At 61.8% G+C, this 111,486-nt stretch carries 110 protein-coding genes and 1 tRNA gene (2 of these 111 only partly in view); 29 read left to right on the forward strand and 82 right to left on the reverse strand.

Annotated features, from left to right (window positions below; translation table 11 throughout):
- The 3 genes in view from ASD58_RS02570 to ASD58_RS02580 are tightly spaced (each overlapping or abutting the next) and all read right to left on the reverse strand, a layout consistent with a single transcriptional unit that may run on beyond the window.
- Window positions 1-354: the 5' portion of a hypothetical protein gene (locus ASD58_RS02570; protein WP_057259513.1), read on the reverse strand. 297 nt of this gene lie to the left of the window's left edge; the window shows 354 of its 651 coding nt (coding positions 1-354); its start codon is at window positions 352-354; its stop codon lies beyond the left edge, outside the window.
- A complete protein-coding gene (locus tag ASD58_RS02575) occupies window positions 354-950 on the reverse strand; it encodes a MarC family protein (protein WP_057259514.1) in 597 nt (198 codons plus the stop codon). The genes ASD58_RS02570 and ASD58_RS02575 overlap by 1 nt, the downstream gene beginning before the upstream one ends.
- The gene (locus tag ASD58_RS02580) at window positions 947-1,915 is read right to left on the reverse strand and encodes a hypothetical protein (protein ID WP_156401121.1); all 969 of its coding nucleotides are present in this window, start codon (window positions 1,913-1,915) and stop codon (window positions 947-949) included. Before ASD58_RS02580 ends, ASD58_RS02575 begins: the two co-directional genes overlap by 4 nt.
- 178 nt (window positions 1,916-2,093) lie before the next feature.
- Between ASD58_RS02580 and ASD58_RS02585 the strand changes: the two genes are divergently transcribed.
- Complete coding sequence (locus ASD58_RS02585; RefSeq protein ID WP_057259710.1) at window positions 2,094-2,534, forward strand: FKBP-type peptidyl-prolyl cis-trans isomerase; 441 nt, start codon at window positions 2,094-2,096, stop codon at window positions 2,532-2,534.
- Between the two features lie 55 nt (window positions 2,535-2,589).
- Here the strand turns inward: ASD58_RS02585 and ASD58_RS02590 are convergent, their stop codons facing one another.
- The 3 genes from ASD58_RS02590 to ASD58_RS02600 are packed head-to-tail and all read right to left on the reverse strand — an operon-like array spanning window position 2,590 to window position 5,631.
- Window positions 2,590-3,135 carry a phosphoribosyltransferase gene (locus ASD58_RS02590; RefSeq protein ID WP_057259516.1) on the reverse strand — a complete coding sequence of 182 codons (546 nt, stop codon included), beginning with the start codon at window positions 3,133-3,135 and terminating at the stop codon, window positions 2,590-2,592.
- Between the two features lie 19 nt (window positions 3,136-3,154).
- A complete protein-coding gene (locus tag ASD58_RS02595) occupies window positions 3,155-4,465 on the reverse strand; it encodes an adenylosuccinate synthase (protein ID WP_057259517.1) in 1,311 nt (436 codons plus the stop codon).
- A 5-nt stretch (window positions 4,466-4,470) separates the two neighbouring features.
- Window positions 4,471-5,631, reverse strand: a complete 1,161-nt coding sequence (locus tag ASD58_RS02600) for an ATP phosphoribosyltransferase regulatory subunit (RefSeq protein WP_057259518.1) — start codon at window positions 5,629-5,631, stop codon at window positions 4,471-4,473.
- Here ASD58_RS02600 and ASD58_RS31000 point away from each other — a divergent pair.
- Window positions 5,630-5,785, forward strand: coding sequence for a hypothetical protein (locus ASD58_RS31000; RefSeq protein ID WP_156401122.1), 156 nt, complete (start codon window positions 5,630-5,632; stop codon window positions 5,783-5,785). The genes ASD58_RS02600 and ASD58_RS31000 overlap by 2 nt on opposite strands.
- A gap of 57 nt (window positions 5,786-5,842) precedes the next feature.
- Here ASD58_RS31000 and hflC read toward each other — a convergent pair whose 3' ends face one another.
- The 13 genes from hflC to ndk form a co-directional block, all read right to left on the reverse strand.
- Window positions 5,843-6,718, reverse strand: coding sequence for a protease modulator HflC (hflC, locus tag ASD58_RS02605; protein WP_057259519.1), 876 nt, complete (start codon window positions 6,716-6,718; stop codon window positions 5,843-5,845).
- Window positions 6,718-7,950, reverse strand: coding sequence for an FtsH protease activity modulator HflK (gene hflK, locus ASD58_RS02610; protein ID WP_057259520.1), 1,233 nt, complete (start codon window positions 7,948-7,950; stop codon window positions 6,718-6,720). Before hflK ends, hflC begins: the two co-directional genes overlap by 1 nt.
- Window positions 7,951-7,959: 9 nt before the next feature.
- Entirely contained in the window at window positions 7,960-9,105 is a 1,146-nt protein-coding gene (gene hflX, locus ASD58_RS02615; RefSeq protein WP_057259521.1) for a GTPase HflX, read from the reverse strand.
- Window positions 9,106-9,115: 10 nt separating this feature from the next.
- Window positions 9,116-9,361: an RNA chaperone Hfq gene (gene hfq / locus ASD58_RS02620; RefSeq protein WP_055931606.1), complete on the reverse strand. Its 246-nt coding sequence runs from the start codon at window positions 9,359-9,361 to the stop codon at window positions 9,116-9,118.
- 159 nt (window positions 9,362-9,520) lie between these two features.
- On the reverse strand, window positions 9,521-10,867 hold the full coding sequence (gene der, locus ASD58_RS02625) for a ribosome biogenesis GTPase Der (protein WP_057259522.1): 1,347 nt from the start codon (window positions 10,865-10,867) through the stop codon (window positions 9,521-9,523).
- Between the two features lie 7 nt (window positions 10,868-10,874).
- The gene (gene bamB / locus ASD58_RS02630) at window positions 10,875-12,023 is read right to left on the reverse strand and encodes an outer membrane protein assembly factor BamB (protein WP_057259523.1); all 1,149 of its coding nucleotides are present in this window, start codon (window positions 12,021-12,023) and stop codon (window positions 10,875-10,877) included.
- 3 nt (window positions 12,024-12,026) lie between these two features.
- On the reverse strand, window positions 12,027-12,674 hold the full coding sequence (locus ASD58_RS02635) for a tetratricopeptide repeat protein (RefSeq protein ID WP_057259524.1): 648 nt from the start codon (window positions 12,672-12,674) through the stop codon (window positions 12,027-12,029).
- 28 nt (window positions 12,675-12,702) lie between these two features.
- Window positions 12,703-14,040, reverse strand: a complete 1,338-nt coding sequence (hisS, locus tag ASD58_RS02640) for a histidine--tRNA ligase (protein ID WP_057259525.1) — start codon at window positions 14,038-14,040, stop codon at window positions 12,703-12,705.
- 5 nt (window positions 14,041-14,045) lie between these two features.
- Window positions 14,046-15,308 carry a flavodoxin-dependent (E)-4-hydroxy-3-methylbut-2-enyl-diphosphate synthase gene (gene ispG, locus ASD58_RS02645; protein WP_057259526.1) on the reverse strand — a complete coding sequence of 421 codons (1,263 nt, stop codon included), beginning with the start codon at window positions 15,306-15,308 and terminating at the stop codon, window positions 14,046-14,048.
- 16 nt (window positions 15,309-15,324) lie between these two features.
- A complete protein-coding gene (locus tag ASD58_RS02650; protein WP_057259527.1) occupies window positions 15,325-16,551 on the reverse strand; it encodes a RodZ domain-containing protein in 1,227 nt (408 codons plus the stop codon).
- A gap of 13 nt (window positions 16,552-16,564) precedes the next feature.
- Window positions 16,565-17,380 (reverse strand): type IV pilus biogenesis/stability protein PilW, encoded by an 816-nt coding sequence (gene pilW, locus ASD58_RS02655; RefSeq protein WP_057259528.1) that lies wholly within the window; start codon window positions 17,378-17,380, stop codon window positions 16,565-16,567.
- On the reverse strand, window positions 17,380-18,552 hold the full coding sequence (rlmN, locus tag ASD58_RS02660) for a 23S rRNA (adenine(2503)-C(2))-methyltransferase RlmN (protein ID WP_057259529.1): 1,173 nt from the start codon (window positions 18,550-18,552) through the stop codon (window positions 17,380-17,382). Before rlmN ends, pilW begins: the two co-directional genes overlap by 1 nt.
- A gap of 93 nt (window positions 18,553-18,645) precedes the next feature.
- Entirely contained in the window at window positions 18,646-19,071 is a 426-nt protein-coding gene (ndk, locus tag ASD58_RS02665) for a nucleoside-diphosphate kinase (protein WP_057259530.1), read from the reverse strand.
- Between the two features lie 214 nt (window positions 19,072-19,285).
- On the opposite strand from ndk, the gene ASD58_RS02670 reads away from it, so the two are divergent.
- Together ASD58_RS02670 and ASD58_RS02675 are read left to right on the forward strand one after the other, a co-directional pair.
- Window positions 19,286-19,969, forward strand: coding sequence for a Bax inhibitor-1/YccA family protein (locus tag ASD58_RS02670; RefSeq protein WP_057259531.1), 684 nt, complete (start codon window positions 19,286-19,288; stop codon window positions 19,967-19,969).
- Between the two features lie 84 nt (window positions 19,970-20,053).
- A complete protein-coding gene (locus ASD58_RS02675; protein ID WP_057259532.1) occupies window positions 20,054-21,013 on the forward strand; it encodes a PHB depolymerase family esterase in 960 nt (319 codons plus the stop codon).
- Window positions 21,014-21,019: 6 nt separating this feature from the next.
- Here ASD58_RS02675 and rlmD read toward each other — a convergent pair whose 3' ends face one another.
- From rlmD to ASD58_RS02710, 7 genes are all read right to left on the reverse strand, one after another.
- Complete coding sequence (rlmD, locus tag ASD58_RS02680; RefSeq protein WP_057259533.1) at window positions 21,020-22,360, reverse strand: 23S rRNA (uracil(1939)-C(5))-methyltransferase RlmD; 1,341 nt, start codon at window positions 22,358-22,360, stop codon at window positions 21,020-21,022.
- Window positions 22,361-22,515: 155 nt separating this feature from the next.
- The gene (rpoS, locus tag ASD58_RS02685) at window positions 22,516-23,529 is read right to left on the reverse strand and encodes an RNA polymerase sigma factor RpoS (RefSeq protein ID WP_057259534.1); all 1,014 of its coding nucleotides are present in this window, start codon (window positions 23,527-23,529) and stop codon (window positions 22,516-22,518) included.
- Window positions 23,530-23,537: 8 nt separating this feature from the next.
- Entirely contained in the window at window positions 23,538-24,431 is an 894-nt protein-coding gene (locus ASD58_RS02690) for a peptidoglycan DD-metalloendopeptidase family protein (protein ID WP_057259535.1), read from the reverse strand.
- Window positions 24,432-24,447: 16 nt separating this feature from the next.
- Window positions 24,448-25,332, reverse strand: coding sequence for a protein-L-isoaspartate(D-aspartate) O-methyltransferase (locus tag ASD58_RS02695; protein ID WP_057259536.1), 885 nt, complete (start codon window positions 25,330-25,332; stop codon window positions 24,448-24,450).
- Window positions 25,329-26,066, reverse strand: a complete 738-nt coding sequence (surE, locus tag ASD58_RS02700; protein WP_057259537.1) for a 5'/3'-nucleotidase SurE — start codon at window positions 26,064-26,066, stop codon at window positions 25,329-25,331. The genes ASD58_RS02695 and surE overlap by 4 nt, the downstream gene beginning before the upstream one ends.
- Window positions 26,067-26,152: 86 nt before the next feature.
- A complete protein-coding gene (locus ASD58_RS02705) occupies window positions 26,153-27,205 on the reverse strand; it encodes a KGGVGR-motif variant AAA ATPase (protein ID WP_057259538.1) in 1,053 nt (350 codons plus the stop codon).
- Window positions 27,206-27,226: 21 nt separating this feature from the next.
- Window positions 27,227-27,832: a toll/interleukin-1 receptor domain-containing protein gene (locus ASD58_RS02710; protein ID WP_057259539.1), complete on the reverse strand. Its 606-nt coding sequence runs from the start codon at window positions 27,830-27,832 to the stop codon at window positions 27,227-27,229.
- A 115-nt stretch (window positions 27,833-27,947) separates the two neighbouring features.
- Here ASD58_RS02710 and ASD58_RS02715 point away from each other — a divergent pair, with 115 nt between their 5' ends.
- Window positions 27,948-28,922 carry an NADPH:quinone oxidoreductase family protein gene (locus ASD58_RS02715; RefSeq protein ID WP_057259540.1) on the forward strand — a complete coding sequence of 325 codons (975 nt, stop codon included), beginning with the start codon at window positions 27,948-27,950 and terminating at the stop codon, window positions 28,920-28,922.
- On the opposite strand, the gene ASD58_RS02720 is transcribed toward ASD58_RS02715, so the two are convergent.
- From ASD58_RS02720 to ASD58_RS02755, 8 genes are all read right to left on the reverse strand, one after another.
- Window positions 28,912-29,316, reverse strand: a complete 405-nt coding sequence (locus ASD58_RS02720; protein ID WP_057259541.1) for a hypothetical protein — start codon at window positions 29,314-29,316, stop codon at window positions 28,912-28,914. The two genes, ASD58_RS02715 and ASD58_RS02720, sit on opposite strands and share 11 nt — an antisense overlap.
- 12 nt (window positions 29,317-29,328) lie before the next feature.
- The gene (locus ASD58_RS02725) at window positions 29,329-30,060 is read right to left on the reverse strand and encodes a thioredoxin family protein (RefSeq protein WP_057259542.1); all 732 of its coding nucleotides are present in this window, start codon (window positions 30,058-30,060) and stop codon (window positions 29,329-29,331) included.
- 2 nt (window positions 30,061-30,062) lie between these two features.
- Entirely contained in the window at window positions 30,063-30,716 is a 654-nt protein-coding gene (locus ASD58_RS02730; protein ID WP_057259543.1) for a glutaminyl-peptide cyclotransferase, read from the reverse strand.
- Window positions 30,717-30,764: 48 nt separating this feature from the next.
- The gene (locus tag ASD58_RS02735; RefSeq protein WP_057259544.1) at window positions 30,765-31,976 is read right to left on the reverse strand and encodes a hypothetical protein; all 1,212 of its coding nucleotides are present in this window, start codon (window positions 31,974-31,976) and stop codon (window positions 30,765-30,767) included.
- A gap of 6 nt (window positions 31,977-31,982) precedes the next feature.
- Window positions 31,983-32,453, reverse strand: coding sequence for a hypothetical protein (locus ASD58_RS02740; protein WP_200951556.1), 471 nt, complete (start codon window positions 32,451-32,453; stop codon window positions 31,983-31,985).
- Window positions 32,450-32,812, reverse strand: a complete 363-nt coding sequence (locus ASD58_RS02745) for a GFA family protein (protein ID WP_057259545.1) — start codon at window positions 32,810-32,812, stop codon at window positions 32,450-32,452. Before ASD58_RS02745 ends, ASD58_RS02740 begins: the two co-directional genes overlap by 4 nt.
- Window positions 32,813-32,943: 131 nt before the next feature.
- A complete protein-coding gene (locus tag ASD58_RS02750; protein ID WP_057259546.1) occupies window positions 32,944-33,327 on the reverse strand; it encodes a hypothetical protein in 384 nt (127 codons plus the stop codon).
- Window positions 33,324-33,989 carry a DUF6683 family protein gene (locus ASD58_RS02755; RefSeq protein WP_057259547.1) on the reverse strand — a complete coding sequence of 222 codons (666 nt, stop codon included), beginning with the start codon at window positions 33,987-33,989 and terminating at the stop codon, window positions 33,324-33,326. Before ASD58_RS02755 ends, ASD58_RS02750 begins: the two co-directional genes overlap by 4 nt.
- A 109-nt stretch (window positions 33,990-34,098) precedes the next feature.
- Between ASD58_RS02755 and ASD58_RS02760 the strand changes: the two genes are divergently transcribed.
- Window positions 34,099-34,869, forward strand: coding sequence for an alpha/beta hydrolase (locus tag ASD58_RS02760; protein WP_057259548.1), 771 nt, complete (start codon window positions 34,099-34,101; stop codon window positions 34,867-34,869).
- On the opposite strand, the gene ASD58_RS02765 is transcribed toward ASD58_RS02760, so the two are convergent.
- Genes ASD58_RS02765 through ASD58_RS30335 form a run of 4 tightly spaced genes read right to left on the reverse strand, consistent with a single transcriptional unit; the run spans window position 34,866 to window position 39,005 of the window.
- Window positions 34,866-35,753, reverse strand: coding sequence for an alpha/beta hydrolase (locus tag ASD58_RS02765; RefSeq protein ID WP_200951557.1), 888 nt, complete (start codon window positions 35,751-35,753; stop codon window positions 34,866-34,868). The genes ASD58_RS02760 and ASD58_RS02765 overlap by 4 nt on opposite strands.
- Window positions 35,705-36,748, reverse strand: a complete 1,044-nt coding sequence (locus tag ASD58_RS02770) for a hypothetical protein (RefSeq protein ID WP_057259550.1) — start codon at window positions 36,746-36,748, stop codon at window positions 35,705-35,707. The genes ASD58_RS02765 and ASD58_RS02770 overlap by 49 nt, the downstream gene beginning before the upstream one ends.
- 14 nt (window positions 36,749-36,762) lie before the next feature.
- Window positions 36,763-38,778 carry an ATP-dependent DNA helicase gene (locus ASD58_RS02775; RefSeq protein ID WP_057259551.1) on the reverse strand — a complete coding sequence of 672 codons (2,016 nt, stop codon included), beginning with the start codon at window positions 38,776-38,778 and terminating at the stop codon, window positions 36,763-36,765.
- Window positions 38,779-38,804: 26 nt separating this feature from the next.
- Entirely contained in the window at window positions 38,805-39,005 is a 201-nt protein-coding gene (locus tag ASD58_RS30335; RefSeq protein ID WP_055931517.1) for a YdcH family protein, read from the reverse strand.
- Window positions 39,006-39,138: 133 nt separating this feature from the next.
- Between ASD58_RS30335 and ASD58_RS02785 the strand changes: the two genes are divergently transcribed.
- Window positions 39,139-39,945, forward strand: coding sequence for a PP2C family serine/threonine-protein phosphatase (locus ASD58_RS02785; RefSeq protein ID WP_057259553.1), 807 nt, complete (start codon window positions 39,139-39,141; stop codon window positions 39,943-39,945).
- On the opposite strand, the gene ASD58_RS02790 is transcribed toward ASD58_RS02785, so the two are convergent.
- The 7 genes from ASD58_RS02790 to ASD58_RS02820 all read right to left on the reverse strand — a co-directional run bounded on the left by ASD58_RS02790 (window position 39,942) and on the right by ASD58_RS02820 (window position 48,971).
- Window positions 39,942-40,643 carry a hypothetical protein gene (locus tag ASD58_RS02790; protein ID WP_057259554.1) on the reverse strand — a complete coding sequence of 234 codons (702 nt, stop codon included), beginning with the start codon at window positions 40,641-40,643 and terminating at the stop codon, window positions 39,942-39,944. The two genes, ASD58_RS02785 and ASD58_RS02790, sit on opposite strands and share 4 nt — an antisense overlap.
- A gap of 13 nt (window positions 40,644-40,656) precedes the next feature.
- Entirely contained in the window at window positions 40,657-41,754 is a 1,098-nt protein-coding gene (gene zapE / locus ASD58_RS02795) for a cell division protein ZapE (RefSeq protein ID WP_057259555.1), read from the reverse strand.
- Between the two features lie 109 nt (window positions 41,755-41,863).
- On the reverse strand, window positions 41,864-43,297 hold the full coding sequence (lpdA, locus tag ASD58_RS02800) for a dihydrolipoyl dehydrogenase (protein ID WP_057259556.1): 1,434 nt from the start codon (window positions 43,295-43,297) through the stop codon (window positions 41,864-41,866).
- A gap of 12 nt (window positions 43,298-43,309) precedes the next feature.
- Window positions 43,310-43,639 carry a PspC domain-containing protein gene (locus ASD58_RS02805; RefSeq protein WP_057259557.1) on the reverse strand — a complete coding sequence of 110 codons (330 nt, stop codon included), beginning with the start codon at window positions 43,637-43,639 and terminating at the stop codon, window positions 43,310-43,312.
- Window positions 43,640-43,728: 89 nt separating this feature from the next.
- On the reverse strand, window positions 43,729-44,967 hold the full coding sequence (gene odhB, locus ASD58_RS02810) for a 2-oxoglutarate dehydrogenase complex dihydrolipoyllysine-residue succinyltransferase (RefSeq protein ID WP_057259558.1): 1,239 nt from the start codon (window positions 44,965-44,967) through the stop codon (window positions 43,729-43,731).
- 74 nt (window positions 44,968-45,041) lie between these two features.
- On the reverse strand, window positions 45,042-47,897 hold the full coding sequence (locus ASD58_RS02815; protein WP_057259559.1) for a 2-oxoglutarate dehydrogenase E1 component: 2,856 nt from the start codon (window positions 47,895-47,897) through the stop codon (window positions 45,042-45,044).
- 174 nt (window positions 47,898-48,071) lie between these two features.
- Window positions 48,072-48,971 carry a LysR family transcriptional regulator gene (locus ASD58_RS02820; protein WP_057259560.1) on the reverse strand — a complete coding sequence of 300 codons (900 nt, stop codon included), beginning with the start codon at window positions 48,969-48,971 and terminating at the stop codon, window positions 48,072-48,074.
- A 100-nt stretch (window positions 48,972-49,071) separates the two neighbouring features.
- Between ASD58_RS02820 and ASD58_RS02825 the strand changes: the two genes are divergently transcribed.
- The 3 genes from ASD58_RS02825 to ASD58_RS02835 all read left to right on the forward strand — a co-directional run bounded on the left by ASD58_RS02825 (window position 49,072) and on the right by ASD58_RS02835 (window position 51,766).
- Window positions 49,072-49,920, forward strand: coding sequence for an MBL fold metallo-hydrolase (locus tag ASD58_RS02825; protein WP_057259561.1), 849 nt, complete (start codon window positions 49,072-49,074; stop codon window positions 49,918-49,920).
- A 197-nt stretch (window positions 49,921-50,117) separates the two neighbouring features.
- Entirely contained in the window at window positions 50,118-50,489 is a 372-nt protein-coding gene (locus ASD58_RS02830; protein ID WP_057259562.1) for a BlaI/MecI/CopY family transcriptional regulator, read from the forward strand.
- Window positions 50,490-50,494: 5 nt separating this feature from the next.
- On the forward strand, window positions 50,495-51,766 hold the full coding sequence (locus tag ASD58_RS02835; protein ID WP_057259563.1) for a leucine-rich repeat-containing protein kinase family protein: 1,272 nt from the start codon (window positions 50,495-50,497) through the stop codon (window positions 51,764-51,766).
- Between the two features lie 27 nt (window positions 51,767-51,793).
- On the opposite strand, the gene ASD58_RS02840 is transcribed toward ASD58_RS02835, so the two are convergent.
- Window positions 51,794-55,132, reverse strand: a complete 3,339-nt coding sequence (locus ASD58_RS02840) for a S41 family peptidase (protein WP_057259564.1) — start codon at window positions 55,130-55,132, stop codon at window positions 51,794-51,796.
- Between the two features lie 273 nt (window positions 55,133-55,405).
- On the opposite strand from ASD58_RS02840, the gene ASD58_RS02845 reads away from it, so the two are divergent.
- Together ASD58_RS02845 and ASD58_RS02850 are read left to right on the forward strand one after the other, a co-directional pair.
- Window positions 55,406-55,777 (forward strand): immunity 22 family protein, encoded by a 372-nt coding sequence (locus tag ASD58_RS02845; RefSeq protein ID WP_229209871.1) that lies wholly within the window; start codon window positions 55,406-55,408, stop codon window positions 55,775-55,777.
- Between the two features lie 37 nt (window positions 55,778-55,814).
- Window positions 55,815-56,582, forward strand: a complete 768-nt coding sequence (locus ASD58_RS02850) for a hypothetical protein (RefSeq protein ID WP_057259566.1) — start codon at window positions 55,815-55,817, stop codon at window positions 56,580-56,582.
- Here ASD58_RS02850 and ASD58_RS02855 read toward each other — a convergent pair.
- The 8 genes from ASD58_RS02855 to ASD58_RS02890 all read right to left on the reverse strand — a co-directional run bounded on the left by ASD58_RS02855 (window position 56,548) and on the right by ASD58_RS02890 (window position 63,316).
- Window positions 56,548-57,336, reverse strand: coding sequence for a DUF6585 family protein (locus ASD58_RS02855; protein ID WP_057259567.1), 789 nt, complete (start codon window positions 57,334-57,336; stop codon window positions 56,548-56,550). The genes ASD58_RS02850 and ASD58_RS02855 overlap by 35 nt on opposite strands.
- 140 nt (window positions 57,337-57,476) lie before the next feature.
- Window positions 57,477-58,781: a citrate synthase gene (gene gltA / locus ASD58_RS02860; protein WP_057259568.1), complete on the reverse strand. Its 1,305-nt coding sequence runs from the start codon at window positions 58,779-58,781 to the stop codon at window positions 57,477-57,479.
- Between the two features lie 44 nt (window positions 58,782-58,825).
- Window positions 58,826-59,107, reverse strand: coding sequence for a succinate dehydrogenase assembly factor 2 (locus ASD58_RS02865; RefSeq protein ID WP_057259569.1), 282 nt, complete (start codon window positions 59,105-59,107; stop codon window positions 58,826-58,828).
- 7 nt (window positions 59,108-59,114) lie between these two features.
- On the reverse strand, window positions 59,115-59,825 hold the full coding sequence (locus tag ASD58_RS02870) for a succinate dehydrogenase iron-sulfur subunit (RefSeq protein WP_055931466.1): 711 nt from the start codon (window positions 59,823-59,825) through the stop codon (window positions 59,115-59,117).
- A gap of 16 nt (window positions 59,826-59,841) precedes the next feature.
- The gene (sdhA, locus tag ASD58_RS02875) at window positions 59,842-61,620 is read right to left on the reverse strand and encodes a succinate dehydrogenase flavoprotein subunit (RefSeq protein ID WP_057259570.1); all 1,779 of its coding nucleotides are present in this window, start codon (window positions 61,618-61,620) and stop codon (window positions 59,842-59,844) included.
- A gap of 3 nt (window positions 61,621-61,623) precedes the next feature.
- Window positions 61,624-61,989 carry a succinate dehydrogenase, hydrophobic membrane anchor protein gene (gene sdhD / locus ASD58_RS02880; protein WP_057259571.1) on the reverse strand — a complete coding sequence of 122 codons (366 nt, stop codon included), beginning with the start codon at window positions 61,987-61,989 and terminating at the stop codon, window positions 61,624-61,626.
- The gene (sdhC, locus tag ASD58_RS02885; RefSeq protein WP_057259572.1) at window positions 61,990-62,412 is read right to left on the reverse strand and encodes a succinate dehydrogenase, cytochrome b556 subunit; all 423 of its coding nucleotides are present in this window, start codon (window positions 62,410-62,412) and stop codon (window positions 61,990-61,992) included. It abuts the gene before it with no gap.
- Between the two features lie 127 nt (window positions 62,413-62,539).
- The gene (locus ASD58_RS02890; protein ID WP_057259573.1) at window positions 62,540-63,316 is read right to left on the reverse strand and encodes a GntR family transcriptional regulator; all 777 of its coding nucleotides are present in this window, start codon (window positions 63,314-63,316) and stop codon (window positions 62,540-62,542) included.
- Window positions 63,317-63,490: 174 nt separating this feature from the next.
- On the opposite strand from ASD58_RS02890, the gene ASD58_RS02895 reads away from it, so the two are divergent.
- The 5 genes from ASD58_RS02895 to ASD58_RS02915 all read left to right on the forward strand — a co-directional run bounded on the left by ASD58_RS02895 (window position 63,491) and on the right by ASD58_RS02915 (window position 70,120).
- A complete protein-coding gene (locus tag ASD58_RS02895) occupies window positions 63,491-64,480 on the forward strand; it encodes a malate dehydrogenase (RefSeq protein WP_057259574.1) in 990 nt (329 codons plus the stop codon).
- 96 nt (window positions 64,481-64,576) lie between these two features.
- On the forward strand, window positions 64,577-65,578 hold the full coding sequence (locus ASD58_RS02900; protein WP_057259575.1) for a CoA ester lyase: 1,002 nt from the start codon (window positions 64,577-64,579) through the stop codon (window positions 65,576-65,578).
- A complete protein-coding gene (locus tag ASD58_RS02905) occupies window positions 65,578-65,982 on the forward strand; it encodes a hypothetical protein (protein ID WP_057259576.1) in 405 nt (134 codons plus the stop codon). Before ASD58_RS02900 ends, ASD58_RS02905 begins: the two co-directional genes overlap by 1 nt.
- A gap of 16 nt (window positions 65,983-65,998) precedes the next feature.
- The gene (gene acnA, locus ASD58_RS02910; protein ID WP_057259577.1) at window positions 65,999-68,707 is read left to right on the forward strand and encodes an aconitate hydratase AcnA; all 2,709 of its coding nucleotides are present in this window, start codon (window positions 65,999-66,001) and stop codon (window positions 68,705-68,707) included.
- Between the two features lie 144 nt (window positions 68,708-68,851).
- Complete coding sequence (locus tag ASD58_RS02915; protein WP_057259578.1) at window positions 68,852-70,120, forward strand: DUF2863 family protein; 1,269 nt, start codon at window positions 68,852-68,854, stop codon at window positions 70,118-70,120.
- A gap of 155 nt (window positions 70,121-70,275) precedes the next feature.
- Here ASD58_RS02915 and ASD58_RS02920 read toward each other — a convergent pair whose 3' ends face one another.
- The 6 genes from ASD58_RS02920 to ASD58_RS02945 form a co-directional block, all read right to left on the reverse strand.
- A complete protein-coding gene (locus ASD58_RS02920) occupies window positions 70,276-70,740 on the reverse strand; it encodes a CYTH domain-containing protein (RefSeq protein WP_057259579.1) in 465 nt (154 codons plus the stop codon).
- Window positions 70,741-70,754: 14 nt separating this feature from the next.
- The gene (locus ASD58_RS02925) at window positions 70,755-70,997 is read right to left on the reverse strand and encodes a hypothetical protein (protein WP_057259580.1); all 243 of its coding nucleotides are present in this window, start codon (window positions 70,995-70,997) and stop codon (window positions 70,755-70,757) included.
- 12 nt (window positions 70,998-71,009) lie between these two features.
- Window positions 71,010-72,134, reverse strand: a complete 1,125-nt coding sequence (locus ASD58_RS02930) for a M14-type cytosolic carboxypeptidase (protein ID WP_057259581.1) — start codon at window positions 72,132-72,134, stop codon at window positions 71,010-71,012.
- Window positions 72,135-72,253: 119 nt separating this feature from the next.
- Window positions 72,254-73,717 carry a catalase gene (locus tag ASD58_RS02935; protein WP_057259582.1) on the reverse strand — a complete coding sequence of 488 codons (1,464 nt, stop codon included), beginning with the start codon at window positions 73,715-73,717 and terminating at the stop codon, window positions 72,254-72,256.
- Between the two features lie 86 nt (window positions 73,718-73,803).
- Complete coding sequence (locus ASD58_RS02940; protein WP_057259712.1) at window positions 73,804-74,865, reverse strand: patatin-like phospholipase family protein; 1,062 nt, start codon at window positions 74,863-74,865, stop codon at window positions 73,804-73,806.
- Between the two features lie 8 nt (window positions 74,866-74,873).
- The gene (locus tag ASD58_RS02945) at window positions 74,874-75,617 is read right to left on the reverse strand and encodes a transporter (protein ID WP_057259583.1); all 744 of its coding nucleotides are present in this window, start codon (window positions 75,615-75,617) and stop codon (window positions 74,874-74,876) included.
- 62 nt (window positions 75,618-75,679) lie between these two features.
- On the opposite strand from ASD58_RS02945, the gene ASD58_RS02950 reads away from it, so the two are divergent.
- Complete coding sequence (locus ASD58_RS02950) at window positions 75,680-76,033, forward strand: VOC family protein (protein WP_057259584.1); 354 nt, start codon at window positions 75,680-75,682, stop codon at window positions 76,031-76,033.
- Here ASD58_RS02950 and ASD58_RS02955 read toward each other — a convergent pair.
- From ASD58_RS02955 to ASD58_RS02965, 4 genes are all read right to left on the reverse strand, one after another.
- Window positions 76,030-76,767, reverse strand: a complete 738-nt coding sequence (locus tag ASD58_RS02955; protein ID WP_057259585.1) for a metallophosphoesterase — start codon at window positions 76,765-76,767, stop codon at window positions 76,030-76,032. The two genes, ASD58_RS02950 and ASD58_RS02955, sit on opposite strands and share 4 nt — an antisense overlap.
- Window positions 76,768-76,778: 11 nt before the next feature.
- Window positions 76,779-78,869, reverse strand: coding sequence for a LamG-like jellyroll fold domain-containing protein (locus ASD58_RS02960; protein ID WP_229209872.1), 2,091 nt, complete (start codon window positions 78,867-78,869; stop codon window positions 76,779-76,781).
- A gap of 256 nt (window positions 78,870-79,125) precedes the next feature.
- On the reverse strand, window positions 79,126-79,281 hold the full coding sequence (locus ASD58_RS31005; RefSeq protein ID WP_162252977.1) for a hypothetical protein: 156 nt from the start codon (window positions 79,279-79,281) through the stop codon (window positions 79,126-79,128).
- Window positions 79,282-79,424: 143 nt separating this feature from the next.
- The gene (locus ASD58_RS02965; protein WP_057259587.1) at window positions 79,425-79,829 is read right to left on the reverse strand and encodes a VOC family protein; all 405 of its coding nucleotides are present in this window, start codon (window positions 79,827-79,829) and stop codon (window positions 79,425-79,427) included.
- A 255-nt stretch (window positions 79,830-80,084) separates the two neighbouring features.
- Here ASD58_RS02965 and ASD58_RS02970 point away from each other — a divergent pair, with 255 nt between their 5' ends.
- Window positions 80,085-80,312, forward strand: a complete 228-nt coding sequence (locus ASD58_RS02970; protein ID WP_057259588.1) for a hypothetical protein — start codon at window positions 80,085-80,087, stop codon at window positions 80,310-80,312.
- Window positions 80,313-80,383: 71 nt separating this feature from the next.
- Here the strand turns inward: ASD58_RS02970 and ASD58_RS02975 are convergent.
- Window positions 80,384-80,460 (reverse strand) — tRNA-Pro (locus ASD58_RS02975).
- 64 nt (window positions 80,461-80,524) lie between these two features.
- Between ASD58_RS02975 and ASD58_RS02980 the strand changes: the two genes are divergently transcribed.
- Window positions 80,525-81,355, forward strand: coding sequence for a Sir2 family NAD-dependent protein deacetylase (locus ASD58_RS02980; protein ID WP_057259589.1), 831 nt, complete (start codon window positions 80,525-80,527; stop codon window positions 81,353-81,355).
- Between the two features lie 45 nt (window positions 81,356-81,400).
- Here the strand turns inward: ASD58_RS02980 and ASD58_RS02985 are convergent, their stop codons facing one another.
- Together ASD58_RS02985 and ASD58_RS02990 are read right to left on the reverse strand one after the other, a co-directional pair.
- Window positions 81,401-82,108 carry a fumarylacetoacetate hydrolase family protein gene (locus ASD58_RS02985; RefSeq protein WP_057259590.1) on the reverse strand — a complete coding sequence of 236 codons (708 nt, stop codon included), beginning with the start codon at window positions 82,106-82,108 and terminating at the stop codon, window positions 81,401-81,403.
- Window positions 82,109-82,119: 11 nt separating this feature from the next.
- Window positions 82,120-82,725 (reverse strand): TetR/AcrR family transcriptional regulator, encoded by a 606-nt coding sequence (locus tag ASD58_RS02990; RefSeq protein WP_057259591.1) that lies wholly within the window; start codon window positions 82,723-82,725, stop codon window positions 82,120-82,122.
- A gap of 93 nt (window positions 82,726-82,818) precedes the next feature.
- On the opposite strand from ASD58_RS02990, the gene ASD58_RS02995 reads away from it, so the two are divergent.
- Window positions 82,819-83,316, forward strand: coding sequence for a GNAT family N-acetyltransferase (locus tag ASD58_RS02995; RefSeq protein WP_156401125.1), 498 nt, complete (start codon window positions 82,819-82,821; stop codon window positions 83,314-83,316).
- On the opposite strand, the gene ASD58_RS03000 is transcribed toward ASD58_RS02995, so the two are convergent.
- The 3 genes from ASD58_RS03000 to ASD58_RS03010 are packed head-to-tail and all read right to left on the reverse strand — an operon-like array spanning window position 83,313 to window position 89,052.
- Complete coding sequence (locus tag ASD58_RS03000; protein WP_057259593.1) at window positions 83,313-84,698, reverse strand: efflux transporter outer membrane subunit; 1,386 nt, start codon at window positions 84,696-84,698, stop codon at window positions 83,313-83,315. The genes ASD58_RS02995 and ASD58_RS03000 overlap by 4 nt on opposite strands.
- A 1-nt stretch (window position 84,699) precedes the next feature.
- Window positions 84,700-87,840, reverse strand: coding sequence for an efflux RND transporter permease subunit (locus tag ASD58_RS03005; RefSeq protein ID WP_057259594.1), 3,141 nt, complete (start codon window positions 87,838-87,840; stop codon window positions 84,700-84,702).
- Between the two features lie 15 nt (window positions 87,841-87,855).
- Complete coding sequence (locus tag ASD58_RS03010; RefSeq protein ID WP_057259595.1) at window positions 87,856-89,052, reverse strand: efflux RND transporter periplasmic adaptor subunit; 1,197 nt, start codon at window positions 89,050-89,052, stop codon at window positions 87,856-87,858.
- Window positions 89,053-89,418: 366 nt separating this feature from the next.
- Here ASD58_RS03010 and ASD58_RS03015 point away from each other — a divergent pair, with 366 nt between their 5' ends.
- The 4 genes from ASD58_RS03015 (at window position 89,419) to ASD58_RS32485 (ending at window position 93,174) form a co-directional block, all read left to right on the forward strand.
- Entirely contained in the window at window positions 89,419-91,344 is a 1,926-nt protein-coding gene (locus ASD58_RS03015) for an SPFH domain-containing protein (RefSeq protein WP_082565176.1), read from the forward strand.
- A 54-nt stretch (window positions 91,345-91,398) separates the two neighbouring features.
- Window positions 91,399-92,133 carry a hypothetical protein gene (locus tag ASD58_RS03020; RefSeq protein ID WP_156401126.1) on the forward strand — a complete coding sequence of 245 codons (735 nt, stop codon included), beginning with the start codon at window positions 91,399-91,401 and terminating at the stop codon, window positions 92,131-92,133.
- Between the two features lie 405 nt (window positions 92,134-92,538).
- On the forward strand, window positions 92,539-92,808 hold the full coding sequence (locus ASD58_RS03025; protein ID WP_057259597.1) for a hypothetical protein: 270 nt from the start codon (window positions 92,539-92,541) through the stop codon (window positions 92,806-92,808).
- A 237-nt stretch (window positions 92,809-93,045) separates the two neighbouring features.
- Entirely contained in the window at window positions 93,046-93,174 is a 129-nt protein-coding gene (locus ASD58_RS32485; protein WP_255357312.1) for a hypothetical protein, read from the forward strand.
- 6 nt (window positions 93,175-93,180) lie between these two features.
- Here the strand turns inward: ASD58_RS32485 and ASD58_RS03030 are convergent, their stop codons facing one another.
- The 10 genes from ASD58_RS03030 to ASD58_RS03075 all read right to left on the reverse strand — a co-directional run bounded on the left by ASD58_RS03030 (window position 93,181) and on the right by ASD58_RS03075 (window position 105,200).
- Window positions 93,181-93,639: a YaiI/YqxD family protein gene (locus ASD58_RS03030; RefSeq protein ID WP_057259598.1), complete on the reverse strand. Its 459-nt coding sequence runs from the start codon at window positions 93,637-93,639 to the stop codon at window positions 93,181-93,183.
- A gap of 40 nt (window positions 93,640-93,679) precedes the next feature.
- Entirely contained in the window at window positions 93,680-95,125 is a 1,446-nt protein-coding gene (locus ASD58_RS03035) for a reverse transcriptase family protein (RefSeq protein WP_229209873.1), read from the reverse strand.
- A 142-nt stretch (window positions 95,126-95,267) separates the two neighbouring features.
- Window positions 95,268-95,987 carry a hypothetical protein gene (locus tag ASD58_RS03040; RefSeq protein ID WP_057259600.1) on the reverse strand — a complete coding sequence of 240 codons (720 nt, stop codon included), beginning with the start codon at window positions 95,985-95,987 and terminating at the stop codon, window positions 95,268-95,270.
- A 118-nt stretch (window positions 95,988-96,105) separates the two neighbouring features.
- The gene (locus ASD58_RS03045) at window positions 96,106-97,992 is read right to left on the reverse strand and encodes an MFS transporter (protein ID WP_057259601.1); all 1,887 of its coding nucleotides are present in this window, start codon (window positions 97,990-97,992) and stop codon (window positions 96,106-96,108) included.
- Window positions 97,993-98,098: 106 nt separating this feature from the next.
- The gene (locus ASD58_RS03050; RefSeq protein WP_057259602.1) at window positions 98,099-99,193 is read right to left on the reverse strand and encodes an AbrB family transcriptional regulator; all 1,095 of its coding nucleotides are present in this window, start codon (window positions 99,191-99,193) and stop codon (window positions 98,099-98,101) included.
- Entirely contained in the window at window positions 99,181-100,242 is a 1,062-nt protein-coding gene (locus tag ASD58_RS03055; protein ID WP_057259603.1) for an ABC transporter ATP-binding protein, read from the reverse strand. The genes ASD58_RS03050 and ASD58_RS03055 overlap by 13 nt, the downstream gene beginning before the upstream one ends.
- A 28-nt stretch (window positions 100,243-100,270) precedes the next feature.
- A complete protein-coding gene (locus tag ASD58_RS03060; RefSeq protein WP_057259604.1) occupies window positions 100,271-102,046 on the reverse strand; it encodes an iron ABC transporter permease in 1,776 nt (591 codons plus the stop codon).
- 10 nt (window positions 102,047-102,056) lie between these two features.
- Window positions 102,057-103,139, reverse strand: coding sequence for an ABC transporter substrate-binding protein (locus tag ASD58_RS03065; RefSeq protein WP_057259605.1), 1,083 nt, complete (start codon window positions 103,137-103,139; stop codon window positions 102,057-102,059).
- Window positions 103,140-103,168: 29 nt separating this feature from the next.
- Window positions 103,169-104,113, reverse strand: a complete 945-nt coding sequence (locus ASD58_RS03070; protein ID WP_057259606.1) for a tripartite tricarboxylate transporter substrate binding protein — start codon at window positions 104,111-104,113, stop codon at window positions 103,169-103,171.
- 13 nt (window positions 104,114-104,126) lie between these two features.
- Window positions 104,127-105,200, reverse strand: coding sequence for a porin (locus tag ASD58_RS03075; RefSeq protein WP_057259607.1), 1,074 nt, complete (start codon window positions 105,198-105,200; stop codon window positions 104,127-104,129).
- A 100-nt stretch (window positions 105,201-105,300) separates the two neighbouring features.
- Between ASD58_RS03075 and ASD58_RS03080 the strand changes: the two genes are divergently transcribed.
- On the forward strand, window positions 105,301-105,987 hold the full coding sequence (locus tag ASD58_RS03080) for a response regulator (protein WP_057259608.1): 687 nt from the start codon (window positions 105,301-105,303) through the stop codon (window positions 105,985-105,987).
- Window positions 105,987-107,426: a sensor histidine kinase gene (locus tag ASD58_RS03085; RefSeq protein ID WP_057259609.1), complete on the forward strand. Its 1,440-nt coding sequence runs from the start codon at window positions 105,987-105,989 to the stop codon at window positions 107,424-107,426. The genes ASD58_RS03080 and ASD58_RS03085 overlap by 1 nt, the downstream gene beginning before the upstream one ends.
- Here the strand turns inward: ASD58_RS03085 and ASD58_RS03090 are convergent.
- The gene (locus ASD58_RS03090; protein ID WP_057259610.1) at window positions 107,389-108,648 is read right to left on the reverse strand and encodes a sensor histidine kinase; all 1,260 of its coding nucleotides are present in this window, start codon (window positions 108,646-108,648) and stop codon (window positions 107,389-107,391) included. The two genes, ASD58_RS03085 and ASD58_RS03090, sit on opposite strands and share 38 nt — an antisense overlap.
- The gene (locus ASD58_RS03095) at window positions 108,648-109,286 is read right to left on the reverse strand and encodes a response regulator transcription factor (protein ID WP_057259611.1); all 639 of its coding nucleotides are present in this window, start codon (window positions 109,284-109,286) and stop codon (window positions 108,648-108,650) included. The genes ASD58_RS03090 and ASD58_RS03095 overlap by 1 nt, the downstream gene beginning before the upstream one ends.
- Window positions 109,287-109,428: 142 nt before the next feature.
- Between ASD58_RS03095 and ASD58_RS32610 the strand changes: the two genes are divergently transcribed.
- On the forward strand, window positions 109,429-110,076 hold the full coding sequence (locus tag ASD58_RS32610) for an energy transducer TonB (RefSeq protein WP_304438508.1): 648 nt from the start codon (window positions 109,429-109,431) through the stop codon (window positions 110,074-110,076).
- An 85-nt stretch (window positions 110,077-110,161) separates the two neighbouring features.
- Window positions 110,162-111,486: the 5' portion of a HAMP domain-containing sensor histidine kinase gene (locus ASD58_RS03105; protein ID WP_057259612.1), read on the forward strand. It continues 97 nt past the right edge of the window; 1,325 of the gene's 1,422 nt are visible here — the first part of the coding sequence; the start codon lies at window positions 110,162-110,164; its stop codon lies off the right edge, out of view.

Below are 111,486 nucleotides of genomic sequence, written 5' to 3' on the forward strand. Positions count from 1 at the left end.
TGGCTCCCTGGTCGCAAAGCCATGCTCGGCGAGGTTGCCGGCCGCCCGGTCGGCCATGGCCTTATATTCTGGCCAGCATTCCATCGTGCGGAAGGCTTGCAGCAAGTCCTCCCTGCTTTGCGGCGGAAAGGCCAGGCCCAGGCTGGATGCGGCTTCCTTGAACATCCACTGCGCGGCCACTTTCCGCCAATCTCCGTGGATGGCTTCGTATCCGGTTTCAACTACATTGGACCATTCCAGGTCCAGGGCTGGCGGCATCGCGATGGCGGAATTGAAGTCCACCGCAAGGGCGGTGCCGAACAATTCAGGGTCGGCAGCCGTGTCAATCCTGAAGTAGTTGAAGTTGCCGGCCATTACAGCGTCTTGACGAACTCGCGCACACCGCCAAGCAGCATCTCGATCGACATCGCCGCCAGGATCAAGCCCATCAAGCGTTCGAAGGCAGTCATCACCTGTGAGCCGAGGGCTTTCTGCAAACGCTCCGCGCCAAGGAAGACCACCAGCCATACCACGACCACGGCAGCCAGCGCCGCCACGTGCATCAGCACCTCACCGGTGCTCTCGCGTGAAAACAGCAGCACAGTCGCCAGCGCGGAAGGACCGGCCAGCGCGGGAATCGCCAGCGGCACGATGAACGGTTCACCGCCCTCCTGCTTGCCCAGCACCCCATCCGGATGCGGGAACACCATGCGGATCGCGATCAGCAGCAGGATCACGCTGCCGGCAATGCGCAGCGACGCTTCCGACAGGCTCAGGGCCTTGAGGAAGTGGCTACCGAAGAACATGAACACCAGCAGCACGACGAAGGCAATCAGGCATTCGCGCACCACGATTTTCGGGCGGCGCTTGGGCGGCACGGTCGCCAGGGCCGATGCAAAAATGGGAACGTTGCCGAACGGGTCGGTCACCAGCATCAGCAGGATGAAGGTCTGGAAGAAGTCTTGGGTCATGAGTGCGAGTTTACACCACCGGCTTGCGTCGGCGAAGTAGCGGCTGAACCGCCCTTGCCCAGCTTGCGGTCGCAAGCCTCCACACTGGCCACGTCCGGCCACAGTTCGGGCACGATGCGCTCACCGAGTTCCTGGCGCAGCTTGAGGTAAGTCTCGCGGTCATTGGCGCGGCAGGCAAAGGAGGCGAACTTGTTGCGGCCACGCAGGTCCTGCGGATGGCGCTGCAGCAGGTCTTCAAAGCCCGTCTTCACCATGCGCCATTCCGGCAGGCCGCGCTGCTCGCGGAACTGGATTGCATCGTTGCCATTGCCGTCTTCGCGCCAGTACAGGCGCGCATACATCGCGCCGCCCTCCACTGCCTTGGTGAAGTACACGGCGCGCCGCGCGAACTGGTCGAATTGCACCGCGCTGCCGCCGGCACGCGGGCTATAGGCACGCGACATGGCAAAATGGATCTGCAGGTCATTCGGGAAGGCCTGCACCGCGTCCAGATAGGCGCTGGCTGCGCTGCGGCGCGAGCCGGCGCCTTCCAGTTGCAGGCTGATGTTCAGGCTATGCCACAACGGGCAGGTATTGGCTTGCGCCTTGACGTACTGCAGCCGCGCGATACCGCGCCCTAATTGCTCCTGGTAGAACTCCATCGCTTCTTTCGGCAAGTGGCCCACGGCGCCCAGGCGCAGTTGCGAAGCATAGGCGCGCCAGTAGATGGCTTCCACCAGTGCCTGCGCCAATCCATCCGGGGCCTGCTGGCGCCATTGCTCCAACGCGTTGCGGTCGGCTTCCCAGGTTTGCGTGGTGCGGAAATAGTTGTCGAATTGCGCTTCGAAGCTGGCCGGATCAGCCATGCACGATTCGCGCAGGCCGCGCTCGATGGCGTCGAATTTGCGCTCAGCCCAATGCTTTTGCAGCACGGCCGGTTTGGCGGCTTGGGTCCCGCCTGGCTCCGGAGGCGAAACCGCTAGCATCAAAGACAACAACATCGAAAGAAACATCGACAATCCCGGCGACAGCAAAATGATGCCAAGAATTGTATAGTCATTTCCAAAGGGAAATATATCGAAATACCACTTGTTGCTATATTTTTCGCATTTTGTGGTGGATTCAGTACACTCCTTTCTTTTCCGTTTATTTCGAAAGAAGATGATGAAGCGACTGTTTTCCTCCTGCCTTATCGGCGTAAGCCTTACCCTGGCATTGGCGGGCTGCGACCGCAGCAAGGCGCCGGCCCAAACTGAAGCTGCCGCCATTCCCCTGCAAAAGATCGATACCGTTGTCGGCACCGGCAAGGAAGCGGTTGCAGGCTCCAACGTCGCCGTTAACTATACCGGCTGGATTTACGAACCGAATTCGCCGCAGCAGCACGGCGCGCAGTTCGATTCCTCCATCGGCCGCAGCCCATTCAACTTCCCGCTCGGCGCGGGGCAAGTAATCCCGGGCTGGGACCAAGGCGTGCAAGGCATGAAAGTCGGCGGCAAGCGCACCTTGATTGTGCCGGCCGCCTTGGGCTATGGCAGCAGCGGCATCGGCCCGATTCCGCCAAATTCCAACCTGATCTTCGACGTCGAACTGCTGGAAGTCCGCTGATAAAAAAAGGCGGGAGGGCTTGCGCCCTTCCGCCTTTATTCGAAGCCGTCCACTATCAAGCGGCGGTTTCGCCTTTCTTGATCCAGGCTGCCAGCTGGTGCGGGCGCAGGCCGTCGTAGTCCTCGAACGGCTGGTGGATCCATGGGTTGTGCGGCAGTTCTTCCATCTGGTAGTCAGGCTTGAATGCCGAGCAGCCCTTGGTCCAGATCACAGCCGAACGCACTTCGGTCACGCCTTCAAAGTTGTCCTTCAGGTGCTTCATCACCTTGGTCAGGGTCACGCCGGAATCTGCCAGGTCGTCGACCAGCAGGATCCTGCCGGACAGCGGGCCCTTGGTCATGGTCATGTACTTGGCGATATCCAGGTCGCCGCGCACAGTGCCGGCTTCTTCGCGGTAGGAGCTGGTCGACAGGATCGCCAGCGGCACGTCGAAGATGCGCGAGAACACGTCGCCCGGACGCACGCCGCCGCGCGCCAGGCACAGCACCATGTCGAACTTCCAGCCCGATTCATGAACCTTCAGCGCCAGGCGCTCGATCAGGCGATGGTACTCGTCCCAGCTAACCCACAGGTGCTTTTGGTCGGATACAGGAGTGGTCATGCTTATAGTTCTTTCTTGCTTAGGCAAAAGGATGGCGCAGGACGATGGTCTCTTCGCGGTCAGGACCGGTGGAAACCATATCGACCGGCACGCCGACCAGTTCTTCGATGCGCTTGATGTAGGCGCGTGCGGTGGCTGGCAGTGCGTCCATCGACTTGGCGCCGACGGTGCTCTCGGTCCAACCCGGCATTTCTTCGTAGATCGGCTGGCACAGCGCAGCGTCTTCAGCGCCGACCGGGAAGATCTCGGAATGCTTGCCGTTGATGGTGTAGCCGGTGCAGATCTTCAGGGTTTCCAGGCCGTCCAGCACGTCCAGCTTGGTCAGGCACATGCCCGACACGCCATTGATCTGCACGGAGCGGCGCAGCAGCGCAGCATCGAACCAGCCGCAACGACGGGCACGGCCGGTCACGGTGCCGAATTCGTGACCCACGGAGGACAGGTGGTGGCCAACGCCTGCATCGGTCGGCAGTTCGGATGGGAACGGGCCGGAACCGACGCGGGTGGTGTAGGCCTTGGTGATGCCCAGGATGTAGTGCAGCATACCAGGACCAACGCCGGCGCCGGCAGCAGCATTACCTGCCACGCAGTTCGACGAGGTGACAAACGGATAGGTGCCGTGGTCGACGTCCAGCAGCGAACCTTGCGCGCCTTCGAACAGCAGCGAGCCGCCGGCCTTGTGGGTCGCGTACAGCGCCGACGATACGTCGGTCACCATTGGGCGCAGGCGCGGCACGTAGGCCAGTGCGTCGTCCAGGGTCTTCTGGTAATCGATCTTTGGCGCTTTGAGGTAGTTTTCCAGGACGTAGTTGTGGTAGTCCAGGTTCTCTTTCAGCTTCTCTGCAAAGCGCTCTGCATTCAGCAGGTCGGCAACGCGGATGGCGCGGCGGGCGACTTTGTCTTCGTAGGCAGGGCCGATGCCTTTGCCGGTGGTGCCGATCTTGGCGGCGCCGCGGGCGGCTTCACGGGCAGCGTCCAGCGCGGTGTGGTAAGGCAGGATGACCGGGCAAGCCTCGGAGATCTTCAGGCGGGAAGATACTTCCACGCCGGCTGCTTCCAGCTTGTCGATTTCGCGCAGCACGTCAGGCACGGACAGCACTACGCCGTTACCGATGTAGCAAGCCACGCCTGGGCGCATAATGCCCGAAGGGATCAGCTGCAGGGCGGTCTTCACGCCGCCGATCACGAGGGTGTGGCCCGCGTTGTGGCCGCCCTGGAAGCGCACCACGCCCTGGGCGTGTTCAGTCAGCCAGTCGACGATCTTGCCTTTGCCTTCATCGCCCCACTGGGTGCCGATAACAACAACGTTCTTTGCAGTTTTGTTTGACATCACAATTAACCTAAGTTTTTGAGAATCCAGTTACTACCACTTTCGTCGAGCACCAGCGCGCGATCGCACTCGAACTCGTCCTGTTCATCGTTGTGACCCGGCAGGGACTGGATCACAACTTCGCCGGACTTGCGCAGCTCGGCGATTTTTTCCTTCAATTCCGGTGCATTGCCCCACGGCGCGCGGATCGAATGCTTGCGCTCCGCAGTCGGCAGCAGGCGTGCCAGTTCGCGCAGGTCCAGCGAGAAGCCGGTAGCCGGACGCGCGCGGCCGAATGCTTCGCCCACGTGGTCGTAGCGGCCGCCACGCGCAACCGCGTTCGGCAGGCCAGGCACGTACAGCGCGAACATGGCGCCGCTCTCGTACTGGTAGCCGCGCAGGTCGGCCAGGTCGATCGCCACCTCGGCGCGGCCAATGGCCGATGCCGCCAGCGCAGCCAGTTCGGCCAAAGCGTGGGTGATGCCCGGCAGCGCAGGCAGCACGTCGCGCGCGCGCTTCAGCACCTCGACGTCGCCGTACAGGTTCGGCAATGCCAGCAGTGCGGCACGCGTCACGTCGTTGTACTTGGCGGTCTGCTGCTGCAGGCCGGGTACGTCCTTGCCGCGCAACAGGGCCACGATGGCGTCGTAATCCTTGGTCGCGGCCTGATCCTGTGCCAGGATCGCGCGCAGCACGCCGACATGGGTCAGGTCCAGGCGCATGTCGGTGAAGCCGGCCAGGGACAGCGAGCCGAGCGCCAGTTCCTGGATTTCGGCGTCCGCCTCCAGGCCGGCATGGCCGTAGATCTCGGCGCCGATCTGGTATGGCTCGCGGGTCGCATGCAGGCCGGACGGACGGGTATGCAGCACGGAGCCGGCATAGCACAGGCGGGTCACGGTGGCGCGGTTCAGCAGGTGGGCGTCGATGCGCGCCACTTGCGTCGTCATGTCGGCACGCAGGCCCAGCATACGGCCGGAGATCTGGTCCACCAGCTTGAAAGTGCGCAGGTCCGTGTCGGTGCCGGCGCCGGTCAACAGGGACTCGACGTACTCCAGCATCGGCGGCATCACAAGCTCGTAGCCGTACAGCCGGAAGTTATCCAGCATCAGACGGCGCAACTCCTCGATCTTGCGTGCTTCGGAAGGCAAGACGTCGGCAATATATTCAGGCAAAAGCCAATTCGGCATGGTTGGTGCTATTGAATTAAAAACAATGCAGGCGCAACGACGCCACCCACAAAAGTGGATGACCAAACCGCGTATTTTACGCGAAATTGTTGCGGTGCAGGTAAAAAATGGCGGCAAAAAAATGGGGCGAAAAATAGGGACGGACCCCATTTAATGGAGAAGTCCCCATTAAATGGGGTCCGTCCCCATTTTTTCGCCCATCTTTTTCGGCTTACTTCCCGGAGCCTGCGCTCTTGAAGTATTTGAAGAAATCGGACTGCGGATCGACCAGCATCACGTCAGCCTTGGTCTTGAAGGAAGCGCGGTAGGCCTCCAGCGAGCGGTAAAACTTGTAGAACTCCGGATTGCGGCCGAACGCTTCGGCGTAGATCTGGGACGCCTTGGCATCGCCCTCGCCCTTGATCTTCTCCGCTTCGCGGTAAGCCTCGGCCAGGATCACGGTACGCTGCTTGTCGGCATCGGCACGCACCTGCTCCGATTCGGCCGCACCGGTGGAACGGGCTTCATTGGCCACGCGGGCACGTTCCGCCTTCATGCGCTCGTACACCGAGTTGTTGATCTGCTCAACGTAATCCACCCGCTTCAGGCGCACATCGACAATTTCCACGCCGATCTGCTTGGCCTCGTCCACCACCTTGCTGCGGATCGACTCCATCACCTTGCCGCGCTGGCCGGAAATCACTTCACGCACGGTGCGCTTGGTGATTTCGTCGTTCAGCGCCGCTTTCACGATCTGCTGCATGCGGTCGCCGGCCCTGCCCTCGTCGCCGCCAAAGGAGACAAAATACAGGCGCGGATCGGTCACGCGCCATTTGACGAAGGCATCCACCAGGATGTTCATCTTTTCGGCGGTGATGAAGCGGTCGGCTTCTTTCGGGTCCAGGGTCTGGATGCGCTTGTCCAGGTACACCACGTTCTGGAACGGTGGCGGCAGCTTGAAGTGCAGGCCAGGTTCGGAAATCACCTGTTTCACTTCACCCAGCGCGAACACGATGGCGTACTTGCGCTGGTCCACCACGAACACGGTGGACGACAGCAGCATCAGGGCGATAAAGCCCGTAATCAGGATAGTTGCAAAGCGATTCATTAACGGCCCTCCCGGTCACGGGACGATTCACGCGAACGGCTATCACGGCGGTTCGTGTCAGGTGTCGGTTCCGGCGGCAACAGCACGGCCGCTGGCGGCGGCGGGGTCACGCTGGCAGCGCGGCCCTCGGTAGCAGCCACCTGGGCGATCAGCTTGTCCAGCGGCAGGTACAGCAGGTTGCTGCCGGCCTTGGAGTCGACCATCACCTTGCTGGTGTTGGCGAAGATCTGCTGCATGGTGTCCAGGTACATGCGGTCGCGCGTCACGCCCGGCGCCTTCTGGTACTCGGCCAGCACGGATTTGAAGCGGTCGGCATTACCGGTCGCATTCTGCACCGTCATGGCGCGGTACGCCTCGGCTTCCTGGATCAGGCGGAATGCCGCACCGCGCGCTTTCGGCACGATGTCGTTGGCATAGGCCTGGCCTTCGTTCTTCTGGCGTTCGCGGTCCTGGCCGGCTTTCACGGCGTCGTCGAACGCGGCTTGCACCTGCTCCGGCGGCTGCACGCCCTGCATCGTCACATTGGTCACTTGCGCGCCCGAGTTGTAACGGTCCAGGATGGCCTGCATCAGTTGCTGGGTATCGGTGGCCACTTTCTCGCGGCCTTCATACAGTACGAAGTCCATCTTGCTGCGGCCGACGATTTCGCGGATCGCCGTTTCGGCCACCTGGCGCACCGTATCTTCCGCATCGCGGTTGGCATACAGCCACTTCACCGGGTCGCTCAGCTTGTACTGCACGGCGAACTGGATGTCGATGATGTTTTCGTCTTCGGTCAGCATCAGCGCTTCGGAAGCCATCTTCGACTTCGCGCTGCCGCGGTAGCCTACTTCCACCGTGCGCACCTGGGACATATTCACGATTTCATTGCCCTGGAACGGATACGGCCAGCGCCAGTTGAAGCCGGCCGGCGTGGTGTGGCTGAATTTGCCGAACGTGGTCACCACGCCGGTCTGGCCTTCCTGCACGATGAACGCGCCGGAAGCGAGCCACACCAGGGCTGCCACCGAAGCGACCGCGCCAACGGTGAAGCCGGCGCCTTTCATGTCGCCGCCGCCATTGCCGCCGCCGCCCGAATTGCTGCCGCGGTTTTTGCCGCCGCCGAACAGGCCATTCAGGCGCTGGTTGAAATCACGCCAGAGTTGATCGAGGTCCGGCGGTCCTTCGCCGGGCTTTTTGCCTTCCTGGGCAATATAGTTGCCGAGTCTTTTCTTGAGAGAGGAAAAAGGCATATTTTTCTTTTAGTGAGATCCTACTTGGGTAAAGGTGAGAATACTGTCTGGCGCCACCTCTTCTTTGGGGTTGGCGAGCGCCTCCTGCTCATCCCGTGCTGCCTCACAGATTGCATCGCGCAGCAGGTTCAGGCCTTCGCCTGTGCGTGCGCTGATGAATACGCGGGAAATCTTATCATACTCATTACGTTCGACTGCCGGCTCAAGGCCCGCCGCATCGATCTTGTTCCACACCAGGATCTGCGGGATATGGTCGGCGCCGATTTCGCGCAGCACCAGGTTGACCTGCTCGATCTGCTCCATGCGGCTTGGCGAAGCGCCATCCACCACGTGCAGCAGCAGGTCGGCGTGGATGGTCTCTTCCAGCGTGGCGCGGAAAGCCGCCACCAGCTGGTGCGGCAGTTCGCGCACGAAGCCGACCGTATCGGACAGCACCACGTTGCCGATTTCCTCGCCCATGTAGACGCGGCGCGAGGTGGTGTCCAGCGTCGCGAACAGCTGGTCCGCCACGTAGACGCCAGCCTTGGTCAGCGTATTGAACAGGGTCGATTTGCCGGCATTGGTATAGCCGACCAGGGACACGGAGAACGTATGGCTGCGGCCGCGCGCGCGGCGCTGGGTCTCATGCTGCTTGCGCAGCTTGGCCAGCTTGGCGCGCAGCATCTTGACGCGCTCGCCGAGCAGGCGGCGGTCCGTTTCGAGCTGGGTTTCACCCGGCCCGCGCAGGCCGATACCGCCCTTCTGGCGTTCCAGGTGGGTCCAGCCGCGCACCAGGCGCGTGGCCAGGTGCTGCAACTGGGCCAGTTCGACCTGCACCTTGCCCTCGTGGCTTTGCGCACGCTGCGCGAAGATGTCGAGGATCAGGCTGGTGCGGTCGAGGACCCGGACGTTCAGGCGTTTTTCCAGGTTGCGCTGCTGGGCTGGGGACAGCGCATGATTGAAGATGACGATTTCGAGTTTGTGGTCCTGCACTGCATGACCGATTTCGTCGGCCTTGCCGCTGCCGACGAAATACGCGGCATCCGGCGCAGACCGTTTGCCGGTAATGGTGGTGACCGGCTCTGCGCCCGCGGAACGGGCCAGCAGCATCAACTCCTCGATACTGGCAGCAAAGTCGCCCTGACCGAAATCTACCCCGACTAAAGCTGCTCGCATACGAAGTGTCTTACTCCGCTGCCTCGGAGGAGTTATCCATGTTCAGGTTGACGGCGCGGGCAGGCACCACGGTGGAAATGGCGTGCTTGTAAACCATCTGGGTCACGGTGTTACGCAGCAGGACCACGTATTGGTCGAAAGACTCGATATGGCCTTGCAGCTTGATGCCGTTGACCAGGTAGATCGAGACTGGAACGTGCTCTTTGCGCAGCGCGTTCAGGAATGGGTCTTGTAACAATTGCCCTTTATTGCTCATAACAGCTCCGTTTTATGTTGTTGTGTACGAATTGGAGACGCTGCGCCTGTTTTTCAAGTGCTGGGGATGCTGCTCCAAAGACACTGTACCTTGTTTTTTTAAATCTTGCAGCCGGATAAACCTTAAGGTGGACTGAAAATGGGGACGTACCCCATTTAATTATTTACCTTCGCGTTTATCGAAAGGGTTTTTGCCGTTGCGCAACTCAATACGCAGCGGGGTGCCGACCAGCTTGAAACTATCACGGAAATGCTTCTCCAGATAGCGTTTATACGGCTCGGAGACCGCATCCAGCGAATTGCCGTGGATGACGATGATCGGCGGATTCTGGCCGCCCTGGTGCGCATAGCGCATCTTCGGACGCACGCCAGCCTTGCGCTTCGGCTCCTGCTTCTCCAGCGCTTCCTGCAAGGCGCGGGTCAGCTTAGGCGTCGGCAGGTCGGCCGTGGCGGCAGCATACGCGCCGTTCACGGATTTCATCAGCGGGCCGATGCCGGTGCCGCGCAGGGCCGAGATGAAGTGGGTATTGGCGAAGGACAGGAAGTCCAGCTTGCGGTCCATGTCCATCTTCACCTGGTCGCGGTCGTCCGATTGCAGGCCGTCCCATTTGTTGACCGCCACCACCAGGGCGCGGCCCGTTTCCAGGATGAAGCCAGCGATGTGGGCGTCCTGCTCTGAGATGTCCTGCTGCGCATCGAGCATCAGGATCACCACGTTCGCTTCCGAGATCGACTGCAACGTCTTCACCACCGAGAACTTCTCGATCGCTTCGAACACCTTGCCGCGGCGGCGGATACCGGCCGTGTCGATCAGGGTGTACTGCTTGCCTTCGCGCTCGAACGGGATCTCGATCGAATCGCGGGTGGTGCCCGGCATGTCGAAAGCGATCACGCGCTCTTCGCCCACCAGGGTGTTAATCAGGGTGGATTTACCGACGTTGGGGCGGCCCACCAGGGCGATCTTCACGCCGCGTTCCTGCGGCAGCAGTTCTTCCTCGTCGGCCGGACGCGAGGCAAACGCCTTGTCCAGCGCTTCGGCCACCAGGTCGTGCACGCCGTCGCCGTGGGCGCCGGAAATCGCATACGGATCGCCCAGGCCCAGCTCATAGAAGTCCGACACGGCAGCGGTGTAACGCATGCCTTCGGCCTTGTTCACTACCAGCAGCACCGGACGGCCGGATTTGCGCAGGAAATCGGTAATCGTCTTGTCGTGCGGGGTCATGCCCTGGCGGCCATCGACCAGGAACACCACCACGTCGGCTTCCGCCACGGCCTGCTTGGTCTGCAGGGCCATCTGGAACATGATGCCTTCCTTGGCGACCGGCTCGAAACCGCCGGTATCGATGACCAGGAACGGGCGATTGCCCACGCGGCCCTCGCCATAGTGACGATCGCGCGTCAGGCCAGGGAGGTCCGCCACCAGCGCATCGCGCGAGCGGGTCAGTCGATTGAATAAGGTCGATTTCCCGACGTTCGGGCGACCTACAAGTGCAATTACCGGCTTCATATTGTTTTTATTCGACCGCGATAGCGGCCACAGTCCCATTCTGGGTTTGGAAAATCACATTCGGACCGGACAACAGCGGCGCCGACTTGATGGCGCTGCCGTCGGTGCTGATCCGACCTAATACCGTGCCATCTTCCCGCGACAGGAAGTGCACATAACCTTCGAGGTCGCCCACGGCCACGAAACGGCCATAGGAAACCGGAGCCGACAAGCGGCGGTATGCCAGCTTCTCGTTCTTCCATGCCGATGCGCCGCTTTCGCGGGCAAAGGCTTGTACGGCGCCCTTCTCGTCCGACACGAACACGAAACGCTGGTCCACGCCCACGCCCACATCCGACGATGCCGGCTTGGTCCAGCGGGCCACGCCGGTGTTCAGATCCAGGCAGCCAACCTTGCCCTGGTAGCTGACAGCGCACAAGTCCTGCTCGAACACGGTCGGCGTGCCGCTGATGTCGGACACGCGTTCCAGTTCGGTGGCGCCGCGCGGTTCGGACAGCGGCACTTCAAAGCGCGGCACGCCGTTCGACAGCGCCAGCGCCAGGATGCGGCCCGCGGGCTGTGCGGCGTACACATTGCTGCTGGCGATCACCAGGCCCGGCATATTGCGCAGGGTCAGCGGCGGCGTCACGCGCTGGATGAACCAGCGCTTCTTGCCGTCGGCCGCGTCATAGGCGGTAACCTTGTTGTCCACGGTGCGCACAATCACGACATCGTTGCCGACGGCTGGCGCCGACAGGATCTCGCTCGATGCCTGGATCTTCCACAGCGCCTTGCCATTGCCGTCGAAGGCCATCAGCTGGCCCTTGACCGCGCCCACGGCCAGCAGCTTGCCGTCCGGGCTGACGCCGACGCCGGCGGTCAGGTCGGCGCCGGACTTGCTGCGCCACTGCACCTTGCCGCTGGCGGCATCCAGGCGCTCGATCACGCCGTCGGAGTCGGCCACGAATACGCTGTTGTCGGCCAGTGCCGGCGTAAAGACATTGGCGCCAGCCTTGCTGGTGCTGTGCTTCCAGACGATGCGTGCCGGCACGCCGGACTTGATTTCTTCCAGCTTGACAGGCGCGAACTTGTCTTCCTTCTTGAAGGGATTCAGGCTGCCGCAACCGCTAGCCAGTGCCAGTACGCCCAGTGCAATTACAGTACGGGTCGTCAGCATGGCTTAAGCCTTCACTTCCGGCACGGAGCCGCCGATGGATTCGAGCTTGAGCTGGATCAGCTGGCGGCCAGGGTTGTTCTTGTCGGCCGCTTCCAGCGCGGCCTTGTAGGCGCTGCGGGCTTCTTCCAGCTTGTTCTGCGCAGCCAGGATATCGCCTTTGCGGTCTTCCACCGAGGCCTTGAACTGCGGCAGTGCGGCCACGGCCAGCGCTTTCAGCGCAGCGTCGTAGGCTTTCTCATCCAGCAGCACGCCGGCCAGGCGGATCGAAGCGATGTTCTTATGCTCGTCGTTGCCGTGCGCAACCACCCACTCCAGCTGGGCCTTGGCGGACTTCAGGTCGTTCGCATCGAAGAAGGACTTGGCGGCGCTCAGCGCAGCCAGCGAAGCATAAGCAGTGCGGCCGAACTTGGACTCGATGTCGCCCGCTACGCGCGTCACCTTGGCGCTGTCCTTGGCGTTGACAGCGGTCTGCAGTTCATCGAACAGCACGGACGCTTGCGCTGCCTGGTTGCGCTGGTAGTAGTTCCAGCCGTTCCAGCCCGAATAGGCGGCCAGGCCTGCGATCACCAGCCAGGTGGTCAGGTTGCCGTACTTTGCCCACCACGCCTTGAGGGTAGCAAGCTGTTCTTGTTCTTCGAGATCGTATGCCATGTTTCAGTCTGCCTGTTTCTTTAAGAAATTAATGGTGGTGGTGATGGTCGTGGTCACAATCGTCTCCGCATGTGATCTGGTCCACGACGTAATCGACAACGCCTTCAAACGCGACGGTCTGTTGCTGGCCCTCGCCTTCTGCAGCGCGCATTGCCTTGACGACGGCAGTGTTGTTGGCCACTTCGTCTTCGCCGATGATGACTGCGAAGGTTGCGCCGGAGCCATCGGCTTTTTTCATTTGCGACTTGAAGCTGCCGGCGCCGTTGGTGCCGCCGCAGTGCAGGATCACGTCCAGGCCGGCGTCGCGCAGGCGCTCGCCGATGATGAAGGCTTGCATGCGCGCCGCTTCGCCCTGGTGCACCAGGTAGACGTCGCACTGGCGCGGCGCAGCGGTATCGCCGGCGCCTTTCATCAGTTCGATCAGGCGCTCGATGCCCATGGCGAAACCGACCGCCGGGGTTGGCTTGCCGCCAAACATTTCGATCAGCGGGTCGTAACGGCCGCCGGCGCACACGGTGCCCTGCGCACCCAGTTCGTCGGTTACCCATTCGAACACAGTGCGGTTGTAGTAGTCGATACCGCGCACCAGGCGGGTGTTGACGGTGTACTGGATCGCGTTCGCATCCAGGATCTTCTTCACGCCTTCGAAGTGGGCCAGCGATTCCTCGCCCAGGTAGTCCAGCAGCTTCGGCGCGCTATTGACGATGCCTTGCAGGTCCGGGTTCTTGGTGTCCAGGATGCGCAGCGGGTTGGTGTGCAGGCGGCGCTTGGCGTCGGCATCCAGGTGCTCTTCGTGCTGCTGCAGGTAGGCGATCAGGTCGACGCGGTGGCGCGCGCGCTCTTCGGCGTCGCCGATGGAGTTGATTTCCAGGCGGATGTTTTCCAGGCCCAGGTCATCCCACAGGCGGCGGCACATCACGATCATTTCGGCATCCACGTCCGGGCCGGTGAAGCCCACGGCTTCCGCGCCGAACTGGTGGAACTGGCGGTAGCGGCCGCGCTGCGGGCGCTCGTGGCGGAACATCGGGCCCTTGTACCACAGGCGCTTGGGGCCTTCGTACACCAGGTTATGTTCCAGCACGGCGCGCACCACGCCTGCGGTGCCTTCCGGGCGCAGGGTCAGCTGGTCGCCGTTCATGGAGTCTTCGAAGGAATACATTTCCTTCTCGACGATGTCGGTCACGGCGCCGATGGCGCGCGAGAACAGGCGGGTTTCTTCCACGATCGGGGTTCGGATCTGCTGGAAGCCGTAGCTCTGCACCACAGACTGCGCGGTGTTCTCGAAGATTTCCCACAAATGGGCGTCAGCCGGCAGGAGATCGTTCATCCCCTTGATGGCTGTGATTTTGTCTGCTTTATTGGACATGTTCTTTAAGCTGCTTTGCTATAGTTTTTCTGTACGTAGTCGAGCACGATCGCCTGGAATTCCTGGACGATATTATCGCCGCGCAGGGTCGCCACTTTCTGGCCGTCGACGAAGACCGGAGCAGCCGGCGATTCGCCGGTGCCCGGCAGGCTGATGCCGATGTTCGCATGCTTCGATTCGCCCGGGCCGTTGACGATGCAGCCCATCACGGCCACGTTCATCGCCTCCACGCCCGGGAAGGTCTTTTTCCATTCCGGCATCTGCTCGCGCAGGTAGCTCTGGATATCGTCCGCCAGTTCCTGGAACACGGTGGACGTGGTGCGGCCGCAGCCCGGGCAGGCAATCACCATCGGCGTGAACTTGCGCAGACCCATGGTTTGCAGGATTTCCTGACCTACCACCACTTCCTTGGTGCGGTCGCCGCCCGGTTCCGGGGTCAGCGAAATGCGGATGGTGTCGCCGATGCCTTCCTGCAGCAGCACCGACAGCGCGGCGGTCGAGGCCACGATGCCCTTGCTGCCCATGCCCGCTTCGGTCAGGCCCAGGTGCAGCGGGTAGTCGCAGCGCTTGCCCAGTTCGCGGTACACGGCGATCAGGTCCTGCACGCCGGAGACCTTGCACGACAGGATGATCTTGTCGCGCGCCAGGCCCAGTTCTTCGGCGCGTACCGCGTTTTCGATCGCGGAGGTGATCAGCGCTTCATACATCACGGCTTGCGCGGTCCATGGAATTTCGCGCGCAGCGTTTTCATCCATGATGCGCGCCAGCAGCGCCTGGTCCAGCGAGCCCCAGTTGACGCCGATGCGCACCGGCTTGTCGTACTTGGCTGCCACTTCGATCATCTGCGCGAACTGCGTGTCGCGCTTGGCGCCCTTGCCCACATTACCCGGGTTGATACGGTACTTCGACAGCGCCGCGGCGCAATCCGGGTACTCGGTCAGCAGGGTGTGGCCGTTGTAGTGGAAGTCGCCCACCAGGGGCACGTCGATGCCCATCTTGTCCAACTGGTCGCGGATGTAAGGCACAGCGGCCGCCGACTCAGGGCGATCCACCGTCAGGCGCACCAGTTCGGATCCGGCACGCGCCAGTTCCTTGACCTGGATTGCCGTCGCCACCGCATCAGCGGTGTCGGTATTGGTCATCGACTGCACCACCACCGGCGCGTCGCCACCGACCCAGATCTTGCGCTCGCCATGCTGCACCAGCACGCGGCGGCTGGCACGGCGTGCCAGTGGTCCGGATGGGATCGGGTTGTTCGAAGAAGACATGCTTGGCTACTCTTAATTACTTGATGTTCACGAGGGCATACGGCTTGCCCGGACCTTGCGTCAGTTCCAGCTTGCCGCCGGCCAGGTTCGCGCTGACGGCGCTAGGCTTGCCAACGATCAGCACGTCATCCGCGCGCACATTGAAAGTCTGCGTACTGCCTGCCTTCACGGTGCCACGGGTCAGGTTAGGCTGGCCGGCGCGGCGAATCTCGACCCACGAATCTTCCTTCACGGTCAGTACCAGCTTGCCGCCCGCGGCACCTACCGCTGGCGCACCACCAGCAACTGTCGCAGGCATGGCCGGCGCGGTGGCTTGCGCAGGGCTTGCGGCCGGAGCCGGGGCAACCGCGGCCGGCTTGACCGGAATCAGGCCAGGCGAAGCAGGCGCCGTGTTTGCCGGCGCGGCGCCAACTGCCGGCGCACCGGCCACAGTCGGCCCTGCGCGGTTGACTGGCGCCACGCCCGCAGCAGGCGCATTTGCCGCGGCGGGTGCGGTTCCCGGTGCAGCGACGCCGCCGGTTGTGGTGGTCATGCCGGGAGCCGCGGCAGGAACAGTGCCCGGCACAACAGCCTGCGCCGGCGCGCCGCCGGCAGCGCCAGGCACGCCAACGCCTGCCACCGCATCCGGCGCAGTATTGCTGCCAGGTTGCGGCGGCACGGAAATCAGCGGCACGTTCTGGGTCTGCATTGGCGTTTCCGCCGGCTGCGCGCCAGGCTGAGTCACCACCACAGGCACCGGCGCTTCAGCCGGCGCAGCAGGTGCGGTGAGGCTGCCACGGGTCGCCAGCGTCAGCGGCGACAGGATGCCCATCTGCCAGGCCGCGACCAGGCCAAGCAGCGCCAGCACGCCTGCGCCGGCGATGATGGCGCCCAGCGGCTTGCCGTTGTTGCGTTCATTCAGCGAAGGGAAGCGCGACTCCTGGAACGACGCCGTCACCCTGGTCGGGCGCACGGTCGCATCGGCATGGCCTACGGCCGCCTCCACTTCCACCATCGCCACCAGCGGCGCAGGGTCGAGCCGCATCGCCTTCGCGTAAGCGCGAATGAAGCCGCGCGTCACGGCGCGGTTTGGCAAGGCATCGAAATCACCCTGCTCGATCGCCACCACCTGGCGCGGCGCCAGCTTCAGTTGATCGGCTACCTGCTCGACCGAGAGGCCCATGGCCTCACGTGCTGCTGCCAGTGCTGCCCCGGGCGCGGAAGCATGCTGCCGGCTGGTCGGCTTGTCCTGCTCAGAATCCATTGGTTCCCCGTTCTCACTCATCAAACGCCCCACGTTGATACGCAGCGTACTCAGGCGAATCGGCATGATGCCGCCGCAGCTGGGTGGCAAAGCCCTGCTCCAGGCCCTGGTCGCCCATTTTATGCATCACCCTGACTGCCAGCCACAACACGTCGGGCGACAAGCTATCCAGCTTCGCCACCTTGTGCAATTGCGCGATAAAGAAGCTGGCGCGCGGATAATCGCGCCGCGCATAGTACACCTTGGCCAGGCCGATATTCGTTTCCGGCACGTCCGGCGCCAGCTTCAAGGCCGGCAGCAGGTATTTTTCCGCCAGGTCGAGATTCTTGATCTTCAACGCGCAATTGCCAGCATTGTTCATGGCACTGGCCGGCGAACGGTAATTGCGGCTGGCCAGCGCCGTATCGAAGTGCTTGAACGAATCCTTGATGCGCTCGTTCTGGCACAGGAAGGACCCGTAATTATTGTTCAGGTCCGGATCGTTCGGCGCCAGTTTCAGGGCCTGCAGGAAGTTGTCGTTCGCCAGTTCCTTCTCGCCCATGCGCATGTAGATGATGGCGCGCAGGCTGTAGCCATTGGCGCCCTGCGGATCGGCGGAGATTGCCTTCTTCACTTCATCGAGCGCGATCGGGTAATTACCCTGCTCGAAATAGCCGATCGCGAGCTGCAGGCGGATCTCGGCGCGCTTTTGCGCGGAAGTTTGGTCGGAAACGGTCTTCAGGTCTTCTTTACCGCTGGGGCCCTGCCCCGAAGTCGCGCAGCCCGCCAATAAACTGGCCAGCGCGACCGCGGCCAGGCACTTGAAGCGGCGCTGGGCGAAATCGGTCATCAGGAACGAATCTCCACGATCTTGCCGAAATCGGCGCCGTACTTCTTCTGGTATTCGGTCATCTTCTCCATCCGTTCAGCCACGCGGGTGCGATCTTTCACTTCGCCCGCCAACTGCCCGCAAGCCGCGTCGATATCATCGCCGCGCGTCTTGCGGATGGTGGTTACGATGCCCGCATTCATCAGAATTTCGGCAAAGGCCTTGATGCGCGGGTTCTTGGAGCGCAGCAGGCCAGATTCCGGGAAGGGGTTGAAAGGAATCAGGTTGAACTTGCAATTGACACCGAACTCCGGATGATTCACCAGCGCGATCAGCTCGCGCGCATGCTCATCCGTGTCGTTGTAATTATCGAGCATGCAGTACTCGAATGTGATGAAGTCGCGCGGCGCGAACTCCAGGTAGCGCTTGCACGCCGCCAGCAGTTCCTTCAGCGGGTACTTCTTGTTCAGCGGGACCAGCTCGTCGCGCAGCTTGTCGTTGGAGGCGTGCAGCGATACCGCCAGCGCCACCGGCACGTCTTGCGACAGCTTGTCGATCATTGGCACCACGCCCGAGGTGGACAGGGTCACGCGGCGGCGCGACAGGCCGTAGGCGTTATCGTCCAGCATCAGCTTGAGCGCGGTAGCGGTTGGCCCGTAATTCAAGAGCGGCTCGCCCATGCCCATCATCACCACGTTGGTGATCTGACGTTCGCCTTTCGGGCCGGGCTCGATGCCTTTGGTCTGGCGCAGCGCGAATTCGGCCATCCACAGCTGGCCGATGATTTCGCCCACGGTCAGGTTGCGGTTGAAGCCCTGCTTGCCGGTCGAGCAGAAACGGCAGTTCACGGCGCAGCCGGCCTGGGTCGAGATGCACAGCGTGCCGCGGTTTTCTTCCGGGATGAACACGGTTTCCACGGCATTGCCATTGCCCACGTCCACCAGCCATTTGCGGGTGCCGTCGGCGGAAGTATGGTCGCTGATGACGGCCGGCGCCACGATGTGGGCGCGCGTCTTCAGCTTCTCGCGCAAGGACTTGGCGAGGTCGGTCATGCTGTCGAAATCGGAGGCGCCGAACTGGTGGATCCAGCGCTGCAACTGTTTGGCACGGAAAGGCTTCTCCCCCAGCTCAGCGCAGTAGGCGACTAGTTGCTCCGGATCGAAATCCAGCAGGTTGGTGAGGGACGTTTCCATGCTTTTTTACTCAATTTCAAAAACGGCTTTGCCCCGGACCAAAGACCCGGGGCAAGGCGCAATACTACTTTACTACATTACAACCGCTAAAAATTAACGGGAGTAGACGTTCAGGGCTGGGAAGTAGTAGGCGATTTCCACAGCAGCGGTTTCAGCGGCGTCGGAGCCGTGCACAGCGTTGGCGTCAATGGAGTCAGCGAAATCAGCACGGATGGTGCCTTTTTCTGCTTTCTTCGGATCGGTAGCGCCCATCAGGTCGCGGTTCTTCAGGATTGCGCCTTCGCCTTCCAGAACCTGGATCATCACAGGACCGGAAACCATGAAGTCAACCAGGTCCTTAAAGAAAGGACGCTCGCGGTGCACAGCGTAGAAGCCTTCGGCTTCAGCGCGGGACAGTTGGGTCATGCGGGCAGCGATCACTTTCAGGCCTGCGCCTTCGAAACGGCTGTAGATCTGGCCGATCACGTTCTTGGCTACTGCGTCAGGTTTGATGATCGACAGGGTGCGTTCGATTGCCATTATGAAAAACTCCAATAAAAAGAAAGGTTTAAAAGAAGAAATTAGATTCTCGATCAACCCTAGATTTTAACATAGTTCACTCTCTATGCCCAAGGAAACACTCCCAAGGCGCATGTAAGGGCTTCCCCTAAGCGTTTTTAAGGCTTTCCTAAGCCAGAAAGTCCCCATCCGGTCATCAACATGCTATGCTTTTTGGTAAAGGAGGCATTTAACTATGCAAAACGTACATCAATTTGGCAGCGCCGTCGCCACCGACAACGCGCTGATCCGCAATCGCGTGCTGCGCAACACTTACTGGCTGCTGGCCCTGTCGATGATCCCGACCGTGCTGGGCGCGGCCGCAGGCCTGTTCTTCCATGTGCCGATTCCACGCGGCTTCATCGGCTTCATCGCGTTCATGGCGATCGCCTTCGGTTTCTTCTGGGCTATTGAAAAGAACAAGGACACCGGCGTCGGCGTTGCCCTGCTGCTGGGCTTCACCTTCTTCATGGGCCTGATGCTGACTCCGCTGCTCAGCCGCACCCTCGGTTATTCCAACGGCCCGACGCTGATCATGACAGCCTTTGGCGGTACCGGCGCCATCTTCGCCGCACTGGCCAGCTACGCCACCGTGACCAAGCGTGATTTCTCGATGATGGGCAAGTGGCTGTTCGCGGCCGTGATCGTGCTGGTCCTGGCGTCGATTGCCAACATCTTCCTGGGCATGAGCGCGCTGTCGATCGTGATCTCCGTGATGGTGATTGCCGTGTTCTCGGCTTACATCCTGTTTGACGTGCAGCGCATCGTCAACGGCGGCGAAACCAACTACGTTTCCGCCACCCTGGCACTGTACCTGGACGTGTACAACATCTTCACCAGCCTGCTGAACCTGCTGGGCCTGGCCGGCGACCGCGACTAAGCGCTACCCTGCCTCATCGAAAAGCCGGCCTTCGCGCCGGCTTTTTCTTTGCCCTGGCGCCGGATTTGCCGTTATCATAATTGCATGAAAACGCCACTTTCAGCCGCCCTTGCCGCATTGCTGCCTTGCGCCCTGCACGCAGCAACCATGACCTCCGCCGACATCCAGCGCCCCGAGGGCGCCCGCCACTACCTGATGGCGGAGCCGCAGCAGCCGGCCGCGGGCAAGCGCCCGCTGGTGCTGATCCTGCATGGGCACGCCGGCTCGGCCAACCTGGTATTCGGTCGCGAGCGGCTGCGGGTCCCGATGCAGCAATGGCTGGCTATCGCCGACCGCGAACAGTTGCTGGTGATAGCGCCGGATGGCGCCAAGGGCAGTGACAACAAGGCCGGCTGGAACGACTGCCGCGCCGACGCCAGCACCAGCCCCAAGACCGACGACGTCGGCTTTATCGGCGCCCTGATCGACAAAGCGATTGCCGAACATAACGCGGACCCGTCGCGCATTTATGTCATGGGCATGTCCAACGGCGGTGGCATGACTTACCGCCTTGGTGTGGAACTTGGGTCGCGCCTGGCCGGCATTGCCGCCATGGCCGCAGTATGGCCGGCCAAGAGCCTGTGCGCCGCGCCCAGCACGCCGTTGCCGGTGATGGTGATTCACGGCACCGCCGACAAGATCGTGCCATACGGCGGCGGGGAAATCGGGGGAATGATGCTGCGCGGGCGCGGCACCTCGCTTCCCGTGGAGCAGACCCTGTCGCTGTGGCGCAAGCTGGACCAGCTACCGGATGCGCCAACGCAAGACGCCGCCCTGCCCCATCACAAGGAATCGGGCGACACTTCAGCCCACCGTTACGTATGGGGCAGCGATCCGCACGGCCTGCAGGTTGAATTTTTCAAAGTTGCCAAGGGCGGCCACACGGAGCCGAGTATTCGGCACCGCTTGCAGTGGTATGCCGACATCCTGCTTGGCGCCCAGAATGCCGATTTTGAATCGGCGGAAGAAGCATGGCGCTTCTTCCGCGACAAGCGCCGCCAGTAGGCAGGCTTAAGCCAGGTCGAACACCGCCATCGATTCGACGTGCGAGGTGTGCGGGAACATGTTCATCACGCCGGCTTGCGACATGCGGTAGCCAGCACGGTGCACCAGCACACCCGCGTCGCGCGCCAGGGTCGACGGCGAGCACGAGACGTAGACGATACGCTTCGGCAGCATGTCCGGGTTCGATTCCTTCAGTTCGGCCAGCGCCAGCGACAGCGCCATCGCGCCATCGCGCGGCGGGTCGATCAGCATGCGGTCGAATTTGCCGAGGGCGATCAGGTCGTCCTTGGTGATTTCGAACAGGTTACGGCACTGGAAGGTGGTGTGGCCATCGACGCCATTTACCTTGGCATTGGACAGCGCGCGCTCGGTCAGCGCGGTCGAACCTTCGATGCCCACCACTTCGCGCGCCATGGTCGCCAGCGGCAGCGTGAAATTGCCCAGGCCGCAGAACAGGTCGGCCACGCGTTCATCCTTCTGCACATCCAGCAGGCGCAGCGCCTTGTGCACCAGCACGCGGTTGATGTGGTGGTTCACCTGGGTGAAATCGGTCGGCTTGAACGGCATCTTGATGCCGAATTCCGGCAGCGTGTAGTACAGCTCCTTGCCCGCCGGGTAAAACGGGTAGGCGGTGTCCGGGCCTTTAGGCTGCAGCCACCACTGGATCTGGTACTGGTCGGCGAAAGCTTTCAGCTTGTCTTCGTCACCCTCGCCCAGCGGCACCATATTGCGCATCACCAGCACGGTGTTGTCTTCGCCGACGGCCAGCTCGATCTGCGGCACTTTGTCGAAGATGGTCAGCGAGTGGATCAGGGCGCGCAGCGGCATCATCATGTCCGATACGTGCTTGGGCAGGATCTGGCAGCTCTGGATGTCGGCCACGAACACCGATTTCTTTTCATGGAAGCCGACCAGCACCGTGCCCTTCTTGGCCACATAGCGCGAGGACAGGCGCGCACGGTAACGGTAGCCCCAGGTCGGGCCGTACATCGGGCGCATCATGGTGTCGGACTTGACCTTGGACAGGTGCCACAGGTTGTCTTCCAGCACGCGCTGCTTGATTGCGACCTGGGCCGAAGCTTCCAGGTGCTGCATGGAGCAGCCGCCGCAGATGTCGAAGTGCTCGCACTTCGGCTTGACGCGCATCGACGATTCCTTGTGCAGCGCCGTCATGCGGCCCTGCTCCCAGTTCTTCTTCTTGCGCAGCAGCTCGAAGCTGACTTTTTCGCCCGGCAGCGCGCCTTCGATGAAGACGACCTTGCCCGGCGAGCCGTCTTCGTTCTCGATGTGGCCAACGCCACGGGCATCCATGTCCAGGGATTTGATTTCGACGATGTTGTCTTGCATAGCGATTAAGGTTGCAGCCGGCGCGGGGAGCGCCCAAAGCCCGCTATGATAGCAAAAACCGGTACCCCGGTGTCAGACCCGTGGGGTCTGACACCGATACGCGACCGCCGCGGGCCGGTGTCTGACCCTGCGGGTCAGACACCGCTTTACCGGTTTTAGAGGAGAGAATCGCGCACGACGCCGCGTGCCGCCATGGCGCGTTTCAGCTTGACCAGCGCCTCCTGCTGGATCTGGCGCACCCGCTCCCGCGTCACGCCCATTTCCTCGGCCAGCGTCTCCAGCGTGGCCGGATCGTCGTTATCCAGCCCGAAGCGCCGCATGATGACGATACGCTGCTTGTCCGGCAGCTTGGTCAGCCAATCGCGCACCAGCACCGTCATCTCATGGTGCTCGGCCCGTGCATCGGGCGAATCCTCGGAATCGCCCGGCAGCATGTCCATCAGCGAAGACTGGGGGTCGTTATCCAGCGGCGCATCGAGCGAAGTGGCATGCTCGGAGAGGGCCAGGATATCCTGCACCTCCTCCACTGGCCGCCCCACCAGGTCGGCGATATCCTCCGCCGTGGCATCCTTGCCGTTGTGGTGCTGCGCCTCCAGGTGGTACTTCCCCCGCAGGATCTGGTTCAGTTCGCGCACCATGTGCACCGGCAGGCGCACCGTGCGCGCCTGGTTCATGATGGCGCGCTCGATGCTCTGGCGGATCCACCAGGTGGCATAGGTAGAGAAGCGGAAACCGCGCTCCGGCTCGAACTTGTCGATGGCGCGCATCAGGCCGATATTGCCCTCCTCGATCATGTCGAGCAGGACCACGCCGCGGTTGATGTAATGCTTGGCGATCGAGACCACCAGGCGCAGGTTATGCTCGATCATGGTCTGGCGGGCGGAGAAATCGCCCTGCTTGGCCAGGGTGGCGAAATGCACTTCCTGCGGCGCCGTCAGCAAGGGCCGGGTGCCGATCTGGTTCAGGTAGTGCTGGGTAGTGTCGGTGGAGAGCTCCGCCGCCAGCACTTTTTTCAGCTCGTCGACAGTTTCAAGGACGGCGCTGGCGCCTTCAACCGCGACTTCGCCGTCCGGCTCCATGGAATCGATCGCTACTTCATCGATCGGCTCGTCCGGGAATTCCTCAGGAATCGAGTCGTCTTCCAGTTGGTCATTCGGCGAGCGTGTCATGGGTGTATCTAGCGGTTAGGCAGGAATTTCGATGGATCCACCGGCTTGCCCTGCTGCCTTATCTCAAAGTGCAGCTTGACCGTGTCGGTATCGGAGTCCCCCATTTCAGCAATTGCCTGGCCCCTGCGCACTTCCTGCCCCTCCTTCACCAGGATCGAGCGGTTATGGGCATAGGCCGACAACAGGCTGTTACTGTGCTTCACAATGACGAGATTACCATATCCGCGGATGCCGCTACCTGCATACATCACTTTTCCTCGTTCGGCAGCCAACACTTGTTGCCCGGCGCGTCCGGCGATATCGATACCCTTGTTCTTGCCCTCGTCGAACTGGGCCACCACGCGGCCATCGGACGGCCAGGTCCACGACAGGTCGCGGTCTTCCGCGCTGACCGCCGCTGGCGGCGCCACGGCCGGAGCGGGGGCCGGGGCCAGGCTGGCCACCACGGCCGGTTTCTCGCCGCGCTCGTCGGTTTTCTGCAAATCCGCCACCGCAGTGTCGGAATACGGACGCTTTTCACCTTTCGGGGTCGACTTGCGCGGCGGCGGCGGGGTTTTCTCGATCTGCGGCGGGGTCGGCACGGCAGCGACCTGCACGCCCTCTGGCTGCGTCAGGCGCAGCACCTGGTCGACCTTGATGTCGTCCGGGTTGGTCAGGTTGTTCCATGCTGCCAGGTCGCGGTAATTCAGGCCGCGGTCAAAGGCGATGCGGATCAGGGTGTCGCCCTTATGGACGGTGTAGTAGCCATCCTTGTCTTTCGGTTCCTCCGGGGCCGGTTTGGCCGGTGCGACAGGAAGTGGCATCGAGCGATCCTCGACCGGGGCCGGCTGCTTCACGGTTTCACAGGCGGTCAGCACGACCAGCGAGGCGGCCATCAGGAAAAGGGAATATTTCTTCGTCATTCTATTGATCTGTGTGTTAAACGGTGCCAGGGCGCAGTGGCACAAAATGGCAGTCTTCCAGCGTCTGGCGCACCCATTCGTTCTTGCTGACACGGGTCACCAGTTCGAGATGCTGGGTGCGGGCCCCGACCGGGGCGACCAGGCGGCCGCCGATATTCAGTTGATCCAGCAAGGCCTGCGGCACTTCGAGGCCCGCGGCGGCAAGGATGATGCCATCGAAAGGCGCCGCCTGCGGCAAGCCTAGCATACCATCTCCGTAGTGCAAACGCAGGTTCGGCACCCGCATCGGCCGCAAGTTGGCCTTGGCCAGTTCGTGCAGGGGCTTGATGCGCTCGATCGAGTACACCTCTTTCGCCACGCAGGCCAGCACTGCCGCCTGGTAGCCGCAGCCGGTGCCGATTTCCAGCACCCGGTGCAGATCCTGGCCGGCGCGCATCACCTCGATCATGCGCGCCACGATATAAGGCTGGGAAATGGTCTGGTGGTGGCCGATCGGCAGCGAGGCGTCGATATAGGCTTGCGGCGCCAGGCCTTCGTCCATGAACATATGGCGCGGCACGGTGTCCAGCGCGCCCAGCACCACGGGATCGCTGACGCCCTGCCTGGCTACCCGCTGCACCATGGCGCGGCGCACGCCGTCCGACACCAGCGCGCTCTGGCGCTGCCCCGCCAGCGGGGCAAGCTGTACCTGGGCGCGTTCCTGGGCGTAGGAGTGGGCCCGCGAAGGCGATGCCACCGGCTGCGGCGGGCGCCAGCCGCCAGGGCTGGCAGCGGCCGTGCGGGCTGCATTCTGGGTGGCGGTTTGTGGCGTGGCCACGGTGTTATAGACCGGCTTTTTCGCCGGGCTCTTGTCGGTAACGGATGACAGGGGCAGCGGGAAAGTGCGGGTCTTTTCGCTCATGCGATGGCCTTTGCCAGGGAATCGAGTTGCTGGCGATGGGTCAGGTCGATCTGCAAAGGCGTCAGCGACACGCAGCCATTGGCCACGGCATGGAAGTCGGTGCCCTCGCCGGCATCCTTGCAGGCGCCCGGCGGGCCAATCCAGTATATTTCGCGGCCGCGCGGATCGAGCGCCTTGACCACGGGTTCGGCCTGATGGCGGCGGCCCAGGCGGGTCGGCGTCAACGGTCCCAATTGCTCATACGGCAGGTTCGGGATGTTCACGTTCAGCAGGTAAGGCCGCTCCAGCAGCTCCAGGTAGCGCTGCACCAGCTCGCGCGCCACGCGGGCGGCAGCATCGACATTGGCCCAGCCGTAGGAACCCTGCGAAAACGCCATGGCCGGCACGCCGAACAGGTAGCCCTCGGTGGCGGCGGCCACGGTGCCGGAATACAGGGTGTCGTCGCCCATGTTCGGGCCGTTGTTAATGCCCGACACCACCAGGTCCGGCACATGGTCCAGCAGTCCGGTCAGCGCCACGTGGACGCAATCGGTCGGCGTGCCGTTGACAAAATAGAAACCATTGGCCGCCTGGTGCACCGACAAGGGGCGGTCCAGGGTCAGGGAATTGGAGGCGCCGGAGCGATTGCTGTCCGGCGCCACAACCACGATATCGGCAATTGGCTGCAGGGCTTCCGCCAGCGCATTGATGCCAGGCGCCAGGTAGCCGTCGTCGTTACTGATAAGGATTCTCATACAGGGAATTTTACCTGAAGCAACGGGAAAAAAATCGGGACGTACCGCTTTTGCAAGAGCACGTCCCTTTTTTTTCCAAGACAAATTTACATCGCCGCCGGCATCGGCCAGTACCCGGTCCGGTCCTGCTCCAGGGGGAAAACGTGGTGATTGTTCAGCGCAACCGGTTCAGCCGATGGCAGGCGTTGCCAGGGACATAGCCCGTCGCCAAACCACTGCATAAAGGCACCATAGGCTTGCTGCAGGGCCAGCGCAGGCAGCGGCTCGCCGCTGGCCAGGCCTGCACAATGCGGCAGTCGCACCGCATCGAAGTAGTTTTCCAGCGACAGCCAGGGCAAGCCGTAGGCCTCGCCCAGCATGCCTTCAAACAGGGGCTGGTAGCCGCCCTCCCCGTCTTCGCCGCGCCGCCAGGACGAGGCCTGCTGCTCGTCCGACGTGTCGATGCGCGAAGGCAGCGGATAGACCAGCAACTGGCGCTGTTCGTCTTCATGGCAGCTGCGGTAGCCGGTGGCGCGCACCACCAGGTCCTGCAAGCCGTCCAGGTTTTGCCGGTTTGGCGCAAACACCAGCACCAGCCGCGTTGGCAGCAGCGTGGTACAGATGGCGGAGCAGTCGGCGCGCCCGCTGCGCGCGTCGACCAGCACATGGCCGAAACGGCGCGCCAGGCGCGCGGCAAAGGTGCGGAACAGCGCGGGGCAAGCGTCGAACAAGCTTTGCCAGTCCAGCATCGCCGCGCGTTCCGCATGGCTGCCATCGCACCGCCCAGCGCGCAGCAGCCACAGTGGCCGGTCATCGCATGCCCTTACCAGGTACTGCTCCCAGCAAACCGCATCGAGCACCGCCTCGGCCAGCGCCTGGTCGCTGGCGTAGCGGCCGGCCCGCTCCTGCAGCTGGTCGCGGCATTCTTCGAACAGGTCCAGCACGCCCGGCGCCTGCGCCGAGCCGGGAAAGTAGTAATGCAGGCCCGGCGCTTCCAGGTCCCAGTCGACCAGCAGCACCGGAGCGGTGCGGCGGCATGCCAGGATGTGCCCGAGATTGGCCAGCGCCATGGTGCGGCCCACGCCGCCTTTATAGGAATAGAAAGTGGTGACTTCGCCGGCTGCGGGCAGCTCCGGCAGGTGCAGGCGTAGGTGTTCCATGGCGCTCTTTCAGTGGTTTTTCTAGCGTGGGAAATGCGGCGGCGCCGGCGGGCGCCATTCCGGCGGCACCGGCGGCAGCACGAACTGCCTGCAATCGTGGCCGGGCGGGATGCTTGCCTTCAGGCAGTGGTAGTGCATCGTGATGCGGTCCACGATGCGCCGGATATCGGGCAGGAAATCGGGGTTGGTCTTCAAATCCCCGGTCGCCAGCGTATAGCGCGAAAAATCGACATACATGCCAGGCTCGCTGATCTGGCGCGGCAGGTTCAGCGGATGGCGGGTCATGATGACGGGAATGATCAAATGGCTGGGCAGCTCGTACCAGCCGCTGCGCTCGGCCTCGATCATCTGCATGGCGGCGAATTCGCGCCGGGTATATGGGTGGGCCTCGTACTTGGGCGTATAGATCACGATCATCGTGGCGCTCTGGCACATGGCCAGCGCCAGACGGCGGTCGATATCGTCGCCGCCACCCAGTTGCTCGCTATCGACAAAGAGTTCGGTCTCGTTGTCGAAATGGGGCTCAAGATAGCACTTCAGGGCATCGACCAGGTCGTCCTTGAAGTGGCTCATATATGCGTGCTGGCCATGCGCGTAACTGAAAAAGCAGCCGTACCGGATACTCATGGCAATCGCCTCCCCTGCCTGCCCAATGTATTCCCCTCCCGCGCGTTAAACTTTGTGCCGGCGCAAAGTGTTCTCGGGCATAATCGCACGATCGTTCGAATAATCTGGAGACCAAATGAAGGCTATCGTTTGCAAGGAATGGGGCATGCCCGACACGCTGCTGCTGGAGGAACTGCCCGATCTGGTGCCCGGCGCGGGCCAGGTGGTGCTGCAGGTGAAGGCAGCCGCCGTCAACTTTCCCGATGTGCTGATCATCCAGGGCAAATACCAGTACAAGCCTGCCCTGCCCTTCACGCCAGGGAATGAAGTTTCGGGCGTGGTGCTGTCGGTCGGCGAAAGCGTGCAAGGCTTCAAGCCGGGCGACAAGGCAATTGCGTTCTCCGCCCATGGCGGCTTTGCCGAACAGCTGCTGGTGCCCGCCGCTTCGCTGATGCCGATGCCGCCGGGGATGGATTTCGACACCGCCGCTGCGATCACCCTCACCTATGGCACATCGCACCATGCGGTAGTGGACCGCGCCCAGTTGAAGGCCGGGGAAACCATGCTGGTACTGGGCGCCGCTGGCGGCGTGGGGCTGGCGGCGATCGAGATCGGCAAGGCGCTCGGCGCGCGCGTGATAGCCGCCGCTTCCAGCGAAGAAAAACTGGCCGTCTGCAAGGAGCATGGCGCCGACATATTGATCAACTACAGCAACACCGACCTGCGCGAAGCCATCAAGGCCGCCACTGACGGCAAGGGCCCGGACGTGATCTATGACCCGGTAGGCGGCGAGTACGCCGAGCCGGCCTTCCGCTCGATCGGCTGGCGCGGCCGCTACCTGGTGGTGGGGTTTGCCAATGGCGAAATTCCGAAGCTGCCCCTGAACCTCACGCTGCTCAAAGGCGCTTCGTTGATCGGCGTGTTCTGGGGCGAATTCGTCAAGCGCGAACCGAAAGCCAACCTGGCGGGCATGATGCAGCTATTGGGCTGGCTGGCCGAAGGCAGGATTCGCCCGCACATTTCGGCACGCTATGCGCTGGCCGATACGCCGCGCGCGCTGGAGGCCATGGCGGCTCGAAAAGTCACCGGCAAGGTGATTATCAAGCCTTAAGCCATTGCATGAAGCGGGCGGCAAGGTAAATGACAGCGCCGTTCGCAGCCAGCATTGCCGCCAGGTGCAGTCCCATCGCGGCCAGGGTTTGCAGCAGCGGCCCGCTGGCCCAGGTGCCGCAGATCGTCATCAGGGCCGGCATCAGCACGAACCCGGCACCGTGCGCTGTGGACGTGATGAAGGTCCACAGCGCCATGCCTGCCTGCCCCGCCAGCGCGTGCCCCTTGGCGAAGCGGCAAGCCAGCGCTGCTGCCAGCAGCACGCCCGCGCCCCATTGCAGCGCCGGGCGGTCCAACGGCAGGCGGAAAACCACCGCCGCCGCCACTACCGCCATCGACGCCATATGGCCGCAGGCGATTGCCGTCACGGCCCGCCAGGGCCGGAAGCTCGACATGGCATCCCCGCCTCACGCGTGAGCGCTGCAGCACGAAGCGGCCGGCTGGGCGTAGCGGTCGTGGTACCTGACCCACGCCATGGTGTACGGCAAGCAGTCCTCCTGCCTGCCCAGCGGCGTGATATCGAGGAAGCGATAGGTGTGCATCATCACTTCCACGCCGCGGCCGAAGGTCGAATAGGTGTGATAGACCGCGCCTGTCTCGTCCTTGTAGAAAACGCTGACGCCGGGCGCATCTTCAAACGGGAAAGCCTGGCCGGTGTAGTTGTAATTGACCTTGCCTTCAGCGAGCTCTTCCGGCGCAAAGCTGACGTGGAAATCGTAATTGAAATCGCTGTCGCCGGACGACACCCATTTGAACTGCCAGCCCATGTCCTGGCGCATGCGCTCCAGGCTGGCCAGCGGCGCACGCGACACCACCACCATGCCCACGTCGCGCTGCGCCAGGTGCGCCAGCGCACCGTCGGTATGGTCGGCCATGTAGGAGCAGTGCGGGCAACCGCGCTCCTCCCCTGGCGCGAACATGAAGTGCTGCACCACAAGCTGGCTATGGCCTTCGAACAGGTCGGACAGCGAACGCTTGCCTTGCGGCGTATCGAATACATACTGCTTGTCCACGCGCACCCACGGCAGCGCGCGGCGCTCGCTGGCCAACTGGTCCTGCTGGCGCATCAGCTCCTTCTCGCGCACCAGCAATTGCTTGCGCTGCGCCAGCCATTGCTCCTGATTGACGATGGTATTCATGATCACTCTCCTCGTGGACGACGCACTGCGCGCACCTTGCCGCTGTTTTCGCCGCCGGCGAAGAACAAGCCACCGCCGTCGGATTCCAGGCCGCTGACGAATACGCCCGGCGGCATTTCCAGCAACTCAAGCACGGCGCCGCTTTGCGGATCGACGTGGCGGATCTCGCTCTGGTCGCCTTCCCAGGTACCGTGCCACAGCTCACCGTCCACCCACGTCACGCCGGTGACGAAGCGGTTCGACTCGATGGTGCGCAGCACGGCGCCGGTTTCTGGGTTGACCTGGTGAATCTTGCGGTCGCGGTATTGCCCTACCCACAGGCTGCCCTCCGCCCAGGCCAGGCCTGAGTCGCCGCCTTTTCCGGGTGCCGGGATCGAGGACAGCACCGTGCCGCTGGCCGGGTCGATCTTGTTGATCCGTTCCGCCGCGATCTGGTACAGGAATTTGCCGTCGAACGCCGTACCGGCATCGGCAGCGAGGTCCAGGGCGCGGGCTTGCTTGCCGTTTTCGGGATCGAAGCCGATCAGGCGGGCGCCGGTGGCAGCCCATACCAGATGGCCGTCGTAAGTCACGCCGCCGACTTTGCTGACGCCGTCGAACGGGCCGTATTCGCGCAGGATTTCCGCCTTGCGCACCTTGCTTGAATTTCGGGTCATTGCTTGGCTCCTTATGAGTGCGCCGATGATCGGCGCCGCAAGTGAACTTTATTCCAACGGCAGTGCAGCAGGGAGTAACAAGATTGTCGTGAATCCGGCCAACGGCGGCGCCAGCCAGCGCCGCGTGCGCGCATTGCCGATCGAACGCACCCGGCCGGCCGCTTCCAGCTCAGCCAGTGCGCGCTGAATGGTGCGCTGGCTGGCGTCAAGCGCCAGCGCCAGCGCAGAAGTCGACCAGGCGGCGCCGTCGGACAATAGCGCCAGCAGCGATGCCTGCTCGCCATCGATCGGCGGCTGCAGCACGGCCAGGGGGCGCCCATTCAGCGGCCGGACTGCAAAACCGCGCGGCGTGGCCTCGATGCTGGCCAGGCCCTTGAGCAATGCACGCAGGCGGCCGATCTCGACGCGCAGCCGCGCGCGGTGGCTTTCGTCGGGACGGCGGGTATTGAAAGCTTGTTCGATCAGGACATCACGCTCGGCATCTCCCGGCCAGGCTTGGGCCAACGTGCGGGCCAGCGCGAACAGCACCGGCCTGCGCGCCAGCGGGCGCCAGTTGCTGCCGCTGCCCAAGCCGCGCCGGCAGGCGTCCAGCACCACCGTGGCCGAGGCCAGCAGCGCCGCCACCTGGTCGAGCGACAACTCGCCGCCGCCATGCCGGCGCGCCGCGGGGCGCTGCAGTGCAGCGTTGGCCTCCATCACCTCGGCCAATAGCTCCGGTACGCCCGAGCGCGTGGCCGCCGCCTGCGCCTGCGCAAGCGCAGCCCGCGCCGCAGCCGGGTCGAGTGAACGCATTGCCAGTTCGGCCGCCGCCAACTGCGCCACGGCCGCCAATGCCGGCGTCAGGGCCCGGATATCGAGGCGCAACAGTTCGGCCGCAGCGGCTTCCAGGCGCCCAAGCAGGAGCAATCTTCGGGCGGCGATCAGGCGCGCCTGCAATGCATTGCCATAATCGCCGCGCGCCTCCAGCACTGCCAGCGCGGCCGACAGCACGCGCGGTGGCCCAGCGAAATCGCGCATGGCCAGCGCCACTTCCGCTTCAGCCACCACGCATCGCGCGCGGGCCAATTCTTCGTGCATACCAAAGCCGCGTGCTGCACGGCGCAGCAGTTCGCGCGACTTTGGAAAGTCGCCCAGGCGCGCCATGGCGATGCCGCGCAAGGCCAAGGCCGGCGGATCGCCGCGCAGGGCGACATGTTTCAGCGCGCCCAGCACATCACCGCTGGCAAGCGAACGGGCCGACGCAGTGATCAGGGAATCCATCGGGGCTCAGCCGGCCTTGCGCACGCGCGACGCGGCAGCGCGCAGCAGGATGCGCGAATACAGCTTGTGGAAGCCCAGCAGCGCGCGAAACACGCCGCCCTGCCGCGAGCGCACCACCGCCGAACCGAAATACAGCCGCGTCCCCTGCCCGGCCGGCGCTGCCATCAGCCATGAGCGCGTACTGCCGGCGTAATCGCACATCAGCAGTTGGCCGGGCGCCCGTCCTTCCACCGACCAGGCGGCGAACTGCTGGCGCTGGCCGCTTGCCAATTCGCGTGCTTCCGTATCGCGCGAAGGACGCGCGGCGAACAGCGCCAGCAACAGGCGCTCGAGTTTGAATACTGCCGTGGTGTAGAAGGCTTCGACAAAGGCGTCGTGGCCCACCTGGCCTGGCACGTCGATGGCAAAACAGTCGGTATAGGCACCCTGCGCACGGTAACGCTGCAACAAGGCGTCTTGCGGCAGGTCGGCGATCATAGGTAGGTCCAGGTGGCGGCGCCGTCGAACTTGCGCACTTCCAGCGTTGCCACGACTTCCGGTGCGAAGTTGGCCATATTGACGCCCATGCGGCCGTCGACATTGGGCTGCAGCGACTTCCAATGCGTGACGCAGCCGCAAGACCTGCAACGCACGGTGCGCAGCGACTTGTCGCCCCAGATGTAGTCCTGGCCATGCGCCGGCTCGCCCTCGATGCGCACCGCGTCTTCGGCATAGAAGGCCCACAGTGCGCGCGTGCGGCGGCAGATCGAGCAATTGCAGTCGATCAGGTAGGCCGGGGTGTCCGGCACTGCAATCGTGATCGCGCCGCAGTGGCAGGAACCAGTAAGGATAGTCATTTGACCAGCATAACACCTCGCTCGTCGATTTGCAGGCGCTCGGGCTCAGTCCTCAGTACCATAGCCCTGCGCACGGGCCGCGGATGCCGCCAGCAGCGCGGCGCACAGCGATACACCCAACAACGGGCGGCTCATGCGCTCATTACCTGGCTTGGCAGCAGGTCGGACATATTCTCGGCCACATTGCGCGCGCTGAAGCAGCGGAAGCGGAATTCTCCGCCATCGTCCAGTTCCACCACCACGATGCCGGTCAGGATGCCGAATTCGCGCCGTACCGACCGCACTTCGCGCAAGGGAATATGCACCGGCTGCAAATCATCGTGCACCGCCTTGTTCATGATGTTCGGCACCCAGTCCAGCGCATCGGCCGATACGGTGACAATGCCGCCCACCCACAATCCGCCGATGACGGCGCCAATCGCTTCGACATTGCGCGCCGCAGCTCCGCCAATGCGGCGATTGACCACGGCATCCGTGATGAAGGCATTGCACAACTTCTTGATAAAGATCGTCATTGGAACCTCATGCCGTTTTTGTCGATGAAAAGGTTGGCCGGATCGCCCTTCAGCACCAGTTGCAGGTTTTCGCGTGCAGCCTTGCGCATGTTTTCGTACACGGCCGGTGGCTGCGGATGCTGCTGGTGCGATCTGTAGGCAAGCGCCATGAAGGCGCCGATCATGGCGCTCTGTTCGAAGACATCGCGCACCTTGTCCGCTTCGTTTTTGCCGTTGATGTCCCGCAGTTTGTCCTGTGCGCGAATTTGCCTGGCGACGGCATCGAAGTCCTCATCCGGGACTTCGGCATTTTTCAGCACCATGTAATTCCCGACCAGGAAAGCGGCCAGGCCGCCCGCCATGTCGCGCGGTGTCCAGCCCATTTTTTTCTCGACCTGGAGGTAGACGTCCATGCTTTGCACATAGACCTGCTCCATCTCCGCGCGCTTGTCGGCCGGGAAGTGCTGGGCAAGCTTGTGCGCGTTGGCCCTTACCGCGGGCCTGGACCTGGGCAGGATGGGCGGCGCCTTCCGCGACTGCGTCACCGAAGGAACAGGAATGCGCAAGTCCGGCTGCGGCCAGACCACGACGTTATCGTAGCTCATGCCATAACCGCAGCACTGGCTGTGCGCGGCGGGCGTCAGCGCGATGGCCAGCGCGCCCAAGATCAACTTGCACTTCATCGCATCACCTCGACTTTGCCCAAAACGTTGCCTGAGAATATACAATTTTGTGCAACGCGCCAATTGAATCGAGGTGCGTGAAAGTCACTCGGCACAGGAGGTATCGCACATGCGGATTCGCACGCTGGCCTGGTTTGCCCTGGCCCTTACCCTGCATGGCGCCGCCCGGGCGGGCGAAATGCTGCTGGATATTCCGACGCGTCCCGGCGCCACAGTGCGCGTGCTGGAGATGACTGGCGAGCACGCTGCCAGCCATGTTGTGCTCTACCTTGCAGGCGGTTCGGGCCAGCGCGGATTGCAGGGCGTCTGGCCTGGCAGCCTGCCGGCCGATCCGGATACCCTGTTCGGCGCGCAGCGCCAGATGGCCAGCCAGGTAGGAGCCATGGTGGCGCTGGACACCGCCAGCGACAATGAAGTGCTGGACCTGGGCAGCCGCCAGGGCGCCGCGCACCGGCAGGATGTCGCCGCCGTCGTCGATGTCATGCGCAAGCGCCACCCGCAGGCCCGCATTGTGCTGATGGGCAGCAGCGACGGCGCCTTCTCGGCCGCCTTTGTCGCCAACCGCTTGCCGTTGGTTGATGCCGTGGTGCTGGTCAATGGCAGTGCCGATGCCTGGGCCGAAGTCCCGCACCTGAAACGCCCCGTGCTTGGCGTGCACCACCGGCGCGATGCCTGCCTGCCCTTCCGCGACAGCTATCCAAAAGCACGCTTCTTCCCGCTGATTTCAGTCGACAGCGAAGCATTCCCGCAGGTTCGCGCCGGCACGCGCCGCGACTGCAGCCGCGAAAGCGCCCATGGCCTGCAGGGCCAGCGCTCGCAGGTCTACCAGGCAATCGGCAACTGGCTACTGACCGGCCAGGCCCCGCCGGAACTGCATTAGCCTGGTGCCGCGCCCAGCGTATCGAGGAAGCGCAGCAGCCGGCGCCGGTATTCTTCCGGACTGAAGGCGTATAGATCCTGGTGGATCGCGCCCTCGACCAGCCAAAGGGTTTTCGCCCCGCCCGCCGCGTCGAACAATTGTCGCGTTTCTTCCGGCGGCGTCTGGCCGTCGCGCGTACCGCCAGCAACCAGTACCGGCACCTGCACCTTGCGAATCTGCTGCACGGGGCGAAGCTGCTCGCGCCCGACACCTGTGCGCAGGGGCAGCTGCCAATAAAGCAGCGGTGCAGCAAGGCGGCCCAGCCCACCAAAGCGCATTGCGAGCCGGTTGGCCACGGCATCTTCTATGGCCGGATAGACCGATTCAAGCACGAATCCATCGGCGGCCACCGGCCCTTTGCCCAGCAGGGACGCGGCACCGCCCAACGACTGGCCGATGACGGCCACGGTCGCGCAACCTTGTGCGCGCAAATAGGCAACGCCGTTGCGGGCATCGTCCGCTTCGCGATGGCCGAATGTGATCATCTCGCCCGGCGTTTCGCCATGCGCCTGCAGGTCGATCGCGAGCGCGCTCCAGCCGGCATCGCGCAGGAACGCGGCGCGCCCCGCCATCGCGCTGCGGTCACCGCGAATGCCGTGCATCAGGAGCGCGCAACGCGTCGAACCCGGCGCGCGTAACAGGGAGCCATGCGTGCCGCCAGCCAGCATCGGCTCAAAGCCGAGGCCCGCCGGCATGGGGACGGGATGATTGACCGGCCTGGAAAGCTGCCAGCCGGCCGCCCAAAGGCCCAGCAGCGCGCCGGCGGCAAACAGGACCGCAAGCGCCTTGCGCAGCTTCATGCCGCGCGGCGTTCGACCAGCCGGCGCACGGGACCGGGCAGCCATTGGCGCAGGCTGGCACCAATCGCCGCCTCGCGGCGCTGCCAGAACACGCCGGTCGCGATGATCGCGATGCCGATGGCTGTCAGGGCGACCGGGAACAGCAGGCTGTCGCGGAAAACGGTGTACGACAAGTGGCCCAGGTAGCCAGCCAGGCCAAAGCCGCCGAACACTGCAAACACACGGCGCGACAAGGCTGCACCGATGCCGATCATCAGGAGGTTGATCAGGCAGTAGACCAGCTTGCCGAACTCGCTGCCGGAATCCATCGAAGACAGTGCGCCCCAGAACGTCAGTACCCCCCAGATATAGAGCCAGAACGCATAGTCCTTGCTGCTGCGGTTGCGCAAGTCGATCCACAGCGCGACCAGCGTCATGGCGATGCCGAATACCGCCGACATGACCTTGCCTTCATGGGAGAACAAGCTGTAATGGCCGAGCAGCATTTCGGTGACGTCCATGCTCATGTACCACAAGGTCACCGCCAACGGCATGACAGTGAACGGCATGCGGTAGCGCCACAACACCGCCGCCCCGGCGGCCAGCGTGGCCAGTTCCATCAGGATCCAGCGCCAGTCGATGTAGTAGTGGTAGTTGCGGTACGAACTGCCTGCGCCGCCGTCGGCCCACAGGCCAAGCATATGCTGCAGGCCATAGACCGCCAGCGGCACCAGCACGACCGCAAAGGCGGCAAGCACGCCGGCCGGCAGCAGCAGGCTGCGCGCGCGCAGCCATTCGACCGCGCCAAGGGCCGCCACCATATAGCAAATGGAAATGAACAGCAGGCCGGTGCCGCCAAAAGATTCCCAGCCCAGCGTCATGAACAGCGACATGGCGCCGATGGCGATCAGGCCGCCCAGGTAGTAAAGGATGTGCGCCGGCTTGAAGCCGGGCGTATGCTGCTCGCGCGCCACCAGGAACTGCCACAAGCGCCCAGCCTGGCCTTCATCCAGCAGGCCCTGGCCTGCCGCCTCGTCCAACATTGCGCGTGTCAGTTTCATTGCGTCTCCCGGTGTTAATGGCCTTTGAAGAATTCGATCACGTCCGCCGCTTCGCGCGTGCGCTTGAATGGCGGCAGGCTTTGCCAGATACGGCGGCCGTAAGGCTTGGAGATCACGCGCGGGTCGCACAGCATCAGCACACCGCGGTCGCCCTCGTCGCGAATCAGGCGGCCGGCGCCCTGCTTCAGGTTGATGATCGCTTCCGGCAAGGTGTGGCCCATGAAGCCGTTCAGGCCCTGGCGCTCCATCACTTCGATACGCGCTGCCAGCACAGGATCGTCCGGCGGTGCGAAAGGCAGCTTGTCGATGATCACCAGCGACAGCGCCTCGCCGCGCACGTCCACCCCCTCCCAGAAGCTCTGCGAGCCAATCAGCACACCGTTGCCGGCCTTGCGGAACTGGTCCAGCAACTCGGTACGGCCACGGTCGCCCTGCACGAACAGCGGGAATTTGAGGCCGCGCTTGTCGAATTCGTCGCGCAGGCGGTCGGCCGCGCGCTTGACGGCGCGCAGTGTGGTGCACAGCAGGAAGGTGCGGCCGCCGGCCGCTTCGATGACCGGCAGCGCCGCATCCAGCACGGCATCGGTGTAGCCCATCGAGTTCGGGTCCGGCAAGCCTTGCGGCACGTACAGGATGCCCTGTTCTTCATAGTTGAACGGGCTAGGCCAGTTGCGCGCGACTTCGTTCTCCAGCCCCAGTTGCTTGGCGAAGTGGGTAAAGTCGTTTTTCACCGCCAGCGTGGCGGAGGTGAAGATCCAGCTGCGCGGCACGCCTTCGCGCTGGCCGTTGAAGATCGGCGCGATCGACAGCGGCGTCTTATGCAATTGCAGCGAGCTTTGGAAGGCCTCGACCCAGAACACGGCTTCTTCGCCGGCAGCCACCTTGGCTTTCGGGTCGAATTTCCAGGCCTCCAGCTTGGCCGACAGCTCGTTGCCGCGCACGCGGCATTGTTCGATGGTCTCGGCGCGCTCGGCATTTTTTTCCAGCACGGCCACCATGTCGATCAGTTCGTCCTTGAGCGTCTGCAGCGCCGGGAAGAAATCGCTGGACGGTGCGATTTGCGGCAGCGACATGCGCACGATGTCCTGCGTGAAGGTCAGGCGCAGGTCGCGCGCGGCTTTCTCCACCGGCGTGACGACCTTGGCCCATTCGGCGCCGTCGCGCGCGTGGGCCAGGCCCTCGGCCAGCACGTCGCGGCACAATTCCAGGACGTGTGAAGTCGAAACGCTGTCGCCAAAGAACAACGTGGCGGTGTCGGGCAACTGGTGCGCCTCGTCGAAGATCACTGTATTCGCCGATGGCAGCAGTTCGGCCACGCCGGTGTCTTTCAGCGCCACGTCGGCAAAGAACAGGTGGTGGTTGACCACCACCACGTCGGCCTGCTGCGCCTCGCGGCGCGCCTTCATCACGAAGCAGTCCTGGTAGTACTGGCACTCCTGCCCCATGCAATTCTCGCGGGTCGACGTCACCAGGTTCCACACCAGGGCATTTTCCGGCACGCGCGCCAGTTCGGCCTTGTCGCCGGTGCTGGTCATCTTCAGGAAGCGCGAAATCTCGCGCAGGTAGCCGACGTCCTCGCGCGAGGTCATGCGACCGTTCTGCAGCGTGCGTTCCAGGTGGTAGTGGCACAGGTAGTTGGAGCGGCCCTTCAGCAGCGCGACCGACACCGGCGCCTGCAGCGCAGCGCGGATGGTCGGAATATCGCGCAGGAACAACTGGTCCTGCAGGTTCTTGGTACCGGTGGAGACGATGGTCTTGCCGCCCCACAGCAGCGCCGGCACCAGGTAGGCGAAGGTCTTGCCGGTGCCGGTGCCCGCTTCGGCGATCAGGGTCTGTTGCTTGGCGATGGCGTCGGCAATCGCCTTGGCCATCTCGGTCTGCGATTTGCGTGGACGAAAACCGCCCACCGCCGGGCCCAGGGGGCCGCCGGGTCCAAACAGGCGCTCAATATCGGCGTCGTGCGCCCCCGGAGGAAAAACCGGATCGTTCGGCGCGCCGGGAGCGGCGGTCGGCTGTTGTGGATCTGTCAAGTTCGTAGAAGAATGAATGGCCCTGCTCAGGCCGGTACATCGGGCACCAATTGCATTTTCAGCAGGGTGATATAGTCTTTCAATTGCAACTTACGCTTCTTGAGGCGTCGCAACTGAAGTTGATCGTGGTGACCATCCAGGGTCAACATTTCAATGACTGCATCCAAGTCGCGGTGTTCGACATCGAGCTCAACGATGCGACGCTGGATTTCTTCTTTGTTGATCATATGGAAAGTCTGGACGATTTCGATTAACGTTTGCTTACAGTTTCGTATGGACAACAGGCTATACTTGCAACAAAACTGCATACTGTGCATAGTTTAACTCAGGTAGTCATTGGAAAGAAGCTGTCAAGTCCCTATGAGCACGTACAAGATCGAGGCGGGAACCGCACAACATATCGGTAGCCGGCCCCAACAAAATGACCGTGTCGCGCTGTTTACTGCGCAAAAAGCACCCGGCTATGTGCTGGCCGTGCTGGCCGATGGCATCAGCGGCGGCGCCACGGGTGCTGAACAAGTGCTGCACACGGCCAAGCAATTGTTTGACGAATACCGGGCGTCGGAGACCGTCCACCTGGCGCGGCTGGAAGAATTGCTGCGCGAAATCGCCCACGATGTGCACCAGATCCTCGTCATGGACCCGCGCACCGGCGCCAGCGAACCGCAATCGAGCATGGTACTGATGGTGCTGACGCCGGAACGCCAGGCCGTCTGGGCCGTCGTTGGCGATTCGCGCCTGTATCGTTTTGACAACAAGGAATGCCTGGCCCGCAGCAGCGATGCCGAATATGTCGCCCACCTGATGGAGCAGGAAAACCTGCCGGAGGACGCGGCGCGCAAGCATCGCCAGGCCAAGTTGCTCAGCAATGCGCTGGGGAACAAGCATCGTGAACCGTATGTCACGTATGGCGTCCAGGAAGACCTGAAAGCCGGCAACGCATTCCTGCTTTGCTCGGACGGGCTGTGGTCCTACTTTGCGGACGTGGAACTGGCGAGCGCGATCGCCAAGAAATCGCCGCGCGAAGCGGCCGAACTGCTGATCAACAAGGCGCGCGAACGTGCGCAGGGCAAGGGCGACAACTGCTCGATGGCGATCATCAAGCTGGTCGCCCCGCCGAAAGAGAAGGCCAACTACACGGTGCAGAAGCTGCGTAAAGCCGTTTAAGGCTTTTTCGCGGCTTCGGCCTTGGCGGCGGCTTCGGCTTTCGCAGCTTCGGCCTTCTGCTCCTCGGCGGCACGGCGCTTCTTCTCATCCTTTTCGGCCACCTTGGCCTTGACTTCCGCCTGCCGCTTTTCCGATTCGACTTTCTTGCGCTCGAACTCCGCCGCCTTGGCTGCGCGTCTTGGTGCGGCAGCGGTTTCCTGTGCGGCGCGCGCCTTTTCGCGGGCGTCATGCTCCGCCTGGCGCTGCTGCACCGATACGGCAGCCGGTTTTGGCGCCGGCTTCAGTTCAGGATTCGCCTTTGGCGGCTTCGGATGGGCAGCGTTGTAGGCTGCTTCGGCGGCATCCTTCCGGGCACGGTCTTCCAGTTCACGGTCGCGCACTTCCACAGAACTGCGGCGCTTGAAATAGTTGGCTTCCACCTCCACCGCGCGCAGTTCGGCCAGTCGCAGGCGGCGCTGCTCCTTGGCCTTGTCGATGCAGGCATTGACGAAGAACTTGTCGTAGCAAAGCGCTTCGCTGGCGTTGAATTCCGCCTCCACCACTTCGCGGTCCTTCTTCACTTGCACCAGGCGCGCGTCGGCCTGCTCGATCGAGTGGGTTTCGGGGATGCGCGGCGCGCCAATCGTTGCCGGGCGGCCGATGTCCTGCGCCAGCACGGCGCTTGGCAGCAGCATGGCCAGCCAGATCCAGTTCTTCAAATTTTTCTCCTTGTCAGGACAGCTTTTCGGCGGCGCCGCGCTGCTCCTTTTCCATATACTCGCGCGATTGCATCTCGACGATGCGCGACACTGTGCGGTGGAATTCGTTGGACAGCACACCGGAGGTGTACAGTTCTTCCGGCTCCACTTCGGCCGACATGATCAGTTTGACCTTCTGGTCATAGAACACGTCGATCAGCCAGGTGAAGCGGCGCGCTTCGGACGATTGTCCGGCCGACATCATCGGAATACCGGACAATATCACGGTATGGAAGCGGCTGGCGATTTCCAGGTAATCATTCTGCGAGCGTGGCCCGCCGCACAGCGTGGCGAAGTCGAACCAGATAATGGTGCCGGCGCGGCGCAGGGCTTTCAGCTCGCGGCCTTCCACATGGATGCGCGGGTCTTCGTCCGACGTTTCGGCCACGCGCGCGAAAGCTTCGCGCAACTGGTGGTCGGTGTTGGCGTTGAGCGGCGTGTAATAGGCATCGACCTGCTCCAGCGCACGGCCGCGGTAATCAACGCCGGCGTCGACGTTCAGCACGTCCATCTTTTCCTTCAGCAGGGCGATGGTAGGCAGGATGCGGTCGCGGTGCAGGCCGTCCGGGTACAGCGTGGACGGCTCGTAATTCGAGGTCATGATGAAGGACACGCCGTTGTCGTACAGCGCCTTCATCAGGTTGTACAGGATCATGGCGTCGGCCACGTCCGATACGTGGAATTCATCGAAGCAGATCAGGCGGTATTTCTTGGCAATCCGTTTTGCCACTTCGTCCAGCGGATCCTCCACGCCGCGCAGCTCGTCGAGCTGCATGTGGACATCGCGCATGAATTCGTGGAAGTGCAGGCGCGTTTTGCGCACCAGCGGAATCACCGAATAGAACGAATCCATCAGGAAGGACTTGCCGCGCCCTACCCCGCCCCACATGTACACTCCCCGCGGAGGCGTCGGGCGGTTGATCAGGCGTTTGAAGGAATTCGAGCGCTGGGCCTTGTACTCGACCCATTCGTCATAGCACTGCTGCAGACGGTCGACGGCGCGCTGTTGTGCGGCGTCGGCTTTGAAGTCGCGCTGCGTGAGCGCGTGCTGGTAAAACTCTTGGACGTTCATTATTTTTTTAAACCGGTAAACCAGTGTCAGACCCACGGGGTCTGACACTTGGCCTGCGGCTGTCGCGGATCGGTGTCTGACCCTGCGGGTCAGACACCGGGGTACCGGTTTAGAAGTTCAGCGTGCGCTTATCAACAGCCAGCGCTGCTTCCTTGGTCGCTTCGGACAGCGATGGGTGTGCGTGGCAGATGCGCGCGATGTCTTCGGCCGAAGCCTTGAACTCCATCGCCACCACCGCTTCGGAGATCAGCTCAGAAGCCATCGGGCCAACAATGTGCACGCCCAGGATCTCGTCGGTAGCTGCATCGGCCAGGAACTTCACCATGCCGTTGGTATCGCCCAGCGCACGTGCGCGGCCGTTTGCCAGGAATGGGAAGGTACCGGCTTTGTAGGCCACGCCTTCAGCCTTCAGCTGCTGCTCGGTCTTGCCCACGGAAGCGATTTCCGGGTGGGTGTAGATAACGGACGGCAGGGTGTTGAAGTTGGTGTGGCCATGCTGGCCGGCGATGCGCTCAGCCACGGCAACCGCTTCTTCTTCCGCCTTGTGCGCCAGCATCGGGCCGCGTACCACGTCGCCGATTGCCCATACGTTCGGCAGGTTGGTCTTGCAGTCTTCGTCCACGGTAATCATGCCGCGCTCGTCGACAGCCAGGCCCACTTTGTCGGCGCCCAGGCCGATGGTGTTGGCGGTACGGCCGATCGACACGATCAGCTTGTCGAAGGTTGCCTTCTGCGCTTCGCCCTTGGCGTCGGTGTATTCAACGGTGACGTTGTTCTTGCCCGCTTCGACCTTGGTGATCTTGCAGGACAGGTTGATCGACAGGCCTTGCTTGACCAGCAGCTTGTGCGCTTCCTTGGCGATTTGCTCGTCGACTGCGCCCAGGAAGGTCGGCAGGCCTTCCAGCACGGTCACTTCGGAACCCAGGCGGCGCCATACGGAGCCCAGTTCCAGGCCGATCACGCCGGCGCCGATCACGCCCAGCTTGGCCGGAACGGTTTCGATGTTCAGGGCACCGGTGTTCGACAGGATCAGCTTCTCGTCGAACGGTGCGCCTGGCAGTGCGCGTGGGTTGGAGCCGGTCGCAACGATGATCTGCTTGCCGGTGATGGTCTCGGTGGTCTGGCCCGAAATGGCGATCGGGTAGCCTTCAGCACCAGCGGCGCCGGCGAATGCGCCACGGCCGTGGAAGAAGGTGACCTTGTTCTTCTTGAACAGGAACAGGATGCCGTCGTTGTTTTGCTTAACAACGGTGTTCTTGCGCTTCAGCATCTGGCCGACGTCGAAGGACAGGCCTTGCACGTTGATGCCGTGCTCTTTGAAGCCGTGCGATGCGTGGTCGAAATGTTCGGACGATTGCAGCAGCGCTTTCGATGGGATGCAGCCCACGTTGGTGCAGGTGCCGCCTGGGGCTGGCTTGCCGGCGTCGTTGCTCCATTCGTCGATACAGGCTACGGCGAAGCCCAGTTGCGCTGCGCGGATGGCGGCGATGTAACCGCCAGGACCGGCGCCGATAACTACTACGTCAAATTGTTTGTTGCTCATGTCTTTTCCCAATCATTGGTCGTCCGCAGGGACGAAAATCCACATAAGGATGTAAATCAGCCCGCCGAAGCCGAGGCATGTCGCGACCAGAACGAAGATCAGGCGCCAGATCCAGGACTCGATGCCGGACTGCCTGGCAATGCCGCCGCACACGCCGCCAAGCCAGCGGTCGGTGGTGGAGCGGCGCAGCTTGCCGACTTCGGCAGCGAAGTCGCCGCCTGGCTGTTGGCTGGCACCGCCGCCTTGCAGCAGCTTTTCCTTGGCACGGGCGAATTCTTCATCGCTCAGCGCACCGGCCTGGTGCAACTCGTGCAGACGCTTCAGTTCTTCGGAGACGCTCATGTGACTCCCTTCGGATTTTTTAAACCGGTAAACCAGTGTCAGACCCGCAGGGTCTGACACTAACCGGTAACAGACACCGGTTTACCGGTTTACAGGTCCAGCAGCAGGCGTGCCGGATCTTCCAGGGCTTCCTTCATTGCCACCAGGCCCAGGACAGCTTCGCGGCCGTCGATGATGCGGTGGTCGTAGGACATCGCCAGGTAGTTCATTGGGCGAATCACGATCTGGCCGTCAACGACAACAGCGCGGTCCTTGGTGGCGTGCACGCCCAGGATTGCCGATTGTGGTGGGTTGATGATCGGGGTCGACAGCATGGAGCCGAAGGTACCGCCGTTCGAGATGGAGAAGGTACCGCCGGTCAGGTCTTCCAGGGTCAGCTTGCCTTCTTTGGCTTTCGCGCCGAATTCGCCGATCTTCTTCTCGATCTCGGCGATGCTCATCTGGTCTGCGTTGCGCAGGATAGGCACTACCAGGCCGCGTGGCGAGCCCACGGCGATACCGATGTCGAAGTAGCCGTGGTAGACGATGTTGTTGCCGTCAACCGAAGCGTTCAGGATCGGGTACTTCTTCAGCGCGTGCACAGCGGCCTTGACGAAGAAGGACATGAAGCCCAGCTTGACGCCGTGTTCTTTCTCGAACTTGTCCTTGTACTTGTTACGCAGGTCCATGACCGGCTTCATGTCCACTTCGTTGAAAGTGGTCAGGATGGCGTTGGTGGATTGCGATTCAACCAGGCGCTCGGCGATACGTGCACGCAGGCGGCTCATTGGCACGCGCTCTTCCGGACGGTCGCCCAGGTTGGCGGCTGCTGGAGCGGCAACCTTCTGCAGTTGCGCCTTAGGGGCGGCTGGTGCCAGCGGAGCTGGAGCGGCTGGTTTCGGTGCAGCGGCTGCAGCCAGGGCATCGCCCTTGGTCACGCGGCCGTCTTTGCCGGAACCGGCTACGTCGGAAGCGGCGATGCCGGCTTCGGACAGGATCTTGGCCGCGGCTGGCATGGCAACGCCGGACTTGTCGGCGGCAGCGGCTGGAGCGGCAGCGGCTGGAGCAGCGGCAGCAGCAGGAGCCGATGGGGTTGCGCCGGCAGCAGCTTCGGTATCGATGATGGCGATCACTTCGCCGGCCACCACGGTGGCGCCGTCGGCCTTGATCACTTGCACAACCACGCCTGCGGCTGGTGCTGGCAGTTCCAGGACAACCTTGTCGGTCTCGATGTCGATCATGTTTTCGTCGCGGGCCACTGCCTCGCCGACTTTCTTGTGCCAGGCCAGCAGGGTCGCTTCAGCGACGGATTCCGACAGTTGAGGAACTTTAACTTCGATTTGTGCCATTTGTTTTTTACTCCGAATTTTGTGTATTTTTCGCGCCGCCCGCATCACGCGGGCGGCTCACCCGCTTGATGCGATTACTTGGTCAGGATGAAGCCTTTCAGCTTCGAGAACGCGGTTTCCAGCAGGTCTTTCTGCTGCGCGTAGTGCTTGTCGTAGTAACCCACGGCAGGCGAAGCGGAAGCAGGACGGCCGGCGTATGCCAGCTTCTGGCCCGATTCCATAGCCTCGAAGATGTTGTGCTGGATCTGGAACCAAGGACCCTGGTTCTGCGGCTCGTCCTGCGCCCACACCACTTCGGTCAGGTTCGGGAACTTCTTCAGTTCAGCAGCGAACGCCTTGTGCGGGAACGGATACAGCTGCTCGATACGCACGATGGCGGTATCGGTCGCGCCGCGGGTCTTGCGGGTGTTCACGATGTCGTAGTACACCTTGCCGGAGCAGGCGATCACGCGCTTGACCTTCTTGGCGTCGATCGACTCGTCCACTTCGCCGATCACGGTCTGGAAGGCGCCCTTGGCCAGTTGTTCCAGCGCGGAACCAGCATCCTTGTTGCGCAGCAGCGACTTAGGAGTCAGGATCACCAGCGGCTTGCGGAACTGGCGCACCATCTGGCGGCGCAGCACGTGGAAGATCTGCGCGGCGGTGGTCGGCTGCACAACTTGCATATTGTTGTCAGCGCACAGCTGCAGGAAACGCTCCGGGCGGCACGACGAGTGCTCTGGGCCCTGGCCTTCGTAGCCGTGCGGCAGCATCATGACCAGGCCGGAAGCACGGCCCCACTTCACTTCGCCGGAGCTGATGAACTGGTCGATCACAACCTGGGCGCCGTTGACGAAGTCGCCGAACTGGGCTTCCCAGATGGTCAGGGTGTTAGGCTCGGCGGTCGAGTAGCCGTATTCGAAGCCCAGCACTGCCTCTTCGGACAGCACGGAGTCGATCACGGTGAACGGTGCCTGGCCTTCCGCGATGTTTTGCAGAGGGATGTAGGTGCCAGCGTCCCAACGTTCGCGGTTCTGGTCGTGCAGCACGGCGTGACGGTGGGTGAAGGTGCCGCGGCCGGCGTCCTGGCCGGTCAGGCGCACTGCGTAGCCGGAGGAAACCAGGGACGCGAAGGCCAGGTGTTCGCCCATGCCCCAGTCCAGGTTCATTTCGCCCTTGCCCATGGTGGAACGGTCAGCCAGGACCTTCTCCACCAGCGAGTGCACCTTGAAGCTCTCAGGCACGGTGGTGATGGCGGTTGCCAGGCGTTTCAGTTCGGTCATCGGCACGGCGGTATCGGCCGCGTCGGTCCACTTGCGGTTCAGGAACGGCAGCCAGTCAACAGCGTACTTGTTCTTGAAGTTGGAGATCACTGGATCGACGGTGTGCTTGCCCTGGTCCATCGCAGCGCGGTAAGCGGCCACCATGACGTCGCCGCCATCGGCCGGAATCACGCCCTGGGTGGCCAGCTTGTCCGCGTACAGCTTGCGGGTGCCTGGGTGCTTGGCGATCTTCTTGTACATCAGCGGCTGGGTCAGCGCCGGGGTGTCCTGCTCGTTGTGGCCCAGTTTGCGGAAGCAGATGATGTCGACAACGATGTCTTTCTTGAACTGCAGGCGGTAGTCCAGCGCGATCTGCGAAGCCAGGACCACGGCTTCAGGATCGTCGGCGTTCACGTGCAGCACAGGCGCTTCGATCATCTTCACGACGTCGGAGCAGTAAATGGTGGAACGTGCATCGCGTGGATCGGAAGTGGTGAAGCCGATCTGGTTGTTGATCACGATGTGCACGGTGCCGCCGGTGCCGTAGCCGCGGGTCTGCGCCAGGTTCAGGGTTTCCATCACAACGCCCTGACCGGCGAATGCCGCGTCGCCGTGTACCAGGATCGGCAGCACTTGCGCGCCGTGCGCGTCGCCGCGGCGGTCCATACGTGCCTTCACGGAACCTTCTACCACAGGGTTGACGATTTCCAGGTGGGACGGGTTAAACGCCAGCGACAGGTGGACCGGGCCGCCTGCGGTGGAGATATCGGACGAAAAGCCCTGGTGGTATTTCACGTCGCCTGCCGGCAGGTCGTCGGCGTGCTTGCCTTCGAATTCCTCGAACAGGTCCTTAGGCGCCTTGCCCAGGGTGTTCACCAGCACGTTCAGGCGGCCGCGGTGGGCCATGCCGATAACAATTTCCTGCACGCCCTTTTCGCCGGCGCGCTGGATCACTTCGTCCAGGGAAGCGATGAAGGTCTCGCCGCCTTCCAGCGAGAAGCGCTTCTGGCCGACGTACTTGGTATGGAGGTAGCGTTCCAGGCCTTCAGCTGCGGTCAGGCGCTCCAGGATGTGCTTCTTCTTTTCGGCGGTGAAGGCCGGGGTCGAACGGATCGACTCCAGGCGCTCCTGCAACCAGCGCTTTTCGGCTGGGTCGGAGATGTACATGTATTCCGCGCCGACGGAGCGGGTGTAGGTATCTTTCAGCAGGTTGGTCAGGTCGCGCAGGGTCGCGGTCTCTGGGCCGAAGTAGGTGTTGCTGATGTTGAAGACGGTATCCTGGTCGGCATCGGTGAAGCCGTAGAACGACGGTTCCAGTTCAGGAATGCTCGGACGTTCCTGGCGCTGCAGCGGATCCAGGTTGGCCCAGCGAGAGCCCAGGTAGCGGTAGGCTGCGATCAGCTGGGTAGCGGCCACGCGCTTGCGGCCCATTTCAGCGTCGGACGAAGCGACGATGGTGCGGATGGGACCAGCTTTCGCGCGTTCGGCGAAGGAAGCAATGACGGACGAGTGAACGACGTCTGGCTTGGCGCTGCCGTCAACGGCAGGCACGTTCTGCATGGCGTCGAAGTACTGGCGCCAGTTGTCTGGCACGGAGCCAGGATTTTCGAGGTACGCCTCGTACAGCTCTTCTACGTAAGGCGCGTTCCCACCAAACAGGTAGGAATTGGACGTCTGTTGTTGCATCATTTCTTTGCTCACCTTTCTTCGCGCTTCGCGAGGAATTAGCGGGTTGTTCAAACCTTCCGCGACACGGCCTGACCGGTTAGCGGATTGCACATCAAGTTGTGGGGAAGGGCTCTGTTGTTTCCAGATTTTCCAAAAACGGTCGCCTAGCATAGCACTGTCATTGAACTGAAACAACTAAAACTCCGATCCGTGCCGGGCGAACCAGTCGGCCAGATAGTCCAGCAAGACCCGCAGTGCAGGCGGCATGTGCTGGCGCGATGTATATATTGCATGAATCCCCAAAGCCTGCGGTTGCCACTCCGGCAAGACCTGCAGCAGACGGCCCGTCGCCACTTCCGGCATGACCACGAAGCGCGGCTGCATGGCGATGCCAGCCCCCTGCCCGGCCGCCGCCAGCAGCGCCATCGACTCGTTGGAAGACAGGTTGCCGCCGACTGGCACCTCCTGCGGCAACTCACCATCACGCGCCAGGGCCCACACGCTCTTGCCGAAATAGCTATACGCCAGGCAGTTGTGCCGCGCCAGGTCCTGAGGCGCGGCAGGCTCGCCGTGTTCGGCCAGGTAGGACGGCGCCGCCGCCAGCATCGAGCGGCATTCGCCGAGCTTGCGCGCAATCTGGTTCGGCTCCAGCGCATTGGTAATCCGGATCGCCAGGTCGATGCGCTGCTCGACCAGGTTGACGGCGCGGTTATCGACCTGCAGGTCCACCGTCACTTGCGGATACTGGCGCAGGAAACTTGCCAGCGCGTCGGACAGCGCAGTCTGCGCCAGGAACTGCGCGCAGGCTACCCGCAGCAAGCCACGCGGCTCCCCTGCTCCCGCCTCGCCCGCAGACGGAATCGCCCCGGCCAGCGCCAGCAGCTCGCGGCAGCGGGCCAGCGTCACCTCACCCGCCGCGGTCAGTCCCAGGCGGCGCGTGGTCCGGTGCAGCAGCCGCGCACCCGCCCACTCCTCCATCTCCGCCAGGTAACGCGTCACCATGGCGCGCGACATATCCAGCGCCTCAGCGGCGCCTGCCAGGCTGCCGCGTTCAGCGATGGTGATAAAGACGTTGGCAGAGGCAATGCGATCCATATGAACGATTTATGCAATAAATAGTTTCAATATATCCTATTTTTCGATCATGTCCGGCGGCCTACACTGGCGTCATCCACTCACCGAAAGGAATACCGACATGATCAAGCAGACCCTCGCCGCAGCCGCCTTCGCCGCAACCACCGCAGGCGCCGCCGCCGCCCCGCTGACGCTGGAAGTCTTCAACCCGGGCGAAGCCGCCATCTTCCCGGTCGCCTCCGTGCTGGTAAAAGGCCAGAAAGACGCCGTGCTGGTCGACGCCCAGTTCTCGCGCGCCGAAGCCGAAAAGCTGGCCGCCCAGATCAAGGCCAGCGGCAAGCGCCTGACCACTATTTATGTCAGCCACGGCGACCCGGACTTCTACTTCGGCCTGGACGTGCTGAAAGCCGCCTTCCCGCAAGCACGCATCGTGGCGCGCGGCACCACCATCGCCGCCATGGAAAAGAAAGCCCAGGCCAAAGTCGCCTACTGGGGCCCAATTCTCGGCGCCAACGCCCCGAAAGGCGTAGTGATGCCGGAACTGCTGCAAGGCGACATCGAACTGGAAGGCCAGAAGCTGCAAGTCAAAGGCCAGGGCGACCGCAGCTACGTATGGATTCCATCGATCAAAGCCGTGGTGGGGGGCGTGGTGCTGTTCAAAGGCCTGCACGTCTGGGTCGCCGATACCCAGACGCCGGAATCGCGCGCCCAATGGCTGTCCGTACTGGATGAAATGGCCAGCCTGAAGCCAGCGACGGTCGTCCCAGGCCACTTCGCCCCCGGCTCCGCGCTGACGCCGGACGCCATCAGCTACACCGCCGACTACCTGCGCCGCTTCGAAGCAGCCACCCCGGCCGCCGCCGACAGCGCCGCCCTGGTCGCCGCCATGAAGTCCGCTTACCCGCAAGCCGGCCTCGAAAGCGCCCTGCAACTGAGCGCCAAAGTCGCCAAGGGCGAACTGGCCTGGTAATCCCCCACTGCCCAGCCCGTGTCACACCATGGGGTCACACCCCGAGTGTGACACGAGCTCAAGTGCAGTGCGGTCGAGCCCGTGTCACACTTAGGGTGTGACCCCATGGTGTGACACGAGGTCAGCCGTTCATCGGCGTAGACTTTTGTGTCTAGATCATTTATTCTAGATCCATCGATGTTCTTCCTGGATCTATCATGGCCCTGCCGAAACCTACCCCGAGTGAACTGGAAATGCTGCGCTTGTTGTTTGCGCTGGGCCCGGCGACCGCACGGCAAGTGCATGAGGCGGCCGTGCAAACGCGGCCGGATATGCAATACGCCACCGTGCTGCGCCTCCTGCAAGTGATGCATACCAAGGGCTTGCTGAACCGGGACGAAAGCCAGCGCGCCCACGTCTACTCCCCGGCCGAACAGCAGGACTCGATCCAGACCTCACTGCTGAAGGACTTGATCCATAAAGCTTTTGCCGGCTCCGGCAAGGCCCTGGTGCTTGCTGCGCTGAAAGGCGGTACCGTCAGCGCCAGGGAACGCGCCGAAATCCGAGCCTTGCTCGACGAAGAAAAGTAATCCCGATGCAGACCCTGGAACAACTGCGCGCCGGCGAACTGGCCGGCGCCGTGCGGCTGCAATTGCGTTGCGGCCTGACCGAATTCCCGCGCGAGATCTTCGAACTGGCCGATACATTGGAAATCCTGGACCTTTCCGGCAACGCTCTTGCGTCCTTACCAGGCGATTTGCAACGCTTGCACCGCCTGCGCATCATCTTCTGCTCGGACAACCCGTTTACCGAATTGCCGGAAGTACTGGGCCGTTGCCCCGCTTTGACGATGGTGGGCTTCAAAGCCTGCGAGATCAAGACCGTGCCGGCAACTGCGCTGCCAGCACACCTGCGCTGGCTCATCCTGACCGACAACCATATTGAACAACTGCCTGCCGAAATCGGACGCTGTAACGACCTGCAGAAGCTGATGCTATCAGGGAACCGGTTGCGCGCATTGCCGCCCGAGCTGGCGAACTGCAGCAAGCTCGAATTGCTGCGCATCGCGTCCAATCGCCTGCCGGAACTCCCCGAATGGCTGCTGGCGATGCCACGCCTGGCCTGGCTGGCCTGCGCGGGAAACCCGTTCAACGAAATGCGCACTGCAGCGTCTCCGCAAGTTCGCAGCATTGGCTGGAACGAGCTGCAAATCCAGCACAAGCTTGGAGAAGGTGCCTCAGGTATCATCCACCAGGCCATCCTGGATGGCACTTCCGTCGCGGTGAAAGTCTACAAAGGCGCGATGACCAGCGATGGCTCGCCCGCGCACGAAATGGCTGCTTGCATCGGCGCCGGCCGGCACCCCAAACTGATTCCCGTGCTGGGCACGATTCCGGACCATCCGGAACGCTTGCCGGCACTCGTCATGCCGTTAATGGATCCAAGCTTGCGCAATTTGGCCGGGCCACCGAGCTTTGCAAGCTGCACGCGCGACGTCTACCCGGAAGACCAGAAATTCAGTGCCGCGACGCTGCTCGGCATTGCACGCGGCATTGCCTCCGCAGCCGCACACTTGCACGCGCAAGGCATCATGCATGGCGACCTGTATGCCCACAACATTCTGAATTGCGGCAAAGGAAACGCCGTGCTTGGAGACTTCGGCGGTGCGTCAATGTTCGAGCCGGGCACCGCATACGCGGCCGCCCTGCAGCAACTGGAAGTCAGGGCTTTCGGCTGCCTGCTGGAGGAGCTGCTGGAGCGCTGCGATGCGCAGCTTCCGCAATTGCGCAAGCTGGCACTCGAGTGCCTGCAACAGCCGCCGCTCGCGCGCCCGCTGTTTGCTGGCCTCCTCGCGCAACTGGAGTAAATTCACCTCCGCCGACAGTGCTGCGCCCTAGCGGCTCTTGTCCGGATAAGCGGGACGCGCCGGCCGGCTCGGTGGCGCCTTCGCCAATTCAGCTTTGATGACGTCAATCGCCTTCTCAAGCTGTGGGTCGCGGCCCGCAATCACATCCGCCGGGTTCTGGTCGACTTCAATATCCGGCGGCACGCCTTCATTCTCGACGCCCCAGCCGCCTTCGCGAGTCCAGAACGCCAGGTTCGGCGCCGTGATGGTGCCGCCATCCAGCAGTACCGGGAAGCCGAGAATGCCAACCAGGCCACCCCAGGTCCGCTTGCCGATCAGCGGGCCAAGCTTATTCTTGCGGAACATCCACGGCAGCAAATCACCGCCCGAGCCGGCCGTTTCATCGATCAGCATCGCACGCGGCCCCTGGATCGAGGCGGACGGCGTCTTCATGTCCGCGCCATAGCGCATGGCCCACCAGGCAATCTCCTGCTTCTGCAGCAGTTCGATATAGTAATCGGCCAGGCTGCCGCCGCCATTGAAGCGTTCATCGATGATGATCGCGTCCTTGTACGCTTGCGGATAAAAGTAGCGCTTGAAATAAGTGTGGCCCAGGCCCGCCGTGTTCGGCACGTAGACATACGCGACGCGCCCGCCGGTTGCGGCATCGACTTTGCGAATATTCCCTTCCACCCAATCGCGGTTGCGCAGCGCATCCTCGCTCGCTACCGGCACCACCGTGATATGGCGGGCGCCCTTGCCGTCCGCGTTCGGGCCGACCGTGATTTCGATCGAGCGGTTGGCCGTATTTTCGAACGCGCTATACAGATTGGTCGGCGGCGCCAGTGGACGGCCATCGACCGCCAGCAGGTATTCGCCCACCTTCACGTTCAGCCCAGGCTCGGTCAATGGCGCTCGCAGCGTCGGGTTCCAGTTCAGGCCCCCGTAGATTTTCTTGAAGCGGTAGCGGCCATTGGCAATCTCATAGTCCGCGCCCAGCAGGCCGCCCGGCACAGGCTTGGCCTCAATGAAGTTGTCGCCTCCCCCGCCGCGGTGGTGGCCGACCGCCAGTTCGCTGCACAGCCACTGGATTACGCGGTTCAGGTCACTGCGCGTGGCCACGTCGGGCAAGAACTGTGCGTATTTGTCGCGCATGGCTTTCCAGTTCACGCCATGCATATGCGGGTCGTAGAAGTAGTCGCGGTTGATGCGCCAGACTTCATCGTAAATCTGCTTCCACTCCACACGCGGGTCGGCCTTGGTTTCGATGGCTTCCACGCGCAGCTTACCTTCCGATGGGGACAGCTGCTTGCCGGTGGCGGAGCCCATGTTCCACTGATCCTTCAGGCGCCAGACGATCTTCTTGCCGTCGGCGCTGACTTCGAAGTCCTCGGCTTCGGCAACGATGGTTTCGGTCTTGCGGTCCTTCAGGTCGAAGCGCTGCACCTGGCGCTTGCCATCCACCTCGCGCAGGAAGAAGATTTGCCCTTCCGCGCCAGTCTCGAGGTCGAAGTACTCCGAGACGGGCGGAGGCATGTCGATCACGCGGGTCGAAATACCATCCCAGTCGATGCGCATCGGTGCCGGCGGCTTGGCCGTCGCGGCGGTAGCTTTTGCCTTTGCGTCGGCACCACGGCTGTTAGTGGTGTCGGTCACGACGCGCTCGTCGCCCTTGTCGCCTGCGGTATTGTCCTTCGGCGGCTCCTTCGGCGCGGGTGGCGCGGCGGCGCCCTTCTCTTCATCGCTCTCGCGCACCAGCGGCGATGGAATGTCATTACGCAGCACCATCAGCCAGAGTGAGCGCGTCGGGTGGTTGTCCTGGTTCTGCAGCGAGAACCAGTTGTTGCTTGGCCCCGCGTCGGTGGATGCGAAGAAGTACAGGTACTTGCCGTTGCGGTCGAAGACCGGGTTGGCCACGTCGGACAGGCCATCCGTGACCGCATGCGACTTATCCTCGTCCAGTGCATAGATATAGGCAGTGCGCGTATAGCTCAGCGAATTGAGCGTGTAGGCGATAAAGCGCGAATCCGGCGACCAGGTGCCGCGCAGCGATTTGTCGACGCCGTACATTGGCTCGGTGGCGACTTTCTTTTGCACGCCGGTGGCCAGGTCGATGTAATACAGCGTCCAGGAGTTGTCGATGAAGGCAATCTTCTTGCTGTCCGGCGACCAGGCGGCGCGCTCGAAGAAGCCGGAGCCGTTCAGCTTGAACTTGCGCAATTCGCCCTTGCCGTCCTGTTGCCTGACATGCAAGGCGTACTCACCACTTTCATCGGAGAAGTAGGCGACTTGCCGCCCATCCGGGGACCAGGCCGGGCCGCGCTCATGCGCACCGGGCGTTTGCGTCAGGTGGCGGATATCGCCCTTCTCAGCCGGCAGCGTGACGATATCGCCACGGAATTCAAACGCAACCCGCGCGCCCGACGGCGATACTGACGCGTTACGAATGTATTTCGCCCCGCGCACCCAGCGCTCGCGCGACAGGCCAAGATCGGCACTCACGCCAATTGCCAGCCGGCGCCCGGCAGTCGCGCCTGAGTCGAGGTCAAGCATGTGCAGGTAGCCGGCCTGTTCATACAAAATCCGGCCGCCAGATAATGCTGCGTTCAGCACGGGAAAATCTGTATGGCGCGTCAGTTGATTAATTGCTTTACTACGGGTGTCATAAACGTAGAGGTTGAATTCACCATCGCGATCGGAGCGGAAATAAACTTTATCGCCCGCCCACATAGGATCCACGTCATTTACCCTGCTGGCAGGCTGCGGGATTCGTTCCACAGCCTGGCTATCCCTGTTAAACAGCCAGATAATCGAATTCAGGCCGCCGCGATATCGCTTCCATTGCAGGAATGCCGGGGAGGTCGGGTTATAGGCGATAGCCCGCCCATTAGGAGAAAATGCCGCACGCGCCGCATTCGGAATTTCCAGCCTGGTCTCAACTCCCCCGCCCACAGGTACCGTAAATAGATTGCGGTAGCGATTATTCGATGCCACGCGTGGCGAGGTAAATAGCACCTGTGTGCCGTCCGGCGTAAAGCTCTGCACTATGTCTGGTCCCGGATGCCAGGTCAGGCGCCGCGGGATGCCACCTGCAATCGGCAGGATGAATACATCGGTATTGCCATCAATATTCGCGCTGTAGGCAATTGACTTGCCATCCGGAGAAAAGACCGGATTCGACTTTTCGCCAACATCCGAGGTCAGTCTGCGAACGTCACGGCCATTCAGGTCGGCAAGCCAGACATCGCCAGCGTAAATAAATCCTATGTTGTTCGCGGAAATCGCGGGCTCGGATAACAGGCGAGTATCGGCAGTATTCGGAGCGGCGTGCGCCCCAATGGGAAGCGCCAAGGCTGCGGCGAGGATGAAGTTACGACTGGTGAACAAGCAAGCCTCCTGGAAGGGAAAGAACTCTTACTTCACTGAATAACGTCCACAATATCAGAACTCAGCCTGTGAAGGTGAGGCGCGGCCAATTGAGCCAAATATTAGCCTGCACATGCTAATATTTAGCTTGTCTGGAGCCCTACGCTCCCCGCCCGCCCGACGTTACCGTCGACTGTTTCCTAATATTCCCGAACGCAAAAGGTGAACTAAATAGCGCTCCAAGACTATTCCGACGACGATGATTTTTACGGACAGGGCTTTGGACGGCGAGGTATGGTATCCGTCTGGATTGGCCTGACTGGTGGCTCGGGTGAGCCTGATCTTGACGTCCTGCAAGATCTATGCGGAGTTGGTTATTACCGGCTCAGCGACCAGGAACATTACAACTTCGATTTCGACATCGCCGATGTACGGGATTTGATCACGCCTCTCTCCTACTCAGCTACCTTTATTGACGCCGCTCTCGCCGCAGCACGGGAACACCGCTTGGAGAAAGCGCGCTGGATTACCGTGCAATATGATTTTGATTATGACCCGCTAAAAGTGACGAGGCAGATTGCAGATGATCCGATATTCATTGGCAGTTTTTCCTACGCAGCAGATGGCATTGAATCGCTGAACCATATTGGCCTCGACGGCAGATAATAACGTCGCTCTCGCAACCTAATCAAAGAAATTAATCATGACCGCACAAGTAGCAGATCGCCTGATTAATGCATGTCTGGAGCTGGATCTCCCGGGTTACCAGCTTTTCGGAGTTTTCACCGGAGTGCCCAATTCCGAGCATGAGAAGCTTGGACCTTATTGCTTCAAAGCCAAGGCCACGCCTGATCCACGAATCGTTTCCACCGCAGTCGCGCGTGGCTACGTTTCGCTTTACCGTCTCAACAGCTCCGGGCGCCTCACGCTCAATGGCTTTGCGTATCTACCTCATAAAGGCCGTGCTCCCGACCTGGTCCACGAGGAAGTGATTGGCGACTTCTGGCTGTTGTTTCGGATGTCATTTTTTGGCGAGGGGGTATTTGTGCCCTTCCGTAACGGCGTCCTTGTCAAGGACCGTTCGCAGTGGCGGCACCAAATGTCGTCCGAGGGCATATTGGGAGGGATCGCGGCAAGGCACGAGCGTGCCCGCACCGCCACCATTCGGGTGCACTGTGCGGAGGGTGCGCCATTCGATTTCGGGAATTTCAGGATCTACATTGACGGCAACATCCATAATACGCCGTTGCGGCTCAGGCACCTCGCTTCGCCGACCGCCGAAGTCATCGCGCTAGAACCGGGAGCTCATCGCATCGTCGTTCGCGAAGCCGACACGCGCAAACCGAACCGGGTCGAATCCAATACCGCCCACTTCGAAATCTACCCCGGCGAAACTCTGACATTTACTTTGCAGCAGGATGCCGAGGTCATCTTGCTCAAGCCATTGCAACCATTTGTTGCGGAACTTTAGCCGGCCCAGTATCAATTTGAGTGAAGTGTTCCAGCACGGCCAGAAAAACGAAGAGGTTCTTGATCTGGAAGGAGTGAGGCCGCCCCCAAGGAATCCGGCGCCCCTTTTTCTTGATAATGACTTGCCCCGCCCTTAGTTCGGCATCACCGACTTCTGCCCAGGAAACCTTGCCGAAGCGCCTGCGGAGCCCGTCACGGCTGACCTTAAGCGCACCAAAATCCACCGTCTCCCCATGCTCCATTTTCGCAATCACGAGCGGAACCATCTCCGCCGCTGTCAGCGTGAGGAGGTTGATGCCAAGCACGAAAACATCCTTATAGCTGTCGGAGAACTTAAGGGTGGTCTTGGGCGCCAACCTTACCTTGACCCATGTGCGTCGAGTGGGGAAGCCGAGCAATCTGGTGGCGCGAACAGTCACGTACTGCACCTCGCGCCAGCCGAAGAAATGAGTTTTGCCCCTGAGCCTATAGGCCATTCCCTTCTCGAAGACCGTCAGGCTTGAGCCTTTGAGCCTATACCAGCGGACTGCAATGACGATGGCAAGCAAACCGAATATTCCAGCAATTATTCTCAAGATTACAGGCAAGTCGACATCCCTCACAGCGGCCTGAGCGTGGGCGGCGACGGAGGTCAGTGCAATAGCCGTGGCAATCAGCAAGACGGCAAGCACAGGATAGAGCAGGCCCAGCCCCCCAATCGGGTGGATACTGACGATTTTCCCGCACTGGCTCGCTTGATGAACGTTTGCAGACAAGTTGATTTCCTTAAATTCGCAGAAGAAGACGTCGAACCCGATAGTATTATTGAAATCTTTCGAATTGACAACATTTTGCCGTCGCTGAGAATAAAAAAAGCGAGCCGAAGCTCGCTTTTTTCCCGAGAAGGCTGCAAGGATTACTTGCGGTCTTTCAGCGGAGGCACATCGCGCACTGCCGAGCCAACGAACAGCTGGCGTGGGCGGCCGATCTTCTGCTCTGGGTCGGCGATCATTTCGTTCCACTGGGCGATCCAGCCGATGGTACGGGCCATGGCGAAGATACCGGTGAACAGCGACACTGGGATGCCCAGGGCCGACTGCACGATGCCGGAGTAGAAGTCCACGTTCGGGTACAGCTTGCGGGAAACGAAGTATTCGTCGTTCAGCGCAATCTTTTCCAGCTCCATGGCCAGCTTGAACAGTGGGTCGTCTTGCAGGCCCAGCTCTTGCAGCACTTCGTGGCAGGTTTCGCGCATCAGCTTCGCACGTGGGTCGAAGTTCTTGTACACGCGGTGACCGAAGCCCATCAGCTTGACGCCGGAGTTCTTGTCTTTCACCTGAGCGATGAAGGCAGGGATCTTGTCGACGGTGCCGATTTCTTTCAGCATGTTCAGTGCAGCTTCGTTAGCGCCGCCGTGGGCAGGGCCCCACAGGCAAGCGATACCGGCAGCGATACAGGCGAACGGGTTGGCGCCCGAGGAACCGGCCAGGCGGACGGTCGAAGTCGAAGCGTTCTGCTCGTGGTCTGCGTGCAGGATCAGGATGCGGTCCAGGGCGCGCACCAGCACGTCGTTCACTTTGTACTCTTCGCATGGATTGCCGAACATCATGCGCATGAAGTTGGCCGAGTACGACAGGTCGTTGCGTGGGTACACGAATGGCTGGCCGATCGAGTACTTGTATGCCATGGCGACCAGGGTCGGCAGCTTGGCGATCAGGCGGATAGCCGAGATTTCACGCTGCTTGGCGTCGTTGATGTCCAGCGAGTCGTGGTAGAACGATGCCAGCGCGCCGACGGTACCAACCAGTACCGACATCGGGTGCGCGTCGCGGCGGAAGCCGCGGAAGAAGAATTGCATCTGCTCGTGGACCATGGTGTGCTTGGTCACGGTGTCCACGAACTGCTTCTTGTCCACTGCGTTCGGCAGTTCGCCGTTCAGCAGCAGGTAGCAGGTTTCCATGAAGTCGGCGTTCACGGCCAGTTGCTCGATCGGGTAGCCGCGGTATTGCAGCTCGCCCTTGTCACCGTCGATGTAGGTGATGGAGGAGTTGCACGACGCGGTCGACATGAAGCCTGGGTCGTAGGTGAATTTGCCGGTGGTGCCGTACAGCTTGCGGATGTCGATGACGTCCGGGCCCACGGTGCCCTTGTAGATCGGCATTTCGACCGATGGGCTGCCGTCGGAGAACGATAGCGTTGCTTTGGTATCAGAGATGTTCATGGACTCTTCCTTTGGGAGAGATGCAGCAAATAAAAAAACTTAACTCAGGCTTGGCGCAGGCGTGCCAGTAACGCATGTACATGCGGCAGGTCTATTTCGCCTTCCGGCTCCTTACGGGCCAAGACCAGATCCATCAGTGCATTGTCCGACAAATCGAGGAGCCGCGTGAACGCGTCCACTTCTTCGTCGGTCAATTCAGCCTCGTGCGCATCAAGGAAACGAGTCAGGATAATGTCGTTTTCCAGCAGGCCCCGGCGTGCGCGCCAGCGTAGGCGCGCACGGTTGGTCGGATCAGCCTGGTGCGCTCGTTTTTCGAGTTCCGCCATTTTTTAATTAAATCGCGCGGCGAACCATCAGTTCCTTGATCTTGCCGATCGCCTTGTTAGGATTCAGGCCTTTCGGGCACACGTCGACGCAGTTCATGATCGAGTGGCAACGGAACAGACGGTATGGGTCTTCCAGGTTATCCAGGCGCTCGCCGGTCGCTTCGTCGCGCGAATCGGCGATGAAGCGGTAGGCTTGCAGCAGGCCGGCTGGGCCGACGAACTTGTCCGGGTTCCACCAGAACGATGGGCAGGAGGTCGAGCAGCAGGCGCACAGGATGCACTCGTACAGGCCATCCAGTTCTTCGCGTTCCGCAGGCGACTGCAGGCGCTCTTTCTCCGGAGGGATCGAGTCGTTGATCAGGAACGGCTTGATCGAGTGGTATTGCTTGAAGAACTGGGTCATGTCGACGATCAGGTCGCGCACCACCGGCAGGCCTGGCAGAGGGCGCAGCACGATAGGCTCGCTCAGCTCGTTCAGGTTGGTGGTGCAGGCCAGGCCGTTCTTGCCGTTGATGTTCATCGCGTCGGAACCGCACACGCCTTCGCGGCAGGAGCGGCGCAGCGACAGCGAATCATCCACGTCGGACTTGATGCGCTGCAGTGCGTCCAGCAGCATCTTGTCGGTATCTTTCAGCTCGACCGTCAGGTCTTGCATGTACGGCTTGGCGTCCTTGTCCGGATCGTAACGGTAAATCTTGAATTTGAGAGTGCGTGCCATGTTGTGAGGCCCTTGCTTAGAAAGTGCGTGGTTTCGGTTTGAAGGTATCAACCGTCAGCGGTTTGGTGACGACAGCCTTGTATTCCAGGCGGTTGCCTTCCGAGAACCACAGCGTGTGCTTCATCCAGTTTTCGTCGTCGCGTGCCGGGTGGTCGTCCTGGGCGTGGGCGCCGCGGGATTCCTTACGCGCGTTGGCGGAGACGATGGTCGCTTTCGCGGTTTCGATCAGGTTGTCCAGTTCCAGCGCTTCCACGCGGGCGGTGTTGAACACCTTGGACTTGTCCTTGTACGAAACGTGCTTGCGGCGCTCGTCCAGCTTCAGGATTTCTTCTACGCCCTTGGCCAGCATTTCGTCGGTACGGAACACGCCGCAGTACTTCTGCATGGTGGCGCGGATGTCGTTGGCGACGTCTTGCACGCGTTCGCCACCGTTGGAGGTTTCCAGGTGGTTCAGGCGATTCATTGCGAAGTCGGATGCATCCTTCGGCAGAGGCTTGTTTTCCTTCTGCTTCAGGTTCTGTGCGACCACGTGGTTGCCGGCTGCGCGGCCGAACACCACCAGGTCCAGCAGGGAGTTGGTACCCAGGCGGTTTGCGCCGTGCACGGAGACGCAAGCGCATTCGCCGATGGCGTACAGGCCGTTCACGATCTTCTGGCTGCCGTCGCCGTTAGGCACGACCACCTGGCCGTGGATATTGGTCGGGATGCCGCCCATCTGGTAGTGGATGGTCGGTACGACCGGAATTGGTTCCTTGGTCGCGTCGACGTTGGCGAACTTGTGGCCGATTTCCAGGATCGATGGCAGGCGCTTCTGGATGGTCTCGGAGCCGATGTGGCGCAGGTCCAGCAGAACGTGGTCTTTATTAGGACCGCAGCCGCGGCCTTCCTTGATTTCCTGGTCCATGGAGCGGGACACAAAGTCGCGCGGCGCCAGGTCTTTCAGGGTCGGAGCGTAGCGCTCCATGAAGCGTTCGCCGTTCGAGTTGATCAGGATGCCGCCTTCGCCGCGCACGCCTTCGGTGATCAGCACGCCCGCGCCGGACACGCCGGTCGGGTGGAACTGCCAGAATTCCATGTCCTGCAGCGGCAGGCCGGCACGTGCCGCCATGCCCATGCCGTCACCGGTGTTGATGAAGGCGTTGGTGGATGCTGCGAAGATGCGGCCGGCGCCGCCGGTTGCGAAGATGGTGGTCTTGGCTTCCAGGATCATGCATTCGCCGGTTTCCATTTCCAGGGCTACCACGCCAACGACGTCGCCGTCGGCATCGCGCACCAGGTCCAGGGCCATCCACTCAACGAAGAAGTGGGTGCGGGCGCGCACGTTGCGCTGGTACAGGGTGTGCAGCAGTGCGTGGCCGGTACGGTCAGCCGCGGCGCAAGCGCGCTGCACTGGCTTCTCGCCCAGGTTCGCGGTGTGGCCGCCGAACGGACGCTGGTAAATGGTGCCGTCCGGGTTACGGTCGAAAGGCATGCCGAAGTGTTCCAGCTCGTAGACGACTTTCGGTGCTTCGCGGCACATGAATTCAATCGCATCCTGGTCGCCGAGGTAGTCGCCACCTTTGACGGTGTCGAACATGTGCCAGTACCAGTTATCTTCCGACATATTGCCCAGCGAGGCGCCGATGCCGCCCTGCGCTGCCACGGTGTGGGAGCGGGTCGGGAACACCTTGGACAGCACGGCCACGTTCAGGCCGGCTTCCGCCAGTTGCAGGGAGGCGCGCATGCCGGAACCGCCGGCGCCAACGATCACCGCGTCGAAGCGGCGGGTAGGGATTGCAGATTTAATAGCTGCCACGATTTACACACTCCACAGAATTTGCAGCGTCCAGACGGCGCAAGCGATCAGCCAGCCAATGGAAGCGATTTGCAGGAACAGGCGAACGCCGACCGGCTTGATGTAGTCCATCCAGATGTCGCGAATGCCGACCCAGGCGTGGTAGAACAGCGCCAGCAGCGTCACGGCGCTGAACAGCTTGAACCACTGCTTGGCAAACAGTTCCGCCCAACCTTCATACGAAGGCGTCGACGAGGTAAAGACCAGGAAGAACAGGACGGCGGTGTACGCCACCATCAGCACGGCGGTCACACGCTGGACCAGCCAATCCTTGACGCCGTAGTGGGCGCCGACAACCAGGCGTTTTGGGCCGATATTATTGTTAGCCATTTAAAACACTCCAAACAATTTCAGTGCGACCAGCGCGGTCACGATGACGGTGATCACGACCACGGCGGTGGCGGACTTGCGCGCGGAATCCTTGTCCAGCCCTACGTGGGTATCCATGATCAGGTGGCGCACGCCAGCGCAGAAGTGCTGGGTGTAGCCCCAGGCCAGCGCCAGCATGACCAGCTTGGCGATCGGGTGGGAGGCGATGACCATGAAGTGCGCGAAGCTGTACTCGGAGCGCAGCGATTCCTGCAGCAGGTACAGCACGAACGGCAACAGCAGGAACATCAGGGCGCCGCTGATGCGGTGCAGGATGGAGACGATGCCAGCCATCGGCAGTCGGTAGTTCATCAGATCCGTAACGTGGATGTTACGGAATTCTGGCCGCTCTTTTTTTGGGGTTTCCCGCACGGCTTCAGTCATATACAACCTCCCTATGCTTTATTACAAATGATTTGCCAAACTTGGCGAAGCTACGATTTTCGCCTATTTTTGCTCTTACGACCAATATGTATTGTTACATATCACCAAAATATTATTGCAGCGCACCCTAACTGAGATCATTTTGATAATGATGCCGCTCCGTCAGGTACAGGCCACGCCGTAATTCGACCGGTTTATCGCCGTAGGTGAAGGAAACGCGTTCGGCACATAGCAGCGGCGTGCCTGCCGCAATTTTCAGCAGTTCGGCATCACCCTCTTCGGCGCAAACGGCGCGGAGCTTTTCTTCCGCGCGGATCATGCGGGTGCCGAATTCGGACTCGAACAGGCCGTACATCGGGCCTTTGTATTCATTCAGGCGTTCCGCCGTCAGGCCTTTGAAGATCAGGCCGGGCAGCCAGAGTTCTTCCACGATGGTGGGCACGCTGCCAAAACTCTGCACGCGCTTGATATAGACCACGGCATCGCCCGATTTCAGGTCGAGCAGGCGCGCCACTTCGGCGGGCGCGCGCAGGCGCTTGACTTCAATAAACCGGGATTCCGGGTAATGCGGCACACCTTCGTCCGGCACCAGGCGCAGGAAGCGGAAGTGGGCGCGGGCCTCGTGGTGGGTGGACACGAAGGTGCCCTTCCCCTGCTTGCGCACCACCAGGTTTTCCGCCGCCAGCTCGTCGATCGCCTTGCGCACGGTGCCCTGGCTGACCTTGAAGCGGTTGGCCAATTCAACTTCGCTGGGAATCATTTCGCCCGGCTTCCATTCGCCGGACTGCAGGCTCTGGGTAATCAGGCCTTTGATCTGCTGGTACAGGGGAGAAAAAGTGGGGGACGGAGCGCCGGCCGCGCCAATGGCGTCAGAAGTGGTCTGGTTGGGCGTGACGGGATTCATAGCCCGCTATTCCACCACATCCAACCCCTCACGTCCAGAAAAATCCTATAACTTATATGTCTTATATAAGACATAAGATAGGATTGACAGCCAGTCGACAGGAGCCTACACTCGCCCGAATTGTCGTATCATTACGAGCTTATACCGTTTTCACGTCCACTTTGGAGATTCACCATGGCTAAAACCCCAATGCGTGTTGCCGTTACCGGCGCCGCCGGCCAGATCGGCTATTCCCTGCTGTTCCGTATCGCCAACGGCGACATGCTGGGCAAAGACCAGCCAGTCATCCTGCAACTGCTGGAAATCCCTGACGAGAAGGCCCAGAAAGCGCTGAAAGGCGTGATGATGGAAATCGACGACTGCGCATTCCCGCTGCTGGCCGGCATGACCGCCCACTCCGACCCGATGACCGCCTTCAAGGACGCCGACGTGGCCCTGCTGGTTGGCGCCCGTCCGCGCGGCCCAGGCATGGAACGTAAAGACCTGCTGGAAGCCAACGCACAGATCTTCACCGTGCAGGGCAAGGCGCTGGACGCCGTCGCTTCGCGCAACGTGAAAGTCCTGGTGGTCGGCAACCCAGCCAACACCAACGCCTACATCGCCATGAAGTCCGCTCCTTCCCTGCCAGCGAAGAACTTCACCGCCATGCTGCGCCTGGACCACAACCGCGCCCTGTCGCAAGTCGCTGCCAAGACCGGCAAGGCTGTCAAGGACATCGAAAAGCTGTGCGTATGGGGCAACCACTCCCCAACCATGTACGCCGACTACCGCTTCGCCACCATCGACGGCGCTTCGGTAAAAGACATGATCAACGACCAGGAATGGAACGCCAACACCTTCCTGCCAACCGTGGGCAAGCGCGGCGCAGCGATCATCGAAGCACGCGGCCTGTCTTCCGCAGCTTCCGCAGCCAACGCTGCGATCGACCACGTGCATGACTGGGTGCTGGGCACCAACGGCAAGTGGACCACCATGGGCATCCCTTCCGACGGTTCCTACGGCATTCCTGAAGGCACCATGTTCGGCTTCCCGGTGACCTGCGAAAACGGCGAATACACCATCGTCCAGGGTCTGGATATCGACGCCTTCTCGCAAGAGCGCATCAACATCACGCTGAAGGAACTGACCGAAGAGCGTGAAGGCGTGAAGCACCTGCTGCCTTAATATCGCCTGAATACAGTGGAACCGGTTAAACCACCGATCCGCCGTACCCGCCGCGCTGCCGATGGCAGCGCGGCTGCTGTTTCATCTAACGCACCAATGCATCCATCCGAGGTTTTATTCCAGGGCACACGCCAGCCGCTGCTGCTCCCTGCCTGCGACCATTACGCCGGCAGTGAAAAGCTGATGCGCAAATCCATGGCCCTGCAACAAGAGCTTGGTCCCCTGTTCGACATCACCTTCGATTGCGAGGACGGCGCCGCCGCCGGCAACGAAGAATCGCACGCCAAGCTGGTCGCCCTGCTACTGCTGGACGAAGCCAATGCCTTCAACCGCATCGGCGCCCGCGTGCATGACGTCAACAGCCCGTTTTTCGAACGCGACGTCGAAATCATCTGCACCGAAGCGGGCCACAAGCTGGCCTATATCGTGGTGCCAAAGCCGGAGAGCGTGCAGGAAGTCGCGCGCGCCATCGAGCTGGTGAACAAATATGCCGCCAGGTCCGGTCGCACTGCACCTGTCCCGGTACACGTGCTGATCGAGACCCACGGCGCGCTGCGCGACGTGCACGACATCGCCGCCCTGCCCCAGGTGGAATGCCTGTCCTTCGGCATCATGGACTTCGTCTCGGCCCACTACGGCGCCGTGCCGGGCAGCGCCATGCGCACGCCGGGCCAGTTCACCCACCCGCTGGTGGTACGCGCCAAGCTGGAAATCGCCGCCGCCTGCCACGCGCACGGCAAGGTGCCGTCGCATAACGTGACCACTGAAATCAAGGATTCGGCCGTGGTGGCCACCGATGCCCAGCGCGCCGCTGCGGAATTCGGCTTCACCCGCATGTGGAGCATCCACCCGAGCCAGATAAAACCTGTCATAAAAGCATTTACCCCGCGTGCATCCGAAGTCAATGAGGCTGCAAGCATCCTGCATGAGGCAGAGAAGGTACAGTGGGGCCCGATTAACCAGCATGGTCGCTTGCATGACCGCGCGAGCTATCGCTATTATTGGACGGTTCTGCAGCGAGCCAAGCTCGCAGGCCTGCCGCTGCCGGACTCCGTTGCCGCCCTAGTCGGGGCGGCCGAATCAAAAGGAGCCCAATAATGTCGTTTATGAAACTGATCACCGCCTGCGCCATGGCCCTCGCCATCGCCGCCCCTTCCGCATACGCCGCCCCTAAAAAAGCCGCCGCCAAACCTGCCGCCGAACAAGGCGTAGCGGAAACGAGCGTGAAGGGGCAGACGGCCACCAATTACGCCTGCGAACTGGGCAACAAGATCACCATTTACAGCAGCGCCGACGATGGCAACAGCATCGTCATGCGCTGGAAGAACCGCCTGCACCGCCTGACTCGCGAAGCCACCTCCACCGGTGCGCAACGCTTCGAGAACAAGATTGCAGGCCTGATCTGGATCGGCATCCCTGCCAAGGGCATGCTGCTGGATTCCAAGGTGAACCGCCAACTGGCGAACGAATGCAAGACATCTGATCAAGCGCTCGGACTTTAATCAATAAGGAGAGGACATGTCCCGCAACACACTGAATACGCTTAAGGATTTCCCGATCGGGGCAAAGAAGGGTAAGTTCTACTCCCTGCCAGCCCTGGAAAAGGAACTGGGCGCCAAGATTTCCCGCCTGCCGGTATCGATTCGCGTCGTACTGGAATCCGTTCTGCGTAACTGCGACGGTAAGAAAGTGACCGAAGAGCACGTCAAGCAGTTGGCTAACTGGGGCGCCACCGCTGCCCGCACCGACGAAATCCCATTCGTCGTAGCCCGCGTTGTGCTGCAGGACTTCACCGGCGTTCCGCTGCTGGCCGACCTGGCTGCCATGCGTAACGTCGCCTCCAAAATGGGCGTCAACCCTAAGAAAATCGAACCACTGGTTCCGGTTGACCTGGTGGTTGACCACTCGGTCACCATCGACCACTTCCGCGAGCCTAAGGCCCTGGACCTGAACATGAAGCTGGAATTCTCGCGCAACAACGAGCGCTACCAGTTCATGAAGTGGGGCATGCAAGCCTTCGACACCTTCGGCGTGGTTCCTCCAGGCTTCGGTATCGTTCACCAGGTCAACCTGGAATACCTGGCACGCGGCGTGCACAATGCATCCGGCGTGTACTACCCTGACTCGCTGGTAGGCACCGACTCCCACACCACCATGATCAACGGTATCGGCGTGGTGGGCTGGGGCGTGGGCGGCATCGAAGCGGAAGCTGGCATGCTGGGCCAGCCAGTGTACTTCCTGACCCCGGACGTGATCGGCGTCAACCTGACCGGCGCGCTGCGCGAAGGCTGCACCGCGACCGACCTGGTGCTGACCATCACCGAAATGCTGCGTAAGGAAAAAGTCGTGGGCAAGTTCGTCGAATTCTTCGGCGAAGGCACCGAGTCCCTGTCCGTGACCGACCGCGCAACCATCGCCAACATGGCGCCTGAATACGGCGCGACCATGGGCTTCTTCCCGGTCGACGACGCCACCATCGAATACTTCGAAGGCACCGGCCGCACCAAGGAAGAAATCGCATCCTTCCAGTCCTACTTCAAAGCGCAAGGCATGTACGGCGTACCGAAGAAAGGCGACATCGACTACACCCGCGAACTGCACCTGGACCTGTCCACCGTTGCACCGTCGCTGGCCGGTCCTAAGCGTCCGCAAGACCGTATCGAAATCGGCAACGTGAAGTCCACCTTCACCGACCTGTTCTCCAAGCCAACCGGCGAGAACGGCTTCAACAAGAAGGCCGACGAACTGACCAAGACCTACACCACCAGCAATGGCGTGAACGTCAAGAACGGCGACGTCCTGATCGCAGCCATCACCTCCTGCACCAACACCTCGAACCCGAGCGTGCTGCTGGCAGCCGGCCTGCTGGCCAAGAAAGCCGTGGAAGCCGGCCTGACCGTTGCTCCGCACATCAAGTCGTCCCTGGCTCCTGGCTCGCGCGTCGTGACCGAGTACCTGACCGCCGCCGGCCTGCTGCCATACCTGGAAAAACTGGGCTTCGGCGTCACCGCTTACGGCTGCACCACCTGCATCGGCAACGCCGGCGACCTGACCCCGGAACTGAACGCCACCATCACCGGCAACGACATCGTTGCTGCTGCCGTGCTGTCCGGTAACCGTAACTTTGAAGCGCGTATCCACCCGAACATCCGCTCCAACTTCCTGGCATCGCCACCGCTGGTCGTCGCTTACGCGATCGCCGGCAACGTGACCCGCGACCTGATGACCGAACCAGTTGGCCAGGGCAAGGATGGCAAGGACGTGTACCTGGGCGACATCTGGCCGACCTCGAAAGAGATCGCCGCCCTGATGAAGTTCGCGATGAACTCCAAGGTCTTCAAGTCCAACTACGCCGACGTCAAAGGCAACCCAGGCAAGCTGTGGGAAGCCGTATCGTCGACCGAAGGCCAAGTGTACAACTGGCCTGATTCGACCTACATCGCAGAACCACCGTTCTTCGACGGCTTCGAGATGAAACCGAAGGCAGCGGAAGCCGGCATCCAGGGCGCGCGCGCACTGGGCGTGTTCGGTGACTCCATCACCACCGACCACATCTCGCCAGCAGGCTCGATCAAGGAAGACGGTCCGGCAGGCAAATGGCTGAAGGAAAACGGCGTGATGAAGGCCGACTTCAACTCCTACGGTTCGCGTCGCGGCAACCACGAGATCATGATGCGCGGCACCTTCGCCAACGTGCGTATCAAGAACAAGATGATCCCTCCTAAGGCCGACGGTTCCGCGGTGGAAGGCGGCATCACCCTGCACCAGCCATCGGGCGAACAACTGTCGATCTACGACGCAGCAATGCGCTACGTTGAAGAAGGCACCCCGACCATGATCTTCGGCGGCGAAGAATACGGTACCGGCTCCTCCCGCGACTGGGCGGCCAAGGGCACCCAGCTGCTGGGCGTGAAAGCTGTGATCTGCCGTTCCTTCGAGCGTATCCACCGTTCCAACCTGGTGGGCATGGGCGTGCTGCCGCTGCAATTCATCGGCAACGACTCCGTTGAATCGCTGGGCATCACCGGCAAGGGCGAGACCTACGACCTGAAGGGCCTGGAAGGCGAAATCAAGCCTCAACAGCAAGCCACCCTGGTGATCCACCGCGCTGACGGTTCGTCGAAGGAAGTGCAAGTCCTGCTGCGTATCGATACCCCGATCGAAGTGGACTACTACAAGCACGGCGGCATCCTGCCATTCGTGCTGCGCCAACTGCTGGCCGCCTAAAAAATGGGGACGTACCCCATTTTTTAAGCAACAAACGCCACCTTCGGGTGGCGTTTTTTATTGCCCCGTTCATTTACCGCGAAGTCTTGCCGAATCCACTACAATAAGGGTACCAAGGTTTCCTTTCTCACTAAGAAAAGCGCTATGCGTCGCCCATCCAAAGATTCAACCCACAAATTATCTGCCGACAGCCAGCGCCTTATCACCCTCGCCCAAGCATTGGGCCAGGCCGCCAGCCGCATTGAAGAGCGTAACTGGGAACGGGTGCTGGATGCCCAATTGCACAAATTACTGCGCACAGGACACCAGGATACTGTCGACTCTGCACTGAACTCACTGTTCAGCCTGGACTTGCCTGCCTACGACATCCTGATGGACAGCGTGGAAGCGGTCAGCGAATCCGACGCCATCGTGGTGGAAGTCGATGGCGAATCGCGCGAGTACGACATCCTGCTGGTCGCCGCACCGGTGCTGGCCTGGACGCGCTTCTCGATCGCCTCCGGCCAGATCCCGTCCGACATCCTGAACACCTTGTCGGCGCACTTTTCCGCCCACCTGCTGGCCGACGGCACGCACATGGCGATGTCGTCCACCCTGTACTCGATCGACCAGCTGCCGCGCACCCATGCCGAAGCCTATTCGAAAGTGCACAAGCTGGCGCAGGCCGCGCTGAAGGGCCAGGCCGTCAAGTCCGACGCCAAGCAGGCCGAAACCGCGCCCTTCCTGGCCGATACCCGCTACCTGATGGTGGCCGTGGTGGCACCGCACAATGGGCCGCTGTTCCGCTGGCAGATGCCGGCGAATCACGCCAACCAGGCCGAAGCTCGCCGCGATGCGCTCGCTGCGTGGACCACGCAAGCTACGCCGACCGTGGCGCGCCTGCTGCCAGGCTGCGGCATCGAACTGCTGCTGCCGGAAGCCTATTACACCGGCTGCCGCGAAGCCGACAAGCTGATTCGCCCGGTCTCGATCCGCGCTGCCGTGCATTACCTGACGCATTCGCTGGCTTGCGAACCGTCCGACCTGCGCGCGGTAATCGCCGGTTTCGGCGAGGAATCCGCACCTGATGGCCAGATCGACGAATACCGCGTCGCCTTCACCCGCCGCTCCGACAGCGACGTGATGTACGGCGTGGTATGGCCGCTTTACGGCCAGGAAGATGAAGAAGGCACGCCGGCCGAAGGCCTGTCCGGCACCACGCTGGCCGAGCTGCTCAAGCCGCGCACGCCGGTTGAAGAAATCGTCGAGCACCTGAACGCCGCCGGCGTGTCGCAGGTGAAGAAGTTGGGTGAGAAGTATGTCGCGGAATACTGCGACGACTGCGGCGCTCCCCTCTTCGCCGATCCCTCGGGCGAGCTGGTCCACGCAGAAATGCCGGAAGACACCGCCACAGGCACCGAGCACTTCCACTAAGAAAAAAAGCGCTCATTCGGGGTCAGGTCTGTCATTTGGACAGCTAGCGTTATCGTTTGATCTTCCTCAATACGCGAAATGCGACTAATTTGCGTATTGAGGAAGATCAAACAAACTGCTTGGATGTCCGAATGACAGACCTGACCCCGAATTTACTACCAAGTGGAATACGGCTGCTTAATCAGGCGTGAATTGAGGTAGCGCAAATCGTGCGTGACCTCCTCGCCTGCCCAGTCCGGCTTATCGAATTGGGTGTCTTCTGCCGGCAACTCGATCTCGGCGACAACGAGGCCGGCGTTCTCGCCGAGGAACTCGTCCACTTCCCACACAAAGCCACTGTAGGGGATACGGCGGCGGTACTTCTCGATCAGCGGCCGCTCGCACAGCCGGTCCAGCAATTCGGCGGCGTCGGCGACGGGAACGGGATACTCCCATTCGCCGCGCGCCGCGCCGATGTTCTTGCTCTTGATGGTCAGGAAGGCGCGTTCGCCTTCAATACGCACGCGCACTGTGCGCTCGGCATGCGAAGACAGGTACCCCTGGCGCAGCAGGACCGGTTCGCCTTGCGTGCGCCAGCCCTCGCCTGACACCAGGAATTTTCGTTCGATCTCGACGCCCATGAGGATATTCTCGATTAGAAGTGGGAGAGCGCATTCAGCAACGACTCCGCAGCGCGCCTCAGACCAAGACGCACCGGAAGCCGTTTAACAAGCGTCTGGTAGATAAAGACGGGCAGCAGCCAGCAAAGAATCAGCAACGCCTCCAGCGCGAAGATGCCGAGAGCAATCGCTGGATCCAGGAACAGCAATGCAAGCAAAGCCATCTGGAGCCAAGCCAGAATCCTCAGCCACGGCGTGACGACTTCTGGCGCAGCCACGTCGCGGCCTGCCTATTCGTCCAGCGACAGCAGGATAGGCTGCAGGATCGCCGCGCCCAGCGCTGCGCTGCGGGCGCCGTTCCAGCCGACGGTCGGAACCGGCAGGTCCGCATTATCCTTGAACGGCATTTCCAGCGTCAGCGACAGCACCTGGAAGTGGTGGCCGATGTACTTGGAGGCCAGCGTCAGCATGTCTTCCTTGTACTTGGAAGGCGCATAGCCCACTGCGTCCTGGAAGTCCGGCGACGCATCCTTGTAGCGGTTGATGAAGTTCTTCTGACGCGTCATCTGCTCCGCGGTGAAGTTCTCCAGCATTTCGTTACCGGCCACGAAGTTGTAAGGCAGCGCTTCGTCGCCGTGGATGTCGAAGAACATATCGACGCCGGTTTCGTGGATCTTCTCTTTCACGCACAGCACTTCCGGCGAGCGCTCCAGGGTCGGGGTCATCCACTCGCGGTTCAGGTTGGCGCCGGCGGCGTTGGTGCGCAGGTTGCCGCGGGTCGAGCCGTCCGGATTCATGTTCGGCACGATGTAGAAACAGCAGCGCTGCAGCAACTTGCGCGCGATCGGGTTGGAGTCGTCCAGCAGGGAGTCGATCAGGCCTTCGGTGAACCATTCGGCCATCGATTCGCCCGGGTGCTGGCGGGCGATGAACCAGATTTTCTTTTCGGCTTCCGGCTCGCCAATGACGACCAGGTTCATGTCGCGGCCGTCCACGGTGGAGCCGATATCCAGCACGCGCGCGATCGGGTTCTCGGCCACTTCGCCCAACAGGCGCAGGTGACGTTCCCACGAATAAGGCTCGAAGTACGCGTAGTAGACGCTGTCGTTATGCGGCGTGTGCTTGATGGTCATGACCTGGCCATCGAAGGAAGTCGGGACGCGGAACCAGTTCTCGCCATCGTAGCTGGCAGCAGCGTTGTAGTCTTCGAAACCTTTGGCGTAGGTGGCGTCGCCGGCGTTCAGGAACTTCATCGTCACCGCTTCGCCACGCGCGCCTTGCAGGCGGAAGTGGAACCATTGGTGGATGTCGGCGGCGTTGTCCTTGCGGAGTTTCAGTTCGATGTTCGCGGCGTTGTCGGCACGGACTACTTCGATGGCGCCAGAGTCGAAATTCTGGCTGATTTTGATGGTCATTACTGTCCCGTTCAGAGGCTTGGGTTGATCGGAAACGCTATTGTACACACCCAAACCGGTAACCCGGTGTCAGACCCATTGGGTCTGACACCTGATACGCGGCGGCCGCTGGCTGGTTTTCAGTCGACGTTACGGCCTCGCGCTTTCAACGCCGTCCGCACACCAGCGCCATACGCCGCATCCGCCTTATCAAAGTGCCCCAGCTGGCGCTGGATAATCTCGTCACTGACCTGGCTCAGCGGCCCGGCAATATTGTCAAACAGGTTCAGTTTCTCCTGTTCCGGCAGCAAGCGGAACAGATTGCCCGCCTGGGTGTAATCATCTTCCTTGCCCCGCCCATCATAGCGCCCTGCCCCGCCATTCAGCGCCAGTTCCGGCTCGCCATGGCCCATGCCCTGCGGGTTGGAACCCGCCGCCTCGGTCGGCGCATAATTCTGCTCGGCGCCACCAAAGCCAGCTGCCATGGCGCCATCGCGCTGCTGGTGATGGAATGGGCAACGCGGCGCATTCACCGGCAGGTGCTGGTGATTGGTCCCCACGCGGTATAACTGCGCGTCGTGGTAAGCGAACAGGCGCGCCTGCAGCATCTTGTCCGGCGAGTAACCCATGCCCGGCACCACATTGGCCGGCGACAGCGCCGCCTGCTCCACTTCGGCGTGGTAGTTGACCGGGTTGCGGTTCAGCTCCAGCACCCCGACAGGAATCAGCGGGAAGTCCGCATGCGGCCACACCTTGGTCAGGTCGAAGGGATTCCAGCCGGTGCGCTGCTCCCAAGCTGCCAGTTGCTGGTCGGTCGCCACCTGCAGCTTCACTTCCCACTGCGGGAAATCGCCGGAAGCGATGGCGTTGAACAGGTCGCGCTGTGCATGGTCCGGATCGGCGCCAGCCAGGCGCGTCGCCTCGGCCGCGCTCAGGTTCTTGATGCCTTGTTTGGTCTTGAGGTGCCACTTCACATAAACGCGCTCGCCGGCGGCGTTAATCAGGCTGAAGGTATGGCTGCCGAAACCGTCCATATGGCGGTAGCCGTCCGGCGTGCCGCGGTCGCTGAACAACATGGTGACCTGGTGCAGCGATTCCGGCGTCTTGCTCCAGAAATCGAACATCATGGTCGGCGATTTCAGGTTGGTCTGCGGGTCGCGCTTCTGGGTGTGGATGAAGTCGGGGAACTTGATGCCGTCCTTGATGAAGAACATCGGGGTGTTATTGCCCACCAGGTCCCAGTTGCCCTCCTCGGTGTAGAAACGCAGCGCGAAACCGCGCGGATCGCGCTCGGTATCGGCGCTGCCACGCTCGCCGCCAACGGTGGAGAAACGGACAAAAGTCTCGGTCTGCTTGCCGATGGCCGAGAACAGCTTGGCCTTGGTGAACTTGCTGATGTCGTGGGTGACGGTGAAGGTGCCGTAAGCGCCGGAGCCTTTGGCATGCACGACGCGCTCAGGGATGCGCTCGCGGTTGAAATGCTGAAGCTTTTCAATCAGGTGGAAGTCCTGTAGCAGGACGGGGCCACGCGGGCCGGCAGTCAGGGAGTTCTGGTTATCGACGACTGGAATGCCGGATGCGGTGGTGATAGGGGTCTGGCTCATTTACTGGCTCCTTCATGTGATCGGTGAAATCATTCTAAAGAGACACGAGCAATTAATAAATTTGATTAATTCTATGAATTCGATAGTTAAAATTGTTCGTGGATGGCAATCCCCTCGAAAGTATCCGCCCCCGCAGCCCATGGCCTTGCCTTGAAAGCCCGCTGCGCATCTGCGTAGCCGGCCTGCCAGCGCTGGTTGATGCCAGCGCTCGAGAAGTCGATGTCCTTGGTATGGTCTTCGCAGCTCAGGTGCGGCGCCTTCAGCAGCACCACATGCATCGACGTGCCGCAGCCCCACAGCGCCAGCTCGCGCACCTCCGGCGCGGCGCGCATGTCCTCGGGAAGCTTCATCGCCAGCTCGCGGATCACGCGCCGCAGCCGATGCAGCTTGCGCTGCTGCTCGATGTGGCTAGCGCGGCTGGCATACTGGATTTCCTTGTGCTTCTCCAGCACATCCAGCACGCTTTGCGGCTCGCTGCCGTCCGGATTCCATACCTGGACCGAGAAAATCACCGAGTCGCGGCGCGGCTCGTCATCCAGCACCGCCTCGATCGGCGTGTTGGAATAAATGCCGCCATCCCAATACGGCTCGCTGCCAATGCGCACCGCCGGAAAGGCAGGCGGAATGGCGCCGGATGCGATCACATGCGACAGCTCCAGCGCTTCCTTGCGCGAATCGAAATAGCGCATCACGCCATTGCGGGCGTTCACCGCGCCCACGGTCAGGCGCGTGTGGCGTTCGTTCAGGTATGCCATGTCCACCAACCCTTCGAGGGTAGTGCGCAGCGCATTGGTACGGTAGAACGAAGCGTTCTCCACGCCCAGCGGCGCAGCCGGGTTCCACCAGGCGAGCGGATTGGGATCGAAGAAAGCGGGAATCCCCTGCGCCAGGGTAAGCGCGTTCGCGAAGGCGGGCGGCAAGCTGCCGAAGATATCGTGGCGCTCCATCGCTTCCCAGAACGCACGCAGGCGCGGCAAGCGCTGCTCGGGAGGATTGCCGGCGATGATCGCGCCATTCAGCGCGCCGATCGACGTCCCGATCACCCAGTCCGGCTCGACACCCGCTTCATGCATGGCCTGGTAGACGCCGAGCTGGTAGGCGCCCAGCGCGCCGCCGCCCTGCAGTACCAGCACTACCTGCCCCGGCATGCCCTTCTTCACAGGCGCACCGACAGGCCAACGGTGAACGCCAGGTCCGGCGTGCGGCGATTCAGGCCGAGCATGACGCCGGCATCGACGTGCAGGTCGCGCGTGAACGAATAGCCGCCGCCGAAGTCGAAGCTGGCTGTGGTGCCGCCGTCGCGCGCGCGGGCGATGCGCGGCGTGGCTACTTCGACGAAGGTATATGCGCGTTCGCCCAGGTTCTTCGCCAGCGTGACGCCGAACTGGCCGGTGGAGACATGCCGTCCGAACTCATCGCGGTCCATGTAATAGCCGGGCATGACGCCCAGTTCCAGGTCGTGCGGCAGCTCCCATTCGATCGGTATGCGGAACGAAGGCCGCGTGCCATTGCCCTTGAACTCGCGCGAGCCAGTCGCGAAGTCTGCCTGCATGATCAGGCCGACCGAAGGAGTGCCACCCTCGCCTTCACGCATCTGCCATTTGAAGCTGACGGCGGTATCGCCCCAGCCGCGCGCGCGCGCAGGGTCGCTGCGATCGGTCAGGCGGCCATCGGTTTCGAGGCGCAGCTCCAGGTCGTCCGCCACACCGACGCGCAGCAGCAAGGGCGTGCTGCGCGCCTCCTTCGATTGCAGGGCCCCGGTTTCCAGCTGAATGCGCCCCTGGCCAACCACCTCCGGCGCATCCACGAAATCCGGACGGTCGGTCGTGATCCAGCTATCGGGTTCCGCCGCCGCACCGCATAAAGGCAAGGCAAGCACACACAGTACACGTTTCGGCATTTCGCTCTCCAGGGCATTTCCGGCTTAGGATAGAAATATGCCATTAATACCGGAGATCAACAATGAAGCTTAACCATATTGATTTGCCTGTCACAGAACTGGAAGCGGTAGCCGCCTATTTCGAACGTGGTTTTGGCTTTGAACGGGTACCTGCGCCCGCCGAAGGCATGGCCATTTTGCGCGGCGAAGACGGCTTTGCCCTGATCCTGCAGCAAGCAAAACATGTCGATTACCCACCCGGCTTCCACATCGGCTTCTGCCAGCCTTCCGATGAAGCCGTGCACGCTGCCTACCAGCGGCTATCCGCCGCCGGCCTTCCCCTGCCTCCCGCCCCAGCGACAAGTTACGGCTGCCTGGCTTTCTGGTGCCAGGCTCCCGGCGGCATCCTCATCGAGGTCAGCCACCGGGGCGGCTAGCTCATTCGCCCGGTGAGCAGCGCAAACGCCCAATCGGGACGGCCGTGGCGCTGTGCCACTTCCGCAGCGGCGTTCCAGTCATAGGCGACCGCATATTGTTCGACAGTCCAGCCGCCGGCAGTGCGTTCGACAACTGCATAGCGCGCATGCGGCGTGCCGTTTTCCGCCTTGTGCGGATAAGGCAAAACGTCGTCATAAGCCTGCAAGCCGACACTGCCCGGATTCACGACCAGCCGGCCATCGTCCAGCAGCACTGAGCGCGGCACATGGGTATGGCCGCACAGGATCAGGGACGCTTGCGCATCGCCCGCCCGCTCCAGCACTTCCGCGTAGCTTGCGGCGCGCTGCCCTGCCGGATCGACAGTCTCCATCCAGTACACCAGGTCCGATCCTGGCGTACCGTGCACCATCAGCACATCGTCCTGCAAGCGCATGGACGCGGGCAGCGATGCGATCCACCCGCGCTGGGCCGGCGCGATGTGCTGGTGCGCCCACAGGTCGGAAGCTCCCATGCGCGCCGGGTCGTGCTCCAGCACTTGGCGCTCGTGGTTGCCGCGAATCGTCGGCAAGCCCAACGCCATCAGGCGTTCGGCGGTTTCGGCCGGCAGCAATGGGCCCGACAGGATATCGCCCAGGTTCACCGTTACATCCACATTGCGCCGCGTGATGTCGGCCAGTACCGCATCCAAAGCCCACAAGTTTCCGTGGATATCCGACATCACTGCAATGCGCATCGTTCAATCTCCTAGGTGGCCAGGGCGGCGACTTGCGCTGCGCTGAGGGCACCATTATAGATGCGGAAATCGTCGATTTTTCCGTTGAAGTAGCGATCGCGGGGAAACTGCGAACGGCCAAGCCAGTTCTGCGTCGTGCTGCGCATGCGGAACGGAGCATGGGTCATCTCGGTGTTTGTGGCGACCGCGCTGCCATTCACGTACAGGGTGCCTGTGCTGCCCGACAAAGTCACCGCCACGTGCACCCACTGGCCCGTTGGCAGCGGCGCCGACGTCAGAGCCTGGTCGCCCCAGCCGTTGGTAAGGTTGATGGCGAAGCGCAGGCCGGCTCCCGCCGCTTGCGGCGTCAGGTACATGTAATGGGTGGTGCCCGAACCGAAGTCGAAAATGCGCGCCCAGTCGCGGCCACCATCCCAGAACACCCAGGCGGCGATGCTGAAGTCGGCCAGTCCATCCATCAGTTTCGGCGGCAGCGCCACATGGTCGTCCACGCCATCGAGCAGGACGGCGTTGCCCAGCTTTCCTGCCGTCCACTGGGCGCCATTCATCAGGCTGCCGTGGTGGCCATTGCCGCTGGTATCCGCAGCCGTTGTGCCCTCGGATTCGCTAAACTGGAGCAGGGTGTGCGGCACCACCGCCGTGACAACGCGCGCTTCGTTGGAAGCCGCACTATTGCCGGTCGGCGTTTGCGCAGTGATCGCGTAGTAATACGTGTTGGGCGCGAGGCCACTGTCGGTGTAGGTCAGCAGGCCGCTGATGCCGCTGGCAACGGTGGTGTATGGGCCGCCCGCGACCGTCGAGCGCAAGACCGTGTAGCTGCTGGCCTTTGCGGTGCCCCACCACGACAGCTCGACCTTGCCGCCCACCAGGCGCGCCGTCAGGCCGCTCGGCGCCACGCTCGCTGCGAGCGGGTCACGGCTGAAGGTCAGCGTTCCCAAGCCAAGCTGGTCGCCGCCGCCAGCATCGCCTTCCGGACGCATTCTGGTTGCCATCTGCGCGCAGAACGGCGCTGCCAGCCCGAGCCGGTTAACGTAGTGGTTATAGACCATTTCCCACACCGGGCGGTAATGCGGCAAGGCGCCTGGCGAGATGGCAGTGCCCGTACCCTGCCTGTTGACGAGCGTATCGAATGGCATCGACAAGTAGTAAGGATTGCCACTGGCATCCGACAGGTTGGACTTGGCCACGTATTCCGCACCCGCCAGGAAGCGGTTGTTGTCGTACCCGTAGAAATCGTCGCCCTGGTTCCAGGCCATTTCGCAGAACGCGCCGGCCAGGCCGATGCCGAGCGTGGAGTGCCCCTGGTCGCGCGAGCTCTCCTGCCATTGGCCCAGATAGCCCGGATGGATAAAGGGTACAGACTGGCTCGATGCACCGTTGCCGCGGCCAGTCAGGAAATAGGACGCTGCCTCGTCATACACGTCTGCACGGTCACATAGCACGCCGATGGCCAGCATACAGGCCATGTTGCACAGGTCCCAGTTGGCCCAGAAATTGGTGATCTCGGAGCCGTTATGCGTTGTCAGGAACTGATGGTTCAGGGGATAGAACAAGGTCAGCATCATGTTCTGGAAACGCGCAAAGTCCGCGGCGGCCCAGCCGGAATATGTCCGCATGATTTCCGCGGCATTGGCGAACTGGTAGCCGTAAATGCCGGCCGCCAGGAAGCGGTCGGAATTGCCGGTGACCGATGTCAGCGTGGACGACCATGCATTCAGGAATTCCACTGCCTTGTCGGCATAAGCAGTGTCGCCGGTCAGCTTCCAGCGCAAGGCCAGTTGGTAGCTGCGGGCGACGTCGATAAAGAATTGGCCGAAATTGCTGCCGTCGCCGCCACGGATCACAGTCTGCAGGGGGCGCGGGCTGACAGTCAGGGTCGAGCGGCCGGTGCGCAGCAGGGTGTTCCAGCCGTCCAGCCAAGGCTGCGCGCTGGCGGCCACCTTGGCGCGCATGCGGGCAAAGTCCTCTTCGGTATGCAGCAGGCCGGGGTGCACGAAGGTGCGGCCCGGTACGGTTTGCGTCGGTTGCGAAGGTGGCGTCGACTGCCCAGGCTGTGTCGGTTGCGCAGTTGGCGAGGCGGGGGCTGCTGCAGAATCGGGCATCGATTGCGCCTGGCTGCCACCGCCACCGCAGGCGCTGAGCTGGAGGGTGCCGATTGCCACAAGGCTGAACGAGCCAGCGCAAAAAGTCCTGCGTGGAAGAGAAATAGCTTGGTCTTGCTTGGACATGGTTACCTTTCGAACGACGCGCGGGCAGGACGCCGCGCGGGCTCGATAGTAACTTACCCTATAGCAACATTTCTATAAGCACATGATGAAATTTTTCGCGCCAAATGAGGCGCGGCGCGCATTTTGGGAATCAGTTGCCGGCCAGCGCATCGGCCACCTTGTCCATTTGGGACGCCTTGGCGATGGCATTGGCAGGCTGCTTCTGATCCTTCGGCGCTTCCCTGGCCTGTGCCGGCGGCGGCACCGGCAACGTTGAGGCTACGCGGACCGTATCCATGGCATACATGGACACCCCAAGTCCCACAGTTCCGATCAATAACCAGCGTACCCACGAGGACAACACGATAACCTCCGGCAAACTTTTCTACTAATGAGTTTAGTGCCGAAATTTGCCGGGATTCTATTCTATTGTCACAAGGCCTGAAGATTTTATTGCTGAGGTTGCTGGGCCATGTAGACCAGTTCCCAGATATGGCCGTCCAGGTCTTCGAAACCGTGTGCGTACATGAAGCCGTAGTCTTTCGGTTCGCGCGGCGTCTTGCCGCCCGCCGCAACGGCCTTGCGCACCAGTTCATCGACCTCTTCCCGGCTCTCGCAGGACAGGCATACCAGCACTTCGGTCGCTTCCCTGGCATTGGCGATCGGCTTCGAAGTGAAGGTGCGGAAGAAGTCTTCCACCAGCAGCATCGCGTAGATACTGCCGTCATGGATCACCATGCTTGCCGCGTTTTCATCGGTGAACTGGGGGTTGAAGGTGTAACCCAAGGCGGCGAAGAAGGCCTTCGACTTTTCCAGATTCTTGACGGGCAGGTTGACGAAGATTTGCTTGTTCATATTGGCCTCTCAAAAGGAATTAACAGGGTGGTTTGTATTCCTACGACGCGCCAGCTTTCCTCAAATCGACATCAAAGGAAAAAAGTTTCGCTGCGAATATAGCATTCCGTTCCTAAGAAGAAATTCGCAGATTGTCACAAACACAAATATTATTAAAAAATACAAATATGTGACAAATGGCATGCTAGATTTGCGGGTGCACCTTGAGCGCGAGCGCTCCGGGTTATCCAAATCCACAAGAGACAGGAAATAAGTATGAAGAAAATGATCTTTGCTGCGGCGTCCGCAGTACTCATGGCTGGTTGCGCTGATATGCCGAAACAGGACGATGGGGGCGCCAAGGAAGAAGCGGTTGTGATGACCGGCTCGCACATCCCGCGCAAGGCCAGCAATGGCAACTACTCCAACGCGAAAAGCATCGATAAAACCGAGTGGGAACGCCAGGTACAGAACCAGGGCACCATCAACACTCCGGGCCGCTGATTACCGCCCACGGAATTGCTCCAGCAATGAAAAAGGCCAATCCTAAGATTGGCCTTTTTCATTAATACTTTTGGTCGGGGCGAGAAGATTCGAACTTCCGACCCCTTGCACCCCATGCAAGTACGCTACCAGGCTGCGCTACGCCCCGACTCGAGTTTTGGATTATATCAGAGCAATTTGTAGATTTGTCAAAGTTAGCTCAAACTATACGAATGACGATCGAACCACGACTCGCCGCACGTGCGGCCGAACTCATTGCGCAATCCGATGGGCTGGTCATTGCTGCCGGTGCCGGCATTGGCGTGGATTCGGGCTTGCCGGATTTTCGCGGTAATGAGGGATTCTGGAAGGCCTACCCTGCCCTCGGCCGGGCGCGCATGGAATTCACCAGCGTCGCTTCGCCGCGCACTTTTCATGACGATCCGGCGTTGGCGTGGGGCTTTTACGGGCATCGGCTGAACCTGTATCGCGAGACTGTGCCGCACGAGGGGTTCTCGCTTCTGAAGGCTTGGGGCGAGGCGATGGATCATGGCAGTTTTATCTTTACCAGTAATGTGGATGGCCAGTTCCAGAAAACGGGCTTCGATCCGCATGCCATTTATGAGTGTCACGGGTCGATTCACCACATGCAGTGCCTGGAACCGTGCGGGAACAAGATCTGGGCGGCAGATGATTTTGTGCCGGTTGTGGATGCGGACGCCTGCCGCCTGCTCAATGAGCCGCCGCGTTGCCCTGATTGCGGTGGGTTGGCGCGGCCAAATATCCTGATGTTTGGCGATTGGGGGTGGATTGAGCGCCGTAGTGAAATGCAGGCGGCGCGGTTGGGGGTTTGGCTGGAGAAGGTGCGTCGGCCGCTGGTGATTGAATTGGGGGCGGGGACGGCGATTCCTTCAGTGCGGCATTTCGGGCACGGTGTAGTGCAGCGAGGTGGGCGGATGGTCCGCGTTAATCCGCGCGAATTTGCTGTCGGCAGCGCGGCGGATGTGGGGATTGCGGCTGGGGCGTTGGAGGGGTTGAACGCCATTGCCGAGGCTTTAAGTTAAACCCGGTAGACCTGGGTCAGACCCAAGGGTCTGACCCAAAGACGATTAGATGAATTTTACGGAGATGCTGGAGAGGCCTTCGATGCTGCCTGTTAGCGATTGGCCGCGCGTGACTGCGCCGACGCCTTCAGGAGTGCCGGTGAAAATCAGGTCGCCGGGTTCGAGGCGGAACAGCGTGGAGAGGTTGGCGATGGTCTCGGCGACCGACCAGATCATGTGGTCGGTGCTGCTTGACTGGCGCACGGCCCCGTCCAGCGCCAAGGCGATGGCGGCGCTTTCGACGCCGGGCGCTTCGGCTGCGCGGCGCAACGCCCCTACCGGCGCGGAATAGTCGAAGGCCTTGCCGATTTCCCACGGGCGGCCGGCATCCTTCATCTTGCCTTGCAGGTCGCGGCGCGTCATGTCCAGGCCCACTGCGTAGCCGAAGATGTGCTTTGGCGCGTCGTCCACGGAAATATTGCTGCCACCGGCGCCGATCGCTACCACCAGTTCGCACTCGTAGTGGTAATTGCTGGTTTGCGGAGGGTATGGCAGCTCGGCCACCGTGCCTGGCGCCACCGGTACCACGGCCGCTGCATCGCCCGGTTTGCAGAAGAAGAATGGCGGTTCGCGGTCTGGATCTGAGCCCATCTCGCGCGCGTGGCCGGCGTAGTTGCGGCCCACGCAGTACACGCGGCGTACCGGGAAGCGTTGGTCGGTGCCGTTAATTTGCAGTGCAGCGACAGCATGCGGCGGGAATACGTAATCAACCATTCTCAATATCCTCAGGTGAACAGAAGCGCCCGCATGGCGATGCGGAAGGATGAAATCAGCTCCGGAAGCGGCAAATCGGGATAATTCAGCACCCGCAATTGTAGCCCCTGGTGCAGGCAAATCACGGCCTGCATGCGGCCTTCGACGGTGCTGTCGTCGGCAGGCAGGCCATGCTTTTCGCGGCCGGCCTTCAGCAGCGCCAGCAGGCTTGCGCACATGCGGCGGTCGGCATCCTGGCTCAAGGCAGCGATAGCGGGGTTGCGCGCGCTTTCTGCGGCAATTTCCAGCGGCAGCGCCCAGTGATCCGGGTCGAGGTTATTGTGGACGCTCTGCTCGACGTCGTCGATGATCGCCTGCAGCGGGTCGGGCTGGCTGCCAATATTGCTGATGATCTCGTGCACCCGCGTTTCGTTTTCCTCCACGAAGGCGGCGATGATCGCATCTTTGCTGGCGAAGTAGTTGTAGATATGGCCGGCGCTCATGCCGGCCGCTTTGGAAATCTCGGACATGCTGGCGCCGTGGAATCCGCTGCGGCGGAAACAGGTGGCGGCGGCATCCAATACCTGGCGGCGGCGGTTGGCGGCACGCTCTGGGTCAATGTGGCGTTTTTCAGTCATAAGGCGTTACTCTGGCCAAGGTAATGAGCTTTGTCAAATTACAACGTGCTATGATGGACAGGCAGTTACTTCATTCTTACAGGAAAGAGTGATATGCCCTCCCGTACCTCTCGCTCGATTGAGATGCGGCCCGCCGAAGCGGGCGACCTCGCGTTCATGCAGCAGCTTTATTCCAGCACGCGCAGCGCCGAAGTTCGGATGGGGGGCTGTGACCTCGCCACCGAAACCCTGCTGCAAGGCTTGCAGTTCAAGGCCCAGCAAACCTGGTACGAAACCGAATACCCCAATGCCGACCTGGCCGTGATCATGGACCGCGAACGCTCCGTCGGGCGCCTGTACGTCGATTACGGCCCGGACGAATTGCGCATCCTCGATATCTGCCTGCTGCCCGAGTACCGCAACCGCGGCATCGGGCTTGGCTTGCTGCGCAGCCTGCAGGCCCAGGGCGAACGCCTGCGCTTGCCGGTGCGGATCAACCTTCCGCTGGGTAGTCCCGCGCAGCGCCTGCTGCTGCGCTGCGGGTTCGACATCCTGGCGGCGGACGGCATCTACAACATCATGGAGTGGATGCCSCCTGCCGGCATCGATTAGGCCCAGCCTCCCAGCACCTTGTACAGGGTGACCTGGTTGGTGGCCTTGGCGAGCCGCACGCTGATCAGGCTTTGCTGCGCCGAGTACAGGGCACGCTGCGAAACCAGGGCATTCAGGTAAGACTCCGCCCCTTTCTGGTAACGCGCCTCGTGGATGCGGTAGCTGCGGCTTGCCGCTTCGGTCAGCGCCGCCTGCGATTCCACCCGTTCGTCCAGCGTGCCGCGCTGCGCCAGCGCGTCGGCCACTTCGCGGAAGGCCGACTGGATCGCCTTTTCGTAGCGCGCCACGGCAATGCCGTTGTCCGCCTTGGCGATATCCAGCCGGGCCTTGTTGGCGCCGCCGTCGAACAGCGGCAGCGCCAGTTGCGGCAGGAAGGTCCATGCGCCGGTACCGGCCTTGAACAGGTTCCCCAGGCTGCTGCTGGCACTGCCAGCCGTCCCGGTCAGGGTAATGCTCGGGAAGAAGGCGGCGCGCGCCACGCCGATATTGGCGTTGGCGGCCCGCAGCGAGTGCTCGGCTTCCAGTACGTCCGGGCGTTGCAGCAGCACGGAAGACGGCACGCCTTCCGGCAGGTCGGCCAGGGTGGTCACCGCGGTCGGCAAGGCTTGCGGCAGCAGGCTCGCCGGCACTTGGGTACCGACCAGCAGGGCCAGCGCGTTTTCGCCGGCCGCTACCTGGGCGGTATACAGGGCCATGTCGTTGCGCGCGGCTTCGACACTGGTTTGTGCTTCGTACATATCGAGCCCCGAGGTGGCGCCGGATTCGAAGCGGCGCTTGCTCAGCTCATAGGTGATCTGCTGGCTTTTCAGCGTATCCTGCGCCAGCAACAGGCGCTCCTTGTCGGCAGCCAGGCCAAGCCAGGTGGTGGCCACTTCGGCCACCAGGCTAAGGCGCTGGGCGCGCTGTGCTTCCTGCGTGCCGAGGTAGGACTGCAGGCCAGCTTCCGACGAGTTGCGCAGCTTGCCGAACAAATCCAGCTCATAGGCTGGAATTGCCAGGCCGCCGGTGTACTGGCGGTTGACGTCGCCGCCTGGCGCACGCGAGGCACTCTGGCCCACTTGGGCATTCACCTTGGGCAGTTGGGCGGAACGGTCGATGCCGTACTGCGCCCTCGCCTTTTCAATATTCAGCGTCGACACGCGCAGGTCGCGATTGTTCTTCAGCGCCATCTCCACGACTTCGCGCAGTTGCTGGTCACCGATGAAGTCTTGCCAGGCGATTTCGCTGGCTGGCTTGGCATCGGCAGCGGTTGTGGCTGGCTTGTAAGCTTCGCCTTGCGGCCAGGCTGCCGCAACCGGCGAATCGGGGCGCTGGTAAGTCGGCGCCAGGCTGCAGCCGGCCAGCAAGGCCGCAGCTGCAAGAGTAATGAGAGTCTTGTTCATATCAGTTCGCCTCCGAAGCGATGGCCGGTGCGGTGGATGCAGCCGGGGCAGCCTTGCGGCCCACCCATGCACGCACCACCACGAAGAACACCGGCACGAAGAAGATGCCGAGGAATGTAGCCGTCAACATGCCGCCCAGCACCCCGACGCCGATCGCGTTCTGGCTGCCGGAACCTGCGCCGCTTGCCAAGGCCAGCGGCAGCACACCGAGGCCGAAGGCGATGGATGTCATCAGGATCGGGCGCAGGCGCAGCTTGACCGCCTGCAGCGTGGCTTCACGCAGTTCGATGCCTTTTTCCTGCAGCTCCTTGGCGAATTCCACGATCAGGATCGCGTTCTTCGCCGACAGGCCGACCACGGTCAGCAAGCCAACCTGGAAGTACACGTCGTTCGCCAGGTGGAAGCCCCAGGTGGCCAGCACGGTGCCGATTACGCCCAGCGGCACCACCAGCAGCACCGAGAACGGCACCGACCAGCTTTCATACAGCGCGGCCAGGCACAGGAATACGATCAGCACGGAGATGGTGTACAGCACCGTGGTCTGCGAGCCGGAGTCGCGCTCTTCCACCGACAGGCCGGTCCACTCGAAACCAATACCCGGCGGCAGTTGCGCCACCAGCTTTTCCATTTCGGCCATGGCCACGCCGGAGCTCACACCGGGTGCAGGCATGCCCTGCACGTTCATCGACGGAATGCCGTTATAGCGCTCCAGGCGTGGCGAGGCATACACCCAGCGGCCGGTGGCGAAGGCGGAGAACGGCACCATTTCGCCCTGCGCGTTACGCACGGACCACTTGTTCAGGTCCTCCGGCGCCATTCGCGATTCCGGCGTGCCTTGCAGGTAGACCCGCTTGACGCGGCCACGATCGACGAAGTCGTTCACGTAGGAAGAACCCCAGCCCACGCTCAGTACACGGTTCACGTCGGCCACGGTCAGGCCCAGCGCGGTGGCTTTCTGCTGGTCGATATCGAGCTTGAATTGCGGCGTGTCTTCCTGGCCGTTAGGACGCACCGCCATCAGCAGCGGGTTCTTGGCGGCCATGCCCAGCAACTGGTTGCGCGCAGCCATCAGCGCATCGTGGCCAACGCCGCCCTGGTCCTGCAGTTGCAGGTCGAAGCCGCTGGCGTTACCCAGTTCCATTACCGCTGGCGGAGCGAAGGCAAACACCATCGCTTCGCGGATCTGCGAGAACGCGCCCATTGCGCGGCCGGCGACGGCCTTCACTTTCTGGTCCGGGTTCTTGCGCTCGGACCAGTCTTTCAGCCGCACGAAGGCCAGGCCTGTGTTCTGGCCATTACCTGCAAAGCTGAAGCCAGCCACCGTGAACACGGAGGCGACGTTCGCTTTTTCGTCATCCATGAAGTGATGCTCGAGCTTTTCCAGCACTTTCAGCGTGCGCTGCTGGGTGGCGCCGGTCGGCAACTGCACCATGGAGAACAACATGCCCTGGTCTTCATCCGGCAGGAAGGAAGTCGGCAGGCGCATGAAGGACGCCGCCAGCACGGCCAGCAGCGCGCCGTACACCAGCAGCGAGCGGCCGCTGCGCGACAGCATCTTGCCGACCAGGCCCTGGTATTTGGTGCTGCTACGGTCAAAGGTACGATTGAACCAGCCGAAGAAACCCTTCTCGGACACATGGCTGCCCGGTTTCAGGAAGGTCGCGCACAGCGCCGGGGTGAACACCATTGCCACCAGCACCGACAGCACCATGGCGGACACGATGGTCACCGAGAACTGGCGGTAAATCACGCCGGTCGAACCGCCGAAGAAGGCCATCGGCACGAACACGGCGGACAGCACCAGCGCGATACCCACCAGCGCACCGGAAATCTGGCCCATCGACTTGATGGTCGCCTCTTTTGGCGACAAGCCCTCTTCCGTCATCACGCGCTCAACGTTCTCCACCACCACGATGGCATCGTCCACCAGCAGGCCGATTGCCAGCACCATGGCGAACATGGTCAGCGTGTTGATCGAGTAGCCGAGCGAGAACAGCACACCGAAAGTGCCCAGCAGGACAACCGGCACTGCGAAGGTCGGGATCAGGGTTGCGCGGAAATTCTGCAGGAAGACGTACATCACGATGAACACCAGGATCACCGCTTCCACCAGGGTCTTCACCACTTCTTCAATGGACAGCTTGACGAAGGGCGTGGTGTCGAATGCCACCTGGGCCTTCATCCCTTGCGGGAACTGCTTGCCCATCACCTCGATCTTTTTCTTGATCAGGTCCGCAGTTTCCAGCGCATTGGCGCCGGTGGCGAGTTTGATCGCGACACCCACCGCCGGTGCGCCATTGTAGCGTGCCACGGTGTTGTAGTTTTCGTTACCCAGCTCAATGCGCGCCACGTCGCGCAGGTGCACGGTGGCGCCGCTGGCTGTGGTCTTGAGCAGGATGGCGCCGAATTGGTCCGGCGTTTGCAGGCGGCTTTGTGCGGTAACGGTAGCATTCAACTGCTGTTCCGGCACGGCCGGCGCGCCGCCCAGTTCACCGGCAGACACTTCTGCATTCTGCGCCTGGATTGCCGCTGCCACGTCGGCTGGCGTCAACTGGAAGCCTTGCAGCTTTTGCGGGTCGAGCCAGATGCGCATCGCGTATTGGGAACCGAACAACGTGACTTCGCCCACGCCTTGCACGCGGCTCAGCGGGTCGATCACGTTGGCGGCCACATAGTCGCCCAGGTCGGACTGTTTCATCTTGCCGTCTTCGGAGATGAAGCCGAACACCATCAGGAAGTTGCGGGTCGCTTTCGACACCACCAGGCCTTGCTGGGTCACGGCGCTAGGCAGCAGCGGCGTAGCCAGTTGCAGCTTGTTCTGCACCTGCACCTGTGCGATGTCCGGATTGGTGCCGCTGTTGAAGGTCAGCGTGATGTTGATGCCGCCGGTCGAATCGCTGTTCGACGACATGTAGCGCAAGCCGTCGATACCTTTCATCTTCTGTTCGATGATTTGGGTGACGGCATCTTCCACCGTCTTGGCCGATGCCCCCGGATAGGACCCGGTGATCGAGATCGATGGCGGCGCAATGCTTGGGTACTGCGAGATTGGCAGCCCCTTGATCGCCATCACACCCGCCAGCATCACAACGATGGCGAGCACCCAGGCGAAAATGGGGCGGTTGATAAAGAAGCGGGACATGATTGGAACCTCCGCTTAGCGCACAGCGACAGCTGGCTTGTCCGCTGCCGCGGTAGTGGCCGGGCCGGCGGTGTTCTTCGCCACGACAGCGGGCGCACCAGGCTTCACTTTCTGCAGGCCTTCCACGATGACGCGGTCGCCTGCCACCAGTCCGGATTTCACCAGCCATTTGTCGCCGATGGTGCCGCCGGTCTGCAGCACGCGCTGTTCGACCTTGCCTTCCTTATTCAGCACCAGGGCTGTCGCCTCGCCTTTCGGGTTGCGGGTCACGCCCATTTGCGGCACGGCGATGGCTTGCTCGCTGACGCCGGTTTCCAGCACGGCGCGCACGAACATGCCCGGCAGCAGGTCATGTTTCGGGTTTGGGAACAGCGCACGCAGCGTCACGTTGCCGGTGCCCGGATCGACGCTCACGTCGGAGAACTGCAGCTTGCCCGGCAGCGCGTACTTGCTGCCATCGGCCAGCAGCAGCGTTACTGCTGCCTGGCCATTGGCCTTCTTCAGCGAGCCGTTATCCATTTCGCGCTTCAGTCGCAGCAGCTCTTCGCTGGACTGGGTCACGTCGACATAGATCGGGTCGAGTTGCTGCACGGTGGTCAGCGCGGTGGCCTGGCCGGCAGTTACCAGCGCGCCCGGCGTCACATTGGAACGGCTGATGCGGCCGGAGATCGGCGACGCCACCTTGGTGTAGTCGACATTGATGCGCGCCGAATCGACCGCGGCTTGCGCGGCTTCCACTTCGGCCTTGGCCTGCTCGTGGGCGGCGACGGCGTCGTCGTAATCCTGGCGGCTCACGCCTTCGATTGCCACCAGCTCTTTATAACGGGCGACTTTCGGGGCGGCGGCTGCCAGATTGGCTTTGGCCTTGGCCAGGTTGGCCTTGGCGGAATTGAACGCTGCCTCGTAAGTCGCGGCATCGATCTGGTAAAGCTGCACGCCGGCTTTGACGTCGCCGCCTTCAGTAAACAGGCGCTTCTGGATCAAGCCGCCAACCTGCGGGCGCACTTCGGCGACCTGGAATGCTGCAGTGCGGCCAGGCAGTTCGGTGCTCATGGCCAGCGTTTGCGGCGCCACGGTGAACACGGCCACTTCGGGCGCCTGCTGGCCACCACCTTGGGCAGGACCGGCCTGTTTGCCGCCACAAGCGGCGACCATTGCAGCGACCGCAGCAGCGGCACCCAGCAGCATGAAATTCTTGTACATGTTTTTCATCTTTTTTCCCGAAAGACATAGAATGAACGATCATTCTAACATGATTTGGAATTCTGACTCACTGGTCAGTAATTCCACGTACTGGTTAGAGGGGTTGCTCTAATCGCAGTGCAGCATCTTTAATTTTTATCAATATCTGCCAGAATGAGTTCATGCACTCACTGAAGAGCAATAACAAAAATCGTGTTTGACTTCGTGTCACCAGCGCTCCGCGCGCAACCGCAGTACCTCCCGCTGGCGTATGCCAACCGTCTCCCTGCCCTTTTGCCTGTCACGGCCCCGCCGCGTCGCTGACATCACGCGCGCCAGCCTGCGTCGCCGTGACGCACATCTATTTCCAGCTTTATCCACAACCGAAAGGTATGTATGTCCAGCCAGTTGTTTGGCCTCATCGTAGTAGCAGCGATCCTGTTTGCTGCATTGCTGTTGTTGTTGGTTTCCGGCGTCATCAAATACATCCCGAACGACCGTATCGGGGTCGTTGAAAAGCTCTGGAGCCCATCCGGCTCCGTACAAAGCGGCCTGCTCGCGCTGAATGGCGAAGCCGGCCTGCAGCCAGAACTCCGCCGAGGCGGTTTCCACTTCTTCGCGCCGTTTCAGTACCGCGTCCACATTCATCCAATGGTGTCCGTGACCCAGGGCACCATCGGCTACGTCTTCGCTCGCGACGGTATCGACCTGCCTGCCGGCCAGACCCTGGCCGACAACTCGGGTATCGACGACTTTCGCGACGTGCGCGCCTTCCTGAATAACGGCGGCCAGAAAGGCCCGCAGCGCAAGATCCTGCGCGAAGGTACGCACATCATCAACCCTGCCCTGTTTGTCGTGATGACCGGCGAAGCGACCTATTCGATGTCGCTCGACGCCAAGGAAAAGATCTACTACGAACAAATGCGCGGCCTGCTCGATGAGCGCAGCGGCTTCACGCCTGTGGTGATCAAGGAGACCACCGGTTCGCACGACTCCGACCAACTGGCCGTGGTGACGGTGCAGGATGGCCCGGGCCTGCTGAAGGACGAACTGCTGGCGCCTGACGTCGGCGACACCCACAATGCCTTCCAGGAACCTGAGAAGTTCATCGCTGCCGGTGGCCGCCGCGGCCGCCAGGAACGCGTGCTGGTGGAAGGCACCTACTTCATCAACCGCCTGTTCGCGACGGTGGAGTTCATCAAAAAGACCGTGATTCCGGTGGGCTTTGTCGGCGTAGTTGTGTCGTACACCGGCCGCAAAGGTCCCGATTTGTCCGGTACCGAATACTCGCACGGCGAGCTGGTGGAAAGCGGCTGCCGCGGTGTGTGGCGCGATCCGCTCATGCCAGGCAAATATGCCTTCAATACCTACGCCGGCAAGATCGAACTGGTGCCGACGACGAACTTTGTGCTGATGTGGAAGTCAGGCGAAAGCGGTTCGAACTTCGACAAGAACCTGCGCGAAATCACGCTGATCACCAAGGATGCATTCGAGCCGCAGCTTCCGCTGTCGGTGGTGGTGCACATCGACTACCGCAAGGCGCCGATGGTGGTGCAGCGTTTCGGCAATGTGGCGCAACTGGTGGAACAGACGCTGGACCCGATGGTGTCCTCGTACTTCAAGAACGTCTCGCAAACAAAGACCTTCATTGAACTGATCCAGTCGCGCAGCGAGTTGCAGCACAACGCGTCGGAAGATATGAAGCAGCGCTTCCAGGCTTACTCGCTGGAGTTCCAGGAAGTCTTGATCGGCACACCTAAGCCACAACAAGGCGACAACAAGATCGAAAACATCATGGCCCAGCTTCGCGACCGCCAGATCGCTCGCGAGCAGGTGGAAACCTTCGCCCAGAAACAGATCGCCGCCGATAAGGAACGTGAACTGAATGAAGCCGAACAGCGCGCCGCCAAGCAGAAAGAGCTGACTGGCTCCCTGGTCGACATCTCGATCAAGGAGAACCAGGGTGCCGCAAACGTGAAGGCCGCCGAGAAACGACGCCAGGAGATCGAAGCACTGGCGCAGGCAGAGCGCTTCAAGCAAGAGATGGAAGGTTCCGGCCGCGCTTCCGCAATCCGCTCGGTCGGTGAAGCGGAAGCTGCCGCGATACAAGCCAAGTCCGAAGCGATGCAAGGCGAAGGCGCCGACAAGCAACTGATGCAGACGGTGATGCTGCGCCTGGCCGAAGCGTTTGAAGCTTCCAAGGTACCGCTGGTACCTCAAATCCAAATGGGTGGCGGCGACAACAACGCTTTCAGCACCTTGCTTGGCCTGATGAGCGCCATCAAGGCTGGCGAGCTGACTGCAAGCACTGAGAAGGAATAATGTTCACCGCGGGCCAGTACGAAAGTGCGGGTCCGCTTTTTTCTTGCCTTTGAAATGAAACAGCTACCTCAAACTACGTTTGTACCAGATTTAAAGGCCTGCAGCACATGGCAGGACGTCTGCGGTTTCCTGGATAGGTCACGCGGCGCACGTCCCGAGGTTTTGGCTTACTCCGCCCAGTACGCGATGGCCCTTGCTGCACGAGGCGCCGTTGGCGCTGCGCGAGACTTTTACTCCGCGTTAGCAGTAGCAAACAGCCTGGCACGTGCCAAAGCTGAAATAGACATCGTAAGCTGCCATTCGCGCGAGGTGGTTGCAGAGACCGAAGCCATCCTGCGTGCCGCGCAAGACTTCCTCGACGAGCATACGGTTCCATGCACCGAATGGCCGCTCCCGCAGGAGATTGCCGATGAAGCTGTGCGCATCGTCATGCAACGCGCTCCGGGCCCACACAAGTTGAAGTACTTTCGAAAAACCTGCGAGCCAAGTGGATTCCCACCCCAAGCAATCGACTTGCTGGAAATGTCGATTGAGTACTCAAGCGCCAATGACATCTTGCACATTTTCGAAGTCCTTGACGCCAAACCTGAGAATCGGGACAGCAGGACAGCCTGGATCGCAGATCCAGGGCATTGCGAGATATTTGGCATTAAGGTATTCATCTCGTACCGCGAACGAGCAGTCAGAATTTTGGCCAACCCGGGGTCCTACGACGTTATCGACGTCCATTTTAGAAACGCGGAGTCAATAGAAGCTAAGTTGGCCGGATCGAACCTCAAGATGAAATGAACTGACGGATTATGCCTAAAAGCTCAGTAGAAGAAATTTGTACACTGCTGGCTAGTCGCGAGAACATGCTCACCATTAGCCTGCGATTAGCTCATCGCAGGCCATATCTTTTCAACGCCCCGTTTAATCCCTTTCGAAAACGGTCTAAAGATTGGATCGCGGAATCGAAAAATAGTTCACTTTAGATTTTTCCTTCAAAAACCTGGACCGGTTTAGACTTTCCCCGCAAATTTCTGGATCATTTTAGACAACAGGGTCCCGCTTTTATCCCGGCTTAGACTCGAACAGAGTCAATTAGACTGAATTGGACTCGGTCAGTTTTTTGTACAACAGGCCAAGTGTCACCGGGAGATACGCCAGAGTTTTCTAAGCGCGTAGAATGGCGTCTTTGATTTGGAGAACGATGTGAAGAAAACGGACCTGGCAAAGAACGACGCGAAAAAGCTGATGGGAAAGATGGTGGCGCCTGGTGCCGCTTCATTTGGCACATCTGCCAGCCCCAGCGTCGATAAACGTGAACAACGCAAACGCGATCAGGCGCTTGGCCTGGTGCCGTTCGCGGTCAAGCTGAATAGCGACCTGGTGAAGCGCCTGCACACGTTGGCGACCGAACGTGGACTCGACATGAATGCCCTGGTTGCCGATGTCCTGACGAAAGGCCTCGACGCACAGTGACGCACCGTGCAGTTGTCGACGAAACGCGACATGATTGAAACGTACCAGGAAAAGCCTCAGAAAAATGCGACTACTCGCCATCACCTTGATTTCAACTCTTCTCGCAGCTCCTGCCTTTGCTCAAAGCGAAGTTAAAGTTGATGACGCCCACATGCAAATCGGTGACATTACATTCCCCTCTCACAGGGGAAGACCCGCTACCTGATTTCCGGCGAGACTGCAAAACCCGGGCATGGCATGCTTCCGTTTCCTGGCTTTGCCAAGAACAAGAAAATCATGCTGGCTATCGGCAAACGCCGGTATGACGCGGCGAAGAAAGAAGACGTGCTTCGAGTTCATTGGCTTGGCATGGTCGAAGCCAAGTAAGCCTGGTCAGCGAGGCGCAAGCTTTCTGCGCGCGAGCTCGCGATCGAGTGCATTGGCAAAGTTCTGGCGGTCGCCTTGACTGAACGCGGACGGCCCGCCGGTCTCGACGCCGGCGCCGCGCAGTTCTTCCATGAAGGCCCGCATCGTCAGCTGCTGGGCGATGGTGTCCTTGGTGTACCACTCGCCACGTGGATTGAGTGGCAAGCCGCCCTTCTCCAACACCAAGGCTGCCAGCGGAATGTCGCCGGTGACGACGATATCGCCGGCACTAACTCGCTCGACGATTTCGGCGTCGGCGGCATCGGCGCCCGCAGGCACTTGCAACGCGCGGATGAAGCGCGAGCCCGGCACGCGAATTAACTGGTTGGCCACCAGCGTGACATTGATCTGCGTGCGGTCTGCAACGCGGAACAGGATGTCCTTGATCACAGCGGGACAAGCGTCCGCATCTACCCAAATGTGCATGAATTACATCGAAGCCGATAAAAAGAATCAGACATTGTAATCAAGTTGGCCAAACTATATCGGCCATTAAGCGTCGCAGCTTGGCTGCGCGGTCGGAATTTACCATCGACACGTAAGAAATCCTGCCTGCCAGGTAGGCCTGGAAGTTGGGATGGTTCTCCCGGTTCTGGGATTCCGGCCCGTGGCGCACGCAATTGGTCAGCGTCGCCTTGAGTTTGTCGTAGTCGTCACGCGCGATATTGGGGTGGGAGTTGACAACGATGCCCGTCACCTGCTGGCGTGTCCCTTCGCGCATCAGTCGCGTCTTGCGGGTGTTCACACGGAAGCCTTCCTCCAACGCGATCGCCGCCACTTGGATATGGAAGCGCTCCGCGGACCGCGCAAAATCGTCCCCGCCCGAAAACGCCAGGTCGTCGGCATAGCGGCTGTACGAAGCGCCGAGCGAGCGTGCCAGGGAATCAAGCCGAATGTCGAGCCGATGCGCGCAGAGATTCGCCAGCGCCGGCGAGCATGGGGATCCCTGCGGCAGGTGCGGCGATTTCAGGGCCTGGCGTTCGGACCATGCCAGCGAACCGCCCGCCTGCTTGTCGCGGAACAGGCCATGGGGTGCGCGGTTGACGCAAATACGCGCGAGTGTTCCGGCAACGCTTTCCGGGTAGCCAAGCTTTTCAAACAGCGCTTGAATGCGCGAGTGCTGGATGCTCGGGAAGAAATCCTTCAGGTCCATGCGGACGACGGCGTGCTGTCCTGCGTGCCGCGCAGCATGCGTAACGCAGGAATGTCCGCGCCGGAAACCATGTGCGGACGGATGCGGCGGAACCAGGTCCAGGATCTGGCGCAGGATTTTCTGCTGGATGCGGCGCAGTCGTTCTTTGGGGATCTCGATCAAGCGCAGGCCGCCGCTACGCTTCGGCACCCAGCGATAGTGGTAATGCTGGAGGCTCAATTGCTCATCGCGTGCGATGCGCCACTGGTCCGCGAACCAGCGCAGCGCGCCGACTGGTTCATTCAGCCATGCGGACAGGTCGCCAACCGTTGGCAATTCCGGCAGGGAGAGCGCGGCCAGCCACGCCGGTTTGGGTGGGCGGATGGGCTGATCGAGGCAATAGCGGCGTACCTCCTGCAGTTCGACGAAAGTGGACTCGTCGTCTTGCCCGTCCTCGTCGTCATCGTCAAAGTCGACATATCCGCGGCCAAGCAGCTCCCACAGGATGTCCGCCAGTTCATGCCGGCTGAAGTAATGGAAGTTCTCGCCAGTCCGCAAGACAAGCGCAACACATACTCCAGGCGCCCAGGGTTGCGGCGCATCGAAGACGCGATGACATGCTGCGACCAGGTTTTCCGGGCTGCCGTCCGTGGCCAGCATCATGTCGGCAAGCGCCAGCGCGGTAAGTTTTTCGATGTTCATGAAGTGAGAGGAGCGGAGAGCCGTCAACGAGTCTCGTGATGCGTGAGCGTGTTTGCGTGCGAACGCAATGCGGCTCATGCGGCGAAATGAAGAACATCAAACATCCCGCGGGGTAACCCCGCAGAGGCTGTCCCTGCACGAGGCAAAGACAGGCCGGCTTGGCGGTTCCGCCCCGCCGACACAGTAGGTTAATTTTGCCTGGAGGTCAACACCGCGACAATTACAGCGTCGCAGGGGTCGCGTCGAGCTGGATGCTTTGCAGGTAGATCTGCGAATACGCTTCAAAGCCGGAATCGATGCCCAGGAGAACCCACACCGCGCCGTTCGCATCGGTTGTTACCTTTTGCGGCTTATCGTTCTTCACGGTCTTGCTGGCGTAAGACACCGCAGTGCCGCAAGCCTGGCCGTTGGCGATATTGCCGATCACTTGCGCGTCCTTGCCGCCTTCGGCCTGGTTGCCGCGATCGATGTTCATGCGGATCGCGTTATTGACAGTCATGGCCTTTGGTTCAGCAGCCGTGGCGCCAGCGTAGACCCACACCGCTTCGCCCGGTGCGCCGCCCACGCCCATGCAACCGGTTTGCGCATTGCTGGCAAACTTGAGCGAGAAGTTGATGTTGTAGGTGGTGTTCTTTTCCAGGCCGAAGAACTGCTTCTTCACGAACAGGAACAGGTCATCGCTGCGATTGGTGCCGCCCACCAGGTATCCCTTGCCGGTCAGCGGAGTTGGCAGTGTGCGCTGCTCGAAGACCACGTTGGTCGGCGCTGTCTCCGGCGTGTAGTCGGAGGAGCTGCCAGTCCAGCCAGTAACGCCATCCTTGTCGAAGTCCACCACCGCCGACACTTGCTTTGGACCTTTGTCGGTCTCATTGCCGCCGCCGCAAGCGGCCAACGCGGAAAGCATGGCGACGGAGATGCCGGTTTTCAGGATTGTTTTCATTGACTGCCCTTCTCACAAAAGTTTTTGGAAAACCAATTGTAAAAAGGAGAAAAGGCGCCGGGATGGCGCCTTTGTATGTAGAGGTATGTAGCCCGCTCAGACCATTGACTACATTTTTCTACTTCCAGTCGCCTCGGAGTTCTGCTACCTGGCGGTACAGCAATTCCGGGCTAACTTCGGTCGGTTCGACCGGCTGGCCTACTGCCAGCGAGAGATGCGAACGGAAGCCTTTGCGGAAAGCACGTTCCAGCAAGCCATCCTTGCTTCGGCTAAGCAGGTGGCCCCACAGGCCGCGCAGCGCCATCGGGATCACCGGCACTTTGGTACGCTCGATGATCTTGCTGATGCCGCCCTTGAACTCATTCATCTCGCCAGTGCTGGTCAGCTTACCTTCCGGGAAGATGCAAACCAGCTCGCCTTCATGCAGCGCCTGCGCGATGTCGACGAAGGCCTTCTCCATCAGCCACGGGTCTTCCTTGGCCGGGGCAATCGGGATCGCTTTAGCGGTGCGGAAGATCCAGCCGAAAAACGGGGTCTTGAAGATGCGGTGGTCCATCACGAAGCGGATCGGACGCGGGCTAGCTGCCACGATGACAATCGCGTCGACGTAACTCACGTGGTTGCACACCAGGACGGCGCCGCCCTCTTCCGGAATGCGGTCGGCATCGATCGTCTTCACGTTGTGCACGGTGTGGATCAGCAGCCAGGCCAGGAAGCGCATCAGGAATTCCGGCACCAGCGAGAAGATGTAAGCGGCCACAATGGCGTTCATGATCGCGGTAGCCAGGAACACTTGCGGAATCGTGAAGCCCTGGCCCAGCAGAAGGATCGCCACGCCGGTTGCCACCACCATGAACAAGGCGTTCAGGATGTTCATGCCGGCGATGGTGCGCGACAGGTGTTGCGGGTCGGCGCGCAACTGGATCAGCGCGAACAATGGGACGATGAAGAAGCCGCCGAACACGCCGATCATCACCACGTCCATGATGATGCGCCAGGCGCCAGGCAGCATCACCATGGCGTAGGCATTCACTTCGCCCGGCGCGCTATAACCCTGGCTAGCCAGGTACAGGTCGATGCCGAACACCGACAGGCCAATGGAGCCGAAAGGCACCAGGCCGATTTCCACTTTGCGGCCGGAGAGCTTTTCGCACAGCAGCGAACCGGCGCCGATCCCCAACGAGAACATGGTCAGCAGCAGCACGAAGACGCTGTTGTCGCCTTTCAGGTAATCCTTGGCGTACACCGGGAACTGGGCCAGCACGATCGCGCCGTAGAACCAGAACCAGGAGTTGCCCAGCATCGACAGGAAGACGGAGCGATTGCCGGCCGAGAAGCGCAGGTTGCGGATCGATTCGGTGAACGGGTTCCAGTTCACTTTCAGGTCAGGCTGCGGCGCCGGCGTGTTCGGGATGCTATGCGCGGTCACCAGGCCTGCGATTGCGAAGAACACCGTGGCGACAGCCAGCCAGGTGATGCCGTCGGGCTTGTGGTTGACGATGATCGCGCCGAACACCTGGCCAAGCAGGATGCCGACGAAGGTGCCCATTTCTACGATGCCGTTGCCGCCGGTGAGTTCTTCCGGTTTCAGGTGCTGCGGCATATAAGCGTATTTGACAGGGCCGAACAGGGTCGAATGCATGCCCATGCCGAAAATGGCAATCATCAGCAGCGCCAGGGTGTGGCTGAACCAGCCGACAGCGGCCACGCCCATGATGCCGATTTCCAGCCATTTAATAAAACGCGCCAGTTTGCCCTTCTCTATTTTCTCGGCGATCTGGCCGGACGTGGCGGAGAACAACACATAAGGCAGGATGAACAGGCCAGGCACCAGGTTGGTGACCAGCGACGGATCAAGGGTGGTCCAGCTTGACGCTTCGAACGCCAGCGCCACCACCAGGGCGGTCTTGAACAGGTTGTCGTTGAACGCGCCGAGGAATTGGGTCCAGAAAAATGGCGCGAAACGGCGCTGTTTCAGGAGGTCAAACTGGCTGGGATGGCTCATGTTGCGTCACGGGAATAGTGAAAATATCGACAACATACAGCACATTGCGCAAGCTCTCAACCCGACTCGTCAAAGTATCGTTTTTTAATACTTCATGGCAACGGCGTCACATGCGTACCAGGCGTCGATATGCCGGGCCGACGGCCAATACTAGCACCACCATCCGGCATACATGGAAGGCCGTGACCACCGGCACTTCGACATGCAGTGCCCGCGCCGTCAGCGCCATTTCCGCAATTCCGCCGGGAGATGTCGCCAGCAAGGCAGTTGCGGGATGCAGTCCGCCGAGTTTTGCAAGCAGCAGGCCGAAAAGCGCCGCCAGGCCAAGTGCCGCCGCCGTACAGGCGGCCACCGCTGCCATGAAGCGCGGTGCGGCATGCAGGAAGCCGGGGGTGAAGCGCGTGCCAAGCGACAGGCCGATGCAAAGCTGGCCGGTGCGCACCATCCATTCCGGTACGCTGCCTGCCGGCACTTGCGCCGCCGCCAGCAATCCTGCGCCGAACAAGGGACCGAGCACCCAGGCGTTCGGCACGCCGCGCTTGTACAAAAGCCAGCCAGCCGCGCAAGTCACGCAGGCGAGCAGGCCGAAGGCCAGCAATGGCTCCGCCGTGGCACTTGCGCCGATGCCCAATGCGGCCACCGACCCAGGGGGCGGTTGCGTCGCCACGGCGGTCGCCGCTGCCAATGGCGGCATGCCATGCCCGCTCCAATAGCGCAATACGAACGGCAGGAAGCTGACCACAAACATCAGCCGCACGCCCTGTGCAGCAGCCACATGCTGCGCCACCGCCCCATGCCGCTCGCCCTGCACCGCCATCTCGGAAGCTCCGCCCAGCGCCATCGAAAAGAACGCAGTGGCGGCGCTGACGTCCGCCAACCGTTTTAGCAGCCAGGCACACAGGCATCCCAGCGCCAGGGCAAACGTCACTGCCCCAGCGATATAGCCGGCGCGCGCCGCAACCACCGCCAGCACTGCGGGCGTGAAATACAGGCCGAGCACCGTACCGATCGCCCATTGCCCGGCAGCGCGTGCGGCAACCGGGCAGCGCAGGTCGACGCCCGCGATGCGCAGTGCGGCGCTGGCAAACAAGGGACCAATCAGCCAGGGCAGCGGTGTATCAAGCCACCTGCAAAAAAAAGCGGCCAGCAAGCCGGCCGCCAAAGCTTGGAGGAAGCAACGGTGGCGGGTCAGAAGACCCATAGCTTGTCGGCCGGCAGTTGCAGCCAGTACTGGCCATCCTGCAGGCGGTATTTGGAATGGGCGCGCACGCTGATATCGCCGCGCTTGAACAGGCATTCCCAACGGTCGCCAAGATACATGCAGGTGACCAGTGCGAGCTGCAGCGAGTTCTCCACCTGGCTGCTGTTGACGCGTACTTCTTCAACGCGAATCAGCGGGGCAATCGTATCGCCGCCCTTGCCGCGCGCCGTGGCCTGCAGGGTGGTGCCTGCAACGTCGATCACGACACTGTCGCCATTGCGCGAAACCAGGGTGCCCGGCAGGCGGTTGTTACTGCCCATGAATTCTGCCGTGAACAGGGTCTCCGGCGTTTCGTACATCGACTGCGGCGTACCCTGCTGCTCGATCTTGCCGTTATTCAGCAGCAGGATGCGGTCGGAGATCGCCATCGCCTCATCCTGGTCGTGGGTCACCATCAGCGCCGACAGGCCCAGGCGCACGATCAGCTCGCGCAGGAAGGCGCGCGCCTCTTCGCGCAGTTTCGCGTCCAGGTTGGACAACGGCTCGTCCAGCAGGATCACCGGCGGGTTGTACACCAGTGCGCGGGCAATCGCCACGCGCTGCTGCTGCCCGCCCGACAACTGGTGCGGGAAGCGCTCGCCCAGGTGGCCCAGGCCAAGCTGCTTGAGCACCTCGGTCACGCGGCGCCCGATTTCTTCCTTGTTCATCTTGCGCAGCTTCAGGCCGTAGGCCACGTTGTCCGCCACGGTCTTGTGCGGCCACAGCGCATACGACTGGAACACCAGGCCCAGGTTGCGCTGTTCGGCCGGCATTTCAAAGCCCTTGCTGCCATCGAACACACGGCGATCGCCGATATCGATGGAACCCAGGCGCGGGCTTTCCAGACCGGCCACGGCGCGCAGCAGCGTAGTCTTGCCGCTGCCCGATGGGCCCAGCAGCGCTACCACTTCGCCCTTTTGCAGGTGCATCGACACGCCCTTCAGGATCGGGTTGACGTGGGCGCCGGTGCCGTAGTCCAGGTGCAGGTCTTCGACGGACAGTTCGTTCATTTTGAGGTCTCGTTTCATGATCTATGTCTCAGTTATGCAGCTTGACGCCGAAGCGCAGCGCGATGCCCAGGCCGATGCCGACCAGGGTGATGTTGATGAAGGACAGTGCCGCCACCAGGTCGGTCGAACCACCCGCCCACAGCGACACGATCAGCGCGCCAATCACTTCGGTACCCGGCGACAGCAGGTACACGCCTGTCGAATATTCACGTTCGAAGATCAGGAAAATCATCAGCCACGCGCCCAGCAAGCCGTATTTGATCAGCGGCAGCGTCACGTCGCGAGTCACCTGGCCGCGGCGGGCGCCGACTGCGCGTGCCGCCTCTTCCAGCTCAGGGCCCACTTGCAGCAGCGCGGTGGAGATCAGGCGCATGCCGTAAGCCATCCACACCACCGAGTAAGCCAGCCACACGGCGAAGATGGTGGTGCGCAGGCTGCGCAGCGCAGGAATCGCGTTTTCCACCAGCCATACTGCCAGGCCGTTCCCGGAACCTTTGAGCATGCCATCGAGCCAGCTAGGCACGAACAGAAACACCCACAGGAAGGCCAGGCCGGCCAGCAGGCCAGGAATTGCACGCGGCACCAGCACGCTGTAATCGAGGATACGGGTCAGCAGGTCTGGCTTGCGGTGCATGGCCAGCGCAATAAAGCTGTAGCAGAAGATCGCCAGGCCGCCGCCGATCACTCCGATCAGCACCGTGTTGATGATGCCGCGGATCAGCGCATGTTGTTCGAAGATGTCGCGGAAGTGCTGCAAGGTCAGCACGTCGGCCAGCTTTACGCCCTCGCCCCAGTACTGCACGAAGGAGCGCAGCGCGATACCGGAGATCGGCATGAACACCGTCACCAGCAGCCAGGCGCCGAGCACCGCAAACGCCAGCCACTTCCAGCGTCCCAGCGGCAGCGCCTTGCTGCGCGCGCCCTTGCCCTTGATCGAGACGTACTTGTTGGCCGATTTCAGCAGCCAGCGCTGCAGCATCACCAGCGGCATGGTCACCGCCACCAGGCACACGGCCACCGCCGCCATCAGGTGGTAGGACGGAGTGCCCAGCTTGTTGGTCAGTTTATACAGGTAGGTCGGCAACACCAGGTGGCCTTCCGGATCGCCCAGCACCAGCACCAGGCCAAATACTTCGAAGCCGAGGAAGAACACCAGCACGCCGGCATAAGCCAGCGCCGGCATGATCATCGGCAGCGACACGTTGAACATCACCTGCAGCGGCGAGGCGCCGGCCACGCGCGCAGCTTCCTCGACGTCCGAGCCAAGGCTCTTCAACGCCGACGATGCGTACAGGTAGACGTGCGGCACGTGGGTCAGGCCGGCGATGATCACGATGCTGGTGAAGGAATACACATTCCACGGGATGAAGCCGATCAGGTCCTTCACCCAGGTGGAGTAGAAGCCCACAGGGCCCATCGACACCACATAGCCGAAACCCATCACCATTGGCGACACGAAGATCGGCACCAGCAGCAGCGGGGAAATCCAGCCGCGACCCGGCAGGTCGGTACGCACCATCAGGAAAGCCAGCATGCCGCCCAAAGGCACGGCGATGGCAGCCAGGCCGGCCGCCAGCAGCAGGCCATTCTTGAATGCCACGGCAAAATCCGGGTCATCGATGATGAAGCGGAAGGCATCCAGCCCTACTTCCTTGCCGGGCATGAAGAACGGCGCCGACAGGAAGCTCTGGTAAAAGATCAGGAGCAGCGGCAGGAAGATGGCGGTGCAGGTCAGCACTGCCACGATCCCGCGCGGCCAGTTAATGCTGGCGCGCCCCGTTCCCTGCAAAGTCGCGGTGGTCATTTACAGCTCCTTATTTCTTGCCGGCGGTTTCTTTCCACTGCTTCAGGAAGGCCATGCGTTTTTGCGGGCCGAGGAACTGCAGCAGGATTGGGTGTACTGGCACCGGCTTGATCTTGTCCTGGCCGATCTGCTTGACCAGGTCGGACGAAGTGGTCTCGCCGGTCACGTCGGCGCGAATCGCGAACAGCTTCGATTCGTTGGCGATGATGGTCTGACCGCGGTGCGACAGGGTGTAGTCCAGCCACAGCTTGGCGGCGTTGACGTTCTTCGCGCCCTTGTTGATGAACATCACGCGCGACATCACCAGGGTGTAATCCTTCGGCAGTTGCACGCCGATCGACGGGTCGGTCTTGGCGCGCACCAGGGCGTAGGAACCCAGCACGTTGTAGCCGATCAGGTTTTCGCCGGAAGAAATGCGCTCCATCATAGTGCCGGTGGAAGACTGCACGCGCACTTTCGCTTCGCCAAAGGCGTTTTCCAGCTCCAGGAATTTCGGGTATTCCTTGGCATCCTGGCTCATGAACATGAAGCCGACGCCGGATTTTTCGATGTCGTAGGTGGTGACCTTGTCCTTGAACTTCGGCTGCTGGATCAGCTTCACGAAGTCGGCGTGGGTCTGCGGTACTTCCTTGGCATCGACCAGGCGCTTGTTGTAGACGATAGCGGCCGGCTCGAACGTGGTGCCGTAAGCCTGGTCATCCCACACTGCCCAGCCAGGAATCTTGGGCGCTTCCACCGATTTGTATTTCAGGGCGTAGCCGTCGGAGGCCAGGCGCATCTGCAAGTCCATCGCGGACGACCACATCACGTCGGCGGTATTGCCGCCGGCTGCCATCTCGGAGATGAATCGGTTGTACACCTCGGTCGAATTCATGTCGTTGTATTCGACGGTGATGCCAGGATACAGGGCATTGAAGTCGCGGATCAGCGGCTGTGCAGCCTTGCTGTCGGTGGCGCCGTACACCACCAGCTTGCCTTCTTTTTTCGCCGCATCGATCACCTTTTGGTAATCGGCAGGATAGCCGGCCGGCGATTGTGCGAATGCGGTGCACGCGAACAGGCCCGCGGCGGCCACCAGGGTCGTCTTGATCATTTGTGTCTCCTAGAATTTTTGAGGGATATTTAGCGCACCAGACCTAGATGGCTGGCGCGTTTGCCGTAGTCGTCCACGGCCTTATGCACATACTCGTTGAGTGCCTGTCCTGTCAGGCTGAAGGGATATAGTCCCGCCTCCGTTCGCAATTTCGCGAATTCCGGCGTTGCCATGAGGTGCTCGAAAGTTTTCACCCATTGCTGGTAATCGGCATCGGCTACCTGGGGCCCCATCCAGACGCCGCGAATCACCGGCCAGACAAGATTGTAGCCTTGCTCGCGCGCTGTCGGCACTGCCGCCAGCTTGCCCGGCAGGCGCTCTTCCGACATCACGGCCAGCACCCGGATCGTGCTGCCGGCCAGGCTGGCTTCCGAGGCATCGCCCGACACCACCTGCACATAGTTGGCCTGCATCGCGGTGAAGGACTCGCCGCCGCCTTCCAGAGCCACGAAACGCAGCACTTTCTGGTCCAGGCCAGCCTGGCGCACCAGCAGTGCCACCTTCAGCCAGTCCTGGCTGCCGATGGTGCCGCTGACGCCAATCAGCACCTTGGAAGGGTCGCGCTTGAGCGCTGCCACCAGGTCGGCCAGCGACTTGAAGGGCGAATCGGAGCGCACCGCGATCATGCCGTAGTCCGCGCCCAGCGCCGCCACCCAGCGCACATCGTCCGCCGTCGCCTTGCCGAACTTGCCCTGCGCGAGGTTCAGCAGCGAACCACCGGAAAAGGCCACCAGGGTGTTCGGTTCGGCGCGGCGTTGCGATACCAGCGAGTGCCAAGCCACGGCACCGATCCCGCCCGGGCGATACACCAGCTTCATGGACTGGGCGCCCGGCACCGTCGCCAGGCCCTTCTGGGCCAGCTTGCACGTCAGGTCCATCGCACCGCCCGGCTTGGACGGCACGATGCATTCCGCAGCGTGCACCTGCCCTGCCAGCAGCAGGACAGTAGCGAAGATGGAGAACAGGATCTTCATGGCTTCATTATTATCAGAAGCGGTGCTGGATGCCAACCATTACGCCGTGCTGGCTGTCGCCGAAGGCTGCATCATCGCGCGACAGCCCGACCAGTTGGTCATGCTTGCCTTTGGTGTAACCGACAGTCGCGTACAGGTCGGTGCGCTTGGATGCGGCATAGCGATAGCGCAGGACATACATGGTCGGATCGGCGTCCTTGCCGGCGGCCAGGTTGCGCTGGTCGATGTGGTACACGGCGCCGGTGATGGTCACGTTTGGCTGCGGCTTGTAGGCCACGCCAGCCCACAGGGTGTTGCCTTTTATATCAGCCGTCGCGGCCTTGCCGGACACCAGCTTGTAGCTGCGGCCACCGAGCCAGAACTTGAAGTCGCCAGTGGCGTAATAGCCGCCCAGGTGGAATGCGGTGGTTTCGTCGCGGTTGCCGGTGGCGACCACGTTATTGCCGTTGATGCGCTCCGCAGTGAACATCGCGCCCAGCGTCTCGGACTGGTAGCTGACGGCACCGGCATACTTGGCGCTGTCGGCCGAACTGGCGCCGGCGCCCTGCTGCTCGCCCATGCCGTAGCTGAAGCCATAGTTCCAGTCGCCGGCCTTGCCGGAGTATTTGATCAGGTTATCGAAACCGGTGGTCATGCCGTACTTGCTTGGCAAAGTGGCGCTGCCGCCGGTGGCCCAGGAGTAGTAAGGCGCAAAGCCCATCGGGTCGAAGCGGATCACGGTGTCGTACACGCTGGTGAAGGAGCGGCCCAGCACCACGCGGCCCCAATTGCCTTCCAGGCCGACGTTGGCCTGGCGCTTGAACAGGTTGCCGTCCTGCGCACCGGTGTCCATCAGGATGCCGCTTTCGAGCTGGAACACGGCTTTCAGGCCGCCGCCCAGGTCTTCGCTGCCTTTGATACCCCAGCGCGAAGTGTTCATGCCGCCGGAACTGACGTGGGTGACGCTGCCGCCGCCCGTCTGGGCATTGTTGGTAATGTCGACGCCCATGTCGAGCAGGCCATAGACCTGCACGTTGGATTGGGCGTGGGCGGAAGTATAGGCGGCAAACATCATTGCGACGGCCGCTGCCATCGAAGTTCTTTTCACAATCAGTCTCCTGGGTTTATAGTTATTTCAGTCATGCCTCGCTCTGGCACGGTTCAACTATAAAATCGCCAACCTTTCAAACGCCTTTCAGGCAAATGCCATGCGAATACTGTTAGTGGAAGACCACACCGAATTACAACACTGGCTTTCCAAAGCCCTGCGCGATGCCAACCTTTCAGTCGAATGCGCCGATAACGGCGCTGACGCCGACTCCCTGCTGCTGACCCAGGAATATGGCCTGGTGATCCTCGATTTGACCCTGCCCCGCATGGACGGGCTGGAAGTGCTGAAGCGCCTGCGCGCGCGCGGCGGCAAGACGCCCGTATTGATCCTGACCGCGCGCGGCGGCCTGGAGGACCGCGTGCAAGGCCTGAACCTGGGCGCCGACGATTACCTCGCCAAGCCTTTCGAACTGGCCGAACTGGAGGCGCGCGTCAAGGCTTTGCTGCGCCGCAGCGCAGGCAATGAATCGCTGGTGTACGAATGTGGCGCGCTGCGCTTCGATACGGTCAGCCGGATGTTTTCCTATTTCGGCGACAACCTGCAGCTCACGCCGCGCGAACATGCGGTACTGGAAGCGCTGATCACCAAAGGCGGCAAGCCGGTGGCAAAAGAAAAACTATTCGACCAGGTGTTCTCGCTGGCCGATGATGCGAATCTCGATGCGATCGAGCTGTATATCCACCGCGTGCGCAAGAAGCTTGACCGCAAAGAGCCTGGCGCAGCAGCCATTACCACCTTGCGCGGCATCGGCTACCTGCTGCAGCCGGCCGAAGCGAAAGCCTGATGAAAGCCATGCTTGCCATGGGCAGCCTGCGCGGCCAGTTGCTGCGCTGGCTGCTGCTGCCGCTGGTCCTGCTGGAAATCATCAACACCATTTCGGTCTATTACAACGCGGTGGACGCGGCCGACATGGCTTACGACCGCTCGCTGCTGGCCTCCACCCGCGCGCTGGCGGAACGCGTGTCGGTGGAAGGCGGCAAGGTGGTGGCCGACGTGCCCTACGTTGCGCTGGACAGCTTTGAAACCGACACGCTGGGCCGCATCTACTACAAGGTCACCGGCATCAAGGGCGAAACGGTGTCCGGCTACGACGACCTGCCCGCGGTGCCTGCCAATGTGCCGCGCTCCGAGAACTACCCTGCCCTGGTGCGCTTCTACCACGCCAACTACAACGGCCAGCCGATCCGCATCGCAGCCCTGCTGCAGCCGGTGTATGACGACAATATGCGCGGCATCGCGCTGATCCAGGTTGGCGAAACGCTCGATGCGCGCAAGGGCCTGACGCTCAAGATCCTGTACGACACCATCGCGTGGCAGGCCAGCGTAGTCCTGCTGGCAGGCCTGCTGGTATGGTTCGCGGTCAAACTGGTGCTGCGGCCGCTGATGCAGTTGAAGCACGAGGTCGAGTCGCGCGACGTGTCCGACCTGTCCGATCTCGATCCGGCCCTGGTGCACAAGGAAGTGCGGCCGCTGGTGCAGGCCATGAATGCCTCGACCACGCGCATCGCGGGACTGATCGCCAGCCAGCGGCGGTTCATCGCCGACGCCTCGCACCAGTTGCGCACCCCGCTGACGGTGTTGAAAACGCAAGCCGAACTGGCGCAGCGCGAGCTGGAACGGGCGGCGGCGGCATCGCCGGAGCTGCGCAACGTGGTGGCCAGCATGGCCGCCACCACCGACTCCACGGTGCACCTGGCCAATCGCCTGCTGATGCTGGCGCGCATTGAACACAACGAGAATCGCGAGCTGTTGCCGGTGCCGGTGCGCGAGACGGTGCAGCAAGTGGCATTGGAGCTGGCCTTGTCCGCGGTGAATCGCGGCATCGACCTTTCGCTGGAAGGCGACGGCGAGGCCAACGTCAACGGGCAGGCCTTGCTGCTGCATGAACTGGTGTCCAACCTGGTCGACAATGCCCTGCATTACACGCCGCGCGGCGGCAGCGTGGTGCTGCGCGTGCTGCCGCGCGAAACCCAGGTGGTGCTGGAAGTGGAAGACAGCGGCCCCGGTATTCCGGCGGAAGACCGCGACCGGGTATTCTCGCCCTTCTACCGCGCCGCTGCCACCATGCAGGCCAATCCGGGCGGCTCCGGCCTGGGGCTGGCGATCGTGCGCGATATCGCTGTGCTGCACCGCGCCGAGCTTGAACTCGACCAGGGTGCCGGTGGCCGCGGCTTGCTGGTGCGCGTCAGATTCCCACGCGCCACGCCTGCACCGGCAGTGTGATCGCAATGCGGGTGCCGGACGAGGGGTCCATCGCAAAGCTGCCGCCCAAAGCCTGCACCCGTTCGCGCATGCCCGCCAGGCCCACGCCGGCTGCGGTGCGCGCCGGGTCGAAGCCAATGCCGTCGTCGGCAATTGCGATCCGCAGTGCATCGCCTTGCCGCGCGACTTCTACGCTGGCCGTGCCGGCGCGGGCGTGCTTCACGATATTCGACAGCGCTTCCTGCACGATGCGATAAGCCGAAATCGCGGCATCGCCATCGAGTCCACTGAAGTCGCCTTCGGTGTGCAGCGAGAAGCTGCATGCCGGATGGCTGCTGCCGACCTGGCGCACCATTTCTTCCAGCGCCCCCTGCAGGCCAAGCATGTCCAGCATCTCGGGCCGCAAGCGGCGCACCAGTGTACGGCCGCTGTTGTACAAGCCCAGCGCCAGCCTGGTGATCGCCTGCGCCTTGTCGCGCACCTTTTCCGCGGTTTCGGCCGGCTGCAGCGCTGCGGCCAGGCCAGCAATCTGCTGCGCTTCCAGCCGCACTGCGATCAGCGTCGCATTCAATTCATCATGGATCTCGAGCGCAATCGCCTTGCGTTCATCCTCCACAGCCGTGGTCACGCGCTGCAGCAGGCGGCGCTTCTCGGCATCCGCCGCACGCACTGCCTGCATGGAAGCCTGCAGCGACGCGGCAAATCCGCTGGTCATCTGCCACGCCAAGCCCGCGCAGACCAGCAGTCCGCTCAGCGCCACTGCCAGTTCGAGCTGGAAACGCGAGCGCGCCTTGCGCAGCATGGCCGTCGGCGACATCCGCACCTGCACGTAGCCCATCGTGCCGACGTTGCGATTGCCGCCGCCCGTGATGTACAGCAGGCGCTTATGCACCGCGGCCTCGTAGTAGCGCGCCTCAGGCAAGGCATCGCCGCGCGCCGCCACGTCCAGCAAGGGCTTGCGGTCGGCGTCGAGCAAGGTCACGCGGTGGATCGCGCTATCGGTCTGCAGCATGCCGTTGATGGTCGCCCGCAGCTCATCGAACTGGCCGTGCACCAGGCTGATTTCGCTGCTGGCCACCAGCGCAGTGGCCAGCAACTGCCCGCGCTCCGCCAACTCGGCATGCACTTCGGACTGGCGCGACTGGTAGTTGTACCAGGTGAGCGTAACGAATAGGGCCAGCACCGGCAGCAAGGTAATCGCCAGCAGCCGCCCGCGCGTGCCGACGCGCCATCTGGAGCGCATCAGGCTTGCAGCACGCCGTGGCGCACCGCCAGGCGCGTGATATCGGCCGCGCGTTCAACGCCCAGCTTGTCCTTGATGGCCTGGCTGGAGTTGCTGATCGTCTTGCTGGACACGCCAAGCTTTTCCGCGATTTCGGCATTGGTCAGGCCTTCCGCCATCAGCTTGAAGATTTCCAGCGAGCGTTCATCGAGCAGCGCCTGCGGCGATTGCTCGCCCAGCACCGACAGGCTGGCCAGGCGTTCCGCGATGGCCGGCATGAAATACAGTTCGCCATGCGCAGCGCGCTGCACTGCGGTGAAAAGTTCGGCCGGATCGCAGTCCTTGGTGACCAGCGCCCGCGCCCCGATACGGTATGCCTCCTTGACCAGCGCATCCTGATCGAACTGGGTCAGGAAAATGATGTGCGCCTTGGGGGCTGCCGCCAGGATCTGGCGCGCGGCGTCGAGGCCCGTCATCTGCTCGCCGAAGCGCATATCGAGGATAGCAACGTCAGGTACCAGGGTCTGGTAGGCCTCGACCGCCTCTGCCGGCGTCCGCACCTGGCCAACGACTTCCACGCCAAAACCGGCCAGCGCCATGGCAAATCCCCCCATGACGACGGGATGATCATCTGCCAGCAGTACCTTAATCTTATTCATAGCATTCCTCACTTCCAGATGATGGAAGGATACCACGCCAAGGCATAGCAATAAAAATTGCTTGCTTATTTCCATTGGATGGAAGAATATCTTGCCATGGACTGGCAATTCAGCCTACCAACAAGAAGAAAGGAGCATTTCCATGAACTTCGACACCTCCCGCAAGAACTATTCTGGCCTGGCCTTCGTCGCCGTCTTGCACCTTGTTGCCGCCGGCATCGCGCTGAAGCATTCCACGATCCTCATCACCCGGCCCGAGCCGGTATTGATTGTTGACGTACCGCCGCTGGAGCAAAAGGATCAGGAACCACGGCACACCGAAGAGTTCCAGATTCCTGAAAAAACGCCGCCGATCATCACGCCGCCCCAGCCGGAAGGCATCAAGACCGAGATCAGCGAGCACCCGATCACGACCTCCCCGCCAGACAACACAGGTGGCCACAGCGAACCAGGAGGCGGCGGTGGCGGCAGCGGCGGTGGCAGCGTTGAACCGGTACGCCACGATCCAGTGAACGTCGCGGCAGTGATCGATGCGGCCAACTGCGCCAAGCCCAGCTACCCGGCAGGCGCCTTGCGCAACGGCGACGAAGGCACGGTCACCCTGGCCTTCCTGATCGGCAAAGACGGCCATGTGGCCAGCGCCAAGATCGAACGCACCAGCGGCTTCCGCGACCTGGACCGCGCTGCGCTGCAAGGCCTCTCGCTGTGCGCCTTCAAGCCCGGCACCATCGACGGCGTGGCGCAGGAATCGTGGGCCCGCATGCAATACGCGTGGCGCCTGGACGAGTAAGCAAGGGGTGAGCAACAGAGCGCGGCAGTAAAGCGAATTCCCCTATCATGCGCCGGTTAACCTTGTGGTTGCCGGCGCATGCTCTATGTTCATCAAGCTTTCTTTCCGCCAATTACTACTTGGCGTCTTCCTGCTGATTGCCCTGCTGCTCAGCGCGACCTCGATCCAGGCCCTGTTCACGCTGGACCGGCTGGCTGCTGAAAGCCGCGAAGTCGGCCAGCACGCCGTCGTGCTGACGGCGAACGTGCAACGCCTGGCCGAACGCAGCGTGGCCATGGAGCGCAGCGCGCGCCAGTTCCTGGTGCTGGACGACCCGGCCTTCCGCGACCGCTACGCCGCCGCCTGGCGCGATGGGGAAGATGCGCTGTCCGCGCTGTCGGCCGGCCTGCCCTCCGTGCCCAAAGCCAGTTTCGCCGCCTGGCGCGACCAGGGCGAGCAAGCCTGGCACGCACTGCAGGCGCCGAACACCAAACGCGCGCAGCGCCAGCGCATGCTGAACACCGCGCTGGCCGGCCTGTCCCCGATCAACGAAGAACTGGCGGACGAAGTCAAGCGCGAAGTGGACCAGCGCAACCAGCGCATCCTGCTTGGGCTGGAACACCGCCGCAGCGTATTGGGCGGACAACTGTTCGCCTCCATCAGCCTGGCCGCTGCGCTGGCGGTCGGCTGCGGCATGTGGTTGTCGCGCCCGCTGGCGCAGATCGAGGGCGCCATCGACCGCCTGGGCGGCAACCGCTACGACCAGCCGATTGAAGTCGAAGGTCCCGACGACTTGCGCCGCCTCGGCCAGCAACTGAACTGGCTGCGCCAGCGCCTGGCCAGCCTGGAAGCCGACAAGTCGCGCTTCCTGCGCCATATCTCGCACGAACTGAAAACGCCGCTGGCCGCCCTGGTGGAAGGCGTGGCCCTGCTGGAAGATGAAGTAGCCGGCACGCTGACGCCGAACCAGCGCGAAGTGGCCGGCATCCTGCGCCAGAACACCGCCTCGCTGCAGAACCAGATCGAAGACCTGCTGCGCTATAACACCGCCACCTTTGCCGCCCAGCACCTGCAGCGCCAGCCTACCGATATCGCCGCCCTGCTGCGCGACACGGTCGACGCACAACGCCTGCAATGGCAAGCGCGCCGCCTTGACGTGGCAGTGGAAGGCAGCGCCCCGCCGATTGCCGCCGATCCGGGCAAGCTGGCCATCGCCACCAGCAACCTGCTGACCAACGCCGTGCGCTATAGCCCCGAAGGCGGCACGGTGCGCTTCATCATTGGCGAGCAGGCCGGCACGCTGGCCATCGATTGCATCGACCAGGGCCCGGGCGTGGCGCCGGAAGATGCAGCCCTAATTTTTGAACCTTTCTACCAGGGGATGCGCCAGCCGCCTGGCGCGCGGCGCGGCAACGGCGTCGGCCTGTCCAT

Origin of the sequence: Duganella sp. Root1480D1, assembly GCF_001427305.1 — a bacterium.
Lineage (GTDB): Bacteria > Pseudomonadota > Gammaproteobacteria > Burkholderiales > Burkholderiaceae_D > Rugamonas.

Bases quoted from the DNA above. Each gene is read 5' to 3' on its own strand.
- ASD58_RS02575 (WP_057259514.1), bottom strand. From the start codon at position 950: ATGACCCAAGACTTCTTCCAGACCTTCATCCTGCTGATGCTGGTGACC.
- ASD58_RS02965 (WP_057259587.1), bottom strand. From the start codon at position 79,829: ATGAACAAGCAAATCTTCGTCAACCTGCCCGTCAAGAATCTGGAAAAG.
- ASD58_RS02750 (WP_057259546.1), bottom strand. From the start codon at position 33,327: ATGACGATCTTTATCAAGAAGTTGTGCAATGCCTTCATCACGGATGCC.
- hflX (WP_057259521.1), bottom strand. From the start codon at position 9,105: ATGCGAGCAGCTTTAGTCGGGGTAGATTTCGGTCAGGGCGACTTTGCT.
- rlmN (WP_057259529.1), bottom strand. From the start codon at position 18,552: ATGGAAACGTCCCTCACCAACCTGCTGGATTTCGATCCGGAGCAACTA.
- ASD58_RS32485 (WP_255357312.1), top strand. From the start codon at position 93,046: ATGCTTCCGTTTCCTGGCTTTGCCAAGAACAAGAAAATCATGCTGGCT.
- ASD58_RS02930 (WP_057259581.1), bottom strand. From the start codon at position 72,134: ATGACCATCAAAATCAGCCAGAATTTCGACTCTGGCGCCATCGAAGTA.
- ASD58_RS31005 (WP_162252977.1), bottom strand. From the start codon at position 79,281: ATGTATGCCATGGATACGGTCCGCGTAGCCTCAACGTTGCCGGTGCCG.
- ASD58_RS02675 (WP_057259532.1), top strand. From the start codon at position 20,054: ATGAAAACGCCACTTTCAGCCGCCCTTGCCGCATTGCTGCCTTGCGCC.
- ASD58_RS03070 (WP_057259606.1), bottom strand. From the start codon at position 104,113: ATGAAGATCCTGTTCTCCATCTTCGCTACTGTCCTGCTGCTGGCAGGG.
- ASD58_RS02735 (WP_057259544.1), bottom strand. From the start codon at position 31,976: ATGGATTCCCTGATCACTGCGTCGGCCCGTTCGCTTGCCAGCGGTGAT.
- ASD58_RS03020 (WP_156401126.1), top strand. From the start codon at position 91,399: ATGAAACAGCTACCTCAAACTACGTTTGTACCAGATTTAAAGGCCTGC.
- ASD58_RS02805 (WP_057259557.1), bottom strand. From the start codon at position 43,639: ATGAGCGTCTCCGAAGAACTGAAGCGTCTGCACGAGTTGCACCAGGCC.
- ASD58_RS03005 (WP_057259594.1), bottom strand. From the start codon at position 87,840: ATGTCCCGCTTCTTTATCAACCGCCCCATTTTCGCCTGGGTGCTCGCC.
- ASD58_RS03040 (WP_057259600.1), bottom strand. From the start codon at position 95,987: ATGAAAACAATCCTGAAAACCGGCATCTCCGTCGCCATGCTTTCCGCG.
- ASD58_RS02785 (WP_057259553.1), top strand. From the start codon at position 39,139: ATGAGCACGTACAAGATCGAGGCGGGAACCGCACAACATATCGGTAGC.
- ASD58_RS02715 (WP_057259540.1), top strand. From the start codon at position 27,948: ATGAAGGCTATCGTTTGCAAGGAATGGGGCATGCCCGACACGCTGCTG.
- ASD58_RS02915 (WP_057259578.1), top strand. From the start codon at position 68,852: ATGCGTCGCCCATCCAAAGATTCAACCCACAAATTATCTGCCGACAGC.
- zapE (WP_057259555.1), bottom strand. From the start codon at position 41,754: ATGAACGTCCAAGAGTTTTACCAGCACGCGCTCACGCAGCGCGACTTC.
- ASD58_RS02985 (WP_057259590.1), bottom strand. From the start codon at position 82,108: ATGGTTGATTACGTATTCCCGCCGCATGCTGTCGCTGCACTGCAAATT.
- hflC (WP_057259519.1), bottom strand. From the start codon at position 6,718: ATGAATCGCTTTGCAACTATCCTGATTACGGGCTTTATCGCCCTGATG.
- hflK (WP_057259520.1), bottom strand. From the start codon at position 7,950: ATGCCTTTTTCCTCTCTCAAGAAAAGACTCGGCAACTATATTGCCCAG.
- ASD58_RS02820 (WP_057259560.1), bottom strand. From the start codon at position 48,971: ATGGATCGCATTGCCTCTGCCAACGTCTTTATCACCATCGCTGAACGC.
- ASD58_RS02650 (WP_057259527.1), bottom strand. From the start codon at position 16,551: ATGGATTCTGAGCAGGACAAGCCGACCAGCCGGCAGCATGCTTCCGCG.
- gltA (WP_057259568.1), bottom strand. From the start codon at position 58,781: ATGAACATCTCTGATACCAAAGCAACGCTATCGTTCTCCGACGGCAGC.
- ASD58_RS02690 (WP_057259535.1), bottom strand. From the start codon at position 24,431: ATGACGAAGAAATATTCCCTTTTCCTGATGGCCGCCTCGCTGGTCGTG.
- hfq (WP_055931606.1), bottom strand. From the start codon at position 9,361: ATGAGCAATAAAGGGCAATTGTTACAAGACCCATTCCTGAACGCGCTG.
- ASD58_RS02600 (WP_057259518.1), bottom strand. From the start codon at position 5,631: ATGCCGAATTGGCTTTTGCCTGAATATATTGCCGACGTCTTGCCTTCC.
- ASD58_RS03045 (WP_057259601.1), bottom strand. From the start codon at position 97,992: ATGAGCCATCCCAGCCAGTTTGACCTCCTGAAACAGCGCCGTTTCGCG.
- bamB (WP_057259523.1), bottom strand. From the start codon at position 12,023: ATGCTGACGACCCGTACTGTAATTGCACTGGGCGTACTGGCACTGGCT.
- ASD58_RS03095 (WP_057259611.1), bottom strand. From the start codon at position 109,286: ATGAATAAGATTAAGGTACTGCTGGCAGATGATCATCCCGTCGTCATG.
- ASD58_RS02705 (WP_057259538.1), bottom strand. From the start codon at position 27,205: ATGGAACACCTACGCCTGCACCTGCCGGAGCTGCCCGCAGCCGGCGAA.
- ASD58_RS02580 (WP_156401121.1), bottom strand. From the start codon at position 1,915: ATGCTAGCGGTTTCGCCTCCGGAGCCAGGCGGGACCCAAGCCGCCAAA.
- ASD58_RS02950 (WP_057259584.1), top strand. From the start codon at position 75,680: ATGAAGCTTAACCATATTGATTTGCCTGTCACAGAACTGGAAGCGGTA.
- ASD58_RS02695 (WP_057259536.1), bottom strand. From the start codon at position 25,332: ATGAGCGAAAAGACCCGCACTTTCCCGCTGCCCCTGTCATCCGTTACC.
- ASD58_RS02835 (WP_057259563.1), top strand. From the start codon at position 50,495: ATGCAGACCCTGGAACAACTGCGCGCCGGCGAACTGGCCGGCGCCGTG.
- sdhC (WP_057259572.1), bottom strand. From the start codon at position 62,412: ATGACTGAAGCCGTGCGGGAAACCCCAAAAAAAGAGCGGCCAGAATTC.
- ASD58_RS02980 (WP_057259589.1), top strand. From the start codon at position 80,525: ATGACGATCGAACCACGACTCGCCGCACGTGCGGCCGAACTCATTGCG.
- ASD58_RS02730 (WP_057259543.1), bottom strand. From the start codon at position 30,716: ATGACCCGAAATTCAAGCAAGGTGCGCAAGGCGGAAATCCTGCGCGAA.
- ASD58_RS32610 (WP_304438508.1), top strand. From the start codon at position 109,429: ATGAACTTCGACACCTCCCGCAAGAACTATTCTGGCCTGGCCTTCGTC.
- ASD58_RS03010 (WP_057259595.1), bottom strand. From the start codon at position 89,052: ATGAAAAACATGTACAAGAATTTCATGCTGCTGGGTGCCGCTGCTGCG.
- ASD58_RS02595 (WP_057259517.1), bottom strand. From the start codon at position 4,465: ATGTCAAACAAAACTGCAAAGAACGTTGTTGTTATCGGCACCCAGTGG.
- ASD58_RS02845 (WP_229209871.1), top strand. From the start codon at position 55,406: ATGGTATCCGTCTGGATTGGCCTGACTGGTGGCTCGGGTGAGCCTGAT.
- surE (WP_057259537.1), bottom strand. From the start codon at position 26,066: ATGAGAATCCTTATCAGTAACGACGACGGCTACCTGGCGCCTGGCATC.
- der (WP_057259522.1), bottom strand. From the start codon at position 10,867: ATGAAGCCGGTAATTGCACTTGTAGGTCGCCCGAACGTCGGGAAATCG.
- lpdA (WP_057259556.1), bottom strand. From the start codon at position 43,297: ATGAGCAACAAACAATTTGACGTAGTAGTTATCGGCGCCGGTCCTGGC.
- ASD58_RS03085 (WP_057259609.1), top strand. From the start codon at position 105,987: ATGAAAGCCATGCTTGCCATGGGCAGCCTGCGCGGCCAGTTGCTGCGC.
- ASD58_RS02900 (WP_057259575.1), top strand. From the start codon at position 64,577: ATGCATCCATCCGAGGTTTTATTCCAGGGCACACGCCAGCCGCTGCTG.
- rlmD (WP_057259533.1), bottom strand. From the start codon at position 22,360: ATGCAAGACAACATCGTCGAAATCAAATCCCTGGACATGGATGCCCGT.
- ASD58_RS02755 (WP_057259547.1), bottom strand. From the start codon at position 33,989: ATGAAGTGCAAGTTGATCTTGGGCGCGCTGGCCATCGCGCTGACGCCC.
- ASD58_RS03030 (WP_057259598.1), bottom strand. From the start codon at position 93,639: ATGCACATTTGGGTAGATGCGGACGCTTGTCCCGCTGTGATCAAGGAC.
- ASD58_RS02635 (WP_057259524.1), bottom strand. From the start codon at position 12,674: ATGGCATACGATCTCGAAGAACAAGAACAGCTTGCTACCCTCAAGGCG.
- ASD58_RS02720 (WP_057259541.1), bottom strand. From the start codon at position 29,316: ATGTCGAGCTTCCGGCCCTGGCGGGCCGTGACGGCAATCGCCTGCGGC.
- ASD58_RS03050 (WP_057259602.1), bottom strand. From the start codon at position 99,193: ATGGGTCTTCTGACCCGCCACCGTTGCTTCCTCCAAGCTTTGGCGGCC.
- ASD58_RS03080 (WP_057259608.1), top strand. From the start codon at position 105,301: ATGCGAATACTGTTAGTGGAAGACCACACCGAATTACAACACTGGCTT.
- ASD58_RS02590 (WP_057259516.1), bottom strand. From the start codon at position 3,135: ATGACCACTCCTGTATCCGACCAAAAGCACCTGTGGGTTAGCTGGGAC.
- acnA (WP_057259577.1), top strand. From the start codon at position 65,999: ATGTCCCGCAACACACTGAATACGCTTAAGGATTTCCCGATCGGGGCA.
- ASD58_RS02850 (WP_057259566.1), top strand. From the start codon at position 55,815: ATGACCGCACAAGTAGCAGATCGCCTGATTAATGCATGTCTGGAGCTG.
- ASD58_RS02895 (WP_057259574.1), top strand. From the start codon at position 63,491: ATGGCTAAAACCCCAATGCGTGTTGCCGTTACCGGCGCCGCCGGCCAG.
- ASD58_RS02955 (WP_057259585.1), bottom strand. From the start codon at position 76,767: ATGCGCATTGCAGTGATGTCGGATATCCACGGAAACTTGTGGGCTTTG.
- ASD58_RS02760 (WP_057259548.1), top strand. From the start codon at position 34,099: ATGCGGATTCGCACGCTGGCCTGGTTTGCCCTGGCCCTTACCCTGCAT.
- rpoS (WP_057259534.1), bottom strand. From the start codon at position 23,529: ATGACACGCTCGCCGAATGACCAACTGGAAGACGACTCGATTCCTGAG.
- ASD58_RS03000 (WP_057259593.1), bottom strand. From the start codon at position 84,698: ATGAACAAGACTCTCATTACTCTTGCAGCTGCGGCCTTGCTGGCCGGC.
- ASD58_RS02770 (WP_057259550.1), bottom strand. From the start codon at position 36,748: ATGAAACTGACACGCGCAATGTTGGACGAGGCGGCAGGCCAGGGCCTG.
- ASD58_RS02990 (WP_057259591.1), bottom strand. From the start codon at position 82,725: ATGACTGAAAAACGCCACATTGACCCAGAGCGTGCCGCCAACCGCCGC.
- ASD58_RS02940 (WP_057259712.1), bottom strand. From the start codon at position 74,865: ATGCCGGGGCAGGTAGTGCTGGTACTGCAGGGCGGCGGCGCGCTGGGC.
- ASD58_RS02725 (WP_057259542.1), bottom strand. From the start codon at position 30,060: ATGAATACCATCGTCAATCAGGAGCAATGGCTGGCGCAGCGCAAGCAA.
- ASD58_RS02815 (WP_057259559.1), bottom strand. From the start codon at position 47,897: ATGATGCAACAACAGACGTCCAATTCCTACCTGTTTGGTGGGAACGCG.
- ASD58_RS03065 (WP_057259605.1), bottom strand. From the start codon at position 103,139: ATGATCAAGACGACCCTGGTGGCCGCCGCGGGCCTGTTCGCGTGCACC.
- ASD58_RS03090 (WP_057259610.1), bottom strand. From the start codon at position 108,648: ATGCGCTCCAGATGGCGCGTCGGCACGCGCGGGCGGCTGCTGGCGATT.
- ndk (WP_057259530.1), bottom strand. From the start codon at position 19,071: ATGGCAATCGAACGCACCCTGTCGATCATCAAACCTGACGCAGTAGCC.
- ASD58_RS31000 (WP_156401122.1), top strand. From the start codon at position 5,630: ATGGTTGGTGCTATTGAATTAAAAACAATGCAGGCGCAACGACGCCAC.
- ispG (WP_057259526.1), bottom strand. From the start codon at position 15,308: ATGTCTTCTTCGAACAACCCGATCCCATCCGGACCACTGGCACGCCGT.
- hisS (WP_057259525.1), bottom strand. From the start codon at position 14,040: ATGTCCAATAAAGCAGACAAAATCACAGCCATCAAGGGGATGAACGAT.
- ASD58_RS02945 (WP_057259583.1), bottom strand. From the start codon at position 75,617: ATGCCGAAACGTGTACTGTGTGTGCTTGCCTTGCCTTTATGCGGTGCG.
- ASD58_RS02765 (WP_200951557.1), bottom strand. From the start codon at position 35,753: ATGGCTGCCCGGTCCCGTGCGCCGGCTGGTCGAACGCCGCGCGGCATG.
- ASD58_RS02935 (WP_057259582.1), bottom strand. From the start codon at position 73,717: ATGAGCCAGACCCCTATCACCACCGCATCCGGCATTCCAGTCGTCGAT.
- ASD58_RS03015 (WP_082565176.1), top strand. From the start codon at position 89,419: ATGTCCAGCCAGTTGTTTGGCCTCATCGTAGTAGCAGCGATCCTGTTT.
- ASD58_RS03060 (WP_057259604.1), bottom strand. From the start codon at position 102,046: ATGACCACCGCGACTTTGCAGGGAACGGGGCGCGCCAGCATTAACTGG.
- ASD58_RS02890 (WP_057259573.1), bottom strand. From the start codon at position 63,316: ATGAATCCCGTCACGCCCAACCAGACCACTTCTGACGCCATTGGCGCG.
- ASD58_RS02825 (WP_057259561.1), top strand. From the start codon at position 49,072: ATGATCAAGCAGACCCTCGCCGCAGCCGCCTTCGCCGCAACCACCGCA.
- ASD58_RS02670 (WP_057259531.1), top strand. From the start codon at position 19,286: ATGCAAAACGTACATCAATTTGGCAGCGCCGTCGCCACCGACAACGCG.
- ASD58_RS30335 (WP_055931517.1), bottom strand. From the start codon at position 39,005: ATGATCAACAAAGAAGAAATCCAGCGTCGCATCGTTGAGCTCGATGTC.
- ASD58_RS02905 (WP_057259576.1), top strand. From the start codon at position 65,578: ATGTCGTTTATGAAACTGATCACCGCCTGCGCCATGGCCCTCGCCATC.
- odhB (WP_057259558.1), bottom strand. From the start codon at position 44,967: ATGGCACAAATCGAAGTTAAAGTTCCTCAACTGTCGGAATCCGTCGCT.
- ASD58_RS02870 (WP_055931466.1), bottom strand. From the start codon at position 59,825: ATGGCACGCACTCTCAAATTCAAGATTTACCGTTACGATCCGGACAAG.
- ASD58_RS02960 (WP_229209872.1), bottom strand. From the start codon at position 78,869: ATGCCCGATTCTGCAGCAGCCCCCGCCTCGCCAACTGCGCAACCGACA.
- ASD58_RS02710 (WP_057259539.1), bottom strand. From the start codon at position 27,832: ATGAGTATCCGGTACGGCTGCTTTTTCAGTTACGCGCATGGCCAGCAC.
- ASD58_RS03055 (WP_057259603.1), bottom strand. From the start codon at position 100,242: ATGAACGAACTGTCCGTCGAAGACCTGCACCTGGACTACGGCACCGGC.
- ASD58_RS02970 (WP_057259588.1), top strand. From the start codon at position 80,085: ATGAAGAAAATGATCTTTGCTGCGGCGTCCGCAGTACTCATGGCTGGT.
- sdhD (WP_057259571.1), bottom strand. From the start codon at position 61,989: ATGGCTAACAATAATATCGGCCCAAAACGCCTGGTTGTCGGCGCCCAC.
- pilW (WP_057259528.1), bottom strand. From the start codon at position 17,380: ATGACCGATTTCGCCCAGCGCCGCTTCAAGTGCCTGGCCGCGGTCGCG.
- ASD58_RS02745 (WP_057259545.1), bottom strand. From the start codon at position 32,812: ATGACTATCCTTACTGGTTCCTGCCACTGCGGCGCGATCACGATTGCA.
- ASD58_RS03035 (WP_229209873.1), bottom strand. From the start codon at position 95,125: ATGAGCCGCATTGCGTTCGCACGCAAACACGCTCACGCATCACGAGAC.
- ASD58_RS02830 (WP_057259562.1), top strand. From the start codon at position 50,118: ATGGCCCTGCCGAAACCTACCCCGAGTGAACTGGAAATGCTGCGCTTG.
- ASD58_RS02865 (WP_057259569.1), bottom strand. From the start codon at position 59,107: ATGGCGGAACTCGAAAAACGAGCGCACCAGGCTGATCCGACCAACCGT.
- ASD58_RS02920 (WP_057259579.1), bottom strand. From the start codon at position 70,740: ATGGGCGTCGAGATCGAACGAAAATTCCTGGTGTCAGGCGAGGGCTGG.
- ASD58_RS02585 (WP_057259710.1), top strand. From the start codon at position 2,094: ATGAAGCGACTGTTTTCCTCCTGCCTTATCGGCGTAAGCCTTACCCTG.
- ASD58_RS02740 (WP_200951556.1), bottom strand. From the start codon at position 32,453: ATGATCGCCGACCTGCCGCAAGACGCCTTGTTGCAGCGTTACCGTGCG.